114 protein-coding genes and 1 pseudogene (2 of these 115 only partly in view) are annotated in these 115,343 nt (G+C 53.1%); 72 read left to right on the forward strand and 43 right to left on the reverse strand.

Annotated elements, in window-relative coordinates; translation table 11 throughout:
- Positions 1–665 carry the 3' portion of a D-xylose utilization transcriptional activator XylR gene (gene xylR, locus LC431_RS09845; RefSeq protein WP_013575882.1) on the forward strand. It extends 523 nt beyond the left edge of the window, so only the last 665 of its 1,188 coding nucleotides appear in the window; its start codon lies beyond the left edge, outside the window; its stop codon occupies positions 663–665.
- Positions 666–733: 68 nt separating this feature from the next.
- Here xylR and yicI read toward each other — a convergent pair whose 3' ends face one another.
- From yicI to LC431_RS09860, 3 genes are all read right to left on the reverse strand, one after another.
- On the reverse strand, positions 734–3,058 hold the full coding sequence (yicI, locus tag LC431_RS09850; protein ID WP_015690052.1) for an alpha-xylosidase: 2,325 nt from the start codon (positions 3,056–3,058) through the stop codon (positions 734–736).
- A gap of 30 nt (positions 3,059–3,088) precedes the next feature.
- The gene (locus LC431_RS09855; RefSeq protein ID WP_013575880.1) at positions 3,089–4,456 is read right to left on the reverse strand and encodes a glycoside-pentoside-hexuronide family transporter; all 1,368 of its coding nucleotides are present in this window, start codon (positions 4,454–4,456) and stop codon (positions 3,089–3,091) included.
- A 215-nt stretch (positions 4,457–4,671) separates the two neighbouring features.
- Entirely contained in the window at positions 4,672–5,745 is a 1,074-nt protein-coding gene (locus tag LC431_RS09860; protein ID WP_223509744.1) for a sugar ABC transporter substrate-binding protein, read from the reverse strand.
- A gap of 318 nt (positions 5,746–6,063) precedes the next feature.
- On the opposite strand from LC431_RS09860, the pseudogene LC431_RS09865 reads away from it, so the two are divergent.
- Positions 6,064–7,190, forward strand: a pseudogene (locus LC431_RS09865) (PQQ-dependent sugar dehydrogenase).
- A gap of 66 nt (positions 7,191–7,256) precedes the next feature.
- Here the strand turns inward: LC431_RS09865 and LC431_RS09870 are convergent.
- Both LC431_RS09870 and LC431_RS09875 read right to left on the reverse strand, forming a co-directional pair.
- A complete protein-coding gene (locus LC431_RS09870) occupies positions 7,257–8,540 on the reverse strand; it encodes an MFS transporter (protein ID WP_037034447.1) in 1,284 nt (427 codons plus the stop codon).
- Positions 8,537–9,958, reverse strand: coding sequence for a M20 family metallopeptidase (locus LC431_RS09875; protein ID WP_153375782.1), 1,422 nt, complete (start codon positions 9,956–9,958; stop codon positions 8,537–8,539). The genes LC431_RS09870 and LC431_RS09875 overlap by 4 nt, the downstream gene beginning before the upstream one ends.
- 156 nt (positions 9,959–10,114) lie before the next feature.
- Between LC431_RS09875 and LC431_RS09880 the strand changes: the two genes are divergently transcribed.
- Positions 10,115–11,038, forward strand: coding sequence for a LysR family transcriptional regulator (locus LC431_RS09880; protein ID WP_013575875.1), 924 nt, complete (start codon positions 10,115–10,117; stop codon positions 11,036–11,038).
- A gap of 3 nt (positions 11,039–11,041) precedes the next feature.
- Here LC431_RS09880 and LC431_RS09885 read toward each other — a convergent pair whose 3' ends face one another.
- Both LC431_RS09885 and LC431_RS09890 read right to left on the reverse strand, forming a co-directional pair.
- Positions 11,042–11,755: an HAD family phosphatase gene (locus tag LC431_RS09885; protein ID WP_013575874.1), complete on the reverse strand. Its 714-nt coding sequence runs from the start codon at positions 11,753–11,755 to the stop codon at positions 11,042–11,044.
- Between the two features lie 92 nt (positions 11,756–11,847).
- Positions 11,848–12,189, reverse strand: a complete 342-nt coding sequence (locus LC431_RS09890) for a GlpM family protein (RefSeq protein WP_013575873.1) — start codon at positions 12,187–12,189, stop codon at positions 11,848–11,850.
- 308 nt (positions 12,190–12,497) lie between these two features.
- On the opposite strand from LC431_RS09890, the gene LC431_RS09895 reads away from it, so the two are divergent.
- A complete protein-coding gene (locus LC431_RS09895; protein WP_013575872.1) occupies positions 12,498–13,709 on the forward strand; it encodes a serine hydrolase in 1,212 nt (403 codons plus the stop codon).
- A gap of 71 nt (positions 13,710–13,780) precedes the next feature.
- Here LC431_RS09895 and ybjG read toward each other — a convergent pair whose 3' ends face one another.
- Positions 13,781–14,386, reverse strand: coding sequence for an undecaprenyl-diphosphate phosphatase (gene ybjG, locus LC431_RS09900; RefSeq protein WP_223509745.1), 606 nt, complete (start codon positions 14,384–14,386; stop codon positions 13,781–13,783).
- 269 nt (positions 14,387–14,655) lie between these two features.
- Between ybjG and LC431_RS09905 the strand changes: the two genes are divergently transcribed.
- From LC431_RS09905 to LC431_RS09925, 5 genes are all read left to right on the forward strand, one after another.
- Entirely contained in the window at positions 14,656–15,171 is a 516-nt protein-coding gene (locus LC431_RS09905) for a GNAT family N-acetyltransferase (RefSeq protein WP_013575870.1), read from the forward strand.
- Positions 15,164–15,451 carry a hypothetical protein gene (locus tag LC431_RS09910; RefSeq protein ID WP_223509747.1) on the forward strand — a complete coding sequence of 96 codons (288 nt, stop codon included), beginning with the start codon at positions 15,164–15,166 and terminating at the stop codon, positions 15,449–15,451. Before LC431_RS09905 ends, LC431_RS09910 begins: the two co-directional genes overlap by 8 nt.
- Before the next feature lie 446 nt (positions 15,452–15,897).
- Positions 15,898–17,007, forward strand: a complete 1,110-nt coding sequence (gene ompC / locus LC431_RS09915; protein WP_223509799.1) for a porin OmpC — start codon at positions 15,898–15,900, stop codon at positions 17,005–17,007.
- A 161-nt stretch (positions 17,008–17,168) separates the two neighbouring features.
- Positions 17,169–17,534: a bleomycin resistance protein gene (locus LC431_RS09920; protein WP_013575867.1), complete on the forward strand. Its 366-nt coding sequence runs from the start codon at positions 17,169–17,171 to the stop codon at positions 17,532–17,534.
- 85 nt (positions 17,535–17,619) lie between these two features.
- Complete coding sequence (locus LC431_RS09925) at positions 17,620–17,931, forward strand: hypothetical protein (protein WP_037034440.1); 312 nt, start codon at positions 17,620–17,622, stop codon at positions 17,929–17,931.
- 60 nt (positions 17,932–17,991) lie between these two features.
- Here the strand turns inward: LC431_RS09925 and LC431_RS09930 are convergent, their stop codons facing one another.
- The 4 genes from LC431_RS09930 to LC431_RS09945 all read right to left on the reverse strand — a co-directional run bounded on the left by LC431_RS09930 (position 17,992) and on the right by LC431_RS09945 (position 21,335).
- A complete protein-coding gene (locus LC431_RS09930) occupies positions 17,992–18,468 on the reverse strand; it encodes a hypothetical protein (protein WP_013575865.1) in 477 nt (158 codons plus the stop codon).
- On the reverse strand, positions 18,432–18,797 hold the full coding sequence (locus LC431_RS09935; protein ID WP_013575864.1) for a tlde1 domain-containing protein: 366 nt from the start codon (positions 18,795–18,797) through the stop codon (positions 18,432–18,434). The genes LC431_RS09930 and LC431_RS09935 overlap by 37 nt, the downstream gene beginning before the upstream one ends.
- A 10-nt stretch (positions 18,798–18,807) precedes the next feature.
- The gene (locus LC431_RS09940; protein ID WP_112152304.1) at positions 18,808–19,293 is read right to left on the reverse strand and encodes a type VI secretion system tube protein TssD; all 486 of its coding nucleotides are present in this window, start codon (positions 19,291–19,293) and stop codon (positions 18,808–18,810) included.
- Positions 19,294–19,652: 359 nt separating this feature from the next.
- Positions 19,653–21,335, reverse strand: coding sequence for an aspartate:alanine antiporter (locus LC431_RS09945; protein ID WP_013575820.1), 1,683 nt, complete (start codon positions 21,333–21,335; stop codon positions 19,653–19,655).
- Positions 21,336–21,658: 323 nt separating this feature from the next.
- Between LC431_RS09945 and ybjM the strand changes: the two genes are divergently transcribed.
- Positions 21,659–22,030, forward strand: a complete 372-nt coding sequence (gene ybjM / locus LC431_RS09950) for an inner membrane protein YbjM (protein ID WP_013575819.1) — start codon at positions 21,659–21,661, stop codon at positions 22,028–22,030.
- A 78-nt stretch (positions 22,031–22,108) separates the two neighbouring features.
- Here ybjM and LC431_RS09955 read toward each other — a convergent pair whose 3' ends face one another.
- Positions 22,109–22,375: a GrxA family glutaredoxin gene (locus tag LC431_RS09955; RefSeq protein ID WP_013575818.1), complete on the reverse strand. Its 267-nt coding sequence runs from the start codon at positions 22,373–22,375 to the stop codon at positions 22,109–22,111.
- A gap of 285 nt (positions 22,376–22,660) precedes the next feature.
- On the opposite strand from LC431_RS09955, the gene nfsA reads away from it, so the two are divergent.
- The 9 genes from nfsA (at position 22,661) to rlmC (ending at position 31,414) form a co-directional block, all read left to right on the forward strand.
- Complete coding sequence (gene nfsA / locus LC431_RS09960; RefSeq protein ID WP_013575817.1) at positions 22,661–23,383, forward strand: oxygen-insensitive NADPH nitroreductase; 723 nt, start codon at positions 22,661–22,663, stop codon at positions 23,381–23,383.
- Between the two features lie 18 nt (positions 23,384–23,401).
- A complete protein-coding gene (gene rimK, locus LC431_RS09965; protein ID WP_013575816.1) occupies positions 23,402–24,304 on the forward strand; it encodes a 30S ribosomal protein S6--L-glutamate ligase in 903 nt (300 codons plus the stop codon).
- A gap of 148 nt (positions 24,305–24,452) precedes the next feature.
- Positions 24,453–24,935, forward strand: coding sequence for a YbjN domain-containing protein (locus LC431_RS09970; protein ID WP_126124944.1), 483 nt, complete (start codon positions 24,453–24,455; stop codon positions 24,933–24,935).
- Positions 24,936–25,366: 431 nt separating this feature from the next.
- On the forward strand, positions 25,367–26,476 hold the full coding sequence (potF, locus tag LC431_RS09975; RefSeq protein ID WP_013575814.1) for a spermidine/putrescine ABC transporter substrate-binding protein PotF: 1,110 nt from the start codon (positions 25,367–25,369) through the stop codon (positions 26,474–26,476).
- A gap of 267 nt (positions 26,477–26,743) precedes the next feature.
- The gene (gene potG / locus LC431_RS09980; protein ID WP_013575813.1) at positions 26,744–27,877 is read left to right on the forward strand and encodes a putrescine ABC transporter ATP-binding subunit PotG; all 1,134 of its coding nucleotides are present in this window, start codon (positions 26,744–26,746) and stop codon (positions 27,875–27,877) included.
- A gap of 12 nt (positions 27,878–27,889) precedes the next feature.
- Entirely contained in the window at positions 27,890–28,843 is a 954-nt protein-coding gene (gene potH / locus LC431_RS09985) for a putrescine ABC transporter permease PotH (RefSeq protein ID WP_013575812.1), read from the forward strand.
- Positions 28,840–29,685: a putrescine ABC transporter permease PotI gene (potI, locus tag LC431_RS09990; RefSeq protein WP_013575811.1), complete on the forward strand. Its 846-nt coding sequence runs from the start codon at positions 28,840–28,842 to the stop codon at positions 29,683–29,685. The genes potH and potI overlap by 4 nt, the downstream gene beginning before the upstream one ends.
- Before the next feature lie 67 nt (positions 29,686–29,752).
- Positions 29,753–30,199 carry a YbjO family protein gene (locus LC431_RS09995; RefSeq protein ID WP_013575810.1) on the forward strand — a complete coding sequence of 149 codons (447 nt, stop codon included), beginning with the start codon at positions 29,753–29,755 and terminating at the stop codon, positions 30,197–30,199.
- Positions 30,200–30,283: 84 nt separating this feature from the next.
- Positions 30,284–31,414, forward strand: coding sequence for a 23S rRNA (uracil(747)-C(5))-methyltransferase RlmC (gene rlmC / locus LC431_RS10000; RefSeq protein ID WP_131637821.1), 1,131 nt, complete (start codon positions 30,284–30,286; stop codon positions 31,412–31,414).
- A gap of 5 nt (positions 31,415–31,419) precedes the next feature.
- Here rlmC and fliR read toward each other — a convergent pair whose 3' ends face one another.
- From fliR to fliF, 13 genes are all read right to left on the reverse strand, one after another.
- Positions 31,420–32,205 carry a flagellar biosynthetic protein FliR gene (fliR, locus tag LC431_RS10005; RefSeq protein WP_013575808.1) on the reverse strand — a complete coding sequence of 262 codons (786 nt, stop codon included), beginning with the start codon at positions 32,203–32,205 and terminating at the stop codon, positions 31,420–31,422.
- Positions 32,206–32,208: 3 nt separating this feature from the next.
- Positions 32,209–32,478 (reverse strand): flagellar biosynthesis protein FliQ, encoded by a 270-nt coding sequence (gene fliQ, locus LC431_RS10010; RefSeq protein ID WP_013575807.1) that lies wholly within the window; start codon positions 32,476–32,478, stop codon positions 32,209–32,211.
- 167 nt (positions 32,479–32,645) lie between these two features.
- Positions 32,646–33,428: a flagellar type III secretion system pore protein FliP gene (gene fliP, locus LC431_RS10015; protein WP_013575806.1), complete on the reverse strand. Its 783-nt coding sequence runs from the start codon at positions 33,426–33,428 to the stop codon at positions 32,646–32,648.
- Positions 33,425–33,862: a flagellar biosynthetic protein FliO gene (fliO, locus tag LC431_RS10020; protein WP_013575805.1), complete on the reverse strand. Its 438-nt coding sequence runs from the start codon at positions 33,860–33,862 to the stop codon at positions 33,425–33,427. The genes fliP and fliO overlap by 4 nt, the downstream gene beginning before the upstream one ends.
- The gene (gene fliN / locus LC431_RS10025; RefSeq protein ID WP_013575804.1) at positions 33,862–34,278 is read right to left on the reverse strand and encodes a flagellar motor switch protein FliN; all 417 of its coding nucleotides are present in this window, start codon (positions 34,276–34,278) and stop codon (positions 33,862–33,864) included. Before fliN ends, fliO begins: the two co-directional genes overlap by 1 nt.
- Positions 34,271–35,293 (reverse strand): flagellar motor switch protein FliM, encoded by a 1,023-nt coding sequence (gene fliM, locus LC431_RS10030; RefSeq protein ID WP_013575803.1) that lies wholly within the window; start codon positions 35,291–35,293, stop codon positions 34,271–34,273. Before fliM ends, fliN begins: the two co-directional genes overlap by 8 nt.
- A 7-nt stretch (positions 35,294–35,300) precedes the next feature.
- Positions 35,301–35,801 (reverse strand): flagellar basal body-associated protein FliL, encoded by a 501-nt coding sequence (gene fliL / locus LC431_RS10035; protein WP_013575802.1) that lies wholly within the window; start codon positions 35,799–35,801, stop codon positions 35,301–35,303.
- 208 nt (positions 35,802–36,009) lie between these two features.
- Entirely contained in the window at positions 36,010–37,398 is a 1,389-nt protein-coding gene (locus LC431_RS10040) for a flagellar hook-length control protein FliK (protein WP_013575801.1), read from the reverse strand.
- Positions 37,395–37,841, reverse strand: coding sequence for a flagellar export protein FliJ (gene fliJ / locus LC431_RS10045; protein ID WP_013575800.1), 447 nt, complete (start codon positions 37,839–37,841; stop codon positions 37,395–37,397). The genes LC431_RS10040 and fliJ overlap by 4 nt, the downstream gene beginning before the upstream one ends.
- A gap of 21 nt (positions 37,842–37,862) precedes the next feature.
- A complete protein-coding gene (gene fliI / locus LC431_RS10050) occupies positions 37,863–39,227 on the reverse strand; it encodes a flagellar protein export ATPase FliI (protein ID WP_013575799.1) in 1,365 nt (454 codons plus the stop codon).
- Entirely contained in the window at positions 39,227–39,880 is a 654-nt protein-coding gene (gene fliH, locus LC431_RS10055; RefSeq protein WP_370447467.1) for a flagellar assembly protein FliH, read from the reverse strand. Before fliH ends, fliI begins: the two co-directional genes overlap by 1 nt.
- Before the next feature lie 124 nt (positions 39,881–40,004).
- Positions 40,005–40,997, reverse strand: a complete 993-nt coding sequence (fliG, locus tag LC431_RS10060; protein ID WP_013575797.1) for a flagellar motor switch protein FliG — start codon at positions 40,995–40,997, stop codon at positions 40,005–40,007.
- Positions 40,994–42,703, reverse strand: coding sequence for a flagellar basal-body MS-ring/collar protein FliF (gene fliF, locus LC431_RS10065; protein WP_015690044.1), 1,710 nt, complete (start codon positions 42,701–42,703; stop codon positions 40,994–40,996). The genes fliG and fliF overlap by 4 nt, the downstream gene beginning before the upstream one ends.
- Positions 42,704–42,985: 282 nt before the next feature.
- On the opposite strand from fliF, the gene fliE reads away from it, so the two are divergent.
- Positions 42,986–43,300 (forward strand): flagellar hook-basal body complex protein FliE, encoded by a 315-nt coding sequence (fliE, locus tag LC431_RS10070; protein ID WP_013575795.1) that lies wholly within the window; start codon positions 42,986–42,988, stop codon positions 43,298–43,300.
- An 855-nt stretch (positions 43,301–44,155) separates the two neighbouring features.
- On the opposite strand, the gene LC431_RS10075 is transcribed toward fliE, so the two are convergent.
- Positions 44,156–44,455 (reverse strand): hypothetical protein, encoded by a 300-nt coding sequence (locus LC431_RS10075; RefSeq protein ID WP_223509748.1) that lies wholly within the window; start codon positions 44,453–44,455, stop codon positions 44,156–44,158.
- On the opposite strand from LC431_RS10075, the gene LC431_RS10080 reads away from it, so the two are divergent.
- Together LC431_RS10080 and LC431_RS10085 are read left to right on the forward strand one after the other, a co-directional pair.
- On the forward strand, positions 44,405–45,310 hold the full coding sequence (locus LC431_RS10080) for a bestrophin family protein (protein ID WP_037034430.1): 906 nt from the start codon (positions 44,405–44,407) through the stop codon (positions 45,308–45,310). The two genes, LC431_RS10075 and LC431_RS10080, sit on opposite strands and share 51 nt — an antisense overlap.
- Positions 45,311–45,454: 144 nt before the next feature.
- Complete coding sequence (locus tag LC431_RS10085; protein WP_013575792.1) at positions 45,455–45,694, forward strand: hypothetical protein; 240 nt, start codon at positions 45,455–45,457, stop codon at positions 45,692–45,694.
- 80 nt (positions 45,695–45,774) lie between these two features.
- On the opposite strand, the gene LC431_RS10090 is transcribed toward LC431_RS10085, so the two are convergent.
- Positions 45,775–46,239: a GNAT family N-acetyltransferase gene (locus LC431_RS10090; RefSeq protein ID WP_013575791.1), complete on the reverse strand. Its 465-nt coding sequence runs from the start codon at positions 46,237–46,239 to the stop codon at positions 45,775–45,777.
- Positions 46,240–46,569: 330 nt separating this feature from the next.
- Between LC431_RS10090 and LC431_RS10095 the strand changes: the two genes are divergently transcribed.
- Complete coding sequence (locus LC431_RS10095; protein WP_013575790.1) at positions 46,570–46,743, forward strand: hypothetical protein; 174 nt, start codon at positions 46,570–46,572, stop codon at positions 46,741–46,743.
- Positions 46,744–46,808: 65 nt separating this feature from the next.
- On the opposite strand, the gene LC431_RS10100 is transcribed toward LC431_RS10095, so the two are convergent.
- Positions 46,809–47,009 carry a hypothetical protein gene (locus LC431_RS10100; protein ID WP_013575789.1) on the reverse strand — a complete coding sequence of 67 codons (201 nt, stop codon included), beginning with the start codon at positions 47,007–47,009 and terminating at the stop codon, positions 46,809–46,811.
- 158 nt (positions 47,010–47,167) lie between these two features.
- On the opposite strand from LC431_RS10100, the gene LC431_RS10105 reads away from it, so the two are divergent.
- Positions 47,168–47,437 carry a hypothetical protein gene (locus LC431_RS10105; protein ID WP_013575788.1) on the forward strand — a complete coding sequence of 90 codons (270 nt, stop codon included), beginning with the start codon at positions 47,168–47,170 and terminating at the stop codon, positions 47,435–47,437.
- 69 nt (positions 47,438–47,506) lie between these two features.
- Here the strand turns inward: LC431_RS10105 and LC431_RS10110 are convergent, their stop codons facing one another.
- Together LC431_RS10110 and LC431_RS10115 are read right to left on the reverse strand one after the other, a co-directional pair.
- Positions 47,507–47,782, reverse strand: a complete 276-nt coding sequence (locus LC431_RS10110) for a hypothetical protein (protein ID WP_013575787.1) — start codon at positions 47,780–47,782, stop codon at positions 47,507–47,509.
- A 233-nt stretch (positions 47,783–48,015) separates the two neighbouring features.
- The gene (locus LC431_RS10115; protein WP_013575786.1) at positions 48,016–48,537 is read right to left on the reverse strand and encodes a DUF4186 domain-containing protein; all 522 of its coding nucleotides are present in this window, start codon (positions 48,535–48,537) and stop codon (positions 48,016–48,018) included.
- A gap of 41 nt (positions 48,538–48,578) precedes the next feature.
- Here LC431_RS10115 and LC431_RS10120 point away from each other — a divergent pair, with 41 nt between their 5' ends.
- Together LC431_RS10120 and LC431_RS10125 are read left to right on the forward strand one after the other, a co-directional pair.
- Positions 48,579–48,833, forward strand: coding sequence for a hypothetical protein (locus LC431_RS10120; protein WP_013575785.1), 255 nt, complete (start codon positions 48,579–48,581; stop codon positions 48,831–48,833).
- Between the two features lie 70 nt (positions 48,834–48,903).
- Positions 48,904–49,062, forward strand: coding sequence for a YqaE/Pmp3 family membrane protein (locus LC431_RS10125; RefSeq protein WP_013575784.1), 159 nt, complete (start codon positions 48,904–48,906; stop codon positions 49,060–49,062).
- A 94-nt stretch (positions 49,063–49,156) separates the two neighbouring features.
- On the opposite strand, the gene LC431_RS10130 is transcribed toward LC431_RS10125, so the two are convergent.
- From LC431_RS10130 to fliD, 5 genes are all read right to left on the reverse strand, one after another.
- Positions 49,157–49,333 (reverse strand): GhoT/OrtT family toxin, encoded by a 177-nt coding sequence (locus tag LC431_RS10130; protein WP_013575783.1) that lies wholly within the window; start codon positions 49,331–49,333, stop codon positions 49,157–49,159.
- A 118-nt stretch (positions 49,334–49,451) separates the two neighbouring features.
- Positions 49,452–50,099 (reverse strand): AraC family transcriptional regulator, encoded by a 648-nt coding sequence (locus tag LC431_RS10135; protein WP_223509750.1) that lies wholly within the window; start codon positions 50,097–50,099, stop codon positions 49,452–49,454.
- A gap of 419 nt (positions 50,100–50,518) precedes the next feature.
- Positions 50,519–50,881, reverse strand: coding sequence for a flagella biosynthesis regulatory protein FliT (gene fliT / locus LC431_RS10140; RefSeq protein WP_013575781.1), 363 nt, complete (start codon positions 50,879–50,881; stop codon positions 50,519–50,521).
- Positions 50,856–51,293, reverse strand: a complete 438-nt coding sequence (fliS, locus tag LC431_RS10145; protein WP_013575780.1) for a flagellar export chaperone FliS — start codon at positions 51,291–51,293, stop codon at positions 50,856–50,858. Before fliS ends, fliT begins: the two co-directional genes overlap by 26 nt.
- Before the next feature lie 14 nt (positions 51,294–51,307).
- On the reverse strand, positions 51,308–52,744 hold the full coding sequence (gene fliD / locus LC431_RS10150; RefSeq protein WP_013575779.1) for a flagellar filament capping protein FliD: 1,437 nt from the start codon (positions 52,742–52,744) through the stop codon (positions 51,308–51,310).
- A gap of 375 nt (positions 52,745–53,119) precedes the next feature.
- Between fliD and LC431_RS10155 the strand changes: the two genes are divergently transcribed.
- From LC431_RS10155 to tcyN, 7 genes are all read left to right on the forward strand, one after another.
- Complete coding sequence (locus LC431_RS10155; RefSeq protein ID WP_013575778.1) at positions 53,120–54,400, forward strand: FliC/FljB family flagellin; 1,281 nt, start codon at positions 53,120–53,122, stop codon at positions 54,398–54,400.
- Positions 54,401–54,708: 308 nt separating this feature from the next.
- Positions 54,709–55,431 carry an RNA polymerase sigma factor FliA gene (locus tag LC431_RS10160; RefSeq protein ID WP_013575777.1) on the forward strand — a complete coding sequence of 241 codons (723 nt, stop codon included), beginning with the start codon at positions 54,709–54,711 and terminating at the stop codon, positions 55,429–55,431.
- A gap of 54 nt (positions 55,432–55,485) precedes the next feature.
- Entirely contained in the window at positions 55,486–55,992 is a 507-nt protein-coding gene (gene fliZ, locus LC431_RS10165; protein ID WP_013575776.1) for a flagella biosynthesis regulatory protein FliZ, read from the forward strand.
- A 188-nt stretch (positions 55,993–56,180) separates the two neighbouring features.
- Positions 56,181–57,191 carry a D-cysteine desulfhydrase gene (locus LC431_RS10170; protein ID WP_013575775.1) on the forward strand — a complete coding sequence of 337 codons (1,011 nt, stop codon included), beginning with the start codon at positions 56,181–56,183 and terminating at the stop codon, positions 57,189–57,191.
- 135 nt (positions 57,192–57,326) lie between these two features.
- Positions 57,327–58,127, forward strand: coding sequence for a cystine ABC transporter substrate-binding protein (tcyJ, locus tag LC431_RS10175; protein WP_015690037.1), 801 nt, complete (start codon positions 57,327–57,329; stop codon positions 58,125–58,127).
- Positions 58,128–58,197: 70 nt separating this feature from the next.
- Complete coding sequence (tcyL, locus tag LC431_RS10180) at positions 58,198–58,866, forward strand: cystine ABC transporter permease (RefSeq protein ID WP_013575773.1); 669 nt, start codon at positions 58,198–58,200, stop codon at positions 58,864–58,866.
- Entirely contained in the window at positions 58,863–59,615 is a 753-nt protein-coding gene (tcyN, locus tag LC431_RS10185; RefSeq protein ID WP_013575772.1) for an L-cystine ABC transporter ATP-binding protein TcyN, read from the forward strand. Before tcyL ends, tcyN begins: the two co-directional genes overlap by 4 nt.
- 103 nt (positions 59,616–59,718) lie before the next feature.
- Here the strand turns inward: tcyN and LC431_RS10190 are convergent, their stop codons facing one another.
- Positions 59,719–60,006, reverse strand: coding sequence for a hypothetical protein (locus LC431_RS10190; protein WP_223509752.1), 288 nt, complete (start codon positions 60,004–60,006; stop codon positions 59,719–59,721).
- Between the two features lie 9 nt (positions 60,007–60,015).
- On the reverse strand, positions 60,016–63,990 hold the full coding sequence (gene putA / locus LC431_RS10195; protein WP_223509753.1) for a trifunctional transcriptional regulator/proline dehydrogenase/L-glutamate gamma-semialdehyde dehydrogenase: 3,975 nt from the start codon (positions 63,988–63,990) through the stop codon (positions 60,016–60,018).
- Positions 63,991–64,501: 511 nt separating this feature from the next.
- Between putA and putP the strand changes: the two genes are divergently transcribed.
- The 7 genes from putP (at position 64,502) to phoH (ending at position 72,473) form a co-directional block, all read left to right on the forward strand.
- On the forward strand, positions 64,502–65,986 hold the full coding sequence (putP, locus tag LC431_RS10200) for a sodium/proline symporter PutP (RefSeq protein WP_013575770.1): 1,485 nt from the start codon (positions 64,502–64,504) through the stop codon (positions 65,984–65,986).
- A gap of 247 nt (positions 65,987–66,233) precedes the next feature.
- Complete coding sequence (efeU, locus tag LC431_RS10205; RefSeq protein WP_037034423.1) at positions 66,234–67,085, forward strand: iron uptake transporter permease EfeU; 852 nt, start codon at positions 66,234–66,236, stop codon at positions 67,083–67,085.
- 44 nt (positions 67,086–67,129) lie between these two features.
- A complete protein-coding gene (gene efeO / locus LC431_RS10210) occupies positions 67,130–68,257 on the forward strand; it encodes an iron uptake system protein EfeO (protein WP_013575768.1) in 1,128 nt (375 codons plus the stop codon).
- Positions 68,258–68,409: 152 nt separating this feature from the next.
- On the forward strand, positions 68,410–69,705 hold the full coding sequence (efeB, locus tag LC431_RS10215; RefSeq protein WP_223509754.1) for an iron uptake transporter deferrochelatase/peroxidase subunit: 1,296 nt from the start codon (positions 68,410–68,412) through the stop codon (positions 69,703–69,705).
- Positions 69,706–69,875: 170 nt separating this feature from the next.
- On the forward strand, positions 69,876–71,024 hold the full coding sequence (locus tag LC431_RS10220) for an N-acetylmuramoyl-L-alanine amidase (RefSeq protein ID WP_223509755.1): 1,149 nt from the start codon (positions 69,876–69,878) through the stop codon (positions 71,022–71,024).
- A 183-nt stretch (positions 71,025–71,207) separates the two neighbouring features.
- Complete coding sequence (locus LC431_RS10225; protein ID WP_223509757.1) at positions 71,208–71,621, forward strand: hypothetical protein; 414 nt, start codon at positions 71,208–71,210, stop codon at positions 71,619–71,621.
- A 63-nt stretch (positions 71,622–71,684) separates the two neighbouring features.
- A complete protein-coding gene (phoH, locus tag LC431_RS10230; RefSeq protein WP_013575764.1) occupies positions 71,685–72,473 on the forward strand; it encodes a phosphate starvation-inducible protein PhoH in 789 nt (262 codons plus the stop codon).
- 116 nt (positions 72,474–72,589) lie between these two features.
- Here phoH and chaA read toward each other — a convergent pair whose 3' ends face one another.
- A complete protein-coding gene (chaA, locus tag LC431_RS10235) occupies positions 72,590–73,690 on the reverse strand; it encodes a sodium-potassium/proton antiporter ChaA (RefSeq protein ID WP_223509758.1) in 1,101 nt (366 codons plus the stop codon).
- A gap of 471 nt (positions 73,691–74,161) precedes the next feature.
- On the opposite strand from chaA, the gene chaB reads away from it, so the two are divergent.
- From chaB to LC431_RS10275, 8 genes are all read left to right on the forward strand, one after another.
- Entirely contained in the window at positions 74,162–74,395 is a 234-nt protein-coding gene (gene chaB, locus LC431_RS10240) for a putative cation transport regulator ChaB (RefSeq protein WP_013575762.1), read from the forward strand.
- A 349-nt stretch (positions 74,396–74,744) separates the two neighbouring features.
- Positions 74,745–75,434, forward strand: coding sequence for a gamma-glutamylcyclotransferase (locus LC431_RS10245; protein ID WP_112152545.1), 690 nt, complete (start codon positions 74,745–74,747; stop codon positions 75,432–75,434).
- A gap of 284 nt (positions 75,435–75,718) precedes the next feature.
- On the forward strand, positions 75,719–77,287 hold the full coding sequence (locus tag LC431_RS10250; RefSeq protein ID WP_223509760.1) for an ABC transporter substrate-binding protein: 1,569 nt from the start codon (positions 75,719–75,721) through the stop codon (positions 77,285–77,287).
- The gene (locus tag LC431_RS10255; protein WP_013575759.1) at positions 77,287–78,339 is read left to right on the forward strand and encodes an ABC transporter permease; all 1,053 of its coding nucleotides are present in this window, start codon (positions 77,287–77,289) and stop codon (positions 78,337–78,339) included. The genes LC431_RS10250 and LC431_RS10255 overlap by 1 nt, the downstream gene beginning before the upstream one ends.
- Before the next feature lie 5 nt (positions 78,340–78,344).
- Positions 78,345–79,223 (forward strand): ABC transporter permease, encoded by an 879-nt coding sequence (locus tag LC431_RS10260; RefSeq protein ID WP_013575758.1) that lies wholly within the window; start codon positions 78,345–78,347, stop codon positions 79,221–79,223.
- Positions 79,224–79,272: 49 nt separating this feature from the next.
- Entirely contained in the window at positions 79,273–80,097 is an 825-nt protein-coding gene (locus LC431_RS10265; protein WP_223509804.1) for an ABC transporter ATP-binding protein, read from the forward strand.
- Positions 80,090–80,767: an ABC transporter ATP-binding protein gene (locus LC431_RS10270; RefSeq protein ID WP_015690031.1), complete on the forward strand. Its 678-nt coding sequence runs from the start codon at positions 80,090–80,092 to the stop codon at positions 80,765–80,767. Before LC431_RS10265 ends, LC431_RS10270 begins: the two co-directional genes overlap by 8 nt.
- Positions 80,768–80,909: 142 nt before the next feature.
- Positions 80,910–82,487: an ABC transporter substrate-binding protein gene (locus LC431_RS10275; protein WP_223509761.1), complete on the forward strand. Its 1,578-nt coding sequence runs from the start codon at positions 80,910–80,912 to the stop codon at positions 82,485–82,487.
- A gap of 114 nt (positions 82,488–82,601) precedes the next feature.
- On the opposite strand, the gene LC431_RS10280 is transcribed toward LC431_RS10275, so the two are convergent.
- On the reverse strand, positions 82,602–82,919 hold the full coding sequence (locus LC431_RS10280) for a HigA family addiction module antitoxin (RefSeq protein WP_015690029.1): 318 nt from the start codon (positions 82,917–82,919) through the stop codon (positions 82,602–82,604).
- 56 nt (positions 82,920–82,975) lie between these two features.
- A complete protein-coding gene (locus tag LC431_RS10285; RefSeq protein ID WP_013575753.1) occupies positions 82,976–83,290 on the reverse strand; it encodes a type II toxin-antitoxin system RelE/ParE family toxin in 315 nt (104 codons plus the stop codon).
- 173 nt (positions 83,291–83,463) lie between these two features.
- Between LC431_RS10285 and LC431_RS10290 the strand changes: the two genes are divergently transcribed.
- Positions 83,464–83,697 (forward strand): hypothetical protein, encoded by a 234-nt coding sequence (locus LC431_RS10290; protein ID WP_013575752.1) that lies wholly within the window; start codon positions 83,464–83,466, stop codon positions 83,695–83,697.
- A 6-nt stretch (positions 83,698–83,703) separates the two neighbouring features.
- Positions 83,704–85,407 (forward strand): chloride channel protein, encoded by a 1,704-nt coding sequence (locus LC431_RS10295; protein ID WP_223509763.1) that lies wholly within the window; start codon positions 83,704–83,706, stop codon positions 85,405–85,407.
- A gap of 21 nt (positions 85,408–85,428) precedes the next feature.
- Here the strand turns inward: LC431_RS10295 and LC431_RS10300 are convergent, their stop codons facing one another.
- Positions 85,429–86,448, reverse strand: a complete 1,020-nt coding sequence (locus LC431_RS10300) for a transporter (RefSeq protein ID WP_013575750.1) — start codon at positions 86,446–86,448, stop codon at positions 85,429–85,431.
- Between the two features lie 385 nt (positions 86,449–86,833).
- Between LC431_RS10300 and LC431_RS10305 the strand changes: the two genes are divergently transcribed.
- The 19 genes from LC431_RS10305 to LC431_RS10395 all read left to right on the forward strand — a co-directional run bounded on the left by LC431_RS10305 (position 86,834) and on the right by LC431_RS10395 (position 110,318).
- Positions 86,834–90,598, forward strand: coding sequence for a nitrate reductase subunit alpha (locus tag LC431_RS10305; RefSeq protein ID WP_013575749.1), 3,765 nt, complete (start codon positions 86,834–86,836; stop codon positions 90,596–90,598).
- Complete coding sequence (gene narH, locus LC431_RS10310) at positions 90,595–92,130, forward strand: nitrate reductase subunit beta (RefSeq protein ID WP_037034411.1); 1,536 nt, start codon at positions 90,595–90,597, stop codon at positions 92,128–92,130. Before LC431_RS10305 ends, narH begins: the two co-directional genes overlap by 4 nt.
- Positions 92,130–92,852 carry a nitrate reductase molybdenum cofactor assembly chaperone gene (gene narJ, locus LC431_RS10315; RefSeq protein ID WP_013575747.1) on the forward strand — a complete coding sequence of 241 codons (723 nt, stop codon included), beginning with the start codon at positions 92,130–92,132 and terminating at the stop codon, positions 92,850–92,852. The genes narH and narJ overlap by 1 nt, the downstream gene beginning before the upstream one ends.
- Positions 92,849–93,529, forward strand: coding sequence for a respiratory nitrate reductase subunit gamma (narI, locus tag LC431_RS10320; RefSeq protein WP_013575746.1), 681 nt, complete (start codon positions 92,849–92,851; stop codon positions 93,527–93,529). Before narJ ends, narI begins: the two co-directional genes overlap by 4 nt.
- 96 nt (positions 93,530–93,625) lie before the next feature.
- A complete protein-coding gene (locus LC431_RS10325; protein ID WP_013575745.1) occupies positions 93,626–93,865 on the forward strand; it encodes a hypothetical protein in 240 nt (79 codons plus the stop codon).
- Positions 93,866–94,034: 169 nt separating this feature from the next.
- Positions 94,035–94,898: a D-amino-acid transaminase gene (locus LC431_RS10330; protein WP_015690028.1), complete on the forward strand. Its 864-nt coding sequence runs from the start codon at positions 94,035–94,037 to the stop codon at positions 94,896–94,898.
- A gap of 265 nt (positions 94,899–95,163) precedes the next feature.
- The gene (locus tag LC431_RS10335) at positions 95,164–95,688 is read left to right on the forward strand and encodes a hypothetical protein (protein ID WP_015690027.1); all 525 of its coding nucleotides are present in this window, start codon (positions 95,164–95,166) and stop codon (positions 95,686–95,688) included.
- Positions 95,689–95,702: 14 nt separating this feature from the next.
- Positions 95,703–96,008 (forward strand): hypothetical protein, encoded by a 306-nt coding sequence (locus LC431_RS10340; protein WP_013575742.1) that lies wholly within the window; start codon positions 95,703–95,705, stop codon positions 96,006–96,008.
- Between the two features lie 105 nt (positions 96,009–96,113).
- Positions 96,114–97,826 carry an ABC transporter ATP-binding protein gene (locus LC431_RS10345; RefSeq protein ID WP_013575741.1) on the forward strand — a complete coding sequence of 571 codons (1,713 nt, stop codon included), beginning with the start codon at positions 96,114–96,116 and terminating at the stop codon, positions 97,824–97,826.
- A gap of 772 nt (positions 97,827–98,598) precedes the next feature.
- Positions 98,599–99,678 (forward strand): porin, encoded by a 1,080-nt coding sequence (locus LC431_RS10350; protein WP_013575739.1) that lies wholly within the window; start codon positions 98,599–98,601, stop codon positions 99,676–99,678.
- Between the two features lie 285 nt (positions 99,679–99,963).
- The gene (gene dgcN, locus LC431_RS10355) at positions 99,964–100,974 is read left to right on the forward strand and encodes an N-acetyltransferase DgcN (RefSeq protein WP_037034403.1); all 1,011 of its coding nucleotides are present in this window, start codon (positions 99,964–99,966) and stop codon (positions 100,972–100,974) included.
- Positions 100,974–101,939 carry an N-acetyl-D-Glu racemase DgcA gene (dgcA, locus tag LC431_RS10360; RefSeq protein WP_015690023.1) on the forward strand — a complete coding sequence of 322 codons (966 nt, stop codon included), beginning with the start codon at positions 100,974–100,976 and terminating at the stop codon, positions 101,937–101,939. Before dgcN ends, dgcA begins: the two co-directional genes overlap by 1 nt.
- Before the next feature lie 30 nt (positions 101,940–101,969).
- Positions 101,970–103,838: an ABC transporter ATP-binding protein gene (locus tag LC431_RS10365; RefSeq protein ID WP_015690022.1), complete on the forward strand. Its 1,869-nt coding sequence runs from the start codon at positions 101,970–101,972 to the stop codon at positions 103,836–103,838.
- Positions 103,839–103,874: 36 nt separating this feature from the next.
- Entirely contained in the window at positions 103,875–105,419 is a 1,545-nt protein-coding gene (locus tag LC431_RS10370) for a glutathione ABC transporter substrate-binding protein (RefSeq protein WP_013575735.1), read from the forward strand.
- A 143-nt stretch (positions 105,420–105,562) separates the two neighbouring features.
- A complete protein-coding gene (locus LC431_RS10375) occupies positions 105,563–106,483 on the forward strand; it encodes an ABC transporter permease subunit (RefSeq protein WP_013575734.1) in 921 nt (306 codons plus the stop codon).
- Between the two features lie 9 nt (positions 106,484–106,492).
- Positions 106,493–107,404 (forward strand): ABC transporter permease subunit, encoded by a 912-nt coding sequence (locus tag LC431_RS10380; RefSeq protein ID WP_015690020.1) that lies wholly within the window; start codon positions 106,493–106,495, stop codon positions 107,402–107,404.
- A 30-nt stretch (positions 107,405–107,434) separates the two neighbouring features.
- A complete protein-coding gene (locus LC431_RS10385) occupies positions 107,435–108,499 on the forward strand; it encodes a P1 family peptidase (RefSeq protein ID WP_223509765.1) in 1,065 nt (354 codons plus the stop codon).
- Positions 108,500–108,589: 90 nt separating this feature from the next.
- A complete protein-coding gene (locus LC431_RS10390) occupies positions 108,590–109,411 on the forward strand; it encodes a M55 family metallopeptidase (protein WP_223509766.1) in 822 nt (273 codons plus the stop codon).
- Positions 109,412–109,418: 7 nt separating this feature from the next.
- Positions 109,419–110,318: a LysR family transcriptional regulator gene (locus LC431_RS10395; protein WP_013575730.1), complete on the forward strand. Its 900-nt coding sequence runs from the start codon at positions 109,419–109,421 to the stop codon at positions 110,316–110,318.
- A gap of 606 nt (positions 110,319–110,924) precedes the next feature.
- Here the strand turns inward: LC431_RS10395 and LC431_RS10400 are convergent.
- The gene (locus LC431_RS10400; protein WP_015690017.1) at positions 110,925–111,698 is read right to left on the reverse strand and encodes a GntR family transcriptional regulator; all 774 of its coding nucleotides are present in this window, start codon (positions 111,696–111,698) and stop codon (positions 110,925–110,927) included.
- 77 nt (positions 111,699–111,775) lie between these two features.
- Here LC431_RS10400 and LC431_RS10405 point away from each other — a divergent pair, with 77 nt between their 5' ends.
- The 3 genes in view from LC431_RS10405 to LC431_RS10415 are tightly spaced (at most 15 nt apart) and all read left to right on the forward strand, a layout consistent with a single transcriptional unit that may run on beyond the window.
- Complete coding sequence (locus LC431_RS10405; protein WP_223509768.1) at positions 111,776–113,092, forward strand: M20 family metallopeptidase; 1,317 nt, start codon at positions 111,776–111,778, stop codon at positions 113,090–113,092.
- Between the two features lie 2 nt (positions 113,093–113,094).
- Complete coding sequence (locus LC431_RS10410) at positions 113,095–114,690, forward strand: ABC transporter substrate-binding protein (protein WP_013575727.1); 1,596 nt, start codon at positions 113,095–113,097, stop codon at positions 114,688–114,690.
- Positions 114,691–114,705: 15 nt separating this feature from the next.
- Positions 114,706–115,343 carry the 5' portion of an ABC transporter permease gene (locus LC431_RS10415; protein ID WP_013575726.1) on the forward strand. It continues 310 nt past the right edge of the window, so the window shows 638 of its 948 coding nt (coding positions 1–638); it begins with the start codon at positions 114,706–114,708; its stop codon lies beyond the right edge, outside the window.

Consider the following 115,343-nt stretch of genomic DNA (forward strand, 5'->3'; position numbering starts at 1 on the left):
CGGACTGGATCCAGACACTGCCGCAGCAAACTGGCATTATTGCGGTTACCGACGCCCGCGCACGTCATCTGTTGCAGGTGTGCGAGCATCTGAATATTCCTGTACCAGAAAAGCTTAGCGTCATTGGTATCGATAATGAGGAACTGACGCGCTACCTGTCGCGTGTCGCCTTGTCATCCGTGGTACAGGGCACGCGCCAGATGGGCTATCGCGCCGCGAAACTTCTGCATCAGTTGCTGGATCAGCGTGATTTACCGTTACAGCGTATTCTGGTACCGCCGGTAAAAGTGGTAGAACGCCGCTCAACGGATTTCCGATCACTGCGTGATCCGGCCGTCATTCAGGCGATGCATTACATCCGTTACCATGCATGCAAAGGGATTAAGGTTGAACAGGTTCTCGATGCCATCGGCATGTCGCGTTCTAATCTTGAGAAACGGTTTAAGGATGAAACCGGACAGACGATTCACGGCGTGATCCACGAAGAAAAACTCGACCGCGCCCGCAACCTGCTGGCCGCTACCTCGATTTCCATCAATGAGATCTCGCAGATGTGCGGATATCCGTCGCTGCAATATTTCTATTCGGTATTCAAAAAAGGCTATGAAATGACCCCTAAAGAGTACCGCAGCATTCATGGCGATAGCGTGTATCAGGATGTCTGAAAGCCGCATAAAAAAATGCCCCGTTCAGTGACGAACGGGGCATGAACACATCGATACCAGAGAATAAATTACAGTGTTATCACCACCGGACCTGCACCGGCAGCCGGGGTCAGCAATATCCCCAGCGCCCCTTCTTTCTGCGCAGCACCGCTCACTTCCCTGACCGATTTCTGATTGCGCAGGCACAGTGTCCAGCCTGATGCCTGGCCTTCCCGGGTTACTGTAATTACGCCATCCCGCCGTTCGGCTTTCAGGATGAAGACGGTTCTCCCGCTCAGATCGGTGATCACGCTTTCTGCCACCGCGCCGTCTTCCAGCTCGAACAGATGGAATTCAGGCTGCTGGCTGTAATCATAATCCGGCTTCTGATTATTACTGCCAAGCGCCAGCAAGGTATTCGGACGAACATACAACGGCAGGCTGTCGAAGCCATGCTGCTGACGATGCCAGCGCGAACCTTCGGCCACGTCGTTGCTCAGAAGGTGCGTCCAGCGGCCTTCTGGCAGATAGAAATTGACATCGCCTTCTTCGCTGAAAACGGGGGCGACCAGCAGATCATCACCAAGCATATATTGGCGGTCAAGATAATCGCATGCCGGATCGTCAGGGAACTCCAGCACCATGGCGCGCATCACCGGTGTTCCGTGGCTGGCAGCCTGGGCTGAAGCGGGGTAGAGATACGGCATCAGGCGGCATTTTAGCTGCGTGAACTGGCGCACCACATCGCAGGCTTCATCGTCATACACCCACGGCACCCGATAGGATTTGCTGCCATGCAGGCGGCTGTGGCTTGAGAGCAGGCCGAATGCGCACCAGCGTTTGTAGATGTGCGCCGGTGCAGTATTTTCGAAACCGCCAATGTCGTGGCTCCAGAAACCAAAGCCGGATAATCCGATGGATAACCCGCCACGCAGGCTTTCAGCCATCGACTCGTAAGTGGCGTAGCAGTCACCGCCCCAGTGAACCGGGAATTGCTGCGCCCCCACCGAGGCGGAACGGGCGAACAGCACGGCTTCGTCTGCGCCGAGTTTATCCTGCAACGTTTCGTATACCAGTTTGTTGTACACAAACGCGTAATGATTATGCATTTTTTGCGGGTCACTGCCGTCGTGCCAGACGACGTCGGTTGGGATACGTTCGCCGAAGTCGGTTTTGAAGCAATCGACGCCCATATCCACCAGACGTTTCAGATGGCCCGCGTACCATTCAGCGGCCTGCGGATGAGTGAAATCCACGATGCCCATACCAGCCTGCCATTTATCCCACTGCCAGACACGGCCGTCAGGGCGTTTGAGCAGATAACCTTTTTCTTTACCTTCACGGAAAAGCGGTGATTTCTGGCCGATGTACGGGTTGATCCACACACAAATTTTCAGGCCGCGCGCTTTCAGGCGCTGCAACATACCCTGAGGATCAGGGAAAGTTTGCGGATCCCATTCAAAATCACACCACTGGAAAGCTTTCATCCAAAAGCAGTCGAAGTGGAAAACATGCAGTGGCAATTCACGTTCCGCCATGCCGTCAATAAAGCTGTTGACGGTCGCTTCATCATAGTTGGTGGTAAACGAGGTGGTCAGCCACAGGCCAAACGACCAGGCGGGTGGCAGTGCAGGGCGGCCGGTCAGACGGGTATAACGATCGAGCACTTTTTTCGGCGTCGGGCCATCGATAACGAAATACTCGAGATATTCGCCTTCCACGCTGAACTGCACTTTGGAGACTTTTTCTGAGCCGACTTCAAAAGACACACATTCAGGATGATTTACCAGCACGCCGTAGCCGCGGTTTGTCAGGTAGAACGGAATGTTTTTGTAAGACTGCTCAGTGCTGGTGCCGCCATCGCGGTTCCAGGTTTCGACAGTCTGGCCATTTTTGACCAGCGCGGTGAAACGTTCACCCAGACCATAAACCGTTTCGCCAACGCCCAGATCCAGGCGTTCCATCATGTAGGTTTTATGCGAGTTCGCGTCCTGAACATAGCCGTTAGATTTCGCGACACTGCCGGTGATCCGTCGGCCATGGCGCAGGAAGTCCAGCGTCCAGTTATTACCTTTGGTGACGCGAACACTCAGATCACCGCTGTGCAGCGCGGCGAATTCATCGTTGTCTTCAAAGCGCAGTTCGGGGGTGTCGGTTTGCATTAACGGATAATGCGGGCCTTTATCCATTTCGCCATCAAAATGAGTAATACGTACACCCATCACGCCGGTCTGCGGCGAGAAGAAACGCAGCGTAAACAGTGGCGAGTCCAGTTGGCTGGCGCGTTCCGAGGCATCTTTCGGCGCAGCATAAATCACCATCTCATTACCGGAGCGTTGTACTTCAAACACCTGAAGCGGGTGCGTGAGTGACAATCCTTCCTGGATCAACCAGTTACCATCACTGATCTTCATAATGTCTCTTCCTTTTAAACTTCATCCAATTTATTTCATAAATTCTTGCTGATTGCGGCGGATGCCTTGTGCGACTTCATCAAGAATGCGGCGTAGCAGCGGGGTACGAAGAATGTAATAGCGTTTACAGATGATGGCGCTCAACAGGTAGCAAACTGCCGGAACCAGGGTGAACAGCGCGATAATGCTGGTCATGGTGGCTGCATTTTGGGTGGCGGCACCGGACTGATAACCAGCACCGGCCAGCATCCAGCCGATCATCGCACCGGCCAGAGCCAGACCGAGCTTCAGAACAAACAGGGTACCGGCGAAGCTGATACCGGTCAGGCGTTTGCCATCGTTCCATTCACCGTAATCTACGGTGTCGGACATCATTACCCACTGAATTGGCGTGACCAACTGATGCAGAACGCCGATAACGAAGATGAAGATAAACATCAGCACGCTGCCGTTCACCGGCAGGAAGAACATGCCGAGGCTCAGAACCGCCAGAATGGCGTTGGTCCACCAGAAAACACTGACCTTACATTTCCAGTCGGTCAGCGGTTTTGCCAGCGCACTGCCTAACAGGTTACCGACGGAATAGACGCCAAGGAACCAGGCGAACAGCACCGGATTGCCGAGAATGTACGTCACGTAATACATCATGGCGCCGCCGCGAACCGCGACCGCAATGATGTTGAGGATGGTCAGCAGGCCGACAATACGCCACTGGTCGTTGTGCCAGATATCACGCAAATCTTCGCGCATGGTGCCGGTCGGTTTGCCCGGATCGATACGTTCTTTGGTGGTGGCAAAACAAATCGCCAGCATCACGGCCGCGACAATCGCCAGCACCGCAATCCCGCCCTGATAACCGAGCGCCTGATTTTCTCCGCCGATCAGTTTAACCAGTGGCATCATCAGCACGGTACTTAACATGCCGCCAGCAGTGGCCAGCACGAAGCGATAGGATTGCAGTGAAATACGTTGCGTCGGGTTAGAGGTAATCACACCGCCAAGGGCGCAGTAAGGAATGTTGACCACGGTATACATCAGCGTCAGCAGGGTATAAGTGATAGCGGCGTAAATCATTTTGCCGGTCATGCTCAGCTCTGGCGTGGTGTAAGTGAATACGCAGACGATGCCGAAAGGAATGGCGCCAAACAGCACATAAGGGCGGAATTTCCCCCAGCGCGTTCGGGTGCGGTCTGCCAGTAATCCCATGCAGGGGTCTGAGATCGCGTCCAGTGCGCGGGCCAGCAGGAACATCGTACCGACATAACCCGCAGGAATGCCGAAAATATCGGTATAGAAAAACATCATGTAGAGCATGACGTTATCGAAAATGATATGACTGGCGGCGTCGCCTAATCCGTATCCAATCTTTTCCTTGACCGAAAGGATTTCTGTACTCATTGCTTCAATGTCCATATGAAAAGGGTGAGTACGTTTTTAACGGTTGGCGGGGGCCTGAGGCTATTGAGATTTTTGTTTCTGAAATTATGTTTCTTTATTTCTGTGATCGCACAGTGCAAACGGAGGAAAGTTGAGCGGGAAAAGTGTGGAGGAAGAGCCTGATACGGGGCGGATAGATGCGGAAAAAGCCTCCCGTTTCCGGGAGGCTCCGATGTTTATTTTTTATATTTTGCTTCCAGCGTCGCAAACCACGGTGCGGTGAAATCTTCAGATTTACCCCAGCCAGGAATGATTTTGCCCAGACCGGTCACGTTGATGCCGTCCGGTTGGCTGAGAAGCAGAGATTGCGGGATGGTCTGTGCCGGGAATTCATAGGTTGCAGGGGTTTTCTCACCGGCAATTTTAAGCGCCACAATTCGCAGGTTAACCGCGCCAATCAGCTGTGTATCCACTGCAGCGGTCATCTGCCACGGGCTGCCTTTTTCGCGCATCAGTTGTAAATCCTGATTCGATACATCAATGCTGTAGAGTTTGATCTCGGTACGGCCATTTTCTTTCAGTGCTTTATACGCGCCCTGACTGAAGGCGTCCCATGCGCCCCAGATGGCATCAATCTGACCTTTCGGGTACTTCGCGAGGATTGCACCGACTTTGTTCGCTGTATCGCCCTGCACGTCAGAAGACACTGCGCCGATAGATTCCAGCTGATGAATGCCCGGATTCTCTTTCAAAATAGCTTCGTAGGTTTTCTGGCGGCGTTCCATTGGCGGGAAACCGGCTACCCACAGTTTGACGATATTAGCCTTACCGTTGAAGTCTTTCACCAGCTGGCCGACAGAAGCTTTCGCCAGTGAGGCATCGTCCTGACGGGTGACGGTCACGCCTGGAATGTTTTCCGGCACTTCGGTATCAAATGCGGAAACCGCAATACCTGCTGCCGCAATGCGTTTTGCCAGCGCTTCGGAATACGGGCCGCGTCCCTGGGACAGGATAATGCCGTCGTATTTCTGGCTGATGGCCTGATTCACGAAATCCTGAAATTTGGCGTCATCGCCATTACTCAGAAAGGTATCCACTTTAAAGCCAAGCGCGCGGCCTTGTTTAATGGCACCGGCCAGGAACTGCGTGGTGTTATCGTCGGAGCCAAGATTACGGATAACTGCGATGCGCACGGGACCGTTGTGCTGGGCGATAGCCGCCGGAACGGGCGCAGGTGTTTCACCGGCAGCGAAGGCCGGTACAGTGGAAAACAGGCTTAATGCCAGCAGGGATGCGGATATTTTTTTCATTATTGAACAGCTCCGTCGGACGCGATGTTTTTTCTGGTGTTTTTTTTGGTAAATCCGGGAAGGCAATGCGGCTTTCCAGATTGAGGATGTACAGAAGTCTGTCTGTCTGGACGTCTATTCTGTCGGAGCAGTTTACCGGTATGTTACGAAAGAAGGAATGCTTTGTTGTTATTATATTTAACAGTGTTGTTATTCCTGTGGGTTATAGCGGATGCGCAGCCTCTGAGCAAAATCAGGCACATGGCCTAAACTGAATTTTTGTCTGCGATTTTTACATTGATTGTTCATTCCTCTAATACAGCCTCCGGGAGAAGCCTTATGCCATTTTCTTTCCGCGACACCTTATTGCCTGCTTTTGCGCTGGTGATGTTAACCACCAACGTCTCTGCTGCGCCGAAATCCCCCGTCCCGCCGCCACTTGTCAGCGCGCAGGTCACTGAACTGGCAAAAGGGCTGGATCACCCGTGGTCACTGGCTTTTTTGCCTGATAATCAAGGGGCGCTGATTACCGAACGCAGCGGGCAACTGCGACTTTGGAAGCAGGACGTTGGATTATCCGCACCGCTGAAAGGTGTACCGGCCGTGTGGGTCGCCGGGCAGGCCGGTTTGTGGGATGTCCGTTTGTCGCCAGATTTTGCCAGTAACCGCCGGGTGTAAAAGGTGAACCGCATGCTGCGCTGGGCTATGGCACGTTGACGGCGGACAATAAAACCCTGACGAATTTTAAGGTCATTTTCGTACAGCAACCGGCGTTGCAAAGCGGCATTAATCTCGGCGGGCGCATCGCCTTCGATCAGAAGGGAAATATTTTCCTGACGACCGGTGACAATAATCAGCGCATCAACGCCCAGCATCTGAATCAGTTGCAGGGCAAGATTTTGCGTCTGACACCGGAAGGCGGCGTGCCGCAGGATAATCCGTTTGTTCAGGACAAAAGTGCGAAGCCGGAAATCTGGACTTTCGGCAACCGTAATCCGCAGGGACTGGCAGTTAATCCGTGGAGCGGGGTGTTGTGGGAAACCGAACACGGCCCGCGTGGCGGCGATGAAGTGAATCTGCTGAAAGCGGGTAAAAACTACGGCTGGCCGCTGGCAACCTTCGGGATTAACTATTCCGGGCAGCCGATCCCCGAAGCCAAAGGCACCACATTAGCGGGGGCGGAAGATCCGATTTATTACTGGGAAGTTTCACCGGCATTAAGCGGCATGGCGTTCTATAACGTGCAAAAATTCCCGCAATGGAAAAACTCGCTGTTTATCGGTGCGCTGGCAGGAGAATCGCTGATCCGCCTGACGCTCGACGGCGAAAAAGTCACGCATGAAGAGCGTTTACTCAGTGACCGTAAGGAACGGATCCGCGAAGTGCAGGTGGGTGCAGACGGATTTGTGTATGTGCTGACCGACGATCGCGATGGCAAGTTGCTGAAGGTGGCACCGCAGGGTTAAGTCCTGAAGGGTTAACTCAATAAAAAGGCGGGCTATTTCAGCCCGCCTCAGTTTCAGTCAGCGCAATCAGCGTTGCGTTCTTTGCGCCTTGAACAGGGCCCAGACGCTGAGCAACCCGACCATCATCAGGTAGTAGCCCGGTGCCAGACTGCTGCCGGTGGCGGAAATCAGCAATGTACAGATGAATGGCGCGAAGCCACCAAACACGGTCACGGCGACGTTGTAGCTGATCGCCATCCCGCTGGCGCGGGTGGTGATCGGGAACAGGTCAGCCATCATCGACGGCACGGTGGAGAAATACACCGATTTCAGCAGTGCCAGCCAGCTTATCAGCAACAACAAGGACATCGCCGAAGTGTGTTGCAGCATCAGCCAGAATGCCGGATACACGGTCAGCAACAGCAGAATAAGCGATCCCCACATCAGCGGCAGACGGCCAATTTTCTCCGCCCACAGGCCCATAACGGGCGTTACTACCGTCAGGATAATCCCGGCTGCCAGTGTGGCGCTGAACCCCGCCGAAGCAGGCAGATGCAGTGTTTTGGTAGCATATGTCGGTACGTAGTTCAGCATATAGTTGATGGCAGTAGACACCACCATCAGGCCAATCGCGGTAAAGAACAGGCCTTTTTGCGCACGCACGATTTCTTTCAGTGGAGACGCGGTTTTCTCGGCCTTGCTGAAACTTTCCGATTCCCGGATATGACGGCGGATGTATAAACCGACCGGCCCGATCAGCAGCCCGAAGATAAACGGAATACGCCATCCCCAGTCCTGCAGTTGTGTTTCACTCAGCACTGCCGATAAGCCCAGCCCGAATGCCGATGCCAGCAGCGTACTCGCGCCCTGTGTCGCGAACTGCCAGCTGGCGATAAACGCTTTGCGTTCCGGGAAGTGTTCGACCAGAAAGGCCGTCGAACTGCCGAATTCACCGCCTGCCGAGAAGCCCTGAATCAGACGAGCTGCCAGGATTAACAACGGAGCCGCCATGCCGATGGTTCCGTAAGACGGCGTGATAACGATAATCAGGCCGCCGATCATCATCAGGCTGATGGACAGCAACAGTGAGGCTTTGCGTCCGTGTTTGTCGGCATACGCACCCAGCACAACCGCGCCGAGCGGGCGGATCAGGAATGACACGCCGAAACTGCCAAACGTCAGTAACAGGGAAACGGTCGGATCGGATGTCGGAAAATAGGCGTGAGCAATGTAGCTGGCGAAAAAACCGTAAATCGCGATATCAAACCATTCCAGCGCGTTACCGATACAGGTCGCAAAGAGGGTTTTCATCAGGCTTGGCTTTTCTGTCGCGTTGCCGGTTGTATGGGATGACGCCGTTAACTGGCTCATTTGGCACCTCCGGCGTGATCAATATGCTGAGCGAGCAGGGCGGTACCATGCTCGCCGAAATCCCATAACAGACGGGTCATGATCGCCAGCCCCTCGCGGGCGACGGAAATCAACATGTGCTCGTTGACGCCATGCTGACCGCAGGCCGGATACGAATGCGGAACCCACAACGTCGGCAGGCCGAGAATATCGGCAAAAACGTCATTGGGCAGTGAACCGCCGAGGTTCGGTAGCAGCGCCGGTTTTTTGCCGGTAGTTTGCTGCATGATGTTCAGCGCCCAGCCGACCAGCGGGTCGGTCGGGTCGAAACGGGTGGCCGGTGAACCGCGCATAAATTCCACTTCAACCTGTGGGAAACCCTGTGCATCAAGATGGTCACGCACGTGTTTCGCCAGGTTTTGCCAGTCAGTGCCGACCACAAACCGTAGCTGACACACTGCCGTGGCGTTGCCGGGAATCGCGTTCATCGGGCGCTGCGGGTTACCGGTCAGGAATGACAGCACTTCCAGCGTATTCCAGGCATACAAACGCTCGGCTGGCGTCAGACCGGCTTCTCCCCAGTCCGGGTCGATCTGCGGATCACTTTCGCCGCCACCGACGTCAACATCACGGAGAATGTCTCGCACTGCCTCACTGACTGCAGGCGGTTTAAGCGCTTCCACCTGCAGCTGCCCCTGCTGACTGACCAGCGAGGCCAGCGCATTGGCCAGCTGAATGCCGGGATTGGTCAGCAGACCGCCCCAGTTGCCGGAGTGATAGGCGTTGTCGCGGGCATTAATGGTCAGACGGAAATTGACCGCACCCCGCGAGCCGAGGAACAGCGTCGGGCGCACCGCACTCAGGCGCGGGCCGTCGGAGGCCAGGAAAATGTCGGCGCTGAGTTGGTCGTGATAGTTGCGGCACAGTTCGGCCAGCCCCGGCGAGCTGATTTCTTCACCCATTTCGAACAGCAGTTTGCAGTTAAAGCCGAGACGGCCACCACGTGCTTTGAAGATTTGTTCCAGCGCCGCAATATTAACGCTGTGCTGGCCTTTGTTGTCGGCGCTGCCGCGTCCGTACCAGCGGTCACCTTCTTCTTTCAGCGTCCATGGCGACAAATCACTGCGCCAGTTTTCATCGTCGCCGAACACCACGTCGCCGTGGCCATAGCTCAGTATGGTGGGCAATTCGCTGTCTTCAATGCGCGTAGCAATCAGGAAAGGACGGTTGGCAGCATGAGGATTTTCCACGCTGAGCAGGCTGAAACCCATCGCCGAAAGTGCCGGTTTAATCTCTTCATCGAGATAACGTGCCAGTTCAGCGTCTCGCTGATTGCTCTGGCTTTCGGTGGCAATAGCCACCCTGCGTGCCAGTGTTCTTTTGTATTCACCCTGATCGAACCAGGCTAATGCCTGTTCAACGATATTTTCCGCTGTCATGAATAACCTGCTTTTTAATGTTTTGAGGATTTATTGTTGGTTTTTTTAGCAGTTTCACTCTACGCGCGGCGCAAGCGTTGCCACAATAATAATAATTGCAACTTAGCGTTGCTTTTATTGTAATGCTTGTCTGCACAGTTATGAGGCAATACGGCCATGCAAAGTACGGAAATTCGCTACTTCCTGGTAGTGGCAAACACCGGTTCGCTGAGTGCGGCGAGTAAGCAATTATTTGTCGCAGTGTCTGCCATCAGTCGCCAGATCCAGCGCCTCGAAGAACGTATCGGTGCGCCGCTTTTTGAGCGTCATGCCCGCGGCATGGTGCTGAATGATGCCGGACAAATTCTGGAAAACCATGTGCGCAAAAGCATGATGGACATGGAACACGCCATGGCAGAAATCCAGGGGCTGAACGCGGTACGCCGCACGGTGATCCGCATGGCCTGCACCGACGGGCTGGCGTTTGATTTGCTGCCGCAGCTGTTTTCACAGTTCCGGCTGAACAATCCGGGTGTGATGTTTTATCTCAACGTCGGCACGGCGGTTGAAGTGTCGGAGATGATCCACAACGGCGAAGTGGAACTGGCGTTGCAGTTCAGTCTGGCGGCGGAGCGCGGTGTGGATATTCTGGCGTCTTTTCCCGCGCCGGTGCGCATGGTGATGCGTCCGGATCATCCGCTGGCGGAATCTGAGGTGCTGCTGACGGATTTGCACCCGTACCCGCTGGCGATGAACGAGCAGGGCAGCACCATCCGCCAGTTGTTTGATTTGTCCTGCCGGATGAGCGGCATTTTTCTTGAGCCTGCGGTGAGTTGTAACCGTTTCTCGACGTTGTACGATTTTATGGTGCAGACACCGGGCGCGATTGCGGCATGCAGCCATTTTTCCATTATGTACAAAGCGCGCCGCGACAATTTGCGGGTGAAACCGGTAAATATTGAACAACTGAGTCAGCGTACGTTGCAGTTGCAGTCACCGGCAGGCAAGCGGCGTCCGGCGGCACTGAGTCAGTTCATCGATTTTATTCGTGATGAACTGACGCGTGAAAACGAGAATTTTATTCGTGATTTCCGGCTGTAGCCGTCAGCATGCGTCTTGTTGCCGATGCGCGTAGCGTGACCAGTGCAGGTTGTGCCAGCCTTTTGCAGCAGCGAGCTTTTGCAGGGGCTCGCTGGCATTAATGACCGTAGCGACATCGGCAAACTCCAGCAAAGGCTGATCATAAAGCGTATGGCTGTAGGCGAAAATTTGCTGATAGAACGTCGGCTCGCGATTCTCCAGCCACAGTTTTAAGCGCTCAAGACGCCCCTCATGAAAGGTCAGTTTACCTTCGACCCTGCCGCTGAAACGCTGGTTAACGATACCGGCTTGCAGCCCGAGTCCGGCATTCGCACCCAGACGTCGGGCGACCGGCATGACCAGATGGTCGCCCGATGCGGAGATAATCAGGATTTCATCCCCGCGCATACGGTGCCAGTCGAGCCGTTCACGCGCCTGCGGATAAACCCGTGGCATGATATCCCGATGGATAAACCGCTGAACCCAGTTCGCCACGGTGGCACAGTTCAGGCCGCTCATGGGCTGTAACGTCTGAGAAAGATAGCGGCGGTAACGCTCGGTGGTTTGCGGGCAAATAACACCGCTGGCCGGAGTATTGTGCTGATGAACGGCATTCAGCCGGTAATGACTGAGTTCATCGCGGGGGGTGTAGCCCTGCGAAACCAGCCAGTGCAACCACAGATTGTGGCTGTCATCGCAAATCAGCGTGTGGTCGAGTTCAAATATTGCGAGATCCATGGGGCGGATTCCCTCATCTGAAAGCCTTCATTCAGCGTAGCGCAATTTCAAATATTGAGTGTTTTGTGAACAACATTGTCACGCGATCTTCATCAGGCGTGAAAGCGAGTCCACAGGCTTATCAGCAACCATGCTGCCAGTGACCAGCAGACCACGGCGCCAAACAGGGCGTAGGGGAGTTTCATCGAGCCGATGAAGAAATACAGAGAAATCAGATACACCATGTAAGGGATAACGGCCCACAGTCCGAAAATAATGGTGGTGCGCAGGGCTTCAATGCTGCGTTCGGTGCCGACGATATAATGGGCAATCAGCGCAAAAGTGGGGAACAGCGGAACCAGTCCGGCAATGTAATAATTGCGGGTTTTAGACAACACGCCGATCAGAATCACAACCAGTGCGCCAATCAGCGCTTTTACCACCAGACCTGTCATTGATGCCCCTGCGCCTGTTCACTCGCATTGATTTCTGTGGTGAATAAGCCCTTTATTGTTATAGGTATTTTGTATGTGATTTACAGACAAACTGCCCCAGCCGGATGGAATGGTCAAGTGCTTACTGCTGTTTTTATCATCAGTTGAATCTGCGCAAGCAGCGGAAAACTCTACTATTCTTAAGATCTTTACACTATTTAGGTTTATTCCCGACCCGGAAAGCAGTAGGTTTTACCTCTGACAGAGTTGCACAATCTGATTGAAAGATAAGATAAATTTCAGTTACCCGGACAAAAGCGCTGATACCTATGACAATTTCTTCCCAATTCAAACGGACTTTCATTTACGCGCTGGGCGGTGGAGTATTGCTGCTGGCGCTGCCTGCCGCTCAGGCGGATAACGCCCCGGTCGCGCCGCAGATTAACGCGAAATCCTGGGTACTTATGGATTACAACAGCGGGAAGATCCTGACGGAATCTAATCCCGATGCGCGTCTTGACCCTGCCAGCCTGAGTAAAATCATGGTCAGCTATGTGGTCGGGCAGGCGATCAAATCCGGCAAAATCAAATCAGATGATCTGGTTTCCGTCGGTAATGACGCCTGGGCAACCGGCAATCCGGTGCTGCGCGGCTCCTCGCTGATGTTCCTCAAGCCGGGTGACCGCGTGCCAGTTTCTGAGCTTAACAAAGGTATTGTGATCCAGTCAGGTAACGACGCCAGTATTGCGCTGGCGGATTTTGTGGCGGGCAGCCAGGATTCATTCGTCAACCTGATGAATCGCTATGCCGAACAGCTGAAACTGCAAAACACCCATTTCAAAACCGTTCACGGGCTGGATGCGGACGGGCAATATACCTCCGCTACTGACATGGCCCTGTTGTCGCAGGCGCTGATCCGCGATACGCCGGATGAATATGCGCTGCACAAAGAAAAAGAATTCACCTTCAATCACATCAAGCAGATTAACCGCAACCGCCTGTTGTGGAGCTCTAACCTGAACGTTGACGGCATCAAAACCGGTTACACGTCGGGCGCGGGCTACAATCTGGTTTCTTCCGCCAGCGATTCCACCGGCATGCGTTTAATCGCTGTGGTGATGGGGGCGCCAAGCGACAGGATCCGTTTTAATGAAAGCGAAAGCCTGTTGACCTGGGGTTTCCGTTTCTATGAAACGCTCACGCCAATCAAGGCGGGTGATGCCTTTACCAGCCAGCGTGTCTGGTTTGGTGAGGAGAAAATGGTGCCACTCGGCGTGGCTGAAAATGCCTCGCTGACCATGCCTAAAGGCCAGCTGAAGAATCTCAAGGCCAGTTTCAATCTGACCAGTCCGCAGCTTGAAGCACCGCTGGCGAAAAATCAGGTAGTGGGTACAGTAGATTTCAGTCTGGACGGCAAGGTCATCGAACAGCGTCCTCTGGTGGCGTTGCAGGAAGTGAAAGAAACCGGTTTTATTGGCCGTATCTGGGACTTCGTGATGATGAAGATCAGTGGATTGTGGGGCAGTATTTTCGGCAAATGATAATCTGCTGACATAAAAAACGAGGCTCAGGTAGCCTCGTTTTTTTATGCTTTGAATAACGGAGCAGGGGATCAGTGCTGAACCCAACCTTTCTTGATCGGGAAAGCAAAACCGAAACGGTAAACCTTGCACATCAGGGCATTAATCGGTTCGCCGAACAAGTTCCACACCAGTTGCGCGAACAGGCACCCCAGCATACCTACCAGGAAGCCGCCCAGCATATCCAGCGGCCAGTGCACGCCAAGGTAAACGCGTGACCAGGCGATCGACAAGGCGGTTACCATCAGTAAAGCGCATGACCAGATACGGTGCCAGAACAGGAAGGCCAGCGCGAAGGTGAAACTGACTGTACCGTGATCACTCGGGAAGGAATCATCCGGTGAATGATGCAGGAAGTTATAACCAAAACCTTCCACAAAAGGACGGGCATGAGGGAACAACATGGAAAACGTTTTAGCCGTTGTCATCGCAAAAAGAAGCGCAATGGCTGTCTTACTGATCATTTCGCGTTGCTTATCGATACGCTCCTGATGGCCCCATAGCCACAGGCCGATAATCAGCAGCGGGACAATCATAATCAGGTCATTAGCCAGAAAAGTGGCCAGCTGAATCAGCGCTTTCGGCGAATCCGGTGTGGCGTTAATCCATAGAAAAATCAAATGATTTAGTTGCTCCATAATACTACCCTCATTTATACAGGCCAAAATAGCCATCAAAAGAATCCGGTAACTTGCTGACAGGACGAAAAAATTTCAGATACGTTAATTTGTGCTGCCCTGCAGGTAAAGGGGTCTCGTCTGAATATCCGCATTCATTGAATAACGGTATAGTTTCACGATGAAATAGAGTGTAAAGAGAAGAACTTAAGGAAGCCTTAAGCGGGTGGTCATACCGCCTGAGCGGGGGACAGACAAAGTCTGAATACGGTAACGAGGAGAGTGTCAGAATGGAGATTCGTGAGGCTGACATCGGCGATTTAAGCCTGTTGCAGCGCCTGGGGCGGGAGACCTATCGCCATTATTTTGGTAGTTTATGGCAAAGCGGGGACGAACTGAATGCTTTCCTGGAGGAGGATTTTGGTGATGAGGCGCTAGCCCTGAGCCTGGAAAGTCCGGATTGCTGCTGGCTGGTTGCGCAGGATAACGGTGAGGCGGTCGGTTTCGCCAGACTGAATTTTAATACGCCGCTGGACGTTGCAGAAGGTCAGGGGGCGAAGTTATGCAAACTGTACTTCACCCCGCTGAACCGTTCGCGTGGTTTGGGATCTGAAGTTTTTGCCTTCGCCGAACGTGTGGCAAGAGCGCGTAACCAGCCCGTTCTCTGGCTTGATGTGTTGCAAAGTAATTTGCCCGCCATCGGATTTTATCAGCGTCAGGGGATGCATCTGGCGGCTGAGACGACATATGTCACCGCCACCCAAACCACCCGGTTGTGGATCATGAAAAAGGATATCAATGATTAAATTACGCCTCGGCGGTCTGTTTATCACACTGGAAGCAGGGGAGGATATTCCTTATGCGCCGGAATTTTGTGAACATTATACCTACCTTCTCCACCCGGTTGACGGTGGCTATGAGATTTTGCGCTACGATGCTTATTCCGGCTGGCATAGACGTCCTGACCAGCTATTTGAAGATGGTCATCAGGCATTTGTATTTGCCTATCAGGCGTACGAAAAGGAATGGAATCAGACCGACGGGCGTTTAGGCGGTAAAGGCCAGCGCCTCGAATGGATTATGTAATAACCTGTTCTTGCGAATAGTCATCTACAGCCCCTATTTCAGGGGCTTTTTGTTGTCCTTAATGCAACCTTATTTTTAGAAAAATACAAAACATGACAGAGAACAGGCTGAATTCTGTGAATTATGTTTTCATGCCATAGTATCGCGGTGAAATTATTATAGGATTTAAATATCACTGTGAGAATGATATGAAATCACTCCAGGTCAAACAATGCCGTAACTGTATGTTTTTAATTGTCTTATTATTGTGTTGTGGGCAGTTTTAAACTTAAACAAACACCAAACGAAAGGTATTTCAAAATTTTTCTGGTTGCAACGAAACTTACCCTCGTTTATTTTTACGCCCATCTGTCCGGCCCGAAGGAGAAATATAACTTCATGGTGGCGGATAATAAAATTGCCGGGCGGAAATTTAAACAGTTTATAAATAATCAAGGATATTGATGATGAAATTACGCGCGCTTTCTCTGGTAATTCCCGCACTGATGATGGCCGGCACTGTTGGCGCTGCCGAAATTTATAATAAAGACGGTAATAAACTCGATCTGTTCGGTAAAGTCGACGGCCTGCATTATTTCTCCAGCGATGACAGCGCTGACGGTGACCAGTCATATATGCGTTTAGGTTTCCGTGGTGAGACTCAAATCAATAATGAACTGACCGGTTACGGTGAGTGGGAATATCAGGCTTCCCTGAATACTGCAGAAAGTGAAGATGCAAACAATTTCACCCGCGTAGGTTTTGCCGGTCTGAAATTCGGTCAGTGGGGCTCACTGGATTACGGTCGTAACTACGGCGTGATGTATGACGTGGCAGCATGGACGGATGTTTTGCCTGAGTTCGGTGGCGATACCTACGGCGCGGACAACTTCATGTTCCAGCGTGCGAACGGTGTACTGACATACCGCAACAAAGATTTCTTCGGCGTGGTCGATGGACTGGATGTGGCGGTGCAGTATCAGGGCAAAAATGGCAGTGCGACTGAATCTAACACTGGCCGCGATGTCCTGGCGCAGAATGGTGACGGCTACGGCATGTCCCTGACATATGATCTGGGCGAAGGTTTCAGCGCAGCAGCAGCGATGATGGCGTCTGATCGTACCAGCGAACAAAATGGCCGTAACAATCCGGCAATCATTGGTAACGGTGATAAGGCAACGGCTTACAGCGGCGGCCTGAAATACGACGCAAACAATATCTATCTGGCAGCAATGTACACCCAGAGCTACAACGCCAACCGTTTCGGTAAAGCGGGCAGCACGGCTTACGGTTACGCGGATAAAGCACAAAACTTTGAAGCCGTTGCACAGTACCAGTTCGATTTTGGTCTGCGTCCTTCGATTGCGTATGTACAATCACATGCCCGAAATGTTCCGGGTTACAGCAACCAGAACCTGACTAAATATGTTGATGTAGGCGCGTCATACTTCTTCAACAAAAACATGCTCACCTACGTTGATTATAAAATCAATCTGATGGATGACACCCGCCTGACCCGCGACGCCGGCATCAATACCGATGACATTGTAGCCGTCGGTCTGGTTTATCAGTTCTGATAAGCCGGCGCGCCCCTGTTAGTTTCAGGAACCGCGTCCTATGTGTCTGATTCCCCTGCCAGTTGGCAGGGGATGATTCACTGACTTTTCCTTCTTTCCTCATTCTTCCCACTCAGGCATCATGGCGCAACATTCAATGCATTACTGCTGATGAGGCCAGGATGACCGACTACGCCACCCCTAATCTTCCTTCCCGTAATTTCGAAGAAACCCAGTGCTTTTATGGCAGCTTTGGATTCATCACTACTTACGTTGATGACGGCTGGCTGATCATGACCCGCGGAACCCTTACGCTGGAATTCTTCCTGCACACGGATCTCGACCCGCTCACCAGCTGGTTCAGCTGCTGCCTGCGCGTCGATGACGCCGATGCACTTTTTGATGCGTTTATGGCGGCAGGAATCGGGCAGGATAAAAAATCCCATCCGTGCATTCATCTGCCAAAAATGCAGCCATTCGGGCTGAGAATGGGCGCAATGATCGATATCGACGGCACGCTGGTGCGGGTGATTGAGAATGAGAAATAAGCGCTGAAACACGTTCAGATACTCTTCAACTCACGTTAAATTTTCGCTATGTTATTGAAGTGAATATGATTGAGGAGATGAAAACGTGATAGTTAGAACATGGCACGGATGCGTACCCGTAAAACATGCAGCAGGATTTGCTGAACATCTGCAACTGACGGGCGTCCAGCATTCTCAGGGTATCGAAGGCAATTTAGGCGCTTTGGTCAAAAGCGTTTCGCAAGGGGATTGGGAGCATTTTTTCCTGGCAACCTACTGGCGGGATATCGAAGCGGTAAAAGCCTTTGCCGGTGATGACTATCATGTTGCCGTGACCTATCAGGACGATGAACAGTTTGAATTGCTGTCTGATCCTTATGTGTTTCAGCATGAGGTTGAGGGTGTGGTGGGGTTGTAGGGAAAAATGTTATCTGACTGCCCGTTTCTGAGGCAGTCAGAGGATATTAAGCCGGTGTGGTTAAAACCCGCGTTCTACCGTGATATAACCGCCAAAGCCTACAGAGCATTCATCATCATTTCTGAATGCCGATCCTATGAAGATATTTTCCTTTCCAGCGTTATCTTCAAAAGTGAATTTCACTATCAGGTTGTAGACATTCCCTTCAGTATACGTTGAATAATAATCCTTCCACGTCATTCCCGTTTGATCTTTCCCTGACTCGACCTGATCTTTTTTGGCAAGTTGAGCTGCCAAAGCAGGGGTTACTTTCGTTTTACTTATTAACGTCATGAGTGTTTTTTGGTTATTAACTGCTCCAACGTCAACATCTAATTCATACTGCATAGCATCTTTCATGGCAGATTCAATGTATGAACCAGGCTTCATGCAAATATCTTGTGGTTCCTGTGCCATTGTGCTGAATGCGACGCCATTCAGGAAAAAAAGAAGGATATATTTCATTTTACGGTTAACTCCCTGTCGCCGCTTGCCCATATTCTTTTCCTTTCAGTGAGACTGGTTACAATACAGCCACTTGATGCCTCGCCGGGGTGCTGACTGCTATCTCCATGAATTTTAAATGCGTCCCGTCCGCACATATTATTGCTGCTGGAAGGTGTCAGAGATAATGAGTATTTTCCGGTTCTATGGGAGGTATGAGGCGAACCAATCTGATAGCTACCTCTGGGTAAAGGTCCCCGGTCCTTAAGGCATTCCTGTGCCGGGTCATTTTTATAACCAGGTGCGCCAGCATAAGAACCGGTGAACTGATAAGTCCCGTCATGATAAAATTTCCGGGAGCTGACTTCATAAGTCCATGACATATATTATCCTTTATGCTCTTTCATTCCAGGTATCAGAATGGACTATATTTCCGCCCAGATAGTGCCAGATTATCTTTTCATAGCTTAATTCAACGTATTCATGATGAGTGTGGCGTTCGAATAATTCATTCTTGATGTCATGCATAAAAGGTTCGACAGATATAACCTTTACATTCTCTAATGTTACGCGGAAATATTCTTTCTCCTGTCCCCCATAATCAATGCAATAAAATTTAAACTCAGCATTCTTTAACGTCTGACCTGAAGAGACTGCTTTGTAGAGATAAGGGCTTGAGGCATCGACCTCCTTTTCAAACGCATAACTGCAATGGATACGTTTTGCGATGAGTTTCCCCGTCTGTGAATCGACGGGGACTTCAACTGCATGCATCAGTTCTAAAACCTCGATGCTGCCTTCTCTCTGAAGGATATCTACCGAACCTTTGATGTCTGTACCATCATCGTACTTAAGCCATAAATAAACAGGTATTGCCATTTTAACCTCCCGGAAAGTAATGAATGCCGGAAGCAAAATTACGCGCGTTGGAAGCAAGTTTCTTTTAAGTCCTAGTGCTTTAGGTATTTTTAAGACTGTTTGCAGAAAGGATTTTGCGTTTAAGCACGCAGAACGGCGGAGGTGTGATGAATTTGAAATCTACAGTAAGCAGAAAAGAAAAAACCCGGCAATCTTGAACCTAATAAGGCGGGATTGACGGGCTCTCCAAATTTGGGGACTTCAAAGAAAAGCAGTGGCACTAATTAAGACTCTGGCTAACTTTAAAAGTTCGTGCGAGGGGGCAAAAATTTAAAAAAATATTGATTTTTTTTTGCCCCATTACACTTCAATGAGTTACGTCATGCACCGGGCCAGATGATGACGATTAGCGTACCGGCGAGCGTCAGTAATACGTTAGCAATGGCATAGGTTCCTGCATAACCGAGTGCCGGAATGTTACTGCGTGCCGTGTCGCTGATGATTTCCATCGCCGGAGCGCAGGTTCGTGCACCCATGATGGCTCCGAACAGCAAAGCGCGGTTCATGCGTAAAACATATGCCCCGAAGATGAAGCAAATCACCACCGGCACCAGGCTGACAATCAGGCCGGAAAGCAGCATCTGGCCGCCTATTGCGCCGAGACCATTATTGATACCCGCACCGGCACTGAGGCCGACACCCGCCATAAACACCATCAGGCCAAACTCTTTCACCATATTTAGCGCGCCCTGCGGGATATAACCGAAAGTAGGGTGGTTGGCTCGCAGGAAGCCGAGCATGATCCCGGCGAACAGCAGTCCGGCGGCGTTACCGATGCCAAAACTGAAGTTTTTGAACTGGAAAGTGATGAGGCCGATCATCAGGCCGACAATAAAGAAGGCGCAGAAGGCCAGCAAATCCGTGAGCTGACTGTGTACGGAGATAAACCCGATACGCTCCGCCACGCTTTTCACCCGTTTTGCGTCGCCGCTGACCTGCAACACATCGCCTTTATTCAGCACGATACTGTCATCGATAGGCATTTCAATCTGACTGCGGATCACGCGGTTGAGGAAACAGCCCTGATCGGTGAGATTCAGTTGACTCAGACGCTTGCCGACCGCGTGGTTATTCTTGACCACCACTTCTTCGGTCACGATACGCATGTCGAGCAGGTCGCGGTCAAACACTTCCTTACCGTTACGGAAACTCGGGTCGAGGCGTGAATGTGCGTCCGGATAACCGACCAGTGAGATCTCATCGCCCACCTGCAATACGGCGTCGCCGTCCGGTGTCGCCAGGATGCCATTACGGCGGATTCGCTCTATATAGCAGCCAGTCTGACGATAGATCCCCAGTTCACGCAGGTTTTTGCCATCGGCCCAGGCCACCAGCTCCTGTCCCACGCGATAGGCGCGGATCACCGGCAGATACACTTTTCGTTTACTGTCGGTATCCAGGCCACGCTCGCGCGCGATCTGCTGGGCGCTGGTAGGCAAATCCTGATGTTGCAGCTTCGGCAGATAACGTGCGCCGAAAATCAGGCTCACCAGACCGATGAGATAGGTCAGGGCGTAGCCCAGGCTCAGGTTATCCAGTTCAGGCCCGAGCATCTTGTTACCGCCCATGGTATTACGCAGCGTGTCTCCGGCGCCGACCAGAACCGGGGTTGAGGTCATTGAACCCGCGAGCATCCCGGCGGTGAGGCCGATGTCCCAGCCGAACAAACGTCCGAGTCCGAGTGCCAGTAACATGGCGCTGCCGACCATCACCAGTGCCAGCATGAAATAATTTTTGCCGTCACGGAAGAAAATGGAAAAAAAGTTTGGCCCTGCTTCGACGCCTACGCAGAAAATAAACAACATAAAGCCGAGGTTGAGCGCTTCAGTATTAATACTGAAATGCTGCTGACCCAAAAGCAGCGAAACCACTAATACGCCGATAGAATTTCCGAGCTGAACGGAACCCAGGCGAATTTTCCCCAGGCACAGACCGAGTGCCAAAACCACAAATAATAACAGGATGTAATTCCCGTTTAACAAACTAGCGACGTTTATATTCACAAGGATAACTTATTGTTTACCAACAAATTCTTGATATAGGAGAATGTAAAGGATAAATTCAGAAACAGAAAATTCCTACTCAGGATCGCACGGTCTGTTTCAGCCCCGGCGGGGTGGAAAATTGGGTTTCGGGCGTCATTTTAGTCACAGAACGCCAGTTCAGCCAGAGAAATGCCCGTATAAATCTTCTGAAAGCTTTTTTTGTGTTTCGCGGGAGTGCGGAACGCTCTGGGGAAATGAGCCAGAAGGCTCTGACAGGTAACAAAGAACGCATTTTATGCAGAGAACCTGTGAAATCTCGCCAACTTTAAGGAGGAAGTAAAATGGCAATTTGGCGAAAAGTGGTAGCCCCATTAATTTGTTGCACAATGTTCTTAATTATTTTTCTTATGTTAAAAAATGGCTGGATTATTGTTAGAAATATCGCGCCAGGCCCGGAATATGGCCTGTTATTATTTTTAATTCCCGGCGTGGTGACGTCGCTGATTTCCCGCGATTCGGCGATATTTTCGTCCTTTGTCGGCGGGCTGGTTTCCATCCCTGTGTGCTTTTTATTGCGCATGGCCTTTTATCCACGCGTTCGTCCGCTGATGCAGGAACTGGCCTATGCCACCAGTGCGATATTTTGGTGTGTTCTGGGCGCTATGCTGGTTCATTTGCTGGTCATTGCTTACCGGCAGTTCAGGCAACACTGACATGTCATGATGTAGAAGCCATAAAAAAGGCGCTCACTGAGCGCCTTTTGGCTGTGTATATCTTTATTTTATCGCGGATCAGTTGCTGAACAGCGCCAGATGCTCTTTGGCATAGGCTTCGAAGTCAGTACAGCCACCGATGTGTTTCTGATCGAGGAAAATCTGCGGAACGGTTTCTACCGGTTTACCCACGGTTTTTTCCAGGTCGGCTTTAGTGATGCCTTCCGCGTGAATATCGATGTAGCGGAAGTTGAAATCATCACGTTCTTCAGTCAGTTTTTCAGCCAACTCTTTAGCGCGTACGCAATAAGGACAGCCAGGACGCCCAAAAATTACTGCAAACATGGAGACTCCTTTGTTAATGCCAACAAGATAAATGAAAGGGGAATGTCTGTTTTTGTTAACCACATCACCTTTTTGATGTCGCTACTATGCCTGTTACAAACCATAAAAAAAAGCAGGAATTACCTGTCAGTCCGATACCTTTGACCTATCTGAATGAACCGGCAGTCTTTTTCAGACACAGCACATTGTTACAGCTACAGGTGCCGGAATCCTTGCAAACGGTGCTCACAGCATGAATGATTGGGGCAACTTTTTTATTTATCCTTACCGCTCAGGAATTTTTTAATGACGCCGACCATCGATCTTCTGCGCTCACACCGCTCCATCCGTGCTTTTACCGATCAACCGGTCCCGGACGAGCAACGTGAAGCCATTATTGCCGCCGCTCAGGCTGCTTCGACTTCGAGCTTTCTGCAATGTTATTCGATTATCCGCGTGACCGATCCTGTGCTGCGGGAGACGCTGGTGCAGTACACCGGTGGTCAGAAATATGTCGCCAGCGCCGCTGAATTTTGGGTTTTCTGTGCTGATTTCAATCGTAATTTACAGATCAACCCTCAAGCCGAGCTGGGTCTGGCCGAGCAGTTGTTACTCGGTTGTGTGGACACCGCGCTGATGGCGCAAAATGCCATGACGGCGGCGGAGTCACTGGGGCTGGGCGGTGTGTTTATCGGCGGTATCCGTAATCAGGTGGAAGACGTAGTGAATCTGCTGAAACTGCCTAAATTTGTGATGCCTTTGTTTGGTTTATGTATCGGAACCCCCGCGCAGGATCATCAGGTCAAGCCGCGTATGCCGCAGTCTCTGCTGGTGCATGAAAACAGCTATCAGCCGGTAGATAAAGAGCAACTGGCAGAATATGACGACGCGCTATCGGCGTATTATCTGCAACGCGACAGCAATGCCCGACGCGATACCTGGAGTGATTTGATTATTCGTACCCTTAAAAAGGAACAACGTCCGTTTATGCTGGACGCATTGCACAAGCAAGGTTGGGCAACACGCTAAACGGCGACGGAGTGTTGGATGAAAATTGCAATTCTTTCCCGTGACGGGTCGTTGTATTCGTGTAAACGCCTGAAGGAAGCGGCTGAAGCACGCGGACATGAGATCGACATTATCGATCCACTGTCCTGCTACATGAATATCAATCCTGCTGCGCCCAGCGTGCACTATCGCGGGCATCAGCTGGATAAGTACCATGCGGTGATCCCACGAATTGGCTCCGCGATTACCTTCTATGGCACAGCGGTGCTGCGTCAGTTTGAAATGCTGGGCAGTTTCCCGCTGAATGAATCGGTGGCGATCACCCGGGCGCGCGATAAATTGCGTTCCATGCAGATTCTGGCGCGTGAAGGCATTGATCTGCCGACGACCGGTTTTGCTAATGCGCCGGATGACACCGCCGATTTGATTGCGCTGGTCGGTGGTGCGCCGCTGGTGGTGAAGCTGGTTGAAGGAACACAGGGGATTGGTGTGGTGCTGGCAGAAACCCGTCAGGCAGCAGAAAGTGTCATTGACGCATTTCGCGGCCTGAACGCGCATATTCTGGTACAGGAATATATCCGCGAAGCAGAAGGGCGCGACATTCGTTGTCTGGTGGTGGGGAAAAAAGTGGTCGGAGCGATTGAGCGTCAGGCCAAACCGGGTGATTTCCGCTCGAACCTGCATCGCGGCGGGACGGCCACCAATGTCAAAATTACGCCGCAGGAGAAAGACATTGCGGTTAAAGCCGCGCAGACTCTGGGGCTGGACGTCGCCGGGGTTGATATTTTACGTTCAAACCGCGGGCCGCTGGTGATGGAAGTCAATGCCTCGCCGGGGCTCGAAGGGATCGAAGCCACCACCGGTCTGGATATCGCCGGTATGATGATTGACTATATCGAACAAAGAGCGCGGCCGGGATTCCGTCTGAAATCCGGTGGCTAATTCTTATTCCCGTGCGTTAAATGTCCATCAATCCGGTAATGATCGTAGCGCTGACCGGCAATATTCCGTAAGCTATGACCCCTTCGTAATGCCGCTGGCGTTACGAAGGGTTTGTTTTTTTCGTTGTGTTGAACTCGTGAGGCATTCTATGGATTCGCTCATCGTCCCTGATTTAGCGCTGCTGCGGCGCTGGCTGGATCAGCTGGGCATCTCTTTTTTCGAGTGTGATTCCTGTCAGGCTCTCCATTTGCCGCATATGCAGAATTTTGACGGCATTTTTGATGCCAAACTCGATATTGTAGATAATGTGATTTTGTTTTCTGCACTGGCCGAAGTCAAACCGACGGCGTTGATCCCGCTGGTGGCCGATCTGAGCTCGATTAATGCCAGTTCACTGACCATTAAAGCGTTCGTGGATATTCAGGACGACAATTTGCCGAAACTGATTGTTTGCCAGTCACTGACGATTGCAGTGGGTGTGACGGAAGAGCAGTTTGCTTTCTTCCTGCAACAGGCTGAGGAGCAGATGTCGATGATTATTCTCGAAGCGCACGCCAATGACCTGCTTTTCCTTGGCGAGGAAGAAGAAGGCATGCCGGTCACTACTGTGAATCTGCCTTTACTGCATTAATTTTCCATTTCCGGACATTCATTTCCCCCCTCTGAAGATCCTTTCCTGCGAGCCGTGCTTATTGCGGCTCCGCTGCCTTTATCCGCTTTCGCCATAAGTTATGCTGCATTGGTGTGGTTGTTGCCAGATATTTCACTTTGTTAAAAGGCAAAATGCCAGACGGTATAGACTAAATCTGCATAATTAATCGATAAACGCCGGTTTTGTCTCAGGAGGCTGGTACACAAGGGTTGCAGGCGCTATGCTTCTGACTCTGCATCAAGCGTGATTACGTCGTAAAACCAAACGGTTAATTCGCAGGCAGCGTATGCGTCAACGTTGAATGCCTATGCATATTCCATGGGTGTCGGTTGGCAGTTGTGTGAAAGGTTTTGTATCCGTCTCAATGATACAAATTCGATTTATATTCCCTGTCTTGGAGGTAGTAACGGATGTTCACCCTGCGTAAAAAGTGGTTATCGGGTGTTGTCGCCGGCCTGGTTATGGCTGCGTCCGTCACAGCGTCTGCGGATGAAAAAACGCTGCATATCTATAACTGGTCCGATTATATCGCACCAAATACCGTGCCTGATTTCCAGAAGGAAACCGGCATTAAAGTGGTTTACGACGTGTTTGATTCCAATGAAGTGCTGGAAGGCAAACTCATGGCAGGCAGCACCGGCTTCGATCTGGTGGTACCGTCGGCCAGCTTCCTCGAACGTCAGCTGGCGGCTGGTGTGTTCCAGCCTCTGGATAAGAGCAAACTGCCAAACTACAAAAATATGGATCCTGAGCTGCTGAAGATGGTGGCGCAACATGATCCGGGCAACAAATACGCGATCCCTTATCTGTGGGCGACCACCGGTATCGGCTATAACGTCGATAAAGTGAAAGCCGTACTGGGTAAAGATGCCCCGGTAGACAGTTGGGATCTGGTGCTCAAGCCTGAAAACCTCGAGAAACTGAAAAGCTGCGGCGTTTCATTCCTCGATGCCCCTGCGGAAATCTACGCAACAGTCCTGAATTATCTGCATCTGGATCCGAACAGCACCAAAGCATCAGATTACACCGGTGCAGCCAACGATCTGCTGCTGAAACTGCGTCCGAACATCCGTTATTTCCACTCTTCTCAGTACATTAACGACCTGGCGAACGGCGACATTTGTGTGGCAATTGGCTGGGCTGGTGATGTGATGCAGGCGGGTAACCGCGCGAAAGAAGCGAAAAACGGTGTGAACGTGGCGTACAGCATTCCCAAAGAAGGGGCGCTGGCCTTCTTCGACGTGTTTGCTATCCCGGCAGATGCTAAAAATCTCGATGAAGCCTATCAGTTCCTCAATTACCTGATGGAACCAAAAGTTATCGCGCAAATCAGTAACACCGTTTACTACGCCAGCGGAAACAAAGCCGCGACACCACTGGTTAACGAAGATGTGCGTAACAACCCGGGCATTTATCCACCGGCCGATGTTCAGGCGAAACTCTTCACCCTGAAAGTTCAGGATCCGAAGATTGACCGCGTGATCACCCGTTCGTGGACCAAGGTTAAAACCGGCAAATAATACTCTTCATCCTTCAGGCTGCCTCTGCGTTGGCTGCGCGAACGCGCCCCGGTCACTGACGTGTGTCAGCTCCCGGGGACTTGCTCACTTGCCGCCTTGATGCAACCAGAATGATTTTGAGTATCGTTAATGCGGCTCCGCTTATTGATGGCGGGGCCGCTGACGTTTTGCTTCCGGCTGTATTTTGGGTATACCGATCAGGCACTTTCCCCCCTGACTGTTATGCTTATTTGAACTGCTTTATTCTGATACCGGAGATTTCTCTGAGTGAACGACGCTATCCCCCGCCCGCAGCCTAAGACCCAGAAAGGTTTCACGCCTTTGCTGGAAATCCGCAATCTGACCAAATCTTTTGATGGCCAGGCCGCCGTCGATGATGTGAGCCTGACCATTTATAAAGGCGAGATTTTCGCACTGCTCGGCGCGTCCGGCTGTGGGAAATCAACCCTGTTGCGTATGCTGGCCGGTTTTGAGCCGCCCACGCAGGGCCAAATCGTACTGGATGGCGTAGATCTTTCGCAGGTGCCGCCGTATCAGCGTCCCATCAACATGATGTTCCAGTCTTACGCCTTGTTCCCGCACATGACGGTCGAACAAAACATCGCGTTCGGCCTCAAGCAGGACAAACTGCCGTCAGCGGAAATCAAAAGCCGCGTGGCGGAAATGCTGACGCTGGTGCATATGCAGGAATTCGCCAAACGTAAGCCGCACCAGCTTTCCGGCGGTCAGCGTCAGCGTGTGGCATTAGCGCGCAGCCTGGCGAAAAGACCAAAACTGCTGCTGCTCGATGAGCCGATGGGGGCGCTGGATAAAAAGCTGCGCGACCGTATGCAACTGGAAGTGGTGGATATTCTTGAGCGCGTCGGCGCGACCTGTGTGATGGTGACACACGATCAGGAAGAGGCGATGACCATGGCGGGGCGTATCGCCATCATGAACCGCGGTAAATTCGTGCAAATCGGCGAGCCGGAAGAAATTTATGAACACCCGACCAGCCGTTTCAGCGCCGAATTTATCGGCTCCGTGAATATATTTGAAGGTGTGCTGAAAGAGCGTCTGGACGATGCGCTGCTGCTGACCTCGCCGGGGCTGAGGCATCCGCTGAAAGTCGATCCGGATGTGTCTGTGGTTGACGGCGTGCCGGTGTATGTTGCGCTGCGTCCGGAAAAAATCATGTTGTGTGAAGACGTGCCGCAGGATGGCTGCAACTTCGCGGTCGGAGAGGTGGTCAATATCGCCTATCTTGGCGACCTGTCGATTTATCACGTCAGGCTGCACAGCGGGCAGATGATTACGGCGCAGTTGCAGAACGGTCACCGTTTCCGCAAAGGTATGCCAACCTGGGGCGACGAAGTGCGCCTGTGCTGGGAAGCCGACAGCTGTGTCGTGCTGACTGTTTAAAGGGGGATGAAAATGTCTGTAATCTCCGAAACCCCGGCCAGCAAACCTCCGGGCGGATTTAAAGCCTTCACCGGTCGTCTGCAACAGCGGCATGGCCGCAAGCTGGTGATCCTGCTGCCGCTGGTCTGGTTCCTGCTGCTGTTTTTACTGCCATTTCTGATTGTTTTCAAAATCAGTTTTGCTGAAATGGCGCGGGCCATTCCGCCGTATACCGATCTGGTTACCTGGTCAGACGGCATGCTGGATATTGCACTCAACATCGCCAACTACATCGGCCTGACCCAGGATCCGCTGTATATCGATGCGTATTTGCAATCGCTGCAAGTGGCAGCGATTTCCACGCTGCTTTGCCTGCTGATTGGGTATCCGCTGGCGTGGGCGGTGGCACACAGCCGCACCTCGACGCGCAACATCCTGCTGTTGCTGGTGATCCTGCCATCATGGACGTCATTCCTGATCCGCGTTTATGCCTGGATGGGCATTCTTAAAGACAACGGTGTACTGAATAACGTACTGATCTGGCTGCATGTTATCGACCAGCCTCTGGTGATTTTGCACACCAATCTGGCCGTGTATATCGGCATCGTGTATTCGTATCTGCCGTTTATGGTGTTGCCGATTTACACCGCGCTGACCCGCATGGATTACTCACTGGTGGAAGCGGCGCAGGATCTCGGTGCGCGTCCGATGAAAACCTTTTTCAAAGTGATTATGCCGCTGACCAAAGGCGGGATTATTGCCGGTTCAATGCTGGTCTTTATCCCGGCGGTGGGGGAGTACGTGATACCGGAACTGCTCGGCGGGCCGGACAGTAATATGATTGGCCGTGTCCTGTGGCAGGAATTCTTCAATAATCGCGACTGGCCGGTAGCCTCGGCGGTGGCAGTGGTCATGTTGTTGCTGCTGATCATGCCTATCCTGTGGTTCCAGAAATACCAAAACAAAGAGCTGGGAGATAAAGAATGAATCAGTTACCGGTTGTCCGTTCGCCGTGGCGAATTCTTATTCTGGTGCTCGGCTTTACGTTTTTGTACGCCCCGATGCTGATGCTGGTTATTTACTCATTCAACAGCTCGAAGCTGGTAACGGTCTGGGCTGGCTGGTCTACCCGCTGGTATACTCAGCTTTTCCATGATTCGGCGATGATCAATGCTGTCGGCATGAGCCTGTCGATCGCCACCGCTGCCGCCACCATGGCAGTGGTGGTCGGTACACTGGCCGCCGTGGTGATGGTGCGTTTCAGGCGTTTTCGCGGTTCAACCGGTTTTGCGTTTATGCTGACTGCGCCGCTGGTCATGCCTGATGTCATCACCGGTCTGGCGTTGTTGTTGCTGTTTGTGGCGATGGGGCACACTTTTGGCTGGCCGGCTGAACGTGGCATGTTCACTATCTGGCTGGCGCACGTGACGTTTTGTAGTGCGTATGTCGCGGTCGTGGTCTCGGCGCGTTTGCGTGAACTGGACCGTTCCATCGAAGAAGCGGCAATGGATTTAGGCGCACCGCCACTGAAAGTGTTCTTTATTATTACGCTGCCGATGATCTTGCCAGCGCTGATTTCGGGCTGGTTGCTGGCGTTTACGCTGTCGCTCGACGATCTGGTGATCGCCAGTTTCGTCGCCGGGCCGGGCGCGACCACGTTACCGATGCTGGTTTTTGCCAGCGTGCGTATGGGTGTCAACCCTGAAATCAACGCACTGGCGACGCTGATCCTGCTGGTGGTGGGCATCATCGGCATGATTGCCTGGTGGTTTATGTCGCGTGCCGAGAAACAACGGCGCAAAGAAATTCAGCGCGCTCAACGTGCTTAAATTTTAAGATAATTTTCAGGGCGGATGTATTCCGCCCTGAACGTAAATGGAGAGCCCAAACGGATTTATGAAACTGGCATTTATCCCTGTTCCCGTCATGATCGGTGCGTCGGCGATTGTCGCGACGCGCTTGCTCGAATTCATATTATTGTTTGATGCTATGGGCTTTTCAGGGCTGATGAGCTTTATTGAAGTCAGTGCAGAGTCCTGGCTGAACTGTTTCATCATGCTGGCCAGTTTGCTGATTGTGTTGACCGAATGCCGTGCCGCGTACGCTATGATGCGTGGCCGCCGCTGGGGGCGCCGGGCATTCATCGGTTGTCAGGTGATCGTGGTCGGTTACATGCTGCTGGCGTCATTTGACTGGTTCGGCCCGCGTATCTTTCGCTTTAACGTCGAAACACAGGGCGAATTTCTCTATGCGCTGCTGATGCAAAAAATTCCCGATATGCTGGTGCTGCTACTGTTGTATGTGCCTGCCAGCAGCCGCAGATACTTTTCCCGTCGCAAATAGCCTCGATGTAAGTGAGTCTTTCCCGCCGCGCAGTGATAAACTGCGCGCCAGTTTTTTACTGCATCTGATGACCGGAAATTTTTCATGCATTGCGCACTTTACACCGCCGGAACCTGCCGTTCCTGCCAGTGGCTCGACAAACCTTATTTACAACAGTTAGCCGACAAGCAGCGGGATCTCAGCGATTTGCTGTCAGATTTGCCGGTGGCTGAATGGTGTGAACCGGTCACCGGCCCGGAAAGTGCGTTTCGTAATAAAGCCAAAATGGTGGTCAGCGGCAGCGTGGAACGCCCTTTACTTGGGATGTTGCACCGCGACGGCACGCCGGTCGATTTGTGTGAGTGCCCGTTGTATCCGGCCAGTTTCCCGGCGGTATTTTCAGTTCTCAAAATCTTTATTGCCCGCGCGGGCCTGACCCCATACAACGTTGCGCGCAAACGCGGCGAGCTGAAATTCCTGTTACTGACTGAAAGCCAGAAAGATGGCGGCATGATGCTGCGCTTTGTGTTGCGTTCAGACGCCAAACTGGCGCAACTGCGTGCGGCACTGCCGTGGCTGCAACAGCAGTTGCCACAGTTGAAAGTGATTTCCGCCAACATCCAGCCGGTGCATATGGCGATCCTCGAAGGTGACACTGAAATTCCACTGACGGATGTTCAGCGGCTGGAAGAAGATTTTAACCATGTCCCCCTGTTTATCCGCCCGCAAAGCTTCTTCCAGACCAATCCTGTGGTGGCTGAAAAGCTTTACGCCACGGCGCGTGACTGGGTGAGGGGGCGAGGGGATATCCGAAGTATGTGGGATCTGTTCTGTGGCGTGGGCGGCTTTGGTCTGCATTGTGCAACGCCGCAGATGAAACTGACCGGTATCGAAATCAGCGCGGAAGCCATTGCCTGTGCGAAAGAATCGGCGGTGCGTCTGGGGCTGCAAAACGTTGAGTTTCAGGCGCTCGATTCCACCGGTTTTGCGACCGGCAAAGGCGAGGTGCCGGATCTGGTGCTGGTGAATCCGCCACGTCGCGGCATCGGCAAAGCGTTGTGCGAATATCTCAGCCACATGGCGCCGGACACGATTCTCTATTCAAGCTGTAACGCCCAAACTATGGCGCAGGATCTGGCGTTACTGCCGGACTATCACATTCTGCGTGTCCGGCTTTTCGACATGTTCCCGCATACCGCGCATTACGAAGTGATGGCGCTGCTGGTGCGGCGTTAAGCCATTCAGTCAGCCGCCAGCTGATTCATGATCAACACAATCTTATCCAGAATTTCACTGAACAGATGCTCGCTGAACGGGGCGAGCATCGGCATCATCAGGCTGATCGCCAGAATCCCAATGCTGAGGGTCAGCGGGAAACCGATGACGAAAACGGAAAGCTGTGGCGTCACGCGGTTTAACAGACCCAGCGCCATGTTGAGCGTCAGCAGCAATGTCACGATTGGCAGAGCCAGCATCATCCCGCCGCTGAATACAATGCTGCCCGCTTTGGCGACGGCCATAAAACCTTCGGCATTCACCGGATTATGGCTGATGGGCAGGGTATGAAAACTGTCGGCCAGCAGGGAAATCAGCCACAGATGCGCGTTGAAACTCAGGAACAACAACACCGCCAGCAGATTTAAAAACTGTGCCAGCAGCGGGGTATTGAGACGGTTGCTCGGATCATAAAACGTCGCAAAGGAAATCCCCATCTGCAAACCCATAATTTCACCGGCCATACGGATGGCGGCAAAGGCCAGTTGCATGGTGATACCCAGCGCGGTGCCAATCATAATCTGCTGCATCGCCAGCCACAGTGCAGGCGTGGAGAAGATCGGCGTGTCCACCGGCGGCAGGGAAGGCGCAATCAGGAAGGTAATCATCATCCCAAGACCGAGTTTCACGCGGTTTGGCACTGACTTTTCACTGGTGATCGGCGCGGTGCTGATCAGCGCCAGAATTCGCAGCAGGGGCCAGAAATACATGCTCAGCCATCCGGCTAACTGGGTGCTGTCGAAGGAAACCATAGATTACCCGATGATGTACGGCAGGTTGGTAAACAACGTGCGCATGTAATCGAGCAGCAGATTCAGCATCCACGGCCCGGCGATCACGATAGTCGCCACAACGGCCAGAATTTTAGGAATGAAGGACAGCGTTTGTTCGTTGATTTGTGTCGCCGCCTGCAACAGGCTGACGATAAGCCCGGTCACCAGCGCGGCCAGCAACAAAGGCGCAGCAACGGCCAGCGCCACTTTCATTGCCTCGTTACCCAGTGCCATTACCGATTCAGGAGTCATAAGATTCTCGTAAAAGAAGACGGGCGACTCCCTCCCCTGCGAAGGGGAGGGTTGGGGTGGGGTATGAATAGCAGCTCAGAATTTCAAGTTGCCTGTAAAACCCCCTCCCGGCCTCCCCCTTCGCAGGGGGAGGAGCAAAAAACGCCCAACAATTTTAGCGTTTTGAATTAACTGTAAAAACTCTGCGCCAGCGATCCGAGCAGCAGTTGCCAGCCATCGACCAGCACAAACAACATCAGCTTGAACGGCAGTGAGATGGTGGCGGGTGGCACCATCATCATCCCCAGCGCCATCAGTACGCTGGCGACCACCAGATCGATAATCATGAACGGTATGAATACGGTGAAGCCAATCTGGAAAGCGGTTTTCAGTTCGCTGGTGACGTAAGCCGGTAACAAAATACGCATCGGCACGGCTTCCGGGCCTGCAAGAGGCGGGATATTGGCCAGACGCGCATACAAAGCCAGATCGCTTTCGCGGGTCTGGCGCAGCATAAACTGGCGTAACGGCTGAGCGCCTTTGTCCATTGCTTCCTGCATGGTGATCTTGTTTTCGCTGAAGGGCTGATAAGCATCGCTGTAAATTTTGTCGAATACCGGTGCCATCACGAAGAAGGTCAGAAACAGGCCAAGGCCGAGCAGCACCTGGTTTGGCGGCGCGGAAGGTGTACCCAGTGCATTTCGCAGTAAACCCAGCACGATAATGATGCGGGTAAAACTGGTACACATCAGCAGCATCGCAGGTAACAGGGTCAGTGTGGTGATAAACACCAGCGTCTGGATCGGCAGCGACCAGTTTTGTGTCCCGTTAGACATCTGCTGGCTGATGATCCCCGGTAACTGTGCAAAAGCTGCCGGGCTGGCAAGCAATAGCAGCGGCAGACACAGGTGAGTGACCAGGCGAACAGGGCGCTGACGGGCAGCGGTAAGGGCGGATTTCAACAAGGTCATGCCTGCTTTCCCGGACGTTTCAACATTTTCTGCATCAGCTGACGGAAATCAGCGGGTGGGTGATTGGGATTGCCTGAGTCTGGCGTCTGTTCAACCGGAGGCGCGCTCAGCGTATGCAGCGGGGTGATGTTTTGCGCCGTTACGCCCAGCACCAGCCAGGTATTGTCGACCTCTACGATCACTACTTTTTCACTGCGACCGACCTGTACACTGGCGGTCACTTTCAGCAGTTTGTTATTTTTAGACTGTGGCGCGAAACCTGCACGCTTAACCACCCAGCCGATAAACAGGATCAGTAGCAGGATGCCGCCGAGTACAGTACTGACTTGTGTCAGCACCGAACTGGCAGGCATCGCCTGAGGTGATGCCTGGGTGGTAGCGTGATTGACCGGGCCGGAAATGTACGGAGAATCCGTCGCGGCATTCTGGCTCATCAGCGGCTCAGGCGACGCATACGTTCGGACGGGGTGATGATGTCAGTGATACGCACACCGTATTTATCGGCGACCACCACCACTTCACCCTGAGCAATCAGATAACCGTTGATCAGGATATCCAGCGGTTCACCGGCCAGACCGTCGAGCGACACCACGGAACCCTGCGACAGACGCAGCAGTTCTTTGATGGTCATTTTGGTGCGACCTAATTCCACGGTCAGTTTCACCGGAATATCGAGGATCATGTCGATATCTTGCAAACTGCCTGTTCCGTCCTGGGCACCCAGCGCGGCGAAAACACCGTCAGTTGACGCTTTCGCGCCGCCCGCAGACTGTTGTTCGTTAAACGCATCAGCCCATAAATCGTCAACGTTATCCGATCCGGCGTCAGACGGTTTATTGGTGTCACTCATGGGGCTGTTCCTCATCTAGAGAATTTAAAATTGGGTTGATCAAATGTTCAACGCGCAGGGCGTATTGTTCGTTTAAGGTGCCATATTGGCTGGTCAGCACAGGCACGCCATCGACGTGAGCGATCAGGCGGTCCGGCTTCTCAATCGGCAGTACATCGCCCGGTTTCAGTTTCAGGATCTGCGACAGGCGCAGCGGGATTTCGACGAAATTCGCCACCAGTTCGAGCTCAGACTGCTGAACCTGATGCACCAGGTTTTCACGCCACTGACTTTCTTCATTACGTGAGTTTTCGACCGGCGGATTGGTCAGTAACTCGCGTAAAGGTTCGATCATGCTGAACGGAATACAGATGTTGAAATCACCGCTCAGCGCACCGATTTCCACATGGAACGGCGTGGTCACCACGATGTCGTTCGGGGAAGAGGTGATGTTAGTGAATTTGATCTGCAATTCGGCACGCACATATTCAACGCTGAGCTTGTAAACGCCGCTCCAGGCATCTTCGTAGGCATCCAGTGCCAGCCTGAGCATGCGCTTAATCACGCGCTGTTCGGTGTGGGTAAATTCGCGGCCCTCCACTTTGGTCGGGAAACGACCATCGCCCCCGAACAGGTTATCCACTGCGATAAACACCAGGCTCGGTGCGAACACAAACAGCGCCGTGCCGCGCAGAGGTTTCAGGTGGATAAGGTTCAGGTTGGTGGGCACCGGTAAGTTGCGTGCGAAATCGTGGTAGGGCTGGATTTTGATCGCCCCTACGGTGATGTCCGGGCTACGGCGCAAGAGGTTGAACAGCCCCATACGGAAATGACGGGCAAAACGCTCGTTAATGATTTCCAGAGCCTGCAACCGCTCACGCACAACGCGACGCTGCGTCGTAGGGTCAAAAGGTTTTACACCGTCATCAGACGCGGCAGTCTTTGCTGCAGCCGCAGTGTTGCTTGCATTATCACTGTCACTGTCACCATTGAGCAGCGCGTCGATCTCGGCCTGTGAAAGTATGCTGTCGCCCATAATTTGTTTATCGCAGTATGAAAGCAGTGAAAAGCACGTCGTTGATCACCTGAGGAGGCTGACCTTTGACCAGTGGCGCGTCCAGAACCTGTTTGATGTCCTGAACCAGCTGTTGTTTACCCGCTTCGCTGGCTAACTCCGTCGACTTCTGACGGGAGAGCAGCAACAGCAGGCGGCTGCGAACTTCAGGCAGGTATTCATTAAGCGTAGCGCGATTTTTTTCGTCCGGCAGACGCAGGGTCAGCCCGACATACAGCACGCGGTCAGGATCGTTATCCGCCGTTTGCAGGTTAACGGTGAAGGTATCCAGTGCCAGGAAAATCGGTGCCGCAGGCGGTTCGTTCTTTTTCACTTCAGTCGTCTGTGTTCCATTTCCGGATTGTTGCTTGTGCAACATCCACCAGGCGTAACCGGCCGCACCACAGGCTCCGATGGCAATCAGTAACAGCAGAATCATCATTAACGGCCGCTTTTTTTTACGCGACGCCGAGAGAGCAGAGTCAGACATGGATGAGGCGATTTCCTGTAAGTATGAGCCGTCTGGCGCGAGAAGCACCACACTGCTGAGTCAATTCTGAAAACGATTATCCCGCTTATCCCGTTGTTCAATAGTCAGAATAGGCGGGGTAAATAAGGTCAGCTCTGCCGTTTGAATTAAGGACGAACTGACCGTCAGCAATTATCTGAAACAATTCTGCGAACTTTTACGCAAATTCCTACGCAAAAATGTCCACGCTGTTGTTGCCGCTGACCCGTGAAGCGAGGGAGGCCGGAACCGGCAAGGCATCGCTGGCAGAGGGAGTGCTGCCGGAGCTGAACGCTGCCCAACTGGCGGCATTACCTTGCTGCGAACCGGACTGACTTTGCTGCTGGGCTTGCTGCCACTGCGAACTGTCACTGCCGACGCTGCTCTGACCCAGGCTGATGCCGTTGTCTGCCAGCGCGGTTTTAAGCTCCGGCATGGCGGCTTCAATTGCCGAGCGCACGCCGCTGTGACCGGACACAAAGTGGAGCTGTGCCTGATTGTTTTCAATTTTCATGCTGATCTGGATAGAGCCCAGATCAGCCGGATGCAGACGAAGTTCCGCGGTCTGTTGCCCCTGACGGTTGAACATCATCACCTGCTGACCCAGCTGTTGCTGCCATTCCGGTGTACCGAGCTGTGCATTAAGCAGCGGCGTTGTTGGCGCGGTCACGGCGCTGGTCATGGTTGGCGTGCTGGAAACCGGCGCGGAAGAGACGGCAACGGCGGCGGTGTTGAGCTGATTCAGTGCCTGCGTGCCGTTATCGGCAGCGCGGCTGTCATTTTGCTGCAGGGCCGCGGCATTGCCGGCTGCTGCGCTCATTGACGCCAGCGCGCTGCTAAAATCAGGTGTGTTGCTGGTGGCCGCTTTACTGCTGGCGGCATGTTGTGCGGAGCCCGACGCGGTATTGCCTGAGGCGGCTGCCGCTGCTTTCGGATCGGTGTCCGTTACTGCGGCGGTTTTGCCATCAGCCGTCAGTAAGGAAGAGGCGGTCAGACCGGCGAGCAGTGAACTCTGCTTATCGGTTGTGGTGGGCTCACTGCTGACGGTTTGCGTGGCGACGGTGGTGGCGGTTTGAATCTGCTGAGCCGGTTGCTGCTGCGCCGCAAGTTGCGCGAGCAATGACTGAACAGAAAGGTCAGCACCGGCGTCAGTGCTGTCTTTATCTTTATCGCTCAGGGCGGCATCTTTGACCGGGACGGAGCCCGTGCCTTTCAGATTGCCGGTCGGCAATATCTGAATCGCGGCGATCATTTTGCTCAGATCACTTTCATCCAGCATCAGGCTGCCGTCTTCTTCACCAGAAGTCACTGCCTGCGTCAGGGTTGTTTTATCGACGACCACCCCTTTGGCAGAGATTTGCTGGCCGAGTTTGGCTAACGTACTGGTGATTTTCGGATCCACTTTTTCGCCGAGCTGGGCTTCAAGCTGGCTGGCGAAATCCGCCGGGCTGGTAGCGCCCGGCTCGGAGATCGCACTGACGTCCGTTGCCGGTGACGTACTGACAGAGGAACTGCCGGTCGCCGCGCTCGCGGTGGTCTTCGCCGTGGTAACGGCTGCAGGCAAAATATTCAGATTCATGGTTGTTTCTTCCTGTGTGCGCTGCGCTGGGCGAACTCATCGTTCTGCTTTTGATCAATCTTATTTTCCAGAGAACGTTGCTGCTCACTGGCGCGGGTTTGCAACGTCTGGTACGCATTGAGCCGTTGCTGCTTGTCCTGCCACTGGTTAACCGCCATATTCAGCCGCTGATCCCATTGTTGTAGCTGTTTGCGGTGCTGCTCAATCGCCACTTCCAGTGTGCCGATAAACTGTTGGTAGTTTTGCCAGGTATTCGCGGCAATCCCGTCGGTCATGGTGGAATTGAGTTTTTCCCGGTATTCACGCTGATAATTGAGCAGCATGGTGAGCTGCTCGTCAGCCTGACGTTGCGATTGTCGGATTTGGCCCAAATGACTGGTCGCCTGATCCAGCGCTTTTTGCGCCAGCGAGCAAAGTGTGATTAACGGCGATGAACTTTCCATTTATGCCTCGCTTATCTTGGTTTAGCCCGGGAACAACATGTTCAGTTCCAGACAGGCGTCTTCATATGTGCTGCGTTCCATGATGTCCTGTTGCAGGAAGTTCTCCATCTGCGGATACAGCTTGATAGCGCGATCGAGCATCGGATCGCTGCCTGCGGCGTATGCACCGACGCTGATCAGGTCACGGTTGCGCTGGTAGCTGGACAACAATTGTTTGAAATTACGAACGCGCCCGTACTGGGCGTCGTCAATAAGCGAGGTCATGGCACGGCTGATCGACGCTTCAATATCGATTGCCGGATAATGGCCGGATTCCGCCAGACGGCGCGACAGCACCACATGGCCGTCAAGAATGGCGCGGGCGGAGTCAGCAATCGGATCCTGCTGGTCATCCCCTTCGGTCAGTACGGTATAAAACGCGGTAATCGAGCCGCCGCCGCTGATGCCGTTACCCGCGCGTTCAACCAGCGCAGGCAGTTTTGCAAACACGGAAGGCGGATAGCCTTTGGTGGCCGGTGGTTCGCCGATCGCCAGGGCGATTTCACGCTGAGCCATGGCATAACGGGTCAGGGAATCCATAATCAGCAATACGTGCTGACCGCGGTCGCGGAAGTCTTCGGCGATACGCGTGGCGTAAGCGGCACCCTGCATACGTAAAAGAGGAGAGACGTCAGCCGGTGCTGCGATAACCACAGAACGGGCACGACCTTCGTCGCCCAAAATGTTCTCGATAAAGTCTTTGACTTCACGGCCACGTTCACCAATCAGTCCGACCACGATCACGTCGGCTTTGGTGTAGCGCGCCATCATGCCGAGCAGGACGGATTTCCCGACACCTGAACCGGCGAAAAGCCCCATACGCTGTCCGCGACCCACGGTCAGCAGGGCGTTAATGGCGCGGACGCCGACATCCAGCACATCGGTGATCGGTGTACGTTGCAGCGGGTTAAACGGCGGCGTGATAAGCGCCGCGCGATAGCCGGTGTCCGGCGGCGGTAATCCATCCAGTGGCTTGGCGCTGCCATCTAACACACGGCCGAGCAATTGCGTACCGAGCGGCAGTTGTTTACCTGCGGTCTGGCCGTCGGCGGCAATACGGGCATACACCCGCGCGCCCGGCAAAATACCTTCCACTTCTTCCAGTGGCATCAGGAACAGGCTCTGACCGTTAAAGCCGACCACTTCGCTTTCGACTTCCTGTACGACCGGCCCGTCATGGCGCTCAATCAGGCAGGTCGCACCCAGCGGTAACTGCAAACCGGTGGCTTCCAGTACCAGACCTGTTGCCCGCGTCAGACGGCCATAACGACGGACTGACGGCGTGCGCGCCATGCGTTTTTCCGCGTCATCCAGCGTTTTCAGCAAACGGCTCAGTCGGGCGGTCATCAGAGATCTCCCGGTGCGGCGAGACGGCACAGTTCATGCCAGCGGGTGGCCAGCGAAGCGTCCATATCGCCATCTTCGGCACTGACTTTACAGCCGCCGCTGTGGATCTGGCTGTCGGCCAGCAGTCGCCAGCCGTTCATGCTCAGGCTGGCTCCCAGTTGCAGTTCCACACGCTCGAAATCTGCCGGGTTAACGCGCAGTTGCGGTTTGCCCTTGAACATCGGTTCCTGCTGGATAAGTTGTTGGATCTGATTAAGCAGGGCGGAACCGTCACAAATCGGCGCCTGACCAATAATCTGTTTGGCGGCAGTCAGCGCCATTTGCATCAGACGGGAAGCAATGACGCTGTCCAGCGCATCCAGTGTTTGCTGGAAGTCAGAAACCATATGCTGCCAGTGTTCAGTCAGAACCGCCTGCTGTTGCTGACCTTCCTGCAAACCCTGCTGCTGCCCGGCTTCCAGACCTTGCTGGAAACCGGCGGCGTAACCTTGTTTCTGTCCGGCTTCAAGACCCTGCTGGAAACCCTGTTGTTCGGCGTGACGCTGAAGATTGAGCAATTCATTCTGGTCTACCTGAACTTTTGGCAGACCGTCGTCTTGCTCTGGTTCGCCGCCGGCCAGCAAAGGTTCATCGGGCGTGGTAAAGACGGGCATTCTGAGGTCGCCCGGTCTCCACCGCTGCCATGGCAAAGCATTGATGCGCTCAGCATGACGTTCTTCCGCCGTTTTCTTTTCCGGTGCCGGTTTGTCAGACTCTGGTGAGTCAGTATTAGGAGCATCAGACATAAGAATCCTCGCCGCCGCCAACCATCATTTCGCCGGACTCTGCCAGGCGGCGAACCGTCTGCAGAATTGCTTTTTGTTCGTTCTCGACCAGAGACATACGCATCGGTCCGCGGTTTGCCAGATCGTCGCGCAGGATATCTGCTGCACGTTGCGACATGTTGCGCAGGAATTTGTCGCGCAATGGCTGTTCCGCCCCTTTCAGTGCAACCAGTAACGATTCGCCTTCGACTTCCTGCAACAGGCGCTGGATACTGCGGTCGTCCACATCCACCAGGTTTTCGAACAGGAACATCTCGTCGATAATTTTCTGCGCCAGTTCGCCGTCGTAACCGCGAACGGCTTCGATAACCGCCTCTTCCTGCTGAGTTTTCATCAGGTTGATAATTTCTGCCGCAGTACGAACACCGCCCATCTTCGAACGTTTGAGGTTCTGGCCGTCGAGCAGGTTGTTCAGCACTTCGGTCAGTTCCGCCAGCGCCGCTGGCTGGACACCGCCGAAGGTCGCGATACGCAGCATGACGTCGTTGCGCAAACGCTCGTCGAACAGCGCCAGAATATCGGCAGCCTGACCACGTTTGAGGTGAACGAGGATGGTGGCGATAATCTGCGGATGTTCGTCGCGGATAAGATCGGCTGCCATCAGCGGTTCCATGAAGTTCAGTGTTTCCATGCCGCTGGTGGTTTCGCGCGATTCCAGAATGTCTTCCAGCAGGCTTGACGCACGCTCCTCGCCCAGCGCTTTGGTCAGTACCGCACGCAGATATTCGCTGGTATTGACGCTCAGTGCGGCGTACTGCTCGGATTCGTCCTCGAACTCGTTCAGCACTTCCGCCAGCTGCTTGTTAGAAATTTGATGGATATTCGCCATCGCGCCACTGATTTGCTGCACTTCGCGAGGGGAGAGGTGTTTGAACACCTCCACCGCGCGGTCTTCACCCAGCGTGATCATCAAAATGGCGCTTTTTTCGGTTCCGGTCATAGTCATGGTTGTTCGGTACTCATCCATTGGCGGATAACCAGGGCGACGATACGAGGATCCTTATCGGCCAGCTCCTGCACACGTTGGGTCTGAACTTCAACACTGACACGCTGTTGTGAACGTTTACGTTTTTCCAGCTCGTCATTGCTGAGTTTGACCGGTTTACTGCCTTCAGGCTGTGGCATGGTGGCGGCAAGCGCGGCTGCGGCTGCGGCATCTTTCTCTGCCTGCTGTTTGCGCAGCATCGGACGAACCATCTTGCGCCACAACAGCCAGGCCACAATCAGCACCAGTAACCAGCGACCTGCATTGAGTAACTGATCGAAGAACGCCTGTTGTTTCCAGAACGGCAGCTCGCCGGAATCGTCAGCCGCTTCGTTGAACGGTGTATTCACCACGTTCAGCGTATCGCCACGTTCCTGAGAGAAGCCCATCGCTTCGCGTACCAGATCATCAATTTTCTTCAACTGATCGTCAGTCAGCGGCTTCGCTTTGCCATCTGGCCCGACCTGGTAGTTAACGACAACCGCCGCAGACAGACGCTGCACGGCGCCAGCGCTGTGCTGGGTATGCGTGATGGTGCGGTCAACTTCATAGTTGGTGGTTTCATCACGACGACGGTTAGACGGCACATTGGCATTCGCGGTGGTGGCTGCATTTTGCGCATTATTGCCGGTCTGATTTTGTGTGCCATTTGCATTGTTTGCCGCTGGCGGGGTCGTCACCGGTGCCGTTGCTGCCGGAGCAGGCTGGTTGCTCAGTGCACCCGGCACGCCGCCGACCGATGACGCGCCAATCTGGTCGCTGGTGCTTAGCTGACGCGACCGCACAGCCGCTTTATCGGCTGAACCATTTGGCTGATAGTTTTCATCTGTCTGTTCACGGCTGGCGTAATCAATCTGCGCGGTGATTTGCGCATGCACGTTACCGTTGCCGACCACCGGTTGCAGAATGGACTCGATACGACGTTGCAGACGGCCTTCCACTTCATTGGCATATTTCAGCTGGGAAGCATTCAGGTCGCGCCCGTTATTATCAGATTGCGTCAGCAGATGGCCGCTCTGATCCACCACGGTAACGTTCGCAGGCGGTAAGCCGGAAACACTGCTCGACACCATATAAACGATGGCGTTGATCTGGCCGTCATCCAGCGCACGCCCCGGCTGTAAATTCAGGGTCACAGAGGCGGAAGGATTTTTTTGTTCGCGGACAAATAAGGAAGGCTTAGGAATGGCTAAATGGACACGGGCGCTGCTGACCGGGCCCAGCGTTTCGATGGTACGTGAGAGCTCACCTTCCAGCGCGCGCTGATAGTTGATCTGCTCGCTAAACTGGCTGATGCCGAATTTTTCCTGATCCATTAATTCAAAACCAACCGCGCCGCCTTTAGGTAAACCGGCAGCCGCCAGTTTCAGACGCGTTTCATACACTTTGTCGGCAGGGATCAGCAACGCACCGCCGTTATCAGAAAACTGATAAGGAATGTTCATTTGGGTCAGCTGAGTGACGATGGCGCCGCCATCCTGGTCACCGAGATTACTGAAGAGCACCTTATAAGTAGGCTGCTTAGCCCACAGCATCATGACAACAACAATAGCCACGGCTGCCGCAGCAGCGATGGCGATAGGAACTTTTGGGTTGGCGCGCAGGCGATTAAGCAACGCAGTAAAACCGCTTGGAGGGGTTTCTGCGCCGGCTATTGCGGAACTCATACAAGCTCCCTATTTAGCTGTTGAATGGTGGTGTTCATGTTGTCTCTTAACAAAACAGACTCCCAAGTGCGCAATCGTTGAAGCGTGACATTTTTCAGTCCTCCATACAGGCAGGCCTATTTTCTAGGTGAGCCATTATTTGCCGCTTAACGCAAAGTTAATGGCCCGATAAGCCATGGTTTTTAGGTTCAATTACCGCGTTTAGGAAAAAACTGATGTGATAGGGTGTCATTCCATGAAAGAAGCCATTTGTTCACCGACACCCCGATAACCGGAGAAAGCATGTCAATTCAAGGCATTGAGAGCGTTTTACAGCAGATGCAGGCCACGGCTATCCAGGCCGGTGCCGCACCAAAGACCGATACCGCATCAGAGGCCGGTTTTGCCAGCGAATTAAAAGCGGCATTAGGTAAGATCAGCGAGACCCAGAACAACGCAAAACTGGAATCTGAAAAGCTGGAGATGGGTGTTCCCGGTGTCAGTCTGAACGACGTGATGGTCGATCTGCAAAAATCCTCGATTTCATTGCAGCTTGGGGTCCAGGTAAGAAATAAACTGGTAGCAGCGTATCAGGATGTGATGAACATGTCGGTGTAGGGGAGAATCTGGCGGATAAAGCGGGTGCAGGGGGTGAGCAAAAAGTTTGCCCTGTTATCACCTCCATTGAACACAATGAAAATATTATTTTCTAACTGATTAATTTGTATTAATAACTGCTAATTATTTCTTCTTCCTATTTCACTTAATAAATAACATCAGAAACACATCCGTTTTTTACGTTTAAGGCGTACTTTTACCGTTGTTATTCGCATGAAAGCTTTTAATTAGCTTGTTAATCATCATGCGAGTTATTTCACCCGGGTTTTTACAATCTGACACCATTGTTTTTAATTTGTATTAAGTTTGGCGTTCGGATATTTATTGTCCGGTAATTCTTATGAAGCCTGTAGATCCATGCGCAGGCAGGGGAAAATGATTAATAATCATTATCAGCATCCTTCGCGGCTGACCGGAGTATCAGCCAGATCAACAACCCGATGACCGCCAGAACGATGAGTACAATAAAAAGAATTTTCATCAGTACACCATGCTTAAATTTTCCGCCATGCTCTCTCAGATTGACATAAATTGACAATCTATTTCGGCGTGAAGTAAGCGTAATTATTGCTTCAAAACGTTACGTTATAAAAAGTTTAATTTAAGAGATGAAAAAGACAATGAAATTAACCCCGCCATGATTGAAAATGACCGGACGGGATGCCGCCCGGCGGGGTTGTGAATCATTCAATAATCGTTTCGGATATCATTTATTGATGAGCTGATAAAGAACCATGCGGCAATACCTGTGATCATCGCAATACTTAACATTATGTTCATGGCTCCAGTCCTTCACGTCAGTAGGGTGAGTTGCATCTTTACGGAGCATCTGATCGAATTGTTACAGGAAGTCAGTTATGGGGGAATTTTGGCCACTTTATTTACTTTCCTCCTGTTACTATTATCGACCTTAACGGGCAGTAACTTGAGGTTGCAGAGGGAATAAATCAGCGTTGTGAATGGGATAACCGGCGAGTTGTAACGGAGAACTGTAAGTTTCAGAAAAAATGTTACCGGTGTCACAAAATTGTCCTTTGCATGGGCAGGTTTATTTGCCAGAATCGCAAAAAAAAACGGTTCACCTGCATAAAGCACCTGCACAAAATGATAATCCGTCCCCCTCGTCACTGGTTCTTGCGTTTGTTCGCCTGGCATGGTTCTGTCCTGCCCAGTATTCTGTTCCGTCTGAGTCTCAATTTACTGATGTCACTTGCCGCCATTCTCACTCTTCCCTGGTATGAGACCCTTGGCGTGAAACTCACACTCGCGCCTTTCAGCCTGCTCGGTGTCTCTATTGCGATCTTCCTCGGCTTTCGTAACAGCGTCGCGTACGCACGTTATATTGAGGCGCGGCAATTATGGGGTGGTTTGCTGATTGCCTGCCGGACATTACAAAGTCAGGTGATGGCTGTGTGTCCGGGAGAGGCGCAGCGCGTGACTGCGTTGCTGCTGGCGTTCTGTTTCAGCCTCAAGCACCAGTTGCGTCACAGTGATCCGCGTCCGGATCTTCAGCGTTTGCTGGGTGACGATGCGGAAGATATTCTGTCGCGCCGTGCGCCGACAAATATGGTTCAGCTGCGGTTGTCACAATGGCTGGCTGAACGACGCCGCAGCGGTGAACTGTCGGATATTGTCTATACCCATATGGATTCCACGCTGTTACAGCTTTCACAAGTGGTCGGTGGGTGTGAACGCATCGTTAGCATGCCGATTCCGTTTGCGTACGGTCTGTTGCTGCACAGGACGGTATATCTGTTCTGTAGTTTGTTGCCGTTTGCACTGGTGGTGGATTTGCACTACATGACGTTGCTGGTGTCAGGTTTTATTTCTTATAGTTTTTTGTCGCTTGATACGCTGGCGGAAGAGCTGGAAATGCCTTTTGGTCTGGCCAATAACCATCTACCGCTGGATGCTATGTGCACCAACGTAGAGATTAACCTGCGTGAGATGAACAACCAGACGCAACTGCCGGATACCCCGATGCCGGATCCGCGCTTCCGTCTGACGTAGAGGTGATCGTGCGCACGAATTGGCTAATTATTAATCAGTGCAATGGCAAAATTCTTAATGTTCATGAAGCTGTCATAATTTAGAAACAAAAGTGAAATAGGATGTAGGAGCTAAAACAATCCCTTCCGATATCACGAGGTCGTTATGTCAGTTATTCAGGCCAAATCATTGCACGAAGCTGAAGATCTGCTTAATTCCGGTATGGTGAAAAAAGTCGAGCTGGCTTTTAATATTAACAGTGATGAGTTTTTCAAACTTGCGCTGGAATGTGGTGACCGTGGTGCGAAAATTACCAAGGGTAAAAATTTCTTTATCATCACACTTAAAAAATGGGTTATTCCGTCGAATGACCAGACTGCAACAAAAAGCAACGTTCTGATGTAATTGCTTTTTGCATCTCCATAACCCTGTCATAAGACAGCGTTATGGAGGTATTTATTGCCACTTCTGCCGTTTCCCGTGCGTTACCTCATCGCTTTCATCATATAAACACTCAGCGGATCCGGGGACAACGCATAGTCGCCAAACGCTTCTGTCCGGCAATAACCCAGTTTTTCATACAGCGTGATGGCTTTTTCCTGAAACACACCCGTTTCCAGAAACAGGTCTTTGTACCCCAACGCTTTCAGTTTCTTTTCCATTGCGGCAATCAGTAATGAGGCAATGCCCTGACCGCGATACAGCGGGCTCACGTAAACACGTTTCATTTCCGCGAGGCCGTGTTTTGTGATAAACAGACAGGCGCAACCGGCCCAGTCATCATCAACCCTCGCCATAAAACACGTGATCTCACCTTCATCAAGTTCAGTGATGTTAATTCCCTGAAACGATTCCGGTGGATAGAGCGGATATTGATAGGCATCCAGCTCAGCAATCAGTCGTGTCAGATGCGGATGAGTCGCATCGGTTTCAAAAATCTGGGCACTCACAGCGCAGGCTCTCAATGTAACAAAGTGGATTTATATTTTTAACTTAAATCACCCCGAAAACAAGGGACTGGCAGGCAGAAGTGTGGCGGAAAACCGCCTTTGCGTAAGAAGAGTGTAAAATTTAATTATGTTCCTGATACGTCTGTCAGAGTTATCCGATTTTAAGTGCCTCCGCTTCATTTTATACATGTTCTTTATTTCTTTTATGTAACATTCATCCCGAGTGATTAATGTATGCGATGAAATAACCTGGAGTGATTAATGATTTGCGTGTTATCGCGCTGGGGGAAAGGAAGTATATTATAAGAGGTTGATTGAAAGGATAAAATTATGGCTGTCTATCCTGTTGGCGTTTTTGTCACGCTTACTTTTACACCAGGTTTATTTGAAATTGTCGCTGTTCTGGATGAGGTTAAACCAGTGCAATATCAGGTCATTAACGTTGAAACGGGCAATGTGATCAGGGTGAATGAACACTTTATCCGCGGCATCGTGAAGCCTTAGTGATTTGTATTAAATGACGATGAACTCAGGAGGCCGGGCAATACTGTTTGCCCGGCCTTTCGTTTTTAGTCCGGCATCAGGTTGTTAAAATCCTCTTCATACAGGCTGCGGCATTCTTCCATAAACTCCGGGTATCCCAGTTCTGAGGTCTGAACTTCACGGCCAAGTCGCTTTTCCAAATCTTCGTGAAACCACTCAAATTCGCCATGCAGGATGCCGGTAAATCCGGTCAGTATGATGCATTGCTGTGGCGTCAGTTTTTTCACAGGGGTTCCTCATGATTTTTGGGGGGCAAAAGACGGTTACGCCAGCTCTTGCGCGATATAAATGTTGAAAGAGAGAAGTGCTTCACGCCGGTATCCGGCAGGACGCGGCAATATATTCTATCCTCTAATTAATTCCACTGGAAAACAAGGAGTCACATATGGATCAGGATCTGTTTGAACAGGCGCCGCTGCCGCTGCTTACCCGGTTTGAGATTGGTGACAGGGTCAAGTTGCTGACGTTTCCGGTAGGCGTGCATCCGGCCAGCTATCAGCTTGATGTGGCGATCACCAGAATTCATGATGGTGAATTTGAAGGTGAAATTGTGCGCATTGCGCCACTTGGCCGTCTGGGGCATCACGAGGCGCATTTTACGGTGGGCGGGCATGTTGAATTTTTCGCCCGCAACATTCAGGGGATGGCGGCCTGAAAGTCAGGTGGCTCCTGAAAACAAAACCCCGCGTTAATGGCGGGGTTTATGGCTTTCAAAAAACAATTTTTACATCAAGGGTTTCACGTGCTTGGTGAGCGCCTGGGTGGTTAATTCGTCGGCTTTAATTTTCGAACAATTTCCACAATAGCCCACAAGATACCAGTTCCCGTCTGCGCCTTTTTCCGGATTAACTTTGTAGCGTTCGTTGCGTTTACCGTAAAACTCGCGTTCCGCGTTCTGTGCTGCGTCTTCCCAAAAGCACAACGAAAACTGATGTTGTTTATCAACATGCCGTTGTCCGTTGCGGCTTCCGCCAACCAGTAAATAATGATATTCAGACATGCATCCTCCTTTTCCCAATACGGGCAATTATCCTGACAACAAGTGTAAAACTCGTTTCACATGGAAAAGCTCATCCGAAAGACTGCAAAAACTTCAAAGGGCGTGCTGAAGACAACCCGTCGCACAATTCTTATTCCTCTAAAATTATAGAGCACGATCTTACTTGGGTATGGAAAAGCGGGAAAAGTGTGACCATTATCACTTTTTATTTTTTAACGAGTGTGATGCGCCTCTTACAACAAATTCATCTGTTGTGCGTTGTCCGGTGTGTCTGAGATTTTTTTGTTAGATTTTCGTTCTTTAGCGACCGGAGCAGGGCGCTGCATTTCCTGATGAAGCCAGTGCAAAATCACCGTCACGGCATAGTGCTGCTGTGCGGGTGTCATAGCCGTATGTGCGGGGATGTGATGCCACTTTTCCAGACAGCCGCGACAGCAGGTGGCCGTTGCGTGCTGGGCAATGAATACCGGGTGACCGCGCATCGGCGTCTGTTTTCCATCCTGTTCTGGCTCTGCCGGGGCAAGGCGCTTAGCAATGAAATCCGCCGCGTGCTGGCTGACCGTCTCCGGCCCTTTATCCTGGCAATACCGGTACTCTTTGGCACCGAGATGGAAACGCTGACGGAAAGGTGAAGCGGCCAGGCGCTTAAAAACATGATCGATGGAAAACATAATCTGGATGTCCGGGTCAATTCTAGGCGCAGAAATAGCGGCGTTAATCACATCATCAGTCGCCATCAGCGGCTGCCAGACCATGTTAGTCTGGCCTGACTATTCCACTCCCGCAGGAACCTGCAATGGCAGAAAAACATGTTATAGATTTGGTCATGTCGGTCAACAAGCAAGCTGAAGAAACTGCCATGCAACAGATAATGCTGCGAAACTTTATCATTGTGATGTGTCGCAGTATGACCGACGAACAAAAGAATCAGGTGAGATGGCAGATGCGCCAGATCCACCAGGTGTCGGATGCTGAACACCGCAACGGCGATACCGACATGCTGGAAAAAACACGGCGGGATGTTGAAATTATGCTGGAGCTGATCAATTAGGTTTCATCTGATGCCCGTTTCATTTCTCATGCGCTATCGTTAACACAATGATAACCAAAGGGAGAGTAAGATGGGATTCTGGAGAGTATTGATCACAATTCTTATGCCGCCATTGGGCGTATTGATTGGCAACGGTTTCGGCGGTGCGTTTCTGCTGAACATTATCCTGACACTTTGCGGTTACCTGCCGGGTCTAATCCACGGATTTTGGGTGCAGACTCGCAAATAACACATTGTCTCGCAATAACACTGTCTTGCAGTTATCTGATCCCGGTCAGCAGGCCGGGTTCAAGATATTAAGAGGACATTCAGTGCAGGCAAACTCAAAACAGAGAGAAGAGAAGGACGACCGGCAGACTCATCGGCCAGGTAAATCCGATAATACCGGAAGTTAACAGTCTTATTTTTATCGTATCGCGGCTCACCAGCAAAGTGAACAGCACCGCAATGCCCAATCCGCCCCAGTAAATTGTTTTAATCACTTCCCACCAAACGTGCACAACTCACTCCTGCCCATGAATAAAATAACGGCGTGTATGATATTCCGTTAACATCTGGTAATCAAATATTGTGTGATGTTACTCAAGGTTTTGTATTGTGTCTGTTTGGCGCGAGTTGTTATATGTTGTCGATTGTGAGCAGCGCAGGGGTAGAAAGGGGGCGTAAATGACCACGGATGGCGGTAGGGGCGAATCCAAAACGTTTCCGGAAACGCTCGGCAAAACGCGAGCCGCTTTCATAACCTACCTGATGTGCAATATGTGAAATGGCCAGATCGGTGCATTGCAACAACCGCAGTGCGTGGGTCATGCGTACATCGATCATCAGATTTCGCAGCACACAATTTTCGCCCGCAAGACGTCTGCGCAACATCACTTCATTCATCATCAGCTTTTCTGCCACTTCGGCGGCGGTAAATGATTTATGCAGATTATTGACTAATAATTCACGTACGTTATCTGTCACGCTTTCACTGTGCTGTACGGAATACCGCACACCCAGTTGCGACAGCCAGAGTAACTGTTCGAGCATGCGGTGGCGGGTTATCGGTGCGGGCAGACCATGGTGCCAGAGAATGGCTGAGTGAGTGTCGGTAAAACTTTGTTTGAACGCACCGGGGATGTGCGGAATGACTTGCAGGGTATTAACAGCAAGAAGTGGCGGGCTGAAGCCGGTTGCGTGCAGGCCTGCATCACTGAGTAACTGATGATCCCATGCCATGATGGCGCAGCTGAAAGGGCCATTTCCGGATAAATGGTGAGTCATGCTCAACGTTTGTCCACTGTTAAGCACCAGCATTTCGCCAGCCTGCAGTGTGACTTGCTGTGCCTGATCCGTAATTGAGAGGCTTCCGTTCTGAATGAGAACCAATTGTGGCTTATCAATATAAACATCATGAATAAAAAGTTCACTATGCTGAATAAGCAGAGAAATGGTTCCTATCCCTGGAGTCACTTTTATTTTACGAACCATGATGATGATGCCCGAAAATGACGACGGCAACCTGTAGTGTGCTGCCTGATAAATAATTCCCGCTTTGCTAATACAAACAGGCTGCCGGTTAATATGTGTAAGTTATGGGAGCAGACAGAGAGAACTAGCCCTGGCAGCCAGGCGCTCTCTGCCTCTGAAACCTTATTTTTGCACAAGAAATATTGGAAAGAAAACAAACAAATATTTAATAATTATTGGCGATCGCCGAAGGCAATCGAACGGAGGTCAATTTTTCCGTAAGTCGTATTCACTTGTTGTTGTCGGGACGACTGACCAATCAGCTCGGTGAGTTTATTCATCCGGGCTTGTAACAATGTTTTAATCGTATTTTCGTTATCAAGAATAATGCGCAAATAGCGGCGGACATCATTCTGAATCATTACCGATGTCTGTTCTGACATCGGTAACCGGGTCGTGGCTTCGACTGCTTTGACGTAACTGACTTCGAGCTCAACCAGCTCATCCCATTTCTCTTCTCTCGCCAGCCGCAACATCTGCTCGCTTAAAGACAGGATCAGTTGATATTCATTAACCAGATACTGATGTTGATCCATTATATTGGTCCTGCGACGGGTGGTAGTTTGGGCCGATTTGCCGCCAGGCATCGGCGATATTTTCAAGCAAGGTCAGCACCTCAGCGATGGCCTCTTGATCGTTGTGTAAATTTGCATGCAATAAACGACGGACCATATAGGAATAAAGCGCTTCGAGGTTATCCACTAATTCAGGATCGCCTTTTTCACGACTTAATCCGGCTTTCAGTCCGCTGTCGATAATGTTAATTGCCATAGACAGTGATTTGCCTTTTTCGGCAATGCTGCCCTGCTGGATAAAAATACGAGCACGGATCAGGGCGCTGCGCGCCCCGTCGAATAACATCGTCACCAGCTGATACGGAGTGGCGCTCATGACGCCACTTTCAAGGCCTACCTGTGCGTAGGCCTGAGTTCCTTTTGCATTATACATATTCAGTTTCCTTACTAGCTTGAACTTGATGAGGACATAGCTTCGAACTGCTGCGTCAGATAATCCGCTGTGCTGTTGAGCTTCTGGATCGAGACATCAAGTGCCGTGAATTGCGTTTTATAACGGGCGATGGTGTCGTTAATGCTGGTGTTCACCTTGTTGTACTGCTCGGTGAGGCTTTTCAGCGTGGTGTTCACAGCCGTCTGGGCATTAGCAATCGTACCGGTGCTGGTGTTCAGGAACCCGCTGTTCAGGTTGCTGATGTTGGTCATCACGCCGGTGGTTTTGCCGTCACCTACCATCATGGTCTGCACAGCATTCGGGTTACTGGTTAACGCTGCACTCAGCTTGGTGCTGTCAACTTCCAGCTTACCGGTGTCCGGGTCAGTGGTAATACCGATACTCTGCAATGAACTTACTGAACCAGAACCCGAGACGCCGGTGATCGCTGACTTCAGACGTGTCTGGATGGTACGCAGTGCGCTGTCACCCAGTAATGCGCCGTTGGTACTGTCAGCCGTATCGGTATTCGTCGCGGTGGCTGTGAACTTGGTCAGGCTGGAGAACGTATCCTGCAACTTGTTATACGCATCAACAAAAGTCTGGATAGCGGTGGAGGCTGTAGAGGTATCTTTCGCCACTGTCAGCGTTGCAGCAGTGGTGGTGGTACCGGTCAGATTTAACGTAATCCCGTCCTGCGCATCACTGATGGTGTTGCTTTGACGTTCCAGATCGATGCCATTAAAGGTCAGCTTGGCATTGCCTGCTGTGGCATTTTCGGTCATCGCACCGGTGCCGGTGGATGAGTTATATCCGATAATATTATTCAGCTGGTCATCACCGGTGACGCTGACGGTCATTTCTGAATTGGTACCGGTATTGTTCGCGCTCAGTACCAGCTTGTAGCTGCTGTCATCCACTTTGACGATACTGGCCGTGACACCGCCACCGGCTTTATTGATCGCATCACGAACGCCGGTCAGTGAAGTCTGATCATCGGTCAGTTTGATGCTCAGTGGTTTACTGCCGTCGCCCTGGCTGATGGTCAGGGTACGGGTATTATCAGTGGTCGTGGCGCCCAGTGCGGTTTTATTGCTCGACTGCGTGGCAGAAACCAAAGACTGCGCAGAGGCCAGCTGTGTCACGGAAACGGAATATTTACCCGCCGCGGCGCCGGTGCCGGTTGTCACACTGAACGCAGACGTGTTGCTCGACGAAGCCGTGGTCGCCCCGTAAGTATTGGTCGATGACAATGCGGTCGCAGCGTCAGAAAAAGTTTGTAATGCGCTTTGGAGCGTGCCATAAGCCGTCAGTTTGGCGCTATAGCTGGTTTGTGCCGCGGTGATCGGGGTTAAACGTTTTTTTTCTGCAGTCGTCAGGTTATCCAGCAGGTCTGAAAGTTGTAAACCTGAACCGATACCTAATGAAGAGATAGTGCCTGAAGTGGCCATAATTATCCTTTACAGTTTGATTGCCCTGAGTACGTGAATTTACAGTCGCCTTCGCTTCGTTCGTTCACCGGTTTTCCTGACGGATGTCAGGTAACGGGTTCACTCCCTCGCCGCTTACTGCAACTCCAATGACTTTAGGTATAAAAGAGTCTTTAAGCCCTATCGGCACGACGGAGAAAAAGTTTAATAGATCACAACAAAAAGTAATGGCGTGAATAGGCGGTATAAGGAAGGGTAATTCTCAAAGTAAGAAAACCGGATTTTTTGAGAAATAATTCTAAAGGTTACCGCAGTACCGCCGATACAAGTTTGGACGGTGATGAACGCCGTGGGCAATAAGCCCGAACCCTTAACCAGATTTGAAGGAATACACTCATGGCTCAAGTTATCAATACCAACACGCTGTCTCTGATGACTCAGAACAACCTGAACAAATCCCAGTCCGCTCTGAGCACCGCTATCGAGCGTCTGTCCTCCGGTCTGCGTATCAACAGCGCAAAAGACGATGCTGCTGGTCAGGCGATTGCTAACCGCTTCACTTCTAACATCAACGGTCTGACTCAGGCTTCACGTAACGCCAACGACGGTATCTCTGTTGCGCAGACCACTGAAGGTTCACTGAGCGAAATCAACAACAACTTACAACGTATTCGTGAGCTGTCTGTTCAGGCTGCTAACGGCACCAACTCCGATTCCGACCTGACCTCAATCCAGGACGAAATCACTTCCCGTCTGTCTGAAATCGACCGTGTATCTGGTCAGACTCAGTTCAACGGCGTGAACGTACTGGCCTCTAACCAGACGATGAAAATCCAGGTTGGGGCTAACGATGGTCAGACTATCGACATCGACCTGCAGAAAATCGACTCTACCACTCTGGGTCTGAACGGTTTCTCAGTAGCAAGCAACGCACTGAAAACCAGCGATGCAATCACTCAGGTTGGCGCAAGCGGCTCCCTGAAAAACGTTGACCTGTCTGCAGCGGCAACTTCTCTGGGCCTGGACGCAAGCAAACTGTCTCTGAAAAACGTTCAGACAGCAGCTGGCGCAGCGACTGCAACTTACGTTGTTTCTGATGGTACCAGCAACTACGCTGCATCTGTAGATGACGCAACTGGCGCTGTAACACTGAACACCACTGACGTTTCTTACACTGACACTGACAACGGTGTTACTGCAGGTACTCAGACTGGCAAACTGGTTAAAGTTGGCGCAGACGCCACTGGCGCAGCAGTAGGTTACGTTACCGTTCAGGGTAAAGACTACAAAACTGCAGCTGGCGCTATCGTTGACGGCGGCGCTACCGGTACTGCGAACGTTGCAAGCACCATCGGCGACATCGCCAGTGCTGCTAACACCAACGCTTACACTGGCGTTGCGACTTCTGACCCACTGAAAGCAATCGACGCTGCTATCGCTAAAGTTGACACCTTCCGTTCTTCACTGGGTGCGGTTCAGAACCGTTTCGATTCTGCCATCACCAACCTGGACAACACCACGACTAACCTGTCTTCTGCACAGAGCCGTATTCAGGATGCTGACTACGCAACAGAAGTTTCAGCAATGTCTAAAGCACAGATCCTGCAGCAGGCTGGTACTTCAGTATTGTCTAAAGCTAACCAGGTTCCTCAGTCTGTACTGTCCCTGCTGCAATAATTGTCTTAGTCGACAAATTACGCAGTTCGGTTACAAACAGAACAAACCCCGCTCCAGCGGGGTTTTTTTTAACTAAAATTTACCATTCTTAAGGATTAATGCGGGGCATTCGCTGGTATAATTTAAGATAATCTTTATGTTGCGATTGTTTTTTAGTCAATCGTTTGCGGTGTTACCGGCGGACGTCTGCAAACAGAATCTGCGAGACATAATCAAAATAACCGCGTTTTTCAGGCCTTATTCAGCCGATTGATTAGCGATTATCACTGGCACAATGATACTGACCCTAAATTTGCCAGGTTACGACAGTGAGCGATCTGTATACCGCCGACGGCGTGATAGACAAAAATTCTTTGTGGCAGCGCTATGTTCCGCTTGTGCGCCATGAAGCCCTGCGTTTGCAGGTGCGGCTTCCCGCCAGCGTAGAGCTTGATGATCTACTGCAAGCGGGCGGGATCGGCCTGTTAAATGCGGTTGAGCGTTTTGATGCGATGCAGGGGACGGCGTTTACGACGTATGCCGTTCAGCGTATTCGCGGCGCCATGCTCGATGAGTTGCGTAGCCGCGACTGGGTGCCGCGTAGTGTCAGACGTAATGCGCGTGAAGTGTCCCAGGCGATGCATAGCGCAGAACAGAAATTAGGGCGACCGCCGAGTGAAGGAGAGGTGGCGCAGGTGCTGGATATTCCCATTGAGGAATACCGGCAGATATTAATGGATACGAACAGTAGCCAGTTGTTTTCTTATGACGAATGGCGCGAAGAGCACGGCGATACTGCCGAGGCATTGATGGAAGGGCACGAAGAGGCCAACCCGTTACATCATCTGTTGGAGGGTAATTTACGCCACCGGGTGATGGAAGCTATCGATGCGTTACCTGAACGGGAGAAGTTGGTACTTACGCTTTACTACCAGGAAGAGTTGAATTTAAAAGAGATCGGGGCGGTGCTGGACGTCGGGGAATCCCGTGTAAGCCAGCTCCACAGTCAGGCGATTAAGCGTTTGCGAACACGCCTGGCCAACGACCACTGATCCGCTTTTTCCTGGCCGGTTATACATTTTATATCCCTTATCAGGAATAAATTTATGCCAGCGGGAATCAAAACAAGGCCTTTAAGCCGTTATCTTAAAGATTTTAAACACAGTCAGACTCATTGCTCACAGTGTGCAAAAGAACTCGACAGGATGGCACTGGTGTTTCGCGGGCAAATCATCAATAAAGAGGCCATCGCCAAGATGGACCAGCCTATTGATGATGACGTGTGGCACAACCTGTCGCAGGAACTGACCGCACTGTGTCGTTTTTGCAGTGAGATAAGCTGTAACAGCCATTCGTCCTATTTTGACATTATGGCGTTTAAGCAATATCTGTTTGAGCAGACTGAGATGAATCACAGCACGGTGCGCGAGTATGTTGTCCGCCTCCGCCGTCTGGATGAAATCCTCTCTGCAAACAACTATCCTCTGGATAAACTTTCAGGGGACAGTATCCACCAGCGGATCATCAATGATTTGCCGGTGGCGGGTCATGACAACTACCGTATTGCCCTGCGCAAATACGACCAGTATCTGGCCTGGCAGAAATCCGCGTAATCGGATCTCAGACAGACTGACACGCAATGCACAAACAGGCTCCTCCGGGAGCCTGTTTTTTTGTCTTGAATCTGTCCGCAGTTTCTATAAATTCTTTATATACTTACTCAATAACCTGTCTCTAAACTCAAACCAACTTCGACTATAACGACTTCGTGCGGCACCGTGCTGTGCGTCAGGGGAACATCGTGCCTGCTAAAATTTCTTTGCTTAAAACCCGGCTGGAAGCCTTCGATCGGATCGATTTACTGGGCAGCGCCACGCCGCTGGAAAAACTGCATCGTCTTTCCGAATACGCCGGACGTGACATTTACATTAAACGCGATGACATCACGCCGCTGGCGATGGGCGGTAACAAGCTGCGCAAACTGGAATATCTGGCCGCCGCAGCGCTGGCAGAAGGTGCGGATACGCTGGTGACCGCTGGTGCCATTCAGTCAAATCATGTACGCCAGACCGCCGCCGTGGCCGCCAAACTGGGCCTGAAATGCGTTGCGTTGCTGGAAAACCCGATCGGCACCACCGAAGTCAATTATCTGAGCAACGGCAACCGTCTGCTGCTGGATCTGTTCAATGTGGAAGTGGTGATGTGTGACGCGCTTGATGACCCGATGGCGCAGCTTGCAGAACAAGCCGAACGTCTGGAAGCACAAGGTTTTCGTCCCTACGTCGTGCCGGTTGGCGGTTCCAATGCGCTTGGTGCACTCGGCTACGTGCAGTGCGCGCTGGAAATCGCCGAGCAGTCTTCGGCCAGTTTTGTGGATTTCAGTGCCGTGGTGGTGGCATCGGGCAGCGCCGGTACGCACGCTGGTCTGGCCGTCGCTTTGCAACATTTAATGCCAGACACGCAGTTGATTGGTGTGACAGTGTCGCGCAGTGCCGATGCCCAGCGTCCCAAAGTTGAAGCCATTGCCCGGGAAGTGACAACACAATTACAACTGGGTGAGAAAACGCCGTCAATTACCTTGTGGGACGAATATTTTGCGCCACGCTACGGTGAGCCGAATGAAGCCGGAACCGCCGCCGTGAAATTGCTGGCAGAGCAGGAAGCCATGCTGCTGGATCCGGTGTATACCGGCAAAGCGATGGCCGGATTGCTCGACGGTATAGCGCGTGGTTTGTTCCCGGATGAAGGCCCGATCCTGTTCATTCACACCGGCGGTGCACCGGCACTGTTTGCGTATCATCCGCAGGTTTAATACTCTAAAATCCGCTTATGCTTTTTTGAGCTAAGATTATAGAATTATATTCCTGATAACTGACGCAGCGGGTGCTACTGTGCGCAAATTCGTAGGGGATATAGCGTTCTATAACTAACTATAACTGAGGTGAATATGGGTTTTTCTACACTGCGTCGTCGTTTACTTCTGGGTGCTGTTGCGGTCACGCTGACAGCAGGCATGGTCAGCAATACTTTTGCTGACGAAGGGTTACTGAAGAAAGTCAAAGATCGCGGCACCTTGATTGTCGGGCTGGAAGGGACTTACCCTCCGTTCAGTTTCCAGGGTGAAGACGGCAAACTGACCGGCTTTGAAGTCGAGTTCGCCGATGCACTGGCGCAGCACATGGGCGTTAAAGCGAAACTGCAACCGACCAAATGGGACGGCATGCTGGCTTCGCTGGAATCCAAACGTATTGATGTGGTGATCAATCAGGTGACCATTTCGCCTGAGCGTGAGAAAAAATATGACTTCTCTACGCCATACACCGTTTCCGGTATTCAGGCGCTGACTAAAAAAGGTCAGGAAGGCACCATCACTAAACCTGAAGATCTGAAAGGCAAAAAAGTCGGCGTAGGTCTGGGCAGTAACTACGAGCAATGGTTGCGCGAGAATGTGCAGGGCGTGGACATCCGTACTTATGATGATGACCCGACTAAATATCAGGATCTGCGCGTAGGCCGTATCAACGCCATTCTGGTTGACCGTCTGGCAGCACTGGATCTGGTGAAGAAAACCGGTGATACCTTAGCCGTTGCAGGTGCACCGTTCTCCCGTCTGGAATCTGGCGTGGCCATTCGCAAAGACAACCCGGAACTGCTGGCTGCTATCAACAAAGCGATTGCTGAAATGCAGAAAGATGGCTCGCTCGCCAAAATCTCTGAAAAGTGGTTTGGTGCTGACGTCACAAAATAATACCCGTAAAACCGGAGCGTCAGACTGGCGCTCCGGCTCATTACGAACTGATCCATAAGGTTCTTATCGGATGCAAGAAAGTATTCAACTGGTGCTGGATTCAGCACCATTTTTATTGAAAGGAACACTGTTTACGCTCCAGCTCAGTCTGGGCGGAATGGTGTTCGGTCTTATCCTGGGCTTCGTGCTGGCGCTGATGCGCCTTTCGCATTTCTGGCCGCTGTCATGGTTATCGCGTTTTTACGTCTCCGTTTTCCGTGGCACGCCGCTGATCGCCCAATTGTTTATGATCTACTACGGTCTGCCACAGTTTGGCATCGAGCTGGATCCTATCCCGGCAGCCATGATTGGCCTGTCGCTCAATACCGCGGCCTACACCTCCGAAACCCTGCGTGCGGCGATTTCGTCCATCGAAAAAGGGCAGTGGGAAGCGGCGGCCAGTATTGGTATGAATCCGTGGCAGACCATGCGCCGCGTGATTTTGCCGCAGGCCGCCCGCACCGCGCTGCCACCGCTCGGTAACAGCTTCATCGGCCTGGTAAAAGATACCTCGCTGGCCGCGACCATCCAGGTGCCGGAACTGTTCCGTCAGGCACAGCTTGTGACGTCGCGCACGCTGGAAGTGTTCACCATGTATCTGGCCGCATCGGTTATCTACTGGGTGCTGGCGACCGTTTTATCCTTCCTGCAAAACCGTCTGGAAGACCGCGTTAACCGTCAGGATCAGGAGCCTTCATGAGTACCATTGACGTAAAGCAACTGACAAAAAAATTCCACGGACAAACGGTGTTGCACGGTATCGATTTACAGGTCAACGCCGGCGAAGTGGTAGCGATCATCGGGCCAAGCGGTTCGGGTAAAACCACCTTGCTGCGCAGCATTAACCTGCTGGAAGAGCCGGACGGCGGCACCATAAAAGTCGGCAATATCGAAATTGATGCCAGCAAACCGCTCAGTAAACAGAAGAATAACGTTCGTGAGCTGCGCAAGCAGGTGGGGTTTGTTTTCCAGAACTTCAACCTGTTCCCGCACCGTTCAGTCCTGGAAAATATCATCGAAGGACCGGTGATTGTGAAGGGCGAGTCAAAAGAAAAAGCCATCGCCACAGCACGTCAGCTTCTGGAAAAAGTCGGGTTAAGCGGCAAAGAAAATGCCTATCCGCGACGTCTCTCCGGTGGCCAGCAGCAACGCGTTGCCATCGCCCGCGCACTGGCGATGAGCCCGGAAGTGATTTTGTTTGATGAACCGACCTCCGCGCTTGACCCGGAACTGGTGGGTGAAGTGCTCAACACTATCCGCGCACTGGCACTTGAGCACCGCACCATGGTGATTGTGACCCACGAAATGAGTTTCGCCCGTGACGTGGCAGACCGCGCTATTTTTATGGATCAGGGGAAAATCGTGGAGCAGGGGCCAGCGAAAGAGCTGTTTTCGAATCCGCAACATGCCAGGACGAAACAGTTCCTGGAGAAGTTCCTGGCCCACTGAGATCAAAACCGTGGGCGTCGGCCCACACCGACTTGGGGGACGGCTTATCGCCGCCGCCCCCCAAGACCCCCCGGGCTCTTTCACTGCGCGCTCCGCTCGCTGACTATGTTTCATCAGCCGCAGTGATAGCCGCAAAATCCCGCCGCTGCGCGGCAAGATCTCCAGCCTGTCGCAGTGTTTCCTGAAACATAGCTTGCGTGCGGATCACTTGTTTGAAAAAGCGAGGGGAGTTCAGAGGGGAAAAGCTTTTCCCCTCTGGTCGGTTTCGGCGCGAAAGGCCGCGTGATAACCGTTCTTGAGAAACCGAAACTGTCTCGATCCAGCCCTTAATGTAACGGGAAATTTTTTCAGGCTTTTTTAAAAGCCGCCACTTGCAGCGGCTTTCCTGCAATCCCAACCTTTACCCGATCGTCATCAGACTCGCATTTCCCCCGGCGGCTGCCGTATTCACACTCAGTGAACGTTCATGCAGCAGGCGTTCCAGCAGAATATTATCCTCGCCGCGTGCAAAGCCCTGTACCGATATAATGGCGCCCGGACGCTGCGCAATGGTCTGACAAAGTTCGCGCAACTGATCCGCATCACCGTGATAAATCACTGCATCAAATACCTGCGCATCGTTCTGCCAGTCTTTGGCGAAATCGACTCGCGCCTGCACTGCTTTTGGCAGGATGCTGAACAAATCACGTTGCAATGGCGCTTCCGGCCAGAGAATGCGGCAACCTGTCGCGGTGACAGCGGCAAGCTGGGTCAGGGCATCTTCCTGATTATCCGCCAGTGCCAGGACGCGCTCACGCGGTAACAGTGCGTAAGTGTTACGCTCGCCGGTTGGCCCCGGCAGTGTGCGCAAGGTGCCGCCCTGACTGGTTTGGGCGAAACGTTCGCAAACTGTGACAAATTCCTCACGGTGTTTCTGCTCCGTTGCCCATTGTTGCAGCGCCCGGTGTGGTGCCAGCAAGGCTTCGCGCACGGAGGTATCGAGCGGCAGTTCGCGATCCTGACGTAACAGGGTTTGCTGGACGGCGTCTTGCGGACGGCTGCTCAGCAGACGATAAAGATACAGCGGGCCACCGGCTTTCGGACCGGTGCCGGACAAGCCTTCGCCGCCAAAAGGTTGCACACCCACGACAGCACCCACCATATTGCGGTTCACGTACATATTGCCGACGTGTGCCTGCTGCGTAACGCGATGGATAGTCTCATCGATGCGGGTATGAATACCCAGCGTCAGGCCATAACCGGCGGCATTAATCTGACCGATCAGCTTATCCAGATCCTGGCGGGCATAACGCACCACGTGCAGCACCGGCCCGAAGATTTCTTTCTTCATCTCATCGAAGCTTTCCAGCTCGATCAGCGTCGGTTTAACAAAGGTACCGCGGCTCCATTCCTGCTGGTCAGCCGTAAATTCCTGCGCAGCCTGATACACGGTGCGGCCTTTGGTGCGCATCGCATCGATGTGTTTTTCGATACCGGCTTTGGCTTCGGCGTCGATCACCGGCCCGATGTCGGTAGACAAGCGCTCCGGATTGCCCATCCGGCATTCCGCCATCGCACCGCGCAGCATTTGCAGCGTGTGGTCGGCGACGTCGTCCTGAATACACAACACGCGCAGGGCGGAGCAGCGCTGACCGGCGCTGTCGAAAGCCGACGCGACCACATCCGTCACTACCTGTTCGGTCAGGGCGGAGGAATCGACAATCATGGCGTTCAGCCCGCCGGTTTCGGCGATAAGCGGCGTCGGACGGCCCTGCAGATCCAGACGACCGGCGATGTTGCGTTGCAGAATACCCGCGACATCCGTCGAACCGGTAAACAGCACGCCGCGTACACGTTCGTCATTGACCAGTTGCGAACCGACCGTTTCACCCCGGCCCGGCAGCAACTGCAATACGCCTGCCGGAACTCCGGCTTCATGCAAAATGCTGACGGCCAGCGCAGCGACCAGTGGCGTTTGTTCAGCGGGTTTTGCCAGCACGCTGTTCCCGGCGGCCAGCGCGGCAGCAATCTGACCGGTAAAGATCGCCAGCGGGAAGTTCCACGGGCTGATACAGACCACCGGCCCCAGCGGACGGTGCGTGTCATTGGCGAAATCTTCGCGGATCTGCCCGGCGTAATAATGCAGGAAGTCCACGGCTTCACGTACTTCGGCAATGGCGTTATTAAAGGTTTTTCCCGCCTCGCGCACCAGCACGCCGAGCAGGTTTTGCAACTGCGCTTCCATCAGTTCTGCAGCGCGTTGCAGGATGGCGGCACGTTCTTCGGGAGGTGTCGCAAACCAGATTGACCCGGCAGCGGTTGAGGCATCCAGCGCGCGGCTGATTTCAGCTTCTGTCGCTTCGCGAACATACCCGACAATATCGGTATTTTCAGACGGGTTGATCACCGGCAGGAATTCGCCGTCGTCCGTTTGCGCATCAATTATCGGCTGCGCTTTGACCGGGTGGCTGGCGCTTTGCAGCAGGGCGCTGGAAAGGGAGGCCAGACGGTGCTCGCTGGACATATCCAGACCGGCAGAATTCACACGTTTGTCGCCATAAAGATTGCGCGGCAGGGCGATTCGCGGATGGGGTAATCCGACCTGACCTTCGCTGGCGGCCAGCGCTTCGACCGCCAGAACCGGATCGGCAACCAGTTCATCGATCGGTAACGTGGCATCGGCAATACGGTTAACAAAGGAGGTATTCGCGCCATTTTCCAGCAGACGACGTACCAGGTACGCCAACAGTGTTTCGTGTGTACCGACCGGGGCATAAATGCGGCACGGGCGGTTCAGTTTGCCGTCAGAAATTTTCCCCACCACCTGCTCGTAAAGCGGTTCACCCATACCGTGCAGGCACTGGAATTCGTACTGACCGGGATAATAGTTATTACCGGCCAGTTGATAAATCGCCGCCACGGTGTGGGCGTTATGCGTCGCGAACTGCGGATAAATCAGGTTCGGCACGGCCAGCAGTTTACGGGCGCAGGCCAGATAGGAGACATCGGTGTAAACCTTGCGGGTATAAACCGGATAATCTTCCAGACCGTCCATTTGTGCGCGCTTAATTTCGCTGTCCCAGTACGCACCTTTCACCAGACGGACCATCAGACGGCGGCGGCTGCGCTGTGCCAGACTGGTCAGGTAATCAATCACCATCGGGCAGCGTTTCTGATACGCCTGAATCACGAAGCCGATGCCGTTCCAGCCCGCCAGTTCCGGTTCGAAGCAGAGTTTTTCCAGCAAATCGAGAGAGATTTCCAGGCGGTCAGCTTCTTCGGCATCGATGTTGATACCGATGTCGTAACTGCGTGCCAGCAAGGTCAGTGAAAGCAGGCGCGGATACAACTCTTCCATTACACGCTCATATTGCGCACGGCTGTAACGCGGATGCAGGGCGGAAAGCTTGATGGAAATGCCGGGGCCTTCATAAATGCCGCGACCATTGGAGGCTTTGCCGATGGCATTGATCGCCTGCTGATAGGACTGCAAATAGGCCTGCGCGTCTTTCGCGGTCAGCGCGGCTTCACCCAGCATGTCGTAGGAATAGCGGAAACCTTTTTCTTCATGTTTGCGGGCATTGGCCAGCGCTTCGGCGATGGTTTCGCCGGTCACGAATTGCTCTCCCATCAGGCGCATTGCCATGTCCACACCTTTGCGGATTAGCGGTTCGCCGCTTTTGCCGATAATGCGGTTCAGCGATTTTGACAGGCTGGCTTCATTATGCGTCGCCACCAGCTTGCCGGTGAATAGCAAACCCCAGGTCGCGGCGTTAACGAACAGCGACGGGCTGCGGCCCAGATGCGAATGCCAGTTACCGTTGCTGATTTTGTCGCGGATTAACGCATCGCGGGTTGGTTTGTCGGGAATACGCAGCAGCGCTTCCGCCAGACACATCAGCGCCACGCCTTCCTGAGAAGACAGAGAGAACTCCTGCAGCAGGCTTTGCACCATACCGGCGCGGCCGTTTGCACTCTTTTGGTTCCTGAGTCTGGTGGCAATGTCAGCAGCCAGTTTCAGCGCAGCATCATTGAGCGGGGCAGGCAAACGCGCCTGTTCAAGCAGCATCGACACGGCTTCTGGTTCAGGGCGGCGATAGGCGGCAGTGATGGCAGAACGGCTGACTGACTGTGGCAGGATCTGCTCGGCGAAATCTAGGAACGGCTGATGGGCTTCCTGAACCAGTTGCACAGCGACATCTTCCATACCTTCAGGCGCAGCGCCATTCAGCGCCGGAATTTCCGGCAGTGTATCGCCATTTTCCAGTCGTTCCAGATAGGAAAATATCGCTTGTTTGATCAGCCAGTGCGGCGTGCGATCAATTTTGTGAGCCGCTTCTTTCAGCCTGTCGCGTGTACCTTCATCCAGCTTCACGCCCATCGTCGTCATACCCATGCGCAAACACTCCATATAAAAAATTTCAGGTGAATTCGTTATTTTATGCTGAGCAATATCTTCTATGTTGCAACCTTGTGCAACCCTGTTAATGCATGAAGTATGCCTGTTGTGATTTGTCTGGCATTTTTAACAATAAAATAACGGCATGGATCTTGCGTGCATTCACCTGAGTGAGAATGTCAAAGGTTGCATCAGGTGCAACTTTTGTCAGTGCAAAGTACAACCGGTATTGCGGATAACTGTGATGGAGGGTGAATTTTGTGTATTTGAAATGTTAAAAATATTGAAAAGTGGATCAGGCTAAACCAGTATCCGGCCCGACAGTAATTTTGAACAAAAACCACACAGAGTCAGTGACTACGTAAAAAATATGGAGAGTCTTGCTGCAACCTTACAGGGTTTCAGCCATCATCTCGCCCCGGCAGGTTTTTAGCGGCACTTCTGGTGGAGTGCTTCAGGACAGACAGCTGCCGGACAACATCGCAAAAAATAAGAAGTGGAGAATGGAATGACAATGAACACACCGATGCTGGTGACGTTTTGTGTTTATATTTTCGGGATGATTTTTATTGGGCTCATCGCGTATCTACGAACCAAAAACTTTGATGATTATATTCTGGGCGGACGCAGTTTAGGCAGCGTGGTGACGGCGCTTTCAGCCGGTGCTTCTGACATGAGCGGCTGGCTGTTAATGGGATTACCGGGGGCGATTTTTATTTCCGGGATTTCGGAAAGCTGGATCGCCATTGGCCTGACCATCGGCGCGTACCTGAACTGGAAACTGGTGGCAGGGCGGCTGCGTGTGCACACTGAAGCCAATAATAATGCGCTGACACTGCCGGATTACTTTACCCATCGTTTTGAAGATTCCAGCAAGCTGCTGCGCATTATCTCCGCGATTGTGATTTTGGTGTTCTTCACCATTTATTGTGCCTCCGGCATCGTGGCCGGTGCGCGTCTGTTTGAAAGCACCTTCGGCATGACGTACCAGACTGCACTTTGGGCTGGTGCGGCGGCGACCATCATTTATACCTTTATCGGCGGTTTTCTGGCAGTCAGCTGGACTGATACCGTGCAGGCCAGCCTGATGATTTTCGCGCTGATCCTGACACCGGTTATCGTCATCCTCGCAGTTGGCGGTATTGATACCTCGATGATGGTAATCAATGCCAAAAACCCTGAATACACCGATATGTTCAAGGGCATGAATCTGGTGGCGATTTTGTCATTGCTGGGCTGGGGACTGGGCTATTTTGGTCAGCCGCATATTCTGGCGCGCTTCATGGCGGCCGATTCTCACCGAACTATCCGCAGCGCGCGCCGTATCAGCATGACATGGATGATTTTGTGTCTGGCGGGCACCATTGCCGTAGGATTCTTCGGGATTGCGTACTTCAGCAATAATCCGGGCGAAGCGGGCAACGTGACGCAAAACGGTGAGCGCGTGTTCATCGAGCTGACGAAAATTCTGTTTAATCCCTGGATTGCCGGTATTTTGCTGTCCGCTATTCTGGCGGCGGTGATGAGTACCCTGAGCTGTCAGTTGCTGGTGTGTTCAAGCGCGATTACCGAAGATTTGTATAAAGCCTTCCTGCGCAAAGGCGCAAGCCAGCGCGAACTGGTGTGGGTAGGGCGTGCGATGGTGCTGGTTGTGGCGCTGGTCGCGATTGCGCTGGCTGCCAATCCGGAAAACCGTGTTCTCGGTTTAGTCAGTTATGCATGGGCCGGTTTTGGCGCAGCATTCGGACCGGTGATCCTGATTTCCGTGATGTGGAAACGTATGACGCGTAACGGTGCACTGGCAGGCATGATCGTCGGTGCCGTGACAGTGATCCTGTGGAAACAATACGGCTGGGCCGAACTGTATGAAATCATTCCCGGCTTTATTTTCGCGTCACTGGCTATCTGGATTGTCAGCCTGGCGGGGCGTAAACCTTCCGCCGCCGTGGAACAGCGCTTCACTGTTGCGGAAGCGGAATATAATACTATTTAACGGTATTTTACTTTTATGACACTCAGACCGGGGGCATTCAGCCCCCGGTTTTCAGCATTTTCCGCCAGATAAACCCCCTGACCTGATTTTTCCTGTCTATTTACCGATCACGCTTCAAAAAAAGGATCGGTTACCTCTTGTATTTCTTTTGGCAAGAATGATAATCACTATCGTTTCTTTTTACTTTTCTTTACAGAGACCTTACACATTCTGTTGTTCGTCAGAATTCAGGGCTCGGGAGCTCGTCATGTTCGTTCCGTTTCTCATTATGTTTCGCGAAGGGCTGGAAGCTGCACTGATCGTCAGCCTGATTGCCAGCTATCTCAAACGGACGCAACGCGGGCAGTGGCTCGGTGTGGTCTGGATTGGCGTTTTCATCGCTGCCGCACTCTGTCTGGCGCTCGGTCTTTTTATCAATGCCACGACCGGTGAGTTTCCACAAAAACAGCAGGAGCTGTTTGAAGGTATCGTCGCCGTCGTTGCGGTGTGCATCCTGACTTATATGGTGTTCTGGATGCGCAAAGTGTCGCGTTCTATCAAAGTGCATCTGGAAGGGGCGATTGATCATGCGCTGAATTCCGGCCGCGGTCAGGGCTGGGCACTGGTCGCGATGGTGTTTTTTGCGGTAGCGCGTGAAGGTCTGGAATCGGTGTTTTTCCTGCTGGCGGCCTTCCAGCAGGACGTCGGCATCGAAGCGCCGATCGGCGCAGTGCTCGGGCTTGGCGCGGCCATCGTGCTGGGTTTCCTGATTTACTACGGCGGGGTGAAGCTGCATCTGGCGAAGTTCTTCAAATGGACCAGCCTGTTCATTCTGTTTGTCGCCGCCGGGCTGGCTGCGGGGGCTATTCGCGCTTTCCACGAAGCCGGATTGTGGAACCGTATGCAGGATATTGCTTTTGATCTGAGCGGCACATTATCCACGCACTCTTTATTCGGCACGTTGCTGGAAGGGATGTTTGGCTATCAGGAAGCCCCGACGGTCAGCGAAGTCGCGGTGTACTTCCTGTATCTGATCCCTGCGCTGTTCCTGTTCTTTATGCCACAAGGTAAATCGCCTGTGGCCGCGCCGGCCTCTGCCGGGCAAAAAACACGACGTTGATCCTTAAACCTTTCCATCATCTTGCCTTTGTCACGGAGTTGTACATGACACATTTTCGCCGTAAAGCTTTACAGATTGCACTGTTATCCCTGCCGGCTTTTGCGCTGAGCGCCAATGTGCTGGCTGCTGATGTTCGTCAGGTCAAAATTGCTGTTAACGACAAACAATGTGAACCGATGGCGCTGACCGTGCCCGCCGGTAAAACCCAGTTTGTTATCCATAACAACAGTCAGAAAAACCTGGAATGGGAAATTTTGAAAGGCGTGATGGTGGTGGAAGAACGTGAAAACGTGGCACCGGGTTTCACGCAAAAAATGACGGCTAACCTTGAACCGGGCGAATACGACATGACCTGTGGCTTGCTGAGCAATCCGAAAGGCAAACTGACTGTCACCGCCGAGGGGACAGCCGCTTCCGGTAAGCCTGACGCCATGGCGCTGGTTGGCCCGATTGCGGAATACAAAGTCTATGTGACGCAGCAGGTCGCTGAGCTGGTGGCGCATACCAAAGCCTTTACCGACGCAGTGAAGAAGGGTGATCTGGCGAAAGCACAATCCCTTTACGCGTCAACCCGTGTTTACTATGAGCGCATCGAACCGATTGCCGAACTGTTCTCTGATCTGGACGGCAGCATCGACGCCCGTGAAGATGATTTCGAGAAAAAAGCCGAAGATCCTAACTTCACCGGTTTCCACCGTCTGGAGAAAATTCTCTTCGCGGACAAAACCACCAAAGGCACCGAACCCTTTGCTGACAAGCTTTATACCGATACCGTTGATTTGCAAAAACGTATCGCAGACCTGACTTTCCCGCCTAGCAAAGTGGTCGGCGGCGCGGCGGGCCTGATTGAAGAAGTGGCCGCCAGTAAAATCAGCGGCGAAGAAGACCGTTACAGCCGCACTGACCTGTGGGATTTCCGTGCCAACCTTGATGGCGCACAAAAAATCGTCAATCTGCTGCGTCCGTTACTGGTCAAAGCCGATAAACCGTTGCTGGATAAAATCGACGCTAACTTCAAAACCGTCGATGCGCTGCTGGATAAATACAAAACCAAAGACGGTTACGAGAATTATGAAAAACTGTCTGATGCAGACCGTAACGCAATGAAAGGGCCGATCACCACGCTGGCAGAAGACTTGTCCAAACTGCGCGGTGTGCTTGGTTTAGATTAAACTCCTCCCCCTGCGAAGGGGGAGGCAGGGAGGGGGTTTAGCAGACCATACACTGGCTGAAGCACGCTTCAACTTTTGTTTTTGACCGTAATACCCCACCCCAACCCTCCCCTTCGCAGGGGAGGGAGCTTTTAAATTCCCGAGGCATAGCAATGAGTCACAAAAACGATAATCAGAACGACGTTTCTTCTTCCCGCCGCAGTTTACTGAAAGGTGTGGGATTGTTAGGCGGGGCATTTGCCCTGGGCGGCGCTGCCACGGCGCAGGCTGAGAAAACACCCGGCGCAAAAAAAGAGTACACGCCAGGCACGGTTTCCCCGGACGAACGCTGGGGCAGGCAACCTTATTACGGCGAGCATCAGGCAGGGATTTTAACGCCACAACAGGCGTCGATGATGCTGGTTTCCTTTGACGTGCTGGCCACCAACAAAGCCGATCTGGAGCGTCTTTTCCGTCTCCTTGATTCACGGTTTGCCTTCCTGACCAAGGGTGGCACCGCACCTTCAATGGATCCGAAATTCCCGCCGATGGATTCCGGCGTGATGGGGGCAGAAATCTACCCGGATAACCTGACCATGACGCTGTCGGTGGGGGATTCCCTGTTCGATGAACGCTTTGGATTAGAGCCGCATAAGCCGCTGAAATTGCAGCGCATGACGCGTTTCCCGAATGATTCACTGGATGCCACACTCTGTCACGGTGACCTGTCACTGCAAATCTGTGCCAACAACAACGATACGGTGGTGCATGCGTTGCGTGACATCATCAAGTACACACCGGATTTACTCAGCGTGCGCTGGCGTCGTGACGGCTTTATTTCGTCCCACGCAGCGCGCAGTCAGGGCAAAGAAACGCCGATTAACCTGCTGGGCTTTAAAGACGGCACGGCGAATCCTGACTCGAAAGACACACCACTGATGGATAAAACCGTCTGGGTCACCGCCGGTCAGGGCGAACCGGCGTGGACGCTCGGCGGCAGTTATCAGGCCACTCGTCTGATCCCGTTCAAGGTGGAATCCTGGGACCGCACGCCGTTGCAGGAGCAGCAGTCTATTTTCGGGCGTAACAAAGCCACCGGCGCACCTTTGGGGATGGAAAAAGAGCACGATGTGCCGGATTACGAAAAAGACCCGGAAGGTAAGACCATCCGCCTTGATTCACATATCCGTCTGGCGAATCCGCGTACCAAAGCCACCGATGAAAACCTGATGCTGCGCCGTGGCTACAGCTATTCACTTGGCGTGACCCATTCCGGGCAACTGGAAATGGGGCTGATTTTTGTCTGTTATCAGCATGACCTGGAAAAAGGTTTCCTGACCGTGCAGAAACGCCTGAACGGCGAAGCGCTTGAAGAGTATATCCGTCCGAATGGCGGCGGCTTTTTCTTCACGCTGCCGGGGAATAAAGATGAAAGCCACTATCTCGGTCAATCGTTAATCGAAGCGTAACATTGCTCCTCCCCCTGCGAAGGGGGAGAAGCTCAATCCAGAAATCCTTTTTACGCTTCGTTACGCAATTCACCGCCTGTTAATACTCCGCTGCATCCCAAAAAATCTCAGCAATGTCATGATGATAAATCGTCAAACTGATTTATTACGATGCCTGCTCCGAGACTGTTATGACCATCAACCATGCCCGCAGAAAATTACTGATCTTTGGCATCGGACTTTCCCTGACGGCACCACGCCTGTATGCCGCCCAAAAAGCCGTGCGCATTACCATGACATCAGACGCCAGTCAGATTTACCTGGCGTTACCGGCAGCGGATAAATACAGCCGGGTGTTTATGCTCAGTGCGCCGGAAAGAGTGGTGATTGATATGCCGATGGCGTCATTTCCACCGGAACTGGAGCATGCGCTGACGGTGGTCAGGCAGAAATTTTCGTGGGTAAAAGAGGGGAGGATTGCTCACTTCAGCCCGCAAGTGGCGCGCATTGTGTTGCAGGTGAACGGTAAACCGAAGATTACGCGCAGCACGGAAAACGGTGTGCTGAACGTGACGATAGCCGGAGAAAGCCCTGACGCCGCGATTTTGCCCGTCACCACCGCTGCACCTCGGGCAGAGAAACCGCTGCTGGTGATGATTGATCCGGGGCATGGCGGAAAGGATCCGGGCGCGATCGGCAACGAAGGCACCTATGAAAAACACGTGGTGCTGCACATCGCCAAACGACTGCAAACCTTGCTTGATCAACAGCACGGTATTCAGGCGGTGCTGACGCGCCAGGATGACGTATTTATTCCGCTGTATCACCGCGTCAGCCTGGCGCATCAGCATGAGGCAGATCTGTTTATCTCAATTCATGCCGACGGTTTTACCAACGATCAGGTCTCCGGTGCGTCGGTTTTCGCGCTGTCTGAACACGGGGCGGGCAGTGCGATGGCGCGCTATTTGTCGCAAAGCGAAAACAGCGCAGATGTGTTGTATGACAACGATTTTAAAACGGACGATCAATACCTTAAAGAAACGCTGTTTGATCTCGACCAGCACGAAACCATTCATCGCAGCCTGAATTTTGGCCATCATCTGGCGGCAACTATTAGTAAAGTGCATCACATGCACAGTCCGCATCCTGAACAGGCGGGATTTGCGGTACTGAAATCCCCGCGAATTCCTTCCGCGCTGGTGGAGACATCCTTCATCACCAATAAACAGGAAGAAAAATTACTGGGTGAGCCGGTGTTTCAGGAGAAAATGGCGCATGCGCTGGCGGAAGGCATTAACAGTTACTTCATCAATGAAAAGAAAAATAATCTGCTGGGCTGAGAGAAATTCAGCACGATTAAAGAGGATCTGAAAAAGATCCACATGATCCTATTGACGTCAGCCACAAACTTTTTTACATTTTGGTAACGCAAATGTTTCAGCTGTCATTATACTGACATTTATAAGCGGTAGTTTTCACGAGGTGTACGGCAGGTGCCGTTAATAACACTGCGGGGAGCGCGAATGGTAAAGTCCATGTTTGGGCTGTTGATCGAAAATAACACACTTCTCTCATTCACTCGTTGTAGTCGCTTAAATGCAAACGAGGGCCAGGCTTCCGACTCTCTAATATTTCAACCTTTACTTTCAGCTTTTTCCTGCCGCTTGCTGCAAAAAATATCATCCACTCAACCTCAACCCTGTTCTTTAACTGACCCCGTAAATGTTTACCAAAATGATGTGAATATCACTGGCTTTTATTCTGGAATTTTCATTGTATGGGTCAGCGGTTTGTCATTATTGACACTTTTGACAATGCCTCCTCGTGAACAGAAAACAACCAAAAGACTTTCCGTTAATCCCTTTGGTTTCTTTTCCTCTTCACGTTATTCATTGGCTCCACTTGGTCTAAAAGGAGACCAAAACCTCATTTGTTAGTGAAACATAACCGTGCGGGCATTATGCCTTAGCGTTAAGTGAATCAAACTGTAAGGTGCCACTATGGGAAGACAGAAAGCAGTGATCAAAGCTCGTCGTGAAGCAAAACGTGTTATTCGTAGTGATTCACGTAGTCACCGCCAGCGCGAGGAAGAATCTGTGACGTCATTAGTACAGATGGGCGGTTTGGAATCGATCGGCATGGCTCGCGACTCCCGCGATACGTCCGTCATCGAAGCGCGTACTGAAGCTCAAGGTCATTACTTATCAGCCATAGAGAATAAGCAGTTAATTTTTGCCACCGGTGAAGCCGGTTGTGGCAAAACATTTATCAGCGCTGCGAAAGCGGCAGAGGCATTAATTCACAAAGAAATCGACAGGATTATTGTGACGCGCCCGGTATTGCAAGCCGATGAAGATCTCGGTTTCCTGCCCGGTGATATTTCTGAGAAGTTCGCGCCTTATTTCCGTCCGGTCTACGACATTCTATTACGTCGTCTGGGTTCATCATTCCTGCAATATTGTTTGCGACCGGAAATAGGGAAGGTTGAAATTGCGCCATTCGCTTATATGCGCGGGCGTACTTTCGAAAATGCGGTGGTTATTCTGGACGAAGCGCAGAATGTCACGGCCAGCCAGATGAAAATGTTCCTGACCCGTCTCGGTGAAAATGTGACGGTGATTGTTAACGGTGATATTACCCAGTGCGATTTACCACGCGGCGTAGTATCGGGGCTCAGCGATGCAATGTCTCGCTTCGAAGAAGACGAGATGATTGGCATCATTGAATTTGGCAAAGAGGACTGCGTGCGTTCAGAGCTGTGTAAACGCACTCTCCACGCCTACTCTTAATTCTCCCATCCCTCCCATGAAAAAGGCCGCTCAGTTGAGCGGCCTTTCTTTTGTCATTCTTCATTCAATCAAAATCATTTGGGTTGTATCAGGGCGGCAACCCGAAGGATGAAGATTTAAAGCATAATTAGCATCATGTAGGCGCAGAAGAGGGCCAGATGCGCGGTACCGTTTAATACATTGGTACGGCCAGTGGAGAATGAAATCTGGCACAAGATCAGCACCGCCAGCATCACCACAATATTCGCCGGATCCAGGCCGAAAATCAGATCCTGACCTGTCAGGGTGGCGATGACGGTCACCGCCGGTACGGTCAGTGAAATCGTCGCCAGCACGGAGCCGAAGAACAAATTCATGGCGCGCTGTACCTGATTTTTCAGTACCGCTTTCAGTGCGCCCAGACCTTCCGGTGAAAGGATCAGTAACGCGACCAGGAAGCCGGTGAACTGCGCAGGAGCATTCAGTTCGGTCAGCAGGCTTTCCAGCGGATTGGCGTTGAACTTGGTCACTGCGATAACCAGCACCAGATGGACAATCAGCCAGAGCGTATGCGTCAGGTTACTTTTCGAAGACGGTTTTCCGTGTCCGTCTTCTTCGCCTTCATCTTCATGCTCGTAAATAAACAGGCTCTGGTGGGTTTTGGTCTGGATAAGCAAAAATACGCCGTACATGGCGGCTGAAATCATCGCGACAAACAACGCCTGTAGCGTCGAGAAATTGCCCCCCGGCAACGCGGCAGGCAGCACCAGCACAATCACCGCCAGCGGGAATATCGCCATCAGGTACTGTTTGATCCCACCGAGATTCACATATTGTGTCGCAAATTTGCGCCCGCCCAACAGCAGGGCAACGCCAACCAGACCGGCGGTAACAATCATGATGATCGAGAACAACGTGTCACGCATCAGCGCGGGCGCGGCGTCGCCGGTCGCCATCAGGGCCGAAATCAGGCTGACTTCGAGGATGACCACTGAAAGGCTGAGGATCAACGACCCGTAAGGTTCGCCAAGACGATGTGCCAGTACGTCGGCATGACGCACCACGCTGAAGGCGCTGGCGAGGATACCGACCAGCGCGATTAAATTGATACCGACAACCGAGGCAAAGTTACTGCTGTTGCCCCAGAGGATGAGAACGATAAGTGCAGCGATGGGAAAAACCAGGGAGTATTCCTGATGGCGGGTTTTGATTTTTGGATGTTCCTGTGAAGACACCATGATGATTATTCTCCTTATAAACGCTCACGTAATAACAACCGCCTGTCTGTCAGTTGTCAGAAAAATGCCTGGCAGCATAAAGGTCTAACCTGTTAAGTATAGTAGATAAATTAATCTATTAACAGGGTAAAGTCATTGTTAATGCATAAAAAATGACATATCAATTGTTTATCAGGGAATAATCTGAATTAACCAGCAATAAACACCCTAATAATTCGTTTTGTTAAAATATTAAGTCATTTAAAAACAATGTATTATATTGATATTGTAGTAATATGGCGATTATGCGTCAGTTTATGTAAATCATCAGGATACCCACACAATATCATGGAGGAAATGTGCAGTCAGCGGCCCGATAACGAGAATAATCTGGCAGCGTCCTTTGAGGGTAGCAGCTAGACTTTATCCTGTGCGCAGACGCCGCACATAAAAAATATCAATGCGATGAACGCTATGAAAAAGGAGACGACTATGCCTTATCAGAACCGCTCAGCGTTGCCTGAATCCGTGCGCAATGTGCTTCCTGCCCATGCGCAGGATATCTATAAGGAAGCGTTTAACAGCGCCTGGGATGAGTATAAAAAACCTAAAGACCGGCAGGGCGATGACTCGCGTGAGGAAACGGCGCATAAAGTTGCCTGGGCCGCTGTGAAACATGGGTATAAAAAAGGAGATGACGATAAGTGGCATCCTAAGAAATCCTGATATGAATGGCAGGTGAGGGCGATCCCGCGCCTGCCAGAAGGTCTGCCCGGCCTCCGGGTTCCCGCTGTTTTTGTTTTATTCCCCCCCTAAATATCAACATTCATGCAATGTTCATAAAATAATCACTTTATTTTCGTTTTGTGATCGCTCTCAACCTTGATTGCAACGAAAGAAACGAATAAGGTTTCATTCAGCAGGGGTATACGAAACTTCCTAATAAATTTGCCCTGCGGCCTGAAGCTCAGGCGAAACTGTCCGATAGCGTTATTAAATGAAACTCACGATAACGGAGAACACAGCGTTAACAGCATGGCATGTTCAAAAGTAAGTCGTACCGAAGGGGGAATGAATGTTAACTCGAGATTTCCTGCGTAACGCAGATTGCAAAACAGCATTCGGCAGCATTGATGAGTCGATGCTACTGACCCCTGAACAGCGCGCAGCCTCTCTGAGCTGCACGCTGGCGCGTCGCCCCGACAACAGCCCGGTCTGGATTTTTGGTTACGGTTCACTGATGTGGAACCCGGTTTTTGACTCGGAAGAGGCGCGACCCGCCACATTGCACGGTTATCATCGTGCCTTCTGTTTACGCCTCACCTCCGGGCGTGGCACCCATGCGCAACCTGGCCGCATGCTGGCGCTGCGGGATGGCGGAAAAACCACCGGTCTGGCGTTCCGTCTGCCGGAAGACACACTTCTCGATGAACTCGAATTGCTGTGGAAGCGTGAAATGCTGACCGGCTGTTATCGTCCGACCTGGTGCGAACTGAATCTCGACGATGGCCGCAAGGTGACGGCGCTGGTGTTCATTATGGATCCCTCGCACCCGCAATATGAGGCCGATACCGATTATCAGGTTATCGCGCCACTGATTGCGCAGGCCAGCGGCCCGCTCGGAACCAATGCACAATATCTGTTTGCCCTGGAAAAAGAGCTGAACAACTACGGCATGCGTGATGACTGCATGAGTGAGCTGGTCAAACAGGTACGGATGCTGTTGTCCGTTTCTCCCGGTTTTGATGTGCCGGAGCTGAGCTAAGCCCCGCATCTGCGGGCTGTGCGTGTCCTTCCGTGCAGCCCGCTTCCCTTAACACCCCCTGGTTTACGTGCTATTCATTCCCACATCCCTTCAGCGGGTATTTCCCTGTAGTTTGTACAGTAACAATCCCCTGCCAGACCGCATTCCGACGCTTTAATAACCAATCAGATAACGTTATGCAAAATTCGCATAACGATAGTATTTATCAGACTTTCTGGTAGGTTGAAGAAACTTTACACTCAACAAAACTTTAGCAATTTCGCTACCTTGGAGAGTCTGACCTGATGAAAGCTTTATTACCGTCCGTCCTGTTTACGGCTATTGCGGCTACTTTCTCTGCGCAGGCTGCCACGCCGCCGGATACTTTGGTTATCGCGCAATCCATTGATGACACCTCCAGTTTTGATCCGGCGCAGGGCTTCGAACTGACCACGGTTCAGGCTTTCAATAATATTTATCAGCGTCTGGTGCAGTCTGACCCGAACAACCCGATCGATTTAAAACCGACGCTGGCGGCCTCCTGGGAAACAGGTAAAGATAACCGCAGCCTGACCTTCACGCTGTCACCGAAAGCCACCTTTGCCAGCGGCAATCCGCTGACAGCCGATGATGTGATTTTCTCGTTATCGCGTGTGGTGAAGCTGAATCTCGAACCTTCGTTCATTCTGACGCAACTGGGCTGGACCGATAAAAACGTCGATACCTTCCTGACTAAAATCGATGATCAGCATGTGAAAGTCAGCTGGACCGCCGATGTCAGCCCGTCATTCGTGTTGAGCCTGCTGTCGGCGCCGGTATCTTCTATCGTTGACAGCAAGCTGGTGAAAGCTAACGCCACTGCTGACGACCTGGGTCATCAGTGGCTGAGCAACCATTCTGCCGGTTCCGGCCCGTATCAGATCCGCAACTACATTCCGCATGAAGTGGTGATTCTGTCTGCGAATCCGACTTCGCCGGAAGGCGCGCCGAAGCTGAAAACCATTCTGATCAAAAACGTACCAGATCCTGCCGCACGCCGCTTGCTGATCGAGCAGGGGGATGCCGATATGGCGCGTAATCTCGGTTCTGACCAGATGGCCGCACTCGCCGGTAAAAAAGGCGTTAAGCCTCTGGCGATCCCGTATGCCTCGCTGTACTTCATGCAGTTCAACGCCAAAGCTTCTCCGGCGTTGGGTAATCCTGCGTTCTGGGAAGCGGCCCGTTACCTGTTCGATTACAACCACATTGCGCACGACCTGATGAAAGATCAGTTCCAGGTGCATCAGGCCTTCCTGCCGGAAGGTTATCTGGGCGCGCTGAATGACACGCCATACACCTATGATCCGGCGAAAGCCAAAGCGATTCTGGCAAAAGCCGGGCTGACCAACGTCAGCTTCACGCTGTCTACCGCCAATCAGCCGCCGTACCTGGACATCGCCCAGGCGTTGCAGGCCAGCTTCGCGCAGGGCGGCGTAACGGTGAAACTGGATCCGGGTTTAAGCTCGCAGATCTCCACCAAAGTGAAATCACACAATTACGATGCGTATATGTCTTCGTGGGGACCGGATTACTTTGACCCGAACACTAACGCTTCGGCGTTTGCTTTCAACCCGGAAGATGGCAGCAAAACGCTGGCATGGCGGGCGAACTGGTCCATTCCGGCGCTCAATAAACTGACGCTGGCCGCGATTGCGGAACCGGATCAGGCCAAACGCGTGGCGGATTACCGTCAGTTGCAACTGGAAGTACAGAAAAACTCACCGTTCGTGATTGGCCTGCAAGCGAAAAGCCTGATTGCCGTACGCGACGACATCAAAGGTTACGTGCAGGGCATCAACCCTGACATGGTCTTCTACAGCAAGGTCACTAAGTAATGACAGACAGTTCAACACCCGCCGGATTCGTCCGGCAGGGTTGGCGCTGGTCAGGCCGTTTGCTGACTGGCGTGATTTCGCTGGCGCTGACGTTACTCGGCCTGCTGGCGTTTACTTTTACGCTTTCCCATCTTGCTCCGATTGACCCGACACTTCAGGTGGCGGGTGATCACGCCAGTGAAGCCACCTATGCGCAGGTGCGTCGTGATTTAGGTCTCGATCAGTCGGTGCCGGTGCAGTTCACCCGTTATCTGGAAAGACTGGCGCACGGCGATATGGGTATCTCCCGCATCACCGCGCAGCCGGTCGCCAGCGATTTGATGCGCACCTTCCCGGCAACGGTCGAACTGGCGACCTGTGCGATCCTGCTTGGCGGCACACTCGGCATTCTGCTGGCGCTGCTGGCGGTGTGGAAACCGGGAAGCTGGCTGGATAACGTTGCGAGAATGGTGTCGCTGCTCGGTTATTCTGTACCGATTTTCTGGCTGAGCCTGCTCGGCCTTTTGCTGTTTTACGCGGTACTGCACTGGGCGGGCGGGCCGGGACGGCTTGATGACCTGTATATGTACACTATGACGCCGCGCACCGGTTTTGTGCTGATTGATACCTGGCTTTCCGGCGACCGTGAAATGTTCTACAACGCCATCAGCCACTTATGGTTGCCGGTAACGGTGCTGGCGATGTTATCGATGGCGGGCATTACGCGCCTTCTGCGTGCGTCGATGCTCGGCGAAATGAACAAAGAATATGTGATTCTGGCGCGCTCGAAAGGCGCGGGCAGGGTACGTGTATTGCTGTGTCACGTTTTCCCAAACGTGCTCGGCACGCTGATCACCGTGCTGACGCTTTCCTACGCCAGTTTGCTGGAAGGGGCGGTTCTGACGGAAACGGTATTTGCCTGGCCAGGCGTTGGACGTTATCTGACCACCGCGCTGTTCGCCGCGGATACCCCGGCAATTCTTGGCGCTACGCTGCTGATCGGCACCTGCTTTGTGCTGCTTAATGCGCTGGCTGACGCCCTTACTTATCTGCTCGATCCGCGGACCCGGTAGTTTCTATGACTCAAATGATCCCTGAACAACCCACGCAGGTTGAGGCCGAAGCCGAAACCTCCGTCTGGAAACCGGCCCGGCGCATCACCACGTTTTCCGTGGGGCTGGTGCTGGTCGCTATTCTGGTACTGACCGCGCTGCTCGCACCATGGCTGGCGCCGTTTGACCCGAACATTCAACACATCGAACTGCGTCTGCTGCCACCATCGGAAACCCACTGGCTGGGCACCGACGGTTTTGGCCGTGATTTGCTCTCGCGTGTGGTGTATGGCGCGCGCCCGACGCTGTTGCTGGTGTCACTGATCCTGGTACTGACCATTCCGGTTGGCCTGCTGATCGGTATCAGCGCCGGTTACATTGGCGGCTGGTATGAACGCATTGTGATGCGACTGACCGATATTGTGATGTCCTTGCCCAGTCTGGTCATGGCGCTGGCGCTGGTGGCTATTCTCGGCCCCGGTCTGATGAACGGTGCACTGGCTCTGGCTTTCACCAGCTGGCCGCCGTTTGCGCGACAGGCGAGGGCCGAGACACTGGCACTTCGCCGCAGCGATTATCTGGCGGCGGCACGCATGCAGGGCATCGGCGGGTTGCGACTGATGTTCGGCCACATTTTGCCGCTGTGCCTGCCCAGCGCCGTGGTGCGTGCGGCGCTCAGCCTCGGCGGCATCATTCTGGCCTCTGCCGGTCTGGGCTTTCTCGGCATGGGCATTCAGCCACCGACGGCTGAATGGGGCTCGATGGTTGCCGAAGGCAGCAAAGTCATTTTCGATCAGTGGTGGGTCGCCGCTGCACCGGGCGGGGCGATTCTTTTCGCCAGCCTGGCTTTCAATCTGCTGGGCGATGGCCTGCGTGACAAAATGGATCCACGACATGGCAACTGACTTTTTACATAAAGACAAATCAAATAGCGACAAGCTGGTCGCGAAAGATATGACCATTTACCTGCCGGGTGAACGTCCGCTGGAACTGGTAAAATCCCTGTCATTCAGCGTCGGACAGGAACGTGTGGCGCTGGTCGGCGAGTCCGGATCCGGCAAATCCCTGACTGCCCGCGCGCTGATGGGGTTGCTGCCACATCCTTGCAAGCTGCGCGCGTCACAACTGACGCTGGGTGATAACGATCTGACCACACTCAAAGAACGTGAGTGGAGCACGCTTCGCGGTAACCGCGTATCGATGGTCATGCAGGATCCGAAACATGCGCTGAATCCGACGCAGAAAATCGGCAAACAGGTGGAAGAACCGCTGCGTTTGCACACCCGTCTTGGCCGCAAGGAGCGTCAGGAAAAGGTCACCGAGATGCTGAATGCGGTCGGTCTGCCGAATCCGGCTTTCCTGCAACAGCAGTATCCGCATCAACTTTCCGGCGGGATGGGGCAGCGCGTGATGCTGGCAATTGCACTGATCAACGACCCGCAATGGCTGATTGCCGACGAACCCACTTCCGCGCTGGATTTCGACATGCGTGAGCAGGTTCTGGGGCTGATTGAGCGTTTAGTCGAACAGCGAAATATGGGGCTGATCCTCATCAGTCACGACCTGCAACAGGTCGCCCGCTATTGTGAACGTGTGCTGGTGATGTACAAAGGCGAACTGCTCGATGAGCTTGCAGCCGATCAGCTGGCGAACGCTACACATCCTTATACGCATACACTCTGGTCATGCCGTCCGAGCAAATTTACCCACGGTGAACGCCTGCCGGTGCTGGATCGTGCGCTGCTGGCCTCTTTAAAACAGGAGCCGCGCCATGAGTGAGATTATCGCTGAACTGCATCAGCTGAGCGTGTCGCATCGTCAGGGTTACGAAACCCGCACGGTGGTACATAACGTCAACCTGACTATCAACAAAGGCGAGTGCTTCGGGCTGGTCGGGCCGTCCGGTTGCGGTAAATCCTCGCTGCTGTGGGTGCTGGCGGGCCTGAACGGACACTGGGACGGCAGCCTGACGTTGCTTGATCATCAGGTGAAACCCGGTAAACCTTTTACCGGTAGCCTGCGACGCGACGTGCAGATGGTTTTTCAGGACCCTTATGCCTCGCTGCACCCGAAACACAAGCTGCTGCGCACGCTGGCAGAGCCGCTGAAAATCCTCAAAGAACAGGATATTGAACAGAAAATTGCCGAAGGTTTTCGCCAGGTCGGGCTGGATCCGGCGCTGATGAACCGTTATCCGCATCAGCTTTCCGGTGGCCAGCGTCAGCGCGTGGCAATTGTCCGCGCACTCCTGCTCAAACCGAAACTGCTGCTGCTTGATGAACCGACGTCTGCCCTCGATATGTCTGTACAGGCGGAAATTCTCAATTTACTCAACGACCTGAAAGCCAGCAGCGACCTGACCATGATTCTGGTCAGCCACGATGCGGATGTGATTGACCATATGTGTGATCGTGCGGTGCATATGGCGAAGGGTTACGTCTTGACGTAGTCCTTCCCCTTCGCGGGGGAGGGAGCTGGAAAATGCTTAATCTAATTTATTAAATAACAAAGCTTTATTTCATTGTTCGGGCCTTGCCGCTGCACCTCTACACTCGGAAAAACTGTCTTTTCACCTGTGGAGAACGACCTCAATGAAAGTACGTGTTCCTTCCCTGTTATTTCTGCTCATGATGGCGGCAACCCGTGTGGATGCGGCGACACCTGCGGATACGCTGGTGGTAGCCGGTTCGCTCGAAGGTATTATCAGCCTGGATCCGGCGGAGAGTTTTGAAACCGTCAGTTCCGGCAATCTGGTTAACCTGTATCAGCAGCTGGTGGTTTCAAACCGTCAGCATCCCGATCAACTCGACCCGGACGCCGCCGCCAGCTGGCAGCCAGGGCCTGACGCGCACAGCCTGATTTTCACCCTTAAGCCGGGGCAGAAGTTTGCCAGCGGCAATCCGCTGACCGCTGACGACGTGATTTATTCCTTTAGTCGCGTGGTCAAACTCAATAAAAGCCCGTCGTTTATTCTCGGCGAACTGGGCTGGACACCAGAAAATGTCGACGGCAATCTGAAAAAACTGTCGGACGATAAAGTGCAACTGAGCTGGCCTGCGGATATCGGCAGTGGTCTGGTGCTGAGCATTTTATCCGCGCCGGTGGCAGGCATTGTTGACAGCAAGCTGTTGAAAGAACATGTCGATCAGAACGATTTCGGCAACAGCTGGCTGCGTTCACGTTCAGCAGGCAGCGGTGCCTTTGAAGTGCGTAACTATGTGCCTCACGAAGCGCTAATCTTCAAACGTAACCCGAATGCCAAACCGCTGGCGAAGCTGGAAAACGTCCTCTTTAAAAATGTCGGTGATCCTTCTACCCGCCGTCTGCTGGTACTTAATGGTGATGCTGACGTGGCATACGATTTAGGCGCGGATCAGTTCAGCTCGCTGCAAAAAGAAAAGGGTGTACATGTCGCCCAGTTCCCGGCGGCGAAAGTGTTCTATCTGGCGTTTAACGTCGGCGATACCACCCAACCGGCGCTGGCGAATCCCGCACTCTGGGAGGCTGCCCGCTGGCTGGTAGATTACCAGGGTATTTCAACCGATCTGCTCAAAGGCCAGTACGGCATTCATCAGACTTTCCTGCCGGACGGTTTAGCCGGTGCCATTGACGATCAGCCGTTCAAATACGACGTCGCGAAAGCCAAAGCCATTCTCATCAAAGGCGGCATTGCACCGGGGACTAAAATCGATTTAATCGTGATTAACCAGCCACCTTATTCCGATATCGCGCAGGCGTTGCAGGCCAGCTTTGCCAAAGCCGATATCAATTTAGTGGTGCATCCGTTGGTGGAAAGCGATGTGCTGACCCGCATGCGCGCGCATAAATTCCAGTCGATCTTCACTTACTGGGGTGCGGATTACCTCGACCCGAACACCAACGCCAGTACCTTTGCCTATAACGTGCCGAACGGGCCGAAAACACTGGCACAGCGTATTCAGTGGGTGATCCCGGAAATCAGCAAACAAACCCGCGCAGCGGCGGCGGAATCTGACCCGACCAAACGCAAGGCGCTGTATGCAGATTTGCAGCGTGAATTGCAGAAAAACTCACCCTTTGTGGTGGCGTTGCAAAGCAAGTTGCTGGTGGCCATCCGCGATAACGTGAAAGGTGCGAGCCAGAATGTGGCGGGGAGCCAGTTGTATCTGGATACGGTGAGTAAGGAATAAGAGGGGTTTCATCGTCCCTTATTCTCAAGTCATGACCCCGGGCCACAGGTCTCGGGGTCGCTCCTGTCAGCAGGTTCCTGAACGCGCCATTGAGGCTTGTCTGCTGCGGAGTTTTCATGACTTTTTCATAAAATCTTTCAGATGGGCGACTTTGTTAATGTCATCCATCAGGCGCGGGTTATTGCGCACTTCCCAAATATCGACATTGGTTTGCAGGTTTAACCAAAACTCGACAGAGGTCTCAAATGTCTTTGCCAGCCGGAAGGCAATATCAACGGTCAGTTTGCGGTTGTTATTCACCAGCGCGCTGATGGTATTGCGGTGAACATTCAGCATGTCGGCGAGATCGTTGATCCGCAGGCCTGCAGGCTCGAGAAATTCGTAAAGTAAAATATCACCAACGGTAGCGGGTTTACGTGTGGTCACAGCCATACGATGTTGTTCCTTCTGGTATGTCTTCATTAACATCAAAGCGAATATGCTCATAATTACCGGTAACTCCTGTAACCGTGGGGATCTAAATACAGGCCATGTGCTTTTCCTTCCCGCCAGTAAAAAATCAGACGGTACTGCTCATTCACCCTGATCGATGAAAATCCCTTTAACGGGGGGGCCAGATCTTCATAGCGATTGCCCGGGGGCCAGAGTAAATCGCGATAATCCATTGCGGCATTGATCATATCCAGCTTCCTTTCCAGAGCAGTTGCCAGCGTCCAGGGTATTTTGCGATGGGGAGTGGCGAAGTGGAAAAAGTCTTCCAGCCATTGATCGCGGAAACTGCTTATCCTGAGCATATCGTTCATGAGATGAACCCATCCTGATTTTTAAGGTGGGGCACCGAAGCCTTGTTGCACTGTGCTTCGGTGCATAAATTAACAGAGTCTTTTGCCGTTGTATAGGGATTGTTCTCCCGGGAACGAACGTGACTTTAATGCTTCATGCATTTAGCGAAAGCGGTTGTTTAGGATTTTGCAGGATGTTTTCCAGAGAATTTGCATCGTCCGACAGAGGGGACGGCATAAGTGCGGCAAAGCGCGCAGAATGTTTACGCTGCATTGGCGGCGTAGTGACCGCACTTTATCAGCGTGGCGGCGGAACAGGCGGGGGACAACAATTTTCGATTTTAAGCCACGCCCCGGGTTGCGTCGGGCTGATGAGCATGATAATGATTTCCATCGGTATTCTGCCTGTCACTGTTTTCGACCACTGAGATCTTATGAGCCTGAAAGCTTTCAACCCTGACGTCCTGCAAAAGAGTGATCTGATTAACCTGCTGATCGCCATTCCCGCCGGGATTATTGCCGCGCTGGTGACAATCGCTTTTCGCGGGGCGATTTCGGGCATTAACGGCCTGATGTTCACCGATGGCAGCGACATCACCAAAGCTTTCAATGAATATCCCAAAATTGTCTGGCCGCTGATCACCACAGCCGGCGGCGTCATTGCCGGTTTTATCCTGATCCTGGCGCTGCGCTACGAAAACAAGCACGGCAAAATGCCTGATTATCTGGATGTTATCGATCAGCGTCTGCCGGGCATTCCGGTGGTCAGTACCGTGCTGCGCGGGCTGTCGTCGCTAGCCAGTATTGCCAGCGGTGGTTCAATCGGTCGCGAAGGGGCAATGGTGCAGTTATCCGCGCTGAGCGGCAGTCTGCTCGGGCATTTTTCGCGTTTCAAAGGTGTACATCAGTCAGATATTATCGCCATGGCCGCCGCGGGCGGACTGGCGGCGGTGTATCACGCCCCGTTTGCCGGCGCGCTGTTTGTGGCGGAAATCGCCTTTGGTGTGACCGCAGTTCAGCGACTGATCCCGTTGTTTATCTCGGCGTCGGTCGCGGTGCTTACTGTCCGTTCTCTGACCGATTACGCGCCACTGTATCTGTATTCTTCCGCCTCTTTCAGCCCGTCTTTCGGCGCGATTTTCACCGTGCTGATTATCGGCATGGCGACGGGGATTCTCGGGCCGCTATTCATCTCATCAATCGATAAAGTCCGTCAGTGGATGAAACCCATCTCGCATCCCGCGCTGCGCCTGGGGCTCGGCGGGCTGGGCGTCGGGTTGATCGCGATGATGTCGCCGCTGGTGCTGGGTAACGGTTTTGAGGTGATTGATTTAATCCTCAATAACGGCGATTTGCAGACGTCGTTACTGGTGCTGCTGATCCTGAAAATTGTCGCCACAGCGATCACCATCGGGTCCGGTGCGGTCGGCGGGTTGTTTACGCCGTCGTTACTGATTGGTGCGGCAGGCGGGGCGCTGGTGTGTACTTTCCTGCAATGGCTGGGGTTCGATCCCGGTCCGGTCGGTTTATATGCCGCGATCGGCATGAGCGCATTGCTGGCGGCGACCAGTCATGCGCCGCTGATGTCGATCATGATGGCGTTTGAAATGACCCTCAACAGTTCGCTGCTGTTCCCGCTGATGCTGGCGACGGCGATTTCTTATGTCGTGGCCTCACGCCTGAAAGTCGGTGGCACGTATCCGGTGCTGACACGTCATAACGCGCGGTTTGCGGCGAAAAATGCCTTTGAATACAGTACGGTGGCGTCACTGATTTCGCCATGTTCGAAAATGTATGTTGATGCCTCGCTGTCTGAAGTGGTCAGCGAAGGGCTGAAACAGCGCACGCGATATGTGTACGTGGTGGACAGGGAGGAGCGTTTTCTCGGCGTAGTGCCGACCAATGTGGTGGCAGCAGGGCTTATCGATGGCAGCGTGAAATCCGGCAGCCCGATTGGCCCGTTTATCGAGCAGGAATTCACGACGATTTTCCAGCAGGCCAGTTACGAACAGGCGTGGGCGATGTTCAGCAATTCGCCGCTTGAACGTTTACCGGTGCTGGAAAACGCTGAATCCCGCCGTCTGCTGGGGGTGATCACCAAAGCCTCGCTGCTGAATAAAGCCAAAGATTTCCTGTAGTTGTTGTGCGGTTCGCGGCCATCAGCCGTCGTCGCGATGCCTTAATGCATACCAGCCCGCCAGCAGGGTAAACACGCCGACAATCATCACCAGCAAAATAAAACCGTGATGATTGCTGGCAAGCGGAATGCCCCCGACGTTCATGCCAAAGAAACCGGCCACAATATTGATCGGCAGCGCCAGCACGGTGATCACGGTCAGTACATACAGCGTGCGGTTGCTTTGCTCCATCTGGCGTGAAGTGATTTCTTCCTGCAATAACCGGATGCGTTCGGTCAGCGCGATAAGGTCATTGAGCACCACAGAAAATTCCTCGGCAAACTGCCGTAAATCCTGGACCACAGCGGGAGCTATCCAGGTAGGAGGGCGGTTCAGCAGGCGGAAAAGCGCAGTCGGTTCCGGTGCCAGTAAACGCTGAAACCGCAGCAGCATCCGGCGCAGACGCCCCAGATCGGCGCGGTTCTTTTTCACGTGATGGCTCAGGAGTCGCTCTTCGATGGTGTCCACGTACTGATTGGCCCGACGCACAATGTGTTCCAGTAAATCTTCCTGTTCTTCTAAAAGATGCACCAGCAGCGCGGTGGGCGTGCTGATGTTCAGGTGCTCCAGTCGTTTGAATAATTGCTCGATCAGCCTGACCGGTTTATGGCGTGCCGTGACCACCAGTTGCTGATGGCAACTGAGCCACAGCGTCGAAGCTTCATCACTGGTTTCATCCGGGCGAAAAATCACATCGTTGAGCACCGCCAGCAGCGTGTCATCGAGCCGTTCAATGCGCGTGCTGCGCGAGCCTTCGCGGATTTCCTCGAAAAACACCTCACCGACGCCAAAATGCTTTTTCAGCCATTTTTCTGACATGGCATGATTGAGATTGACGTGGATCCAGACGAATCCTTTGTCGTGGCAAATCTGCTGCCAGGCTTCCTGAACCTGTTGTGAAGAAACACGTTCGGCAGGGCGGTTTGGACGAAAAACGAAGCCGTAAATCATTCCGGTGACTTCATCGTTGAAATTGAGTACGGCGGGTTTTTCTGTCGGCATGTCGGATTTCTGGTGACCAAAGCAGGTGGCACCATTACGCCAGACATCGGCGTAAATACAATAACCTCCCGTCTAATTTCACAATACTGTCACATTCAAACAGCCTTACCCCCAATTTTCCGTCAGATGACGTCACTCCCGCCTTTTTGCTTTCTTTCCGAAATTATGACCAATAAATCATAAAGTTAACCCCGTTTAAATTTGTACCTCTTTGGGAGTATCTGGCGTTATGTAAATAAATACATGACGCGAAGGCGTTGATCGCAATCAAGTAGACGGCTCCCGCGCGTGCATACCCTGAGCCCATATTGAGCAATGTAGTTGTATTCCCCGCCATTCACATAATGACAAAGCGCAAATAAGCCTTTGCACAGGAGAGTTCCGGATGAGCAAGTTTCTTGACCGGTTTCGCTATTTCAAACAGCTAGCTGAACCTTTTGCTGACGGCCACGGCCAGACGCTGAATACCAATCGCGACTGGGAAGACGGTTACCGCAGCCGCTGGCAGCATGACAAAGTGGTCCGTTCCACGCATGGTGTGAACTGCACCGGTTCATGTAGCTGGAAGATTTACGTCAAAAATGGTCTGGTGACCTGGGAAACTCAGCAAACTGATTATCCGCGCACCCGTCCGGACTTGCCAAACCACGAGCCGCGCGGCTGTCCGCGTGGTGCCAGTTATTCCTGGTATCTCTACAGTGCTAACCGCCTGAAATATCCGCTGATGCGCAAAAAGCTGATCCAGTTATGGCGCGAGGCCAAACTGAATTACAGCGATCCGGTCGATGCCTGGGGCTCGATTGTGAATCAACCGGAAAAAGCCAAAGAATACAAAGCGGCACGTGGTCGCGGTGGTTTTGTGCGTTCAAGCTGGCAGGAAGTGAATGAGCTGATCGCCGCTTCCAACGTGTATACCGCCAAAACCTTCGGCCCGGACCGTATTATCGGTTTCTCGCCAATTCCGGCGATGTCGATGGTGTCTTACGCTTCCGGCGCGCGTTATCTTTCTTTGATCGGCGGCGTTTGTCTGAGTTTCTACGACTGGTATTGCGATTTGCCACCGGCTTCTCCGCAGACGTGGGGCGAGCAGACGGATGTCCCTGAATCCGCTGACTGGTACAACTCTTCGTATATTATCGCCTGGGGCTCCAACGTTCCGCAGACCCGTACGCCGGATGCCCACTTCTTTACCGAAGTGCGTTACAAAGGCACCAAAACCGTCGCGATTACGCCGGATTACGCTGAAATCGCCAAGATTTGTGACCAGTGGCTGGCACCGAAACAAGGTACCGACAGCGCGCTGGCGCTGGCAATGGGCCATGTGATCCTCAAATCCTTCCACATCGACAATCCAAGTCAGTATTTCACTGACTACGTGCGCCGCTACACCGATATGCCGATGCTGGTGATGCTTGAACCGCGTGAAGACGGTTCTTATGCGGCAGGCCGTATGTTGCGTGCCTCTGATCTGGTGGACAATTTGGGTCAGGAAAATAACCCGCAGTGGAAAACCATCGCCTTCGACGAAAACACCGGCGAACTGGTCTCGCCGTTGGGTTCGATCGGTTACCGCTGGGGTGAAAAAGGCAAGTGGAATCTGGAATCCCGCGAGGGGCAGGACGGTAAAGACGTCAGCCTGAAGCTGAGCCTGCTTGATGATCATGATGACGTCGTGAATGTTGGCTATCCGTATTTTGGCGGCGCGGTCAGTGAGCATTTCAACAGCGTGGCGCTGGATGAAATTCTGATGCACAAATTGCCGGTCAAACGCCTGCAACTGGCAGATGGCAGTACCGGTCTGGTGGCCAGTGTTTACGACCTGACACTGGCGAACTACGGCATTGAACGCGGTCTGAATGACGAAAACTGCGCGCAAGGCTATGACGAAATCAAAGCCTACACACCAGCCTGGGCAGAAAAAATCACGGGTGTTTCTCAGCAGAACATCGAGCGCATCGCGCACGAATTTGCCGATAACGCCAACAAAACCCATGGCCGTTCGATGATTATCGTCGGTGCCGGGATGAACCACTGGTATCACCTCGACATGAACTACCGCGGCCTGATCAACATGCTGATCTTCTGCGGTTGCGTCGGTCAGAGTGGTGGCGGCTGGGCACACTATGTCGGGCAGGAAAAACTGCGTCCGCAAACCGGCTGGCAGCCGCTGGCGTTTGGTCTGGACTGGCAGCGTCCGCCGCGCCAGATGAACAGCACCTCGTTCTTCTACAACCATTCCAGCCAGTGGCGTTACGAAACCGTCGCGCCGCAGGAGTTGTTGTCGCCGCTGGCGGATAAATCCAAATTCACCGGCAGCATGATCGACTACAACGTGCGCGCCGAGCGTATGGGCTGGCTGCCGTCTGCGCCGCAGCTCAACGTTAACCCGCTGCACATTGCACAACAGGCAAAGGCCGCCGGTTTATCGCCAGCAGATTTTACCGTGGCAGCCCTGAAAGACGGCAGCGTGCGTTTCGCGGCTGAACAGCCGGACAATCCGCAAAACTTCCCGCGCAACCTGTTCGTCTGGCGCTCCAACCTGCTGGGCTCTTCCGGTAAAGGCCACGAGTACATGCTGAAGTATCTGCTGGGCACCGAACACGGTATTCAGGGTGATGATTTAGGCATTCAGGGCGGCGTGATGCCGGAAGAAGTCGAATGGCAGGCGCAGGGCGGCGAAGGCAAACTGGATCTGGTGGTGACGCTTGATTTCCGTATGTCCAGCACCTGTCTGTATTCCGACATCGTGCTGCCAACCGCCACCTGGTACGAAAAAGACGACATGAATACCTCGGATATGCATCCGTTTATTCATCCGCTGTCCGCGGCTGTTGATCCGGCCTGGGATTCAAAAAGTGACTGGGAAATCTACAAAGGTATCGCCAAAGAATTCTCCCGCGTATGCGTCGGCCATCTGGGTGTCGAAACCGATATGGTGACGTTGCCTATCCAGCACGATTCCGCCGCTGAACTGGCGCAGCCGTTTGGTGTGGAAGACTGGAAAAAAGGCGAATGTGAGCTGATCCCGGGGCGCACCGCCCCGCATCTGATGGCCGTTGAACGCGATTATCCGAACACTTATGAGCGTTTCACTTCCGTCGGTCCGTTGCTGGAAAAACTCGGTAACGGCGGTAAAGGCATTAGCTGGAATACCGACAGCGAAGTCGATTTGCTGAAAAAACTGAACTACACCAAAGCGGATGGCGCGGCGAAAGGCCAGCCGATGATCAACACCGCGATTGATGCAGCCGAAGTCATCCTGACGCTGGCACCGGAAACCAACGGTCAGGTGGCGGTGAAAGCCTGGGCAGCGCTGAGCCAGAATACCGGCCGCGACCACACGCATCTGGCGCTGAATAAAGAAGACGAGAAAATCCGCTTCCGCGATATTCAGGCGCAGCCGCGCAAAATTATCTCCAGCCCGACGTGGTCTGGTCTGGAAGATGAACACGTTTCTTACAACGCCTGTTACACCAACGTGCACGAGTTGATTCCATGGCGCACGCTGTCCGGCCGTCAGCAGATTTATCAGGATCACGCGTGGATGCGCGCCTTCGGTGAAAGCCTGCTGGTGTACCGTCCGCCAATCGACACCCGCGCGGCGCAACCGTTGCTGAATGCGAAGCCGAATGGTAATCCGGAAATGGCACTGAACTTCCTGACGCCGCACCAGAAATGGGGTATTCACTCCACCTACAGCGACAACCTGCTGATGCTGACCTTAGGTCGCGGCGGTCCGATTGTCTGGCTGAGTGAAGACGATGCGAAACAGTTAGGTATCGAGGACAACGACTGGATCGAAGCGTTTAACGCCAACGGCTCACTGAGCGCCCGTGCGGTGGTCAGCCAGCGTGTACCAGCGGGGATGACCATGATGTATCACGCACAGGAACGCATCGTGAATATTCCGGGATCCGAAATCAGCCAGCAGCGCGGTGGTATTCACAATTCCGTCACCCGCGTTTGCCCGAAACCGACCCATATGATCGGCGGTTATGCGCAACTGGCCTACGGCTTCAACTACTACGGCACGGTCGGTTCTAACCGCGATGAATTTGTGATTGTGCGCAAAATGAACCGCATCGACTGGTTAGACGATGAAGGCAATGACTACGTGCAGGACGCCGTGCAACAGGAGAAAGCCAAATGAAAATTCGTTCACAAGTCGGCATGGTGCTGAATCTCGACAAATGCATTGGCTGCCACACCTGTTCCGTAACCTGTAAAAACGTCTGGACCAGCCGCGAAGGGATGGAATACGCGTGGTTCAATAACGTGGAAACCAAACCGGGTCTGGGTTATCCGCACGACTGGGAAAACCAGGAAAAATGGAAGGGCGGCTGGATCCGCAAAATCAACGGCAAACTGCAGCCGCGCATGGGCAATAAAGCCAACCTGTTGCATAAAATCTTTGCCAACCCGCATATGCCGGAAATCGATGATTATTACGAGCCGTTTGATTTTGATTATCAGCATCTGCATACCGCGAAAGACGGTAAACATCAGCCGGTGGCGCGTCCGCGCTCGCTGCTGACCGGCAAACGCATGAAGAAAATTACCGGCGGCCCGAACTGGGAAGACGATCTGGGCACTGAGTTCAGCAAACGTTCTGCCGATCAGAACTTCGCCAACATGCAGAAAGAGATGTACGGCGAGTTCGAAAATACCTTTATGGCATACCTGCCACGTCTGTGCGAACACTGTCTGAATCCGGCGTGTGTGGCGACCTGTCCGAGCGGGGCGATCTACAAACGTGGCGAAGACGGCATCGTGCTGATCGACCAGGACAAATGCCGCGGATGGCGCATGTGCCTGACCGGTTGCCCGTACAAAAAAATCTATTTCAACTGGAAAAGCGGCAAGTCAGAAAAATGTATTTTCTGTTATCCGCGCATCGAAGCGGGCCAGCCAACGGTGTGTTCCGAAACCTGCGTCGGCCGCATCCGCTATCTCGGCGTGGTGTTGTATGACGCCGACCGTATCGGCGAAGCCGCGTCGGTTGAAAACGAGAAAGACCTGTACGAAAGCCAGATGAGTATCTTCCTCGATCCGAACGACCCTGAAGTGATGGCGCAGGCCGAAAAAGACGGTATTCCGCTGTCGGTAATGGACGCCGCGCGTCAGTCGCCGGTCTACAAAATGGCGATCGAATGGAAGCTGGCGCTGCCGCTGCATCCTGAATACCGCACGCTGCCGATGGTCTGGTACGTGCCGCCGCTGTCTCCGATTCAGTCTGCCGCCGATGCCGGTGCTTTACCGCACAGCGGCGTGCTGCCGGACGTCGAAAGCCTGCGTATTCCGGTGGAATATCTGGCGAACCTGCTGACCGCAGGGGACACCGCACCGGTGCTGCGCGCCCTGAAACGTATGCTGGCGATGCGTCATTTCAAACGTGCTGAAACGGTTGATGGCGTAACGGACACCAGCGCGCTGGAACAGGTCGGATTGTCTGCGGCACAGGCGGAAGAAATGTACCGCTATCTGGCGATTGCCAACTACGAAGATCGTTTCGTGGTGCCATCCAGCCATCGTGAACAGGCGCGTGAAGCCTTCCCGGAAGCCAAAGGTTGTGGTTTCAGCTTCGGCGACGGCTGCCACGGCAGCGACAGCAAATTCAACCTGTTCAACAGTAAACGCATCGATGCCATCGACATCGGCGCGAAAACCGAAAGGAACCGCTGATGAACAGTTTACGACTGACAGGCTTACTGCTTGATTACCCCTCCGAAGAATTGTGGCAACACCAGCCTGAACTGCTGGAAGCGGTGGCAGAGTCTCCGGAGCTGACTCAGGAGCAGCGCCTTGATCTGGCGCTGTATATCACGGCGTTCTGTAAGCAGGATTTGCTGGATGCACAATCGGCGTATACCGGTTTGTTCGATCGTGGTCGCGCCACCTCGCTGCTGTTGTTTGAACATGTGCACGGCGAATCCCGTGACCGTGGTCAGGCGATGGTCGATCTGATGGGGCAATACCGTGAAGCCGGGCTGGAAATCGACAGCCGCGAGCTGCCGGATTACCTGCCACTGTATCTGGAATATCTGACCACGCGTGATGAAAATCAGGCGCGGGAAGGGCTGCGTGATATCGCACCGATTCTGGCGTTACTCAGCGCCCGCATGCAGGAGCGGGACAGTCATTACGCTGAATTGTTTGATCTGCTGCTGGCGCTGTCTGGCAGTGATATCGCGACCGAAACGGTGCGCGAAGGCATCAGACAGGAAGCCCGTGATGACACACCCGCCGCGCTGGATGCGGTATGGGAAGAGGAGCAAATCAAGTTCCTCGGCGAGCAAAGTTGTGCGTCGGGCGATGAGACTGCGCACCAGAAACGCTTCGCTGGTGCGGTCGCACCACAGTATCTGAACCTTGATGAAATGCCTGCGGGGGAACCACGCAAATGACCGACTTCCTCAACAACTTCTTTTTCAATATCTATCCCTACCTGTGCGGCACGGTATTTCTGGTCGGCAGCTGGTTGCGTTACGACTATGGCCAGTACAGCTGGCGCGCCGGTTCCAGCCAGTTGCTGGAGAAAAAAACGCTGCGTATTGCCTCGCCTTTGTTCCACGTCGGTATTCTCGGCATTTTCGCAGGACATGCCTTCGGTATGCTGACGCCGCACTGGATGTATGAATCCTTTCTGCCGGTGCCGGTGAAACAGCAGATGGCAATGTGGGCGGGGGGTGCCTGTGGCCTGATGACCCTGATCGGCGGCGGCATGCTGGTGTGGCGTCGTCTGAGCAACGAGCGCGTGCGGGCGACCTCCAGTTTTGGTGACATCATGATCATCATTCTGCTGGTGGTTCAATGTGCCCTCGGGCTGAGTACCATTCCGTTCTCCGCGCAGCATATGGACGGCAGTGAAATGATGAAACTGGTTGGCTGGGCGCAGTCCGTGGTGACCTTCCGTGGCGGTGCGGCAGCGCATCTGGATGGCGTGGCGTTTATCTTCCGCGTGCATCTGGTGCTGGGGATGACGCTATTCCTGTTGTTCCCGTTCTGCCGCCTGGTGCATATCTGGAGCGCGCCGGTGGAATATCTCACCCGCCGTTATCAGCTGGTGCGTAATCGTCGCTGATTGACCTGCATGATTGTGATCTGGCAATTTTGACATAAAAACGAAGGGCGCTATTATGCGCCCTTATCTTTATTTTATTGCTCAAGGACGCATCTGATGGCCACCCCAAGACAACCTATGACCGTAGCCCGCCGTTTACTTCGCAACAGCCTGATCTTACTGGTTATCGGCATTGTTGCCACTATCCACGGTTTAGTGGTCGGCAGCCCTGAAACTCCGCCAGGAGAAATGGCACCGCAACTGATGCTCGGCATCTGGTTTATCTTTATCGGCTGCGTGATGGCGCTGATCAGCTGGTTAGTTATCCGTAACAAAAAGAAAAAAGGCGAACTCTGATCTTTCGCTCCATACCGCATCAGCGCTCATCAGGGCGCTTTTTTTTATGTCTGGTGTGCCGGAAACCTGCGTTGCATCAACATCTGCTGCTCAGTTTTCACGCAATTTATGCTTTCAGTCGTCTTACAGCTAATAAAAATCCTAATCAACGTTGGCCAGGAAAAATAACATGACCAGAACGGTATACCTTAACGGGGAGTTTGTTGCCGAGCATGACGCGAAGGTGTCGGTATTTGATCGCGGTTTCTTATTTGCTGATGCCGTCTATGAAGTCAGCGCCGTACTGAATGGCCGTCTGCTCGACAACGCGGCACATCTGGCGCGGCTTGCACGTTCCTGTCAGGCGCTGAATCTGCGTCTGCCTTGCGCGCTCAGCGATATTGAGACCCTGCAAAAGCGTCTGATTGCTGAAAACCATCTGGTGGAAGGGGCGGTATATCTGCAAATCAGCCGCGGCAACAGCGGTGACCGTGATTTTGATTTCCCCGGCGAAAGCGTAACGCCAACTTTTCTGATGTTTACCCAGGCGCGGCCGTTGATAGATCACCCCAAATCGAAAAGCGGTATTCGCATGGTCTCCGTTGAGGATATCCGCTGGCAGCGTCGTGACATCAAAACCGTGGGTCTGCTGGCTCCGTGTCTGGCGAAAGAGTATGCCCATCAGCATAATGCCGATGACGCCTTACTGATCGAAAACGGCCTGATCACCGAAGCCAGTTCCAGCAATGCCTGGATCGTAGATGCTGATGGCACGCTGATCACCCGCCCGCTGAGCACGCACATTCTGCATGGCATCACCCGTCAGGCGCTGCTGGAACTGGCGAAGCAGTACGGTATCCGTTTCGAGGAACGTCCGTTCACGCTCGATGAAGCACATAACGCCCGCGAGATCTTTATCAGCTCGGCAACGACCTTTATCTGGCCGGTGATCGCGCTGGACGGTAAGCCGGTCGGGGACGGAAAACCAGGTGCCATCGCCGCAAAATTGCGGGCGATTTATGTGCAAATGGCGGTGGAAGCGACGAGCCGGTAATTAACGTCAACGGAAGACGGCTCCTCCCCCTGCGAAGGAGGAGGATGGGAGGGAGTATGACGGTTGTCGCTGTGTACAGACGCGAACGTTTTTAACCTGGAAATAATCCCTCATCGCTTATTTATTTTAATGATAAAAATGACGCCATCATTTATTGAAAATGATTTACCGGTTGATTGCGCCGTTTCTCTCTTGTGACTAATTTTTTGAAGGCAGGGGCAATGGAATAATGCCCACCTTCGGAATTCATCACAGGAGAGGCATTTTGAAATCAATCATTAAATTCAGCGTCGCGATGTTTATTGTCGTGATGACAATGACCGCGTGTTCCACACATCAGTACGACCTGACGTTAGATAATCAAATTACCGAATTCGAAATTAAAGCTGACCGGCAATTTGTGACCTGGACTGCGCAGGCAATGGCTGACAATACGCAACCCGCCGTGCCGGTGGTTGCCTGCCAGGCTGCGCCCGTGGCGGCAGGACAAACACTTTCACTGATTTCTCCCCTTTCTGAACCCGACAGTCAGTTCTTCAATTCCGCGGAAACCGATCTGGCGTTGATTGAATCCCGCACCAAAGCCTTAAATAACAATCCTGCGATTGATCAGCAGATATTCGGCCTGAGAAATATCTTCTATCAGATCAAATATAAAAAGCAGCATTGTTCGCAACAGGATTCTCCGGCGTATATCGCTATTCAGCGTAAACAGGTTTCCGTGATTATGCAGTCAATGCTGACGTATGAGCGGGTATTAAAAAATGGCTCAGGCACATCGCAAAAATAATAAAGGTGAACAGGATGAGTGATATTTTTGATTTAAGAGACCGCGCAATCAATGCGGCAAAAGCTTCACTGGGCGCAAACTGGAATACGGTGGCAAGCAGTGCCGTCCCGCAGATTGAAGCCTTACTTCAGCTGACATGGGAGATTGAAAAGGGCAAAGGCAGTTTCCGTTCGGGGGAGTATGAATCTTTGCTGGCGACTCAAAAATCCACTTTCGTGGCAGTGCTGACCACCTATGAAGCGATCAGCGCAGAGATAGCCTGGCAGGCGCTGAATGCGGTCTTTGACGTGATTTTGAGCGGCGTGCGCAACGTCCTGTAAAAACGATCTTGCGGCGGGCGAGTCTAAAATTATCTTTATCGATAACTATTTTCATTTAGACTGACGGACTTGCCCGCCTCCGGGTCGTTTCTATGAGGATGTCTGATGCTCCGCCGTTTCTTCTCTTATTACGCGCCCTATAAAAAACTGTTCTTCCTCGACTTCGGGTGCGCGATCCTCGCCGGATTGCTGGAACTGGGCTTTCCGATGGCGATCAAAACCTTCATCGATAAGTTGCTGCCCGCACACGACTGGGTGCTGATTATCGGCGCGACGGTCGGTCTGTTGCTGATTTATCTGTTCAATACTGCGCTGATGGCGATCGTTAACTACTGGGGACACGCGCTGGGCGTCGGGATTGAAACCGACATGCGTCGCGAAGCGTTCAGCCATCTGCAGAAACTGTCATTCCGTTATTACGACAATACCAAAACCGGTCACATCATTACCCATGTCACCAAGGATCTGGAGGAAGTGGGCGAAGTGGCACACCACGGGCCGGAGGATGTATTTATCGCGGTGATGACCTTTATCGGCGCGTTCATTCTGATGGCGACGGTGCATGTCCAGCTGGCGCTGATGACCATCATTATTGTGCCTGCGATGACCTGGATGGTCAGCCGTTACGGTGCGCAGATGACTGAAACCTGGCGGCGCCTGTTCGGCCAGGTGGGTAATTTCAACGCACGTATAGAAGAAAGCATCGGCGGCATTCGTGTGGTGAAAGCCTTCGCTAACGAAGCGCATGAGCAAAAACTGTTTGCTTCTGACAACGATAATTACCGCACGACGAAACTGAAAGCCTATCAGATCATGACTGCCAGCCTGACGCTGAGCTATCTGAGTACGCGTCTGGTTCAGTTGATCGTGATGGTCGCCGGAACCTGGTACGTGATTAATGGTCAGCTGACTTACGGCGGATTCGTGGGGTTCCTGCTGCTGGTGGAAGTGTTTTTCCGTCCGGTGGCAAAAATCAGTTCGGTACTGGAAAGCTATCCGAAAGGGATTGCTGGTTTCAAACGCTTCACGCAGCTTATTGATACCGCGCCGGATATCACGGACCGGCCGGGCGCTCAGGTGGTCAGCCATCTGCGCGGCGATATTCATTATGACAACGTGGTGTTCGGCTATACGTCAGTCAGCAAGATTCTCAATGGCATCACGCTTTCTATTAATGCCGGAGAAACACTGGCATTCGTCGGGCCTTCCGGTGCGGGAAAAACCACCTTGTGTTCGCTGCTGCCCCGTTTTTATGAGCTGGACAGCGGCAGTATCACCATCGATGGTATTGATATCCGCGACATGACGCAGACCTCGTTGCGTCATAACATCGGCATCGTGCAGCAGGATGTGTTCCTGTTTGGCGGGACGATCCGCGAGAACATTGCGTACGGTAAGCTCGGTGCCAGCGAAGCAGAAATCCGCCTGGCTGCCAGCCGCGCACGCCTTGATGACGTCATTGACGCACTGCCGCTGGGCATGGACACGGTGATTGGCGAGCGGGGCGTGAAGCTTTCCGGCGGGCAGAAGCAACGCCTGTCGATTGCGCGGATTTTCCTGAAAAACCCGCCAATCCTGATCCTCGACGAAGCCACGTCTGCACTGGATACTGCCACCGAGCAGGCTATCCAGCAGTCGCTGGCGGAGCTTTCTGAGGGACGGACCACGCTGGTGATTGCCCATCGTCTGGCGACGATTCAGAACGCTGACCGTATTATCGTGGTCGATAAAGAAGGCATTGTTGAGCAGGGTACGCATGAATCACTGCTGGCTCATCAGGGGCGTTATGCACAACTCCACGCCGCACAGTTCCGTTAATTTTTGTACCCTCTCCTGCAAAGGAGAGGGTTGGAACGGCGAAATAATCGCCACTCAAAAGTAAAGTCTCCCTAAAAATTTCCCTATCCTTCTCAAGTCTGCCCTCTCTTTTAATATTTTCTTTTTAGTAAAAGCCCGTTTTGAATAAAAATGATGCGATTCGGGCAGGTAAAAATATTCACTTTCGTTCAATTCAATCACGCAGGTCATTATTATTTCCTTTAATTTGACTTTATTTTGCTCAATATCTTTAGCGAAAATCCTAATTCGAAAAAAATTGCGTAGTACAAAAATCTTATGGCTGCTTTTTCTATTAATGTGATAATGAACTTACCCTTGTGATAATTACCCTGCTATGCACCATTTAAATGCAACGCGTCTAAATTCCTCCTTAATTCATTAACGATTGTTAACAGATAAAAACCTTTTGATAAAGGTGATCTCGGTTGCAATAACTTTACAATGCGAGACCTGTTTTGCACCAAAAAAATGCACCGCACCGTTATGGTGCAAAACGTTATGCTAAAAGCGCATATAATCAGGGGGTTAGCGGCTTATAACAGAAATATTATGTTACAACTCTTTACGCAAAAAAGACTTAATGAGGCGAACTTTTCCATTTTAACTTTTCGTGCTCAGTGTTAAGGTTCGAATCGTTTTACAGACAGACGTATTTCAAAACATGTACAAATACTCACAGCCCGATATTCCAGATATATAAAAGAAAGCGGGCATGAGAACTCCTTTATAAAAAATCAAGGAAACTTAAATAATGATGAAGCGCAGTGTGTTGGCCTTAGCGGTCTCTTTAATTGCAGTGGGATCTACCGCAAACGCGAGTGAAATCTATAATAAAGACGGTAACAAACTGGACCTGTATGGTCGTGTAACCGCTAAGCATTATTTCTCCGATGATAAAAGTTCTGACGGCGACATGACTTATGCGCGTCTGGGCTTTAAAGGCGAAACTCAAATTAACGACACACTGACCGGTTATGGCCAGTGGGAATATAACATTCAGGCTAACCACGCAGAATCTCAGGGCGACCTGGGCAATAAAACCCGTCTGGGCTTTGCGGGTCTGAAAGTGAAAGATTTCGGTTCTATCGATTTCGGTCGTAACTACGGTGTGGTTTACGACGCACTGGGCTTCACCGATATGCTGCCTGAGTTTGGTGGTGATACTGCTAACAATGACAACTTCATGGTGGGTCGTTCAAGTGGTCTGGCAACTTACCGTAACCAGGACTTCTTCGGTCTGGTTACCGGCCTGAACATCGCCCTGCAATACCAGGGTAAAAACGAAAACGACGGTCGTTCAGCGTCTAAAGGCAACGGCGACGGTTACGGCGCATCCATCGATTATGAAGATATCGCAGGTTCCGGCATCGGTGCAGTTATTGCGGGTTCTTCTTCTGACCGTACTAACGCACAAACCAACGCCACAATCGGTGCTGGCGACAAAGCTTCTGCATGGGCAACTGGCCTGAAATATGACGCTCACCAGATTTATCTGGCAGCGATGTACAACGAAACCCGTAACCAGGCGCCAGTCACCGTGGGCTCCACGAGCGGCTACGCTAACAAAACTCAGGGTTATGAGTTAGTTGCGCAGTATCAGTTCGAAAACGGTCTGCGTCCTTCAATCGGTTACGTGCAGTCTAAAGCGAAAGATGTTGAAGGTGTGGGTGATGCGGACCTGGTTAAATACTTCGAAATCGGTGCGACTTACTACTTCAACAAAAACATGTACACCTATGTTGACTACATGATCAACCAGATCGATGACAACAACAAACTGGGCGTAAGCTCTGACGACATCGTTGCTGTAGCACTGACTTACCGCTTCTAAGTTAGTGAACTAAATTATTACCCCATTCTGTGTCTGAAAAAGGTAATCGCAAAGGCAGAGTTCATTGGCTCTGCCTTTTTTTATACCTGTGATTTCGTGTAATGCCTCCCAGGCCGCCCCCGTTTCTCTTCTCAAATAACCACAATAAATTCATATATCTAACTCTATAGCCTAAGGTTATACCCCAGACCCAAACAAGTATTCGTCAGCCGCTTTCTCGCGTGGAATATTCTCTGCAGTCTGATTAAAACCCCATTCAAAAAAATAGACCCCGGAGAAACTGACATGCAGCAAATTCCAAAGCCGTATCTTTTATTTCTTGGTGATGTGATGGATCCGCTGGCGGCGAAAACAGCGCGCGGTATTCACGTCTGGCGTCCTGAAGCTTGCGTCGGACAAATTCGTCTGGCAACGGATTCTGTGTCCTTAGGGTTGCCGGATCTGGATATCGCCACGGCGAAAGCGCAGGGCGCGAAAACCATGGTGCTGGGCACCGCAAATTCAGGCGGTAAATTACCGGCACACTGGATTGATTCGATCAAAGCGGCCATCAGTGCCGGTCTGAATGTGGCGAACGGTCTGCATCAGGGGCTGAACGACATCCCTGAGCTGGTTGCGCTGGCCGCTGAAAATAATGTGCAACTGTTCGATGTGCGCCACATGCAACCGGCGCTGGATACCGGCACCGGCATGAAACGTAGCGGCAAACGCATTCTGACTGTCGGCACAGATTGCTCGGTCGGCAAAATGTACACCTCGCTGGCGCTTGAAGCGGCCATGCGTGAGCTGGATTTGAACGCTGATTTCCGCGCTACCGGTCAGACCGGCGTACTGGTGGCCGGTGCCGGTATTGCCATTGATGCGGTGATTGCCGACTTCATTTCTGGTGCTGTCGAAGCGCTTTCCCCGGCGAACGATGACGATCACTGGGACATCATTGAAGGTCAGGGCTCGCTGTATCATCCGTCTTTTGCCGGTGTCAGCATGGGATTGATTCATGGCGCGCAGGCACATTTATTAGTGATGTGTCACGAGCTTGGTCGTCCGCACATGCGCCATCTGCCACATCAGTTTATGCCCACGCTGCGCCAGTGTCTCGATACCAATCTGGCGGCAGCCAGCCTGACCAGTCCTGGCGTAAGACTCGCCGGTTTCTCGCTTAACACCTCCTCCGTCAGTGAAGAAGAAGCCAAAATCGCGCTGGCGGAAATCAGCGAAGAATTCGGCGTCCCGGCCACCGATCCGGTGCGTTTCGGTATCAAAAATATCGCGCAATGGATCAAGGAAAACGCCTGATGATCCAGATGACTTTCCAGTCCGTCGAACTGCCGCTGGCAAAACCATTTGCGATTTCCCGTGGTATCCGCACCGCCGTCACGGTGGTACGTGTTTACCTGACGGACGGTGAATTTACCGCCGTCGGGGAGTGCACACCGACGGCACATTATCAGGAATCCCCGCACAGCGTTGGCGAGCAACTGGAACTTATCCGTCCGCAGGTGGAACAGGGACTGAGCCGCGAGGCGCTGCAACAGGCGTTGCCGGTTGGCTCAGCGCGCAATGCCCTCGATTGTGCAATGTGGCGTCTCGATGCGGCAAAACAGGGCAAAGACCTGTGGCAACTGCTTGATATGCCTAAGCCTGTTTCGGTGATTACCGCCGAAACCCTGAGTCTGGATTCGCTGGAAAATATGGCCAATGCCGCCGCCGTGGCAGTTGCCGGTGGCGCGAAGTTGCTGAAAATCAAACTCGACCGCGAGCAGATTATCGAGAAAGTGGCCGCCATCCGCGCCACGGCACCGCAGGCTACGCTGGTGGTGGACGCTAACGAATCCTGGCTGGGTTTGGATCTCGACAGCCTGTTTCAGGCGCTGCATGAATTCAACGTGGCGATGATCGAACAACCCCTTCCTGCCGGTAATGACAAAGATCTGGTGCGTTGTTTGCATCCTGTTCCTGTCTGCGCCGACGAAAGCTGTCATGAGCGTGCGGATATTGCAGGGCTGCGCGACCGTTACGAGATGATCAATATCAAGCTCGACAAATGTGGTGGCCTGACAGAAGCGCTGGCCATGACCGATGTGGCTCGGCAGTTCAATCTGCGCATTATGGTCGGTTGCATGCTGGGCTCATCCATTGCGATGGAGGCGGCGCTGCCGGTAGCGGTGCAGGCGGAACGTGTCGATCTTGATGGCCCGATCTGGCTGGCGCAGGACGCTGAACCGGCATTGCGCTATGAAAACGGTGAAGTCTGGCTTTAACAGTTCAACTTATAAAGGAGGCGTTTATTGATGACAGTGCCCATTTTGCAGATTAACGATTTGTCGGTGACATTTTCCGGCCGGCAAGGCAAAACGCAGGCGCTGAAAGGCGTTTCCTTCTCTATTAATAAAGGTGAAGTGGTGGCGGTGGTGGGCGAAAGCGGATCCGGTAAGTCCGTCACTTCACTGAGTGTCATGGGTTTGCTGCCGGATTCGGCGCACGTCGATGCGGGAAGTATCGAGTTTTTTGGCCGTAACGGCAAACGTCATACCCTGACGTCGCTGTCGGCAGAATCGCGCCGCAAACTGCGCGGGCAGGAAATGTCGATGATTTTTCAGGAGCCGATGACCTCGCTCAATCCGGTGCTGCGTGTAGGCGATCAGCTTACCGAAGGGCTGCTGGATCACGGCATGGCGAATAAAGCCACGGCGCTGAACAAAGCCCGCGAGCTGCTGAAACAGGTTCGTATTCCTGACGTTGAACGTATCCTTAAATGTTACCCGCATGAACTTTCCGGTGGCATGCGTCAGCGCGTGATGATTGCGCAGGCGCTGGCCTGCGATCCGGCGCTGCTGATTGCCGACGAACCCACGACGGCGCTGGATGTCACGGTACAGGCGCGTATCCTGCAAATTCTGCGCGACCTGCAACAGGGCACCGATATGTCGGTTCTGTTTATCACCCATGACATGGGCGTGGTGGCGGAAATTGCCGATCGCGTGGTGGTGATGTATCAGGGCCAGGTGGTGGAGCAGGGCAGTGTGACGGAAATTTTCGCCAACGCACAGCATCCTTATACCCGCGCCTTGCTGGCCGCCGTACCGAAACTGGGCGACATGCAGGGGCTGAAATGGCCGCGCCGCTTCCCGCTGTTAAGAGATAAAACCGGCCAAAATATTTCGCCAGAAAAGCAATCGGTTGCAGGTGATCATCCTCACATTTCAGCGGGTGATGGCGATCAGAAAACCGCCAACTACGATGCGCCGCCGTTGCTCGATGTGCGCGGGTTGCGTGTCTGTTACCCGATCCGCTCCGGCGTGTTGTCACGCGTGACCAAAGAAGTTCACGCCGTGGAACAAATCGACTTCTCTATCTGGCCGGGCGAAACGCTGGCACTGGTAGGCGAGAGCGGTTGCGGCAAATCCACTACCGGTCGCGCGATTTTGCGGCTGGTGGGCAGCGAATCCGAAAGCATTCACCTCGAAGGTAAAGAAATTACCCTGATGCGCGACACCCCGTTTCAGGCGGTGCGCCGTCAGATCCAGATGGTGTTTCAGGATCCCTACGCCTCGCTCAATCCGCGTCTGACCGTCGGGTTTTCCATTGCCGAACCTTTATTACTGCATGGCCTGAAAAAGTCTCTGGCTGATGCCACGCCGGTGGTCAATCAGCTGCTGAAAAGTGTCGGACTTGAACCTTTCCATGCGCGGCGCTATCCGCACGAATTCTCCGGCGGGCAACGTCAGCGTATTGCCATCGCGCGCGCCATGGCATTGCAGCCACAGGTGATTATTGCCGATGAGGCCGTGTCGGCGCTGGATGTATCGATTCAGGCGCAGGTGGTCAATCTGATGATGGATCTTCAGCGTGATACCGGCGTTGCCTGGCTGTTTATTTCGCATGACATGGCGGTGGTGGAGCGGATCGCCAACCGGGTGGCGGTGATGTACAGCGGACAGATTGTCGAGATTGGCCCGCGTGATGCCGTGTTTAGTAATCCTAAACACCCATATACCCAACGCCTGCTCAGTTCGGTACCGGTGGCGGATCCGACGCAACGTGTTTTACGCAATTTTGATGATGTGGAAGTGAAATCGCCGGTGCATCCGGCGGGTGTACAGATAGAAAAACTCAAATATTCCCGCGTCAGTGAACATCACTGGGTTGCACAGGGATAACTCAACATTCTTTTTTGGGACACACAGGAGAACACCATGCATTCGACCTTAGTGCGTAAAAGCCTGCTTGCCGCCGGACTGGCGCTTTGTTTTGCGGCGTCGGCTCAGGCCAAAGATCTGCGTATTTCCATGTATGCCGACGTGACCGGTTTTGACCCGCACGACACCACAGATACGCTGAGCTATTCCATTCAGAGCGGTATTTTTGAACGCCTGTTCCAGTTCGACAGCAAAATGGCCGTTGTGCCGGTGCTGGCGACGGATTACACCAGTAACAGCGATGCGACCGAATTCACCGTTAATCTTCGCCACGATGTGACTTTCCAGGACGGCACGCCGTTCAATGCTGATGCGGTAAAAGCCAACCTGGATCGGCTGGCCAATCCGGCCAATCATCTGAAACGTAACTCGCTGTTCAGCATGATCAAATCCGTTGATGTGGTCAGTCCGTATCAGGTAAAAATCACCCTCAACAAACCGTTTGGCGCGATGATCAACACCCTGGCGCACCCGTCGGCGGTGATGCACAGCCCGGCTTCGTTAAAGCAATACCCGAACGAACAGGATCTGAGTGTGCATCCGGTCGGCACCGGTCCGTTTAAGTTTGTGGAATGGCAGCAGGGTAAAGACGTCAAACTGGTGAAATACGACAACTACTGGCAGAAAGGCTGGCCGAAAGTAGATTCCGTCACGCTGTATCCGACGCCGGAAGATTCCACGCAGGTGGCGAAACTGAAATCCGGCGGCGTGGACGCGGTGTATCCGTTGCCGTCCGATCTGGTGGATACCGTGAAGAGCGATCCGAAGCTGGATATTGCGCAGGATCCGGGCATCTATCTGTATTACATCGCCTTCAATACGCAGAAAAAAGAGTTCTCTGACGTGCGTGTCCGTCAGGCGATTAACTACGCTATCGACCGTAATCTGTGGCTGAAAGTCGGTTTCGCCGGTCTGGGTTCGCCGTCCACCTCGCCGCTGCCGAAAAACGTTCAGTTCTATCAGAAACAAACCACGCCGGATTACAGCTATAACATCGCTAAAGCCAAAGCGCTGATGAAAGAAGCCGGTTACGAGAAGGGCTTCGACGTTGAAATGTGGAGCTCGAACAAAACCGACCGTATCCGCAGTGCGCAGTTCCTGAAACAACAACTTTCACTGATCGGCGTGCGCGTGAAACTGGTGCCGATGGATTCCGGTTCGCTTAACCAGCGTCTGTGGAGCACACCGAAACCGGCGGATGCCAAAGTGGAAATGTACTACGGCGCATGGTCGGCCTCTACCGGCGATGCAGACTGGGCGTTGCGTCCGCTGTTTGCCACCGAATCCTGGATCCCTTCTGCCTATAACGTCTCTTATTACAGCAACAAGCAGGTTGATGCGGCGATCACCGCCGGTCTGCAAACGGCTGATGTGGAAAAACGTAAAGCCGCCTATGCCGATGCGCAAAAACTGCTGTGGGCAGATGCGCCGGTGGCTTATCTCGGCGTGCCGGACAACCTGGTCGGTAAGAGCAAAGACCTTTCCGGCGTCTACATGCTGGCCGACGGCTCACTGATTTTTAATCAGGCACAGTTTAAGTAATTTTTTTTGCTCCTCCCCCTGCGAAGGGGGAGGCTGGGAGGGGGTTTAGCAGGCAACTTCAGATTCAGAGTTGCCATTAATACCCCACCCCAACCCTCCCCTTCGCAGGGGAGGGAGTTTACGGAATTCAGGGAATCACTTTTATGCTGACCTATTTTATCCGCCGGATACTGGAAATGATCCCCGTTTTACTGGTGGTGTCATTACTGGTTTTCGGCTTTATCAAGCTGCTGCCGGGTGACCCTGCGCGTATTTACGCCGGTCAGGATGCGCCGGTTGAGGCGGTTGAGTCAGCACGGCAACTGCTTGGTCTGAATGATCCGCTGCCTGCGCAATACTGGCACTGGCTGGACGGCATGATTCACGGCGATCTGGGCACCACTTACCGCACGCGTCAGCCGGTGTTAAGTGTGATTGAAAGCGGGTTTATGCCGACATTGCTGCTGGCGCTGGCGGGCTTTGCCTGGTCAGTGGTGCTGGGGCTGGTGATTGGCGTGGTGTCTGCGCTCAAACGTGGAAAATGGCAGGACTGGACGCTGATGAGCATGGCGGTCGGCGGCATTTCCATGCCGCCATTCTGGCTCGGATTGTTGCTTATCCAGTTTGTCGCCATGCCGTTCGGGATATTTGCCGTCAGCGGATTTAATCAGCCCGCTGACATTATCTTACCGGCAATCACCCTGGGTTCCTCGGTGGCGGCAGTCATGGCGCGTTTCACCCGCTCAGCATTTCTCGACGTGGCGCAGGAAGATTATGTGCGCACCGCCAACGCCAAAGGATTACGCGCGCGTCTGGTGACGTGGAAACACATCATGCGTAATGCGCTGATCCCGATTATCACCATGCTTGGCCTGCAATTTGGCTTCCTGCTCGGTGGCTCGATCATTGTCGAAAGCGTGTTCAGCTGGCCGGGGCTGGGCTGGTTACTGATCGAATCCATCAAAACGCAGGATCAGCCGGTGATTCAGGCACTGGTCATGCTGTTCGTGTTTGAATTTATTCTGATAAACCTGCTGGTTGATCTGCTGTACGCGGTGGTCAATCCTGCTATCCGTCTGCGTTAGGAGCTGCTCATGACCGATCCTGTCTCTCCTCCGGGAGAAATCCAACCGGCTGCGGTAGCCTCGCAAAACGATGATATCCGCTCGCCGTGGTACGACTTTTTTCACACCTTTATCCGTCATCCGATGGCACTGGTCTCCGGCGGATTTATCCTGCTGCTGGTGCTTGTTGCGGTGTTCGCGCCGTGGCTGGCACCTTTTGACCCGATGACACCAGACTGGATGGCACTCGGTGTCGGTCCGACGCCGGAACACTGGTTCGGCACCGACGACTTAGGTCGCGATGTCCTCAGCCGCATCATTTATGGTGCGCGTATCTCCCTTTATGTCGGTATTTTTTCGGTCACGCTCGGCATGATTGCCGGTGTGTTACTCGGGCTGCTGGCCGGATATTACGGCCGCTGGCTGGATATGCTGATCATGCGCGGTTCCGACGTTTTATTCGCTTTTCCGGGCATGTTGCTGGCCATTGCAGTCGTGGCTATTCTCGGTCCGGGGCTGAACAACGTGATCATCGCGGTCGCGGTATTCAGCGTGCCGGTGTTTGCCCGCATCGTGCGCGCTGCTACGTTATCGATTAAACAAAGCGCCTATGTCGAAGCAGTTCGCTGCGTCGGCGCGCCGGACAGGGTGGTGATTTTGCGTCATATCCTGCCGGGCACGCTCTCAAACGTCATCGTCTATTTCACCATGCGTATTGGCACCAGTATCCTGACCGCAGCCAGCCTGAGTTTTATCGGTCTGGGGCCGGAACCGGATGTGCCGGAGTGGGGCAATATTCTGGCGATGAGCCGTAATATGATGATGGCGGGCAAATGGAACGTCAGCGTGTTCCCGGGGCTGGCGATATTCCTCACGGTTCTGGCATTTAATCTGCTCGGCGACGCGCTGCGTGACACGCTGGATCCTAAACTGAAAAAGTAATAGTCACCGAACAGCTGAAACGGAAAACTGATGCATCCGCAACAACATGAAGATGAATTTCAGCAGCAGGCGTTGTCCGCCTTGCTGCAACGCTGGCGCAGGTCGCGCCAGATTTTCCGCCCGCGCTTCCCGTGCGGTGCCACCAATTCACTGACTGATGTGACCGGCGTGACTGTCGGACACAGCACGCTGGCCGCCGGAGATGTGCAGACCGGCGTCACCGCCATCGTGCCGCCGGGCGATAATCTGTATGAAAAGCCGTTGCCCTGTGGCGTGGCGGTGTTAAACGGTTTCGGCAAACCGATGGGGCTGATTCAGGTGATGGAGTTGGGCGAGCTGCAAACGCCGGTACTGCTCAGCAATACCTTCGCCACCGGCACGTTATTTAATGCGCTGGTGAAACGCAGCTGTCAGCAATTTCCGCAGATTGGCCGTCCTGATGCCACCATCAATCCGGTTATCCTCGAGTGCAATGATTTCTATCTTAATGATATTCAGGCGATGGCGGTGAGTGAAGACGACGCGCTGACCGCACTCGACAGCGCGACAAAAACCTTCGCCCGTGGCAGCGTGGGTGCCGGACGTGGCATGAGCAGCTTTGGCTTAAAAGGCGGCATCGGCACCGCCTCGCGCTGGTGCGAAACGCTAAACGCGACATTAGGCGTACTGGTGCTGGCGAACTTCGGCAAACTCTCTGACCTGACGCTTGACGGCGTGCGTGCCGGCGAAGCCATCGCCCAAATCCTTCCGCAACTGACGCCGCAGGTGGACGCCGGTTCGGTGATTATTGTGATGGCCTGCGATTGCTATCTCGACAGCCGTCAGCTCGGACGTATCGCCAAACGCGCCGGTGCCGGGTTAGGGCGTCTGGGCAGTTACTGGGGACATGGCTCAGGGGATATCGCGCTGGCATTTTCCACGAAACGTGACGGTGTCACATTACCGGATGCCGAACTTGAGCCTTTACTGGCACTGGCGGCAGACGCCACAGAACACGCTATTATTGATGCCTTACTGAGTGCTGAAACCGTTTGCGGATTCGACGGACATTACCGGCTGGGGTTGAGTGAAGTATTAGATAATCTGGCGAACTAGCCTGGCTCCTTCCCCTCTCACGAGGGGAAGGCTGGGATGGGGTGTGGGTTTAGCCTCCGTCTGGTAACCAAACCAAAAAGGGAACGACTGATGAAAGTGTTTATCTCTGCGGACATTGAAGGTATTGCGGGTGTCATGCGTCCTGAGCAGTGCAGCCCGGGGAATTCAGATTACGAGGCCGCCCGTGCACTGATGGAAGGCGAAGTTAACGCCGCCATCGACGGCGCTTTTGCCGGTGGCGCGATGGAAGTGACGGTGGCTGACAGCCACGCGATGATGCAAAACCTGCGCGCCGATAAAATCGATCCGCGAGCCAGGCTGGTACAGGGTAAACCGCGTGGTTTATCGATGGTCGAAGGGCTGCAACAACAGCAATACGACGGCCTGATGTTTGTCGGCTATCACACTGCCGCAGGCGAAAACGGTGTACTGGCGCACACCATCAATGGCCGCGCTTTTTACCGCGTTAAACTCAACGGTAACGTGGTCGGCGAAAGCGACTTATACGCCGCTGCCGGTGCGGAACTCAACGTGCCGTTATGGCTGGTGACCGGCGACGATCACCTCGAAACCTGGATCCGCCGTTATTACCCGGAATCGCAATATGTCTGCGTCAAACGGGCGATTTCTGCCAATGCGGCCGAATCCGACAGCCCGTCGATTGCCTGTGCCAAAATCCGTAAACAGGCGACCATTGCCGTCAGCAAACCTGCGCCGCTCACTGCCGGAAGATTCAGTGCGCCATACCATCTTGAACTGATGACTGCGAAACCGGTCATGGCAGATTTATTCTGTCTGATCCCCGGCGTTGAACGTCTCGATGCCGTCACCGTCGGTTATCACAGCCCGACCGTTGCTAATATTATCAGCCTGTTAAGTGCTTTCTCGTACTTAGCCACCACGCAGAAATAGGGCAGCAATGCGTTTACGCCACATCGAAGTGTTTCAGGCCGTGTTACAGGCGGGCAGCGTCAGCGGCGCGGCGCGCCTGCTGAACGTGTCGCAGCCGAATGTCAGCCGCGTGCTGAATCACGCTGAGCAGCAACTGGGTTTCACGCTGTTTGACCGTACACCGCAGGGGCTGATTGTGACGCCGGAAGGGCGGCGGTTAATGCCGGAAGTCGAAGCGTTATTCAGCCATATTCAGGCCATCGGTGAGCTGGCGGAACAGTTACGTCAGGGCGAAGGCCAGCATGTGCGCATTGGTTCGGCACACGCCCTCGGACACAGCGTGATGGCGCCGGTGCTGGTGGATTTCCGCCGTCAGACGCCCGGCGGCAGCGTCGAACTGGTGACCGGACATTTCAACACGCTGAGTCAGGACTTGCTGCAATACAAAATGGATTTCGCGCTGGCATTTGGCGAGCAGGCCACGCAGGAACTGGTTGCTGAGTCGATCTATCAGGCCAATATGGTCGCGCTCCTGCCCAAAGATTCCCCGGTGGAAGGGCCGGTAACGCTGGCGTGGCTGTGCGAAAACGATCTGCTGATGTTGCAGCAGCAGGATCCGCTGGGGCAGGTGCTCAACCGCGTCCTGCGCGAAAACGGTCTGATGCCGCACTCGGCGTTGTTCATCAAAACCTACTCGGTGATCGCCGACATGGTGCTGGCAGGCGGCGGTGTCGGCGTGGTGGATACGTTTACCGCCCGGCGGTATGTTGATCAACTGAAGATCGTGGCGGTAGTGGAACCCCTGCCGTTTGAGGTGATTTTGCTGAGCCGCCGGGATCAACCGGCGTCGCAGGCGGCGCTCAGGCTCAGGCAACTGATTAAGCGGAAAGTGGGGGAGTTGAAAGGAGTGCCTTTCGATCCCGTTTAGTTTTTAATTTCAATTTCAAATTCAAATTCAAATTCAAATTCAAGGTCGTGGGCGTCGGCCCACACCGACTTGGGGGACGGCTTATCGCCGCCGCCCCCCAAGACCCCCCGGGCTCTTTCACTGCGCGCTCCGCTCGCTGACTATGTTTCATCAGCCGCAGTGATAGCCGCAAAATCCCGCCGCTGCGCGGTTCCCTCCCATCGGGTTACAACCCGCGCAAAAAGATGCGCGGTTTTCCACCTCTCGTCCGGCGGTATTTTGGAACCGGCCTCAGGCTCTTAATTCACAACCTGACTGATGTTGAAATCTAAAAACTGTCTGCCTTTGAATTTAAGATCGTGCGGGCGATTCAGAAATCTTGCTGAACGGAGCGGCCTGGAGACCCAAGGCTCCAGGACCGAGAGAAGGGACCGCGCAGCGGCAAGATTTCCAGCCTGTCGCGGTGATACCTGAAACATAGCCAGCCAGCGAAGCGCGCAGTGAAAAAGCGCGGGAGTCCAGAGGGCGCGCGCTTACGCGTCCTCTGGGCCAGTGTGGGCGGCGAGCCCACGACCTTGAAGTTGAAGTTGATTTTAAAGCGCCCCCGTTGCCACCGCCCCCCTGCCACTACCGGATCTCATTCACATACATAAAGTGATCGGTGCTGAACCTGTGGTGCGCCATGATCACCGGCACGGCGCTTTGATCAAACGACACTTCGTCGATCACCATCACCGCGTGCGGGGCCCCGAGTTCCAGCCATTTCAGGTCGTCGGCATCAGCCATCTCGGCGATTAACTGCTCGCGCACGGCCGCCACGCGGACCCCGTATTTTTCCAGCAGAAAACGGTAAAGCAGCGGCGGTAAATCATCCGCTGCGGGGAAGTCCGGCAGGCGTTCGGCCGGTAATACCAGCCGTTCATGCATGGCGGGAATGCCTTTAACCCGGCGTAAACGGCGGATGCGGATAACCGGTGCGCCGTCGTCGATTTGCAGCTTTTCGGCTTCACGGGCGCTGGCCTGGCCGGTCTGATGATCGAGCAAAATCGTCTCGGAATTCAGTAACGCACCGTCGCGGCCATGCAGGCGGAAATACTGAAAGAAATAACTGAGATTGTGCAGCGGTGCCCAGCCAGTGACCACGGTGCCGGTCTTGCGACGCCGCATCAGCATGCCTTCCGTCGTCAGCGCCGAAAGCGCTTTGCGTACCGTTCCCACCGAAACCCCGAAGTCTGCCGCCAGCGCATTTTCGCTCGGCAAAACCGTACCCGGCGGCAGCTCGCCAATCAGAATGGATTCGCTGATGTGACGTTTCACCACTTCATATAACGGCGCGGATTCCCTTTCGCTTAACCGGCCAAAAGGGGAAGCGTCCTGCTCTGCTTTATTTTGTTGTGTCATACCTGATTACCTATTGACCTGAACGGGCATCTGCTTTATCTATAAACTATATAGAAATAGAATAAAGCGAGTATAGCATGTCGTGCGAAGGAAGTTTGCAAATTGCGCTGGACTCCATCCGGCAGGACGAAACCGCCATTTTACAGGATCTCAGCCAGATGCTGGCAGTAGATACCTGCTTCCCGCCGGGCACCGGTTATCCGGCATTTGCCAGCCTGATGGAATCTCTGCTGGAGCCGATGGGGTTTGTCTGTGAGCGCGTCAGCGTGCCGGAAAACTTGTGGCAAACGCCGGACGGCAGTGCGCAGGGCGAACGGGTGAATGTGATTGCTACCTTGCCGGGCAGCGCCGCCGAAGCCTGTAATCTCTATTTTCACGTCGATACTGTTCCGGCGGGCGATGGCTGGAATTACCCGCCACTGACGCTGACGCAGGCTGATGGCAAACTGATCGGTCGCGGCGCGGCAGACATGAAAGGCACGATTGTGGCGGCGCTCGCGGCAATTCGCGCTGCGCAACGTCACGGGCTGGCGCTGAAATTCAATCCTGTTCTGCTGTTGTGTACCGATGAAGAAGGCGGTCTGTACCCCGGTGTGCGCTATCTGGCGGAGCAAAAATTATTCTCCGGCCACATGCTCAGCTTTAACGGCGGGGCGGTACCGCGTATCTGGGGCGGCTGTTTCGGCAGCATCGACCTCAAAATTTGTATCACCGGCCGGTCGGCGCACTCCGGCGATCCGGTCGGGGGCATCAATGCCATTGAAGAAAGCCTGCCGCTGATGAATGCGCTGCACACGCTCAAACGTGACGTTGAACAGCGCGCTTCCGCCATGCCTGCCCCCCCTCATTTCGAAGGACGTCCGCTCACATCACGTCTCACGCTGGCTGCCGCGCAAGGGGGTGGCAAAGGTTCAACCCTGCCCGCACGCTTTGAACTGCTGGTTAACCGCCGTTATTCGCCGGAAGAATTGTTCGAAACCGTCTTTAAAGAACTCACGGATTGTATCGGGCAGGCGATGAAAGATTCTGCGGCGCTGGCGGTGGAATATCACCTGATCGGCCATCTGGCTCCGGTCAGCGATCCGACCGGCCCGCACTGGCCGCGCTGGCTTGCGGCGCTCAGTCAGGGTTTTGGCTTCCACGCAAACGATTTCGCTGTCTGGGGTTCTTCCACCAGTTCCGACATGGGCTGGGTTCAGCAGGCAGGCATTCAGGAAATTTTACTCGGCGGGCTCGCCCGGCCGGAAAACCGTATCCATGCATCGGACGAATACACAACGATGCAGGACGTCGTCGCGTTATCGCAGTCAATTCTTGCTTATTTAGCTTCTGATTTTACTCCGACAGAAAATTCGCCAACCCAGGGCTTTTCGAATTCAGCAGAGAGGGTTTAATAATGTGTGCAATGAAAGGCGTTAACCGCCGTCAGTTTATCGCAGGATCCACCATTCTCACCGGCGCGGCGATGTTGCCGTGGTCGGGCAATGTCGCCGCTGCCGTTTCCAGCGCCACGGACGCCAGCGGTTCACCGCGCAAGGGCGGGGTGCTGCGCATCAGCGTAGATCAGGCCGCCGGTATGCTTAATCCGCAGCAGGCGCGCGTCAATCCGGAATATCTGCTGGCTGAGTTGCTGTACAGCGGGCTGACCCGTCTGACGCAGGACATGAAAGCTGAAGCGGATCTGGCCGAATCCTGGAAAGCCAGCGACGACCTGACGCAGTGGACCTTTACCCTGCGTAAAAACCTCAGCTTTCACGACGGTTCTGCCTGTACCTCCGCCGATGTGGTGGCCAGCCTGAATGCCATTCTCGACCCGAAAAATGCTTCACCGGGGCAACACAATATTGGCCCGATCAAAACCGTCACCGCGCCGGATGCCGATACGGTAGTGATTGGCACCGACGGTCCGTACGCCGATCTGCCGGTGATGCTGGCGTATCCCGATGCCAAAATTATTCCCGCAGCGATTGCGGGCGGCCAGCCAGAACGCCTGAGCAAAGAGGCCATCGGCACCGGACCGTTTAAACTGGTGTCGTTTGAGCCTGAACGCCTGATTGTTGTTGAGCGCAATCCGCATTATTACGATCCGTCCCGTCCGCATCTGGACCGCGTTGAAGTGGTGGTCTATCCGGATGCCATTGCAGAAGGCTCGGCGCTGATTGCCGGTGACACCGATCTGATGCTTTCCGCCGCCTCTACTGAATTTGCCCGCCTGTCAAAATCCTCCGGCATTGTGCCGCTGCGCGTGTCGTCCGGTCAGTTCCTCAACGTGAATATGGGGTGTGACACCAAACCGTTTAACGATGTGCGCGTCCGTCAGGCGCTGGCGCTGTGTGTGGATCGCAAAGCTACTGTGGATTTTGTTGCCGAAGGCTACGGCACGGCAGGTAATGATACGCCGCTCAACACGGCCTATCCGTATTACCTGAACGAACCCCTCAAAGAACCGGATTACGCCAAAGCCAAAGCGTTGCTGAAAGATGCCGGTTATCCCGACGGATTAGATCTGACGCTGATCGCTTCCGACAAACCGTCCACCCGCACCCAGCTTGGAATTGCGTTGCGCGAAATGGCCAAACCGGGTGGTTTTCGCATTAATGTGCAGACGATGGCACACAGCACTTATCTCGATCAGGTGTGGAAAAAAGGCAATTTTTACGTCGGCTTCTACAACATGCAGCCCACGCCGGATGCCGTTTTCTCCCTGCTTTACACCTCGACGGCCTCCTGGAACGAAACCCGCTGGAATAACACTGAATTTGATACCGCAGTGAAAGCCGCGCGTGAAACAGCGGATCCGGCAAAACGCACCGAACTGTACGGCAAGGCGCAAAAACTGATGCACGATCAAGTGCCGTCACTCATTCCGGCGTTCTTCGATTTGCTGGCGGCAGGGCGCGATTACGTTGCCGGTTATCAGCTGCATCCGCGTGGTGCGGTGTTCCGTCTTGATCATGTGTGGCTGACGGCGAAAGCCCCAACCCGAAAATAACAGGGGGCATTGACAGTGACGGCGAGTTATTTGTTCAAACGTTTCATGCTGGTGATTTACACCCTGCTGGTGGTGTCGCTGCTGGTTTTTGGCATTACGCAATTGTTACCGGCGGATGCCGCCGTCACCCTGCTGGGGCAGAACGCCACGCCGCAAGCGCTGGCCGCCGTGCGTGCGCGTCTCGGGCTAAATGATCCGGCCTGGCTGCAATACTGGCACTGGCTGCGCGGCGTGCTGCACGGTGATTTCGGTGTGTCGATGCGTAACGGTTTGCCGGTGGCACCCACCATTATGGCGGCACTGGGGCGCTCCCTGCTGCTGGCCGTGTGCGCGCTGTTGCTGATGCTGGTTGTCGCGATTCCACTCGGGATCTGGGCGGCGGTCCGGCGCGGGAAACTGGCCGATATGCTGGTCAGCGTGTTGTCGTATGTCGGCATTTCATTTCCGGAATTTGTGACCGCCACACTGTTATTGCTGCTGTTTGCCGATGTCTGGCAAATCCTGCCCGCCACCGGGTATGTACCGCTGACGGAGGATTTCCGGGGAGGCATCAGCCATCTGATCCTGCCGTCGGTGACGGTGGCAATGATACTGGTGGCGCACGTTTCACGCATGGTGCGCTCGGAGATGGTCGATGTGTTGCAGACCGATTA

The sequence above is a fragment of the Rahnella sp. GSA61A genome (assembly GCF_019969905.1).
Classification (GTDB): domain Bacteria; phylum Pseudomonadota; class Gammaproteobacteria; order Enterobacterales; family Enterobacteriaceae; genus Rahnella; species Rahnella aceris.

Excerpts from the sequence above, each read along its gene's own strand:
- yicI (WP_015690052.1), bottom strand. The coding sequence starts at position 3,058 with ATGAAGATCAGTGATGGTAACTGGTTGATCCAGGAAGGATTGTCACTC.
- tcyN (WP_013575772.1), top strand. The coding sequence starts at position 58,863 with ATGAGTACCATTGACGTAAAGCAACTGACAAAAAAATTCCACGGACAA.
- ompC (WP_223509799.1), top strand. The coding sequence starts at position 15,898 with ATGAAATTACGCGCGCTTTCTCTGGTAATTCCCGCACTGATGATGGCC.
- LC431_RS10365 (WP_015690022.1), top strand. The coding sequence starts at position 101,970 with ATGACAGTGCCCATTTTGCAGATTAACGATTTGTCGGTGACATTTTCC.
- LC431_RS10155 (WP_013575778.1), top strand. The coding sequence starts at position 53,120 with ATGGCTCAAGTTATCAATACCAACACGCTGTCTCTGATGACTCAGAAC.
- LC431_RS10040 (WP_013575801.1), bottom strand. The coding sequence starts at position 37,398 with ATGAATCTGAATATTTTGCCTGCAGCCGTTACCACGGCGAAGACCACC.
- efeU (WP_037034423.1), top strand. The coding sequence starts at position 66,234 with ATGTTCGTTCCGTTTCTCATTATGTTTCGCGAAGGGCTGGAAGCTGCA.
- LC431_RS10350 (WP_013575739.1), top strand. The coding sequence starts at position 98,599 with ATGATGAAGCGCAGTGTGTTGGCCTTAGCGGTCTCTTTAATTGCAGTG.
- fliP (WP_013575806.1), bottom strand. The coding sequence starts at position 33,428 with ATGACCTTGTTGAAATCCGCCCTTACCGCTGCCCGTCAGCGCCCTGTT.
- LC431_RS10290 (WP_013575752.1), top strand. The coding sequence starts at position 83,464 with ATGTTTTCCAGAGAATTTGCATCGTCCGACAGAGGGGACGGCATAAGT.
- narI (WP_013575746.1), top strand. The coding sequence starts at position 92,849 with ATGACCGACTTCCTCAACAACTTCTTTTTCAATATCTATCCCTACCTG.
- LC431_RS10285 (WP_013575753.1), bottom strand. The coding sequence starts at position 83,290 with ATGAACGATATGCTCAGGATAAGCAGTTTCCGCGATCAATGGCTGGAA.
- LC431_RS10375 (WP_013575734.1), top strand. The coding sequence starts at position 105,563 with ATGCTGACCTATTTTATCCGCCGGATACTGGAAATGATCCCCGTTTTA.
- LC431_RS10245 (WP_112152545.1), top strand. The coding sequence starts at position 74,745 with ATGTTAACTCGAGATTTCCTGCGTAACGCAGATTGCAAAACAGCATTC.
- fliM (WP_013575803.1), bottom strand. The coding sequence starts at position 35,293 with ATGGGCGACAGCATACTTTCACAGGCCGAGATCGACGCGCTGCTCAAT.
- LC431_RS10075 (WP_223509748.1), bottom strand. The coding sequence starts at position 44,455 with ATGCCAGGCGAACAAACGCAAGAACCAGTGACGAGGGGGACGGATTAT.
- LC431_RS09875 (WP_153375782.1), bottom strand. The coding sequence starts at position 9,958 with ATGACAGCGGAAAATATCGTTGAACAGGCATTAGCCTGGTTCGATCAG.
- LC431_RS10275 (WP_223509761.1), top strand. The coding sequence starts at position 80,910 with ATGAAAGTACGTGTTCCTTCCCTGTTATTTCTGCTCATGATGGCGGCA.
- LC431_RS10115 (WP_013575786.1), bottom strand. The coding sequence starts at position 48,537 with ATGGTCTGGCAGCCGCTGATGGCGACTGATGATGTGATTAACGCCGCT.
- LC431_RS09860 (WP_223509744.1), bottom strand. The coding sequence starts at position 5,745 with ATGAAAAAAATATCCGCATCCCTGCTGGCATTAAGCCTGTTTTCCACT.
- LC431_RS09995 (WP_013575810.1), top strand. The coding sequence starts at position 29,753 with ATGAAACTGGCATTTATCCCTGTTCCCGTCATGATCGGTGCGTCGGCG.
- LC431_RS10270 (WP_015690031.1), top strand. The coding sequence starts at position 80,090 with ATGAGTGAGATTATCGCTGAACTGCATCAGCTGAGCGTGTCGCATCGT.
- fliF (WP_015690044.1), bottom strand. The coding sequence starts at position 42,703 with ATGAGTTCCGCAATAGCCGGCGCAGAAACCCCTCCAAGCGGTTTTACT.
- fliH (WP_370447467.1), bottom strand. The coding sequence starts at position 39,880 with ATGCCCGTCTTTACCACGCCCGATGAACCTTTGCTGGCCGGCGGCGAA.
- LC431_RS10085 (WP_013575792.1), top strand. The coding sequence starts at position 45,455 with ATGTCAGTTATTCAGGCCAAATCATTGCACGAAGCTGAAGATCTGCTT.
- LC431_RS10105 (WP_013575788.1), top strand. The coding sequence starts at position 47,168 with ATGGATCAGGATCTGTTTGAACAGGCGCCGCTGCCGCTGCTTACCCGG.
- LC431_RS10395 (WP_013575730.1), top strand. The coding sequence starts at position 109,419 with ATGCGTTTACGCCACATCGAAGTGTTTCAGGCCGTGTTACAGGCGGGC.
- LC431_RS10390 (WP_223509766.1), top strand. The coding sequence starts at position 108,590 with ATGAAAGTGTTTATCTCTGCGGACATTGAAGGTATTGCGGGTGTCATG.
- LC431_RS09970 (WP_126124944.1), top strand. The coding sequence starts at position 24,453 with ATGGATTCGCTCATCGTCCCTGATTTAGCGCTGCTGCGGCGCTGGCTG.
- LC431_RS10095 (WP_013575790.1), top strand. The coding sequence starts at position 46,570 with ATGGCTGTCTATCCTGTTGGCGTTTTTGTCACGCTTACTTTTACACCA.
- potI (WP_013575811.1), top strand. The coding sequence starts at position 28,840 with ATGAATCAGTTACCGGTTGTCCGTTCGCCGTGGCGAATTCTTATTCTG.
- efeB (WP_223509754.1), top strand. The coding sequence starts at position 68,410 with ATGAGTCACAAAAACGATAATCAGAACGACGTTTCTTCTTCCCGCCGC.
- LC431_RS10370 (WP_013575735.1), top strand. The coding sequence starts at position 103,875 with ATGCATTCGACCTTAGTGCGTAAAAGCCTGCTTGCCGCCGGACTGGCG.
- efeO (WP_013575768.1), top strand. The coding sequence starts at position 67,130 with ATGACACATTTTCGCCGTAAAGCTTTACAGATTGCACTGTTATCCCTG.
- chaA (WP_223509758.1), bottom strand. The coding sequence starts at position 73,690 with ATGGTGTCTTCACAGGAACATCCAAAAATCAAAACCCGCCATCAGGAA.
- LC431_RS10400 (WP_015690017.1), bottom strand. The coding sequence starts at position 111,698 with ATGACACAACAAAATAAAGCAGAGCAGGACGCTTCCCCTTTTGGCCGG.
- LC431_RS10265 (WP_223509804.1), top strand. The coding sequence starts at position 79,273 with ATGACCATTTACCTGCCGGGTGAACGTCCGCTGGAACTGGTAAAATCC.
- LC431_RS09955 (WP_013575818.1), bottom strand. The coding sequence starts at position 22,375 with ATGTTTGCAGTAATTTTTGGGCGTCCTGGCTGTCCTTATTGCGTACGC.
- LC431_RS10325 (WP_013575745.1), top strand. The coding sequence starts at position 93,626 with ATGGCCACCCCAAGACAACCTATGACCGTAGCCCGCCGTTTACTTCGC.
- LC431_RS10380 (WP_015690020.1), top strand. The coding sequence starts at position 106,493 with ATGACCGATCCTGTCTCTCCTCCGGGAGAAATCCAACCGGCTGCGGTA.
- LC431_RS10255 (WP_013575759.1), top strand. The coding sequence starts at position 77,287 with ATGACAGACAGTTCAACACCCGCCGGATTCGTCCGGCAGGGTTGGCGC.
- LC431_RS10225 (WP_223509757.1), top strand. The coding sequence starts at position 71,208 with ATGGTAAAGTCCATGTTTGGGCTGTTGATCGAAAATAACACACTTCTC.
- LC431_RS10405 (WP_223509768.1), top strand. The coding sequence starts at position 111,776 with ATGTCGTGCGAAGGAAGTTTGCAAATTGCGCTGGACTCCATCCGGCAG.
- fliO (WP_013575805.1), bottom strand. The coding sequence starts at position 33,862 with ATGAGCCAGAATGCCGCGACGGATTCTCCGTACATTTCCGGCCCGGTC.
- LC431_RS09880 (WP_013575875.1), top strand. The coding sequence starts at position 10,115 with ATGCAAAGTACGGAAATTCGCTACTTCCTGGTAGTGGCAAACACCGGT.
- LC431_RS09895 (WP_013575872.1), top strand. The coding sequence starts at position 12,498 with ATGACAATTTCTTCCCAATTCAAACGGACTTTCATTTACGCGCTGGGC.
- LC431_RS10410 (WP_013575727.1), top strand. The coding sequence starts at position 113,095 with ATGTGTGCAATGAAAGGCGTTAACCGCCGTCAGTTTATCGCAGGATCC.
- LC431_RS10330 (WP_015690028.1), top strand. The coding sequence starts at position 94,035 with ATGACCAGAACGGTATACCTTAACGGGGAGTTTGTTGCCGAGCATGAC.
- LC431_RS09905 (WP_013575870.1), top strand. The coding sequence starts at position 14,656 with ATGGAGATTCGTGAGGCTGACATCGGCGATTTAAGCCTGTTGCAGCGC.
- LC431_RS09940 (WP_112152304.1), bottom strand. The coding sequence starts at position 19,293 with ATGGCAATACCTGTTTATTTATGGCTTAAGTACGATGATGGTACAGAC.
- LC431_RS09890 (WP_013575873.1), bottom strand. The coding sequence starts at position 12,189 with ATGACAGGTCTGGTGGTAAAAGCGCTGATTGGCGCACTGGTTGTGATT.
- LC431_RS10125 (WP_013575784.1), top strand. The coding sequence starts at position 48,904 with ATGGGATTCTGGAGAGTATTGATCACAATTCTTATGCCGCCATTGGGC.
- LC431_RS10220 (WP_223509755.1), top strand. The coding sequence starts at position 69,876 with ATGACCATCAACCATGCCCGCAGAAAATTACTGATCTTTGGCATCGGA.
- LC431_RS10300 (WP_013575750.1), bottom strand. The coding sequence starts at position 86,448 with ATGCCGACAGAAAAACCCGCCGTACTCAATTTCAACGATGAAGTCACC.
- LC431_RS09920 (WP_013575867.1), top strand. The coding sequence starts at position 17,169 with ATGACCGACTACGCCACCCCTAATCTTCCTTCCCGTAATTTCGAAGAA.
- phoH (WP_013575764.1), top strand. The coding sequence starts at position 71,685 with ATGGGAAGACAGAAAGCAGTGATCAAAGCTCGTCGTGAAGCAAAACGT.
- fliG (WP_013575797.1), bottom strand. The coding sequence starts at position 40,997 with ATGACTATGACCGGAACCGAAAAAAGCGCCATTTTGATGATCACGCTG.
- narH (WP_037034411.1), top strand. The coding sequence starts at position 90,595 with ATGAAAATTCGTTCACAAGTCGGCATGGTGCTGAATCTCGACAAATGC.
- LC431_RS09935 (WP_013575864.1), bottom strand. The coding sequence starts at position 18,797 with ATGTCATGGACTTATGAAGTCAGCTCCCGGAAATTTTATCATGACGGG.
- dgcA (WP_015690023.1), top strand. The coding sequence starts at position 100,974 with ATGATCCAGATGACTTTCCAGTCCGTCGAACTGCCGCTGGCAAAACCA.
- tcyJ (WP_015690037.1), top strand. The coding sequence starts at position 57,327 with ATGGGTTTTTCTACACTGCGTCGTCGTTTACTTCTGGGTGCTGTTGCG.
- fliN (WP_013575804.1), bottom strand. The coding sequence starts at position 34,278 with ATGAGTGACACCAATAAACCGTCTGACGCCGGATCGGATAACGTTGAC.
- LC431_RS10345 (WP_013575741.1), top strand. The coding sequence starts at position 96,114 with ATGCTCCGCCGTTTCTTCTCTTATTACGCGCCCTATAAAAAACTGTTC.
- rlmC (WP_131637821.1), top strand. The coding sequence starts at position 30,284 with ATGCATTGCGCACTTTACACCGCCGGAACCTGCCGTTCCTGCCAGTGG.
- fliJ (WP_013575800.1), bottom strand. The coding sequence starts at position 37,841 with ATGGAAAGTTCATCGCCGTTAATCACACTTTGCTCGCTGGCGCAAAAA.
- fliT (WP_013575781.1), bottom strand. The coding sequence starts at position 50,881 with ATGGATCAACATCAGTATCTGGTTAATGAATATCAACTGATCCTGTCT.
- putP (WP_013575770.1), top strand. The coding sequence starts at position 64,502 with ATGACAATGAACACACCGATGCTGGTGACGTTTTGTGTTTATATTTTC.
- LC431_RS10135 (WP_223509750.1), bottom strand. The coding sequence starts at position 50,099 with ATGACTCACCATTTATCCGGAAATGGCCCTTTCAGCTGCGCCATCATG.
- fliS (WP_013575780.1), bottom strand. The coding sequence starts at position 51,293 with ATGTATAATGCAAAAGGAACTCAGGCCTACGCACAGGTAGGCCTTGAA.
- LC431_RS10280 (WP_015690029.1), bottom strand. The coding sequence starts at position 82,919 with ATGGCTGTGACCACACGTAAACCCGCTACCGTTGGTGATATTTTACTT.
- LC431_RS09930 (WP_013575865.1), bottom strand. The coding sequence starts at position 18,468 with ATGGGCAAGCGGCGACAGGGAGTTAACCGTAAAATGAAATATATCCTT.
- LC431_RS10305 (WP_013575749.1), top strand. The coding sequence starts at position 86,834 with ATGAGCAAGTTTCTTGACCGGTTTCGCTATTTCAAACAGCTAGCTGAA.
- LC431_RS10385 (WP_223509765.1), top strand. The coding sequence starts at position 107,435 with ATGCATCCGCAACAACATGAAGATGAATTTCAGCAGCAGGCGTTGTCC.
- LC431_RS09910 (WP_223509747.1), top strand. The coding sequence starts at position 15,164 with ATGATTAAATTACGCCTCGGCGGTCTGTTTATCACACTGGAAGCAGGG.
- LC431_RS09855 (WP_013575880.1), bottom strand. The coding sequence starts at position 4,456 with ATGAGTACAGAAATCCTTTCGGTCAAGGAAAAGATTGGATACGGATTA.
- fliD (WP_013575779.1), bottom strand. The coding sequence starts at position 52,744 with ATGGCCACTTCAGGCACTATCTCTTCATTAGGTATCGGTTCAGGTTTA.
- ybjG (WP_223509745.1), bottom strand. The coding sequence starts at position 14,386 with ATGGAGCAACTAAATCATTTGATTTTTCTATGGATTAACGCCACACCG.
- chaB (WP_013575762.1), top strand. The coding sequence starts at position 74,162 with ATGCCTTATCAGAACCGCTCAGCGTTGCCTGAATCCGTGCGCAATGTG.
- dgcN (WP_037034403.1), top strand. The coding sequence starts at position 99,964 with ATGCAGCAAATTCCAAAGCCGTATCTTTTATTTCTTGGTGATGTGATG.
- LC431_RS10340 (WP_013575742.1), top strand. The coding sequence starts at position 95,703 with ATGAGTGATATTTTTGATTTAAGAGACCGCGCAATCAATGCGGCAAAA.
- nfsA (WP_013575817.1), top strand. The coding sequence starts at position 22,661 with ATGACGCCGACCATCGATCTTCTGCGCTCACACCGCTCCATCCGTGCT.
- ybjM (WP_013575819.1), top strand. The coding sequence starts at position 21,659 with ATGGCAATTTGGCGAAAAGTGGTAGCCCCATTAATTTGTTGCACAATG.
- fliL (WP_013575802.1), bottom strand. The coding sequence starts at position 35,801 with ATGTCTGACTCTGCTCTCTCGGCGTCGCGTAAAAAAAAGCGGCCGTTA.
- fliZ (WP_013575776.1), top strand. The coding sequence starts at position 55,486 with ATGCCAGCGGGAATCAAAACAAGGCCTTTAAGCCGTTATCTTAAAGAT.
- LC431_RS10295 (WP_223509763.1), top strand. The coding sequence starts at position 83,704 with ATGAGCCTGAAAGCTTTCAACCCTGACGTCCTGCAAAAGAGTGATCTG.
- narJ (WP_013575747.1), top strand. The coding sequence starts at position 92,130 with ATGAACAGTTTACGACTGACAGGCTTACTGCTTGATTACCCCTCCGAA.
- rimK (WP_013575816.1), top strand. The coding sequence starts at position 23,402 with ATGAAAATTGCAATTCTTTCCCGTGACGGGTCGTTGTATTCGTGTAAA.
- potH (WP_013575812.1), top strand. The coding sequence starts at position 27,890 with ATGTCTGTAATCTCCGAAACCCCGGCCAGCAAACCTCCGGGCGGATTT.
- tcyL (WP_013575773.1), top strand. The coding sequence starts at position 58,198 with ATGCAAGAAAGTATTCAACTGGTGCTGGATTCAGCACCATTTTTATTG.
- fliE (WP_013575795.1), top strand. The coding sequence starts at position 42,986 with ATGTCAATTCAAGGCATTGAGAGCGTTTTACAGCAGATGCAGGCCACG.
- LC431_RS09870 (WP_037034447.1), bottom strand. The coding sequence starts at position 8,540 with ATGAGCCAGTTAACGGCGTCATCCCATACAACCGGCAACGCGACAGAA.
- LC431_RS09885 (WP_013575874.1), bottom strand. The coding sequence starts at position 11,755 with ATGGATCTCGCAATATTTGAACTCGACCACACGCTGATTTGCGATGAC.
- LC431_RS10080 (WP_037034430.1), top strand. The coding sequence starts at position 44,405 with ATGATAATCCGTCCCCCTCGTCACTGGTTCTTGCGTTTGTTCGCCTGG.
- fliR (WP_013575808.1), bottom strand. The coding sequence starts at position 32,205 with ATGGTTTCCTTCGACAGCACCCAGTTAGCCGGATGGCTGAGCATGTAT.
- potF (WP_013575814.1), top strand. The coding sequence starts at position 25,367 with ATGTTCACCCTGCGTAAAAAGTGGTTATCGGGTGTTGTCGCCGGCCTG.
- putA (WP_223509753.1), bottom strand. The coding sequence starts at position 63,990 with ATGGGTATGACGACGATGGGCGTGAAGCTGGATGAAGGTACACGCGAC.
- LC431_RS10260 (WP_013575758.1), top strand. The coding sequence starts at position 78,345 with ATGACTCAAATGATCCCTGAACAACCCACGCAGGTTGAGGCCGAAGCC.
- LC431_RS10120 (WP_013575785.1), top strand. The coding sequence starts at position 48,579 with ATGGCAGAAAAACATGTTATAGATTTGGTCATGTCGGTCAACAAGCAA.
- fliI (WP_013575799.1), bottom strand. The coding sequence starts at position 39,227 with ATGACCGCCCGACTGAGCCGTTTGCTGAAAACGCTGGATGACGCGGAA.
- LC431_RS10110 (WP_013575787.1), bottom strand. The coding sequence starts at position 47,782 with ATGTCTGAATATCATTATTTACTGGTTGGCGGAAGCCGCAACGGACAA.
- LC431_RS10250 (WP_223509760.1), top strand. The coding sequence starts at position 75,719 with ATGAAAGCTTTATTACCGTCCGTCCTGTTTACGGCTATTGCGGCTACT.
- fliQ (WP_013575807.1), bottom strand. The coding sequence starts at position 32,478 with ATGACTCCTGAATCGGTAATGGCACTGGGTAACGAGGCAATGAAAGTG.